Annotated in this window: 101 protein-coding genes, 2 tRNA genes and 5 pseudogenes (2 of these 108 only partly in view); 49 read left to right on the forward strand and 59 right to left on the reverse strand. The window is 71.0% G+C overall.

Annotation, left to right across the window (positions count from 1 at the left end; genetic code table 11):
* The 4 genes from ACIOHC_RS10230 to ACIOHC_RS10245 all read right to left on the reverse strand — a co-directional run.
* Window positions 1–1,225, reverse strand: partial view of a BTAD domain-containing putative transcriptional regulator gene (locus ACIOHC_RS10230; protein ID WP_351076628.1) — the 5' portion only. It extends 671 nt beyond the left edge of the window; only the first 1,225 of its 1,896 coding nucleotides appear in the window; it begins with the start codon at window positions 1,223–1,225; its stop codon lies beyond the left edge, outside the window.
* Window positions 1,226–1,234: 9 nt separating this feature from the next.
* On the reverse strand, window positions 1,235–1,495 hold the full coding sequence (locus tag ACIOHC_RS10235; RefSeq protein ID WP_351076625.1) for a hypothetical protein: 261 nt from the start codon (window positions 1,493–1,495) through the stop codon (window positions 1,235–1,237).
* A 248-nt stretch (window positions 1,496–1,743) separates the two neighbouring features.
* Window positions 1,744–4,329 carry an FtsX-like permease family protein gene (locus tag ACIOHC_RS10240; RefSeq protein ID WP_351076622.1) on the reverse strand — a complete coding sequence of 862 codons (2,586 nt, stop codon included), beginning with the start codon at window positions 4,327–4,329 and terminating at the stop codon, window positions 1,744–1,746.
* Window positions 4,326–5,114, reverse strand: a complete 789-nt coding sequence (locus ACIOHC_RS10245; protein WP_351076619.1) for an ABC transporter ATP-binding protein — start codon at window positions 5,112–5,114, stop codon at window positions 4,326–4,328. Before ACIOHC_RS10245 ends, ACIOHC_RS10240 begins: the two co-directional genes overlap by 4 nt.
* 457 nt (window positions 5,115–5,571) lie before the next feature.
* Between ACIOHC_RS10245 and ACIOHC_RS10250 the strand changes: the two genes are divergently transcribed.
* The 3 genes from ACIOHC_RS10250 to ACIOHC_RS10260 all read left to right on the forward strand — a co-directional run bounded on the left by ACIOHC_RS10250 (window position 5,572) and on the right by ACIOHC_RS10260 (window position 9,390).
* On the forward strand, window positions 5,572–7,131 hold the full coding sequence (locus ACIOHC_RS10250; RefSeq protein WP_401842634.1) for an MFS transporter: 1,560 nt from the start codon (window positions 5,572–5,574) through the stop codon (window positions 7,129–7,131).
* Window positions 7,132–7,309: 178 nt separating this feature from the next.
* Window positions 7,310–7,774 carry a DUF485 domain-containing protein gene (locus ACIOHC_RS10255; RefSeq protein WP_351076616.1) on the forward strand — a complete coding sequence of 155 codons (465 nt, stop codon included), beginning with the start codon at window positions 7,310–7,312 and terminating at the stop codon, window positions 7,772–7,774.
* A 26-nt stretch (window positions 7,775–7,800) separates the two neighbouring features.
* Window positions 7,801–9,390 carry a cation acetate symporter gene (locus ACIOHC_RS10260; RefSeq protein ID WP_389636653.1) on the forward strand — a complete coding sequence of 530 codons (1,590 nt, stop codon included), beginning with the start codon at window positions 7,801–7,803 and terminating at the stop codon, window positions 9,388–9,390.
* Between the two features lie 40 nt (window positions 9,391–9,430).
* On the opposite strand, the gene ACIOHC_RS10265 is transcribed toward ACIOHC_RS10260, so the two are convergent.
* From ACIOHC_RS10265 to ACIOHC_RS10275, 3 genes are all read right to left on the reverse strand, one after another.
* Window positions 9,431–10,330: a cellulose-binding protein gene (locus ACIOHC_RS10265; RefSeq protein ID WP_351076613.1), complete on the reverse strand. Its 900-nt coding sequence runs from the start codon at window positions 10,328–10,330 to the stop codon at window positions 9,431–9,433.
* A gap of 166 nt (window positions 10,331–10,496) precedes the next feature.
* Window positions 10,497–13,061, reverse strand: a complete 2,565-nt coding sequence (locus ACIOHC_RS10270; protein WP_351076610.1) for an SUKH-4 family immunity protein — start codon at window positions 13,059–13,061, stop codon at window positions 10,497–10,499.
* A gap of 5 nt (window positions 13,062–13,066) precedes the next feature.
* Window positions 13,067–14,044: an SMI1/KNR4 family protein gene (locus tag ACIOHC_RS10275; protein ID WP_351076607.1), complete on the reverse strand. Its 978-nt coding sequence runs from the start codon at window positions 14,042–14,044 to the stop codon at window positions 13,067–13,069.
* A 290-nt stretch (window positions 14,045–14,334) separates the two neighbouring features.
* Here ACIOHC_RS10275 and ACIOHC_RS10280 point away from each other — a divergent pair, with 290 nt between their 5' ends.
* A complete protein-coding gene (locus tag ACIOHC_RS10280) occupies window positions 14,335–14,859 on the forward strand; it encodes a YwqJ-related putative deaminase (RefSeq protein ID WP_351076604.1) in 525 nt (174 codons plus the stop codon).
* 10 nt (window positions 14,860–14,869) lie between these two features.
* Window positions 14,870–15,403, forward strand: a complete 534-nt coding sequence (locus tag ACIOHC_RS10285) for an SUKH-3 domain-containing protein (RefSeq protein ID WP_351076602.1) — start codon at window positions 14,870–14,872, stop codon at window positions 15,401–15,403.
* 38 nt (window positions 15,404–15,441) lie between these two features.
* On the opposite strand, the gene ACIOHC_RS10290 is transcribed toward ACIOHC_RS10285, so the two are convergent.
* Window positions 15,442–16,755, reverse strand: a complete 1,314-nt coding sequence (locus ACIOHC_RS10290; protein ID WP_389636614.1) for a histidine kinase — start codon at window positions 16,753–16,755, stop codon at window positions 15,442–15,444.
* A gap of 155 nt (window positions 16,756–16,910) precedes the next feature.
* Between ACIOHC_RS10290 and ACIOHC_RS10295 the strand changes: the two genes are divergently transcribed.
* The 7 genes from ACIOHC_RS10295 to ACIOHC_RS10325 all read left to right on the forward strand — a co-directional run bounded on the left by ACIOHC_RS10295 (window position 16,911) and on the right by ACIOHC_RS10325 (window position 22,600).
* The gene (locus ACIOHC_RS10295) at window positions 16,911–17,783 is read left to right on the forward strand and encodes a hypothetical protein (RefSeq protein ID WP_401842289.1); all 873 of its coding nucleotides are present in this window, start codon (window positions 16,911–16,913) and stop codon (window positions 17,781–17,783) included.
* Between the two features lie 11 nt (window positions 17,784–17,794).
* Window positions 17,795–17,865, forward strand: a tRNA-Gln gene (locus ACIOHC_RS10300).
* Between the two features lie 109 nt (window positions 17,866–17,974).
* Window positions 17,975–19,423: a bifunctional UDP-N-acetylglucosamine diphosphorylase/glucosamine-1-phosphate N-acetyltransferase GlmU gene (gene glmU / locus ACIOHC_RS10305; protein WP_401842291.1), complete on the forward strand. Its 1,449-nt coding sequence runs from the start codon at window positions 17,975–17,977 to the stop codon at window positions 19,421–19,423.
* A gap of 120 nt (window positions 19,424–19,543) precedes the next feature.
* Complete coding sequence (locus ACIOHC_RS10310; RefSeq protein ID WP_030926792.1) at window positions 19,544–20,518, forward strand: ribose-phosphate diphosphokinase; 975 nt, start codon at window positions 19,544–19,546, stop codon at window positions 20,516–20,518.
* A gap of 182 nt (window positions 20,519–20,700) precedes the next feature.
* Complete coding sequence (locus ACIOHC_RS10315; RefSeq protein WP_351076591.1) at window positions 20,701–21,288, forward strand: 50S ribosomal protein L25/general stress protein Ctc; 588 nt, start codon at window positions 20,701–20,703, stop codon at window positions 21,286–21,288.
* A 124-nt stretch (window positions 21,289–21,412) separates the two neighbouring features.
* Entirely contained in the window at window positions 21,413–22,006 is a 594-nt protein-coding gene (gene pth, locus ACIOHC_RS10320) for an aminoacyl-tRNA hydrolase (protein ID WP_351076588.1), read from the forward strand.
* A 123-nt stretch (window positions 22,007–22,129) separates the two neighbouring features.
* Window positions 22,130–22,600, forward strand: a complete 471-nt coding sequence (locus ACIOHC_RS10325) for a hypothetical protein (protein ID WP_401842294.1) — start codon at window positions 22,130–22,132, stop codon at window positions 22,598–22,600.
* Between the two features lie 27 nt (window positions 22,601–22,627).
* Here ACIOHC_RS10325 and ppc read toward each other — a convergent pair whose 3' ends face one another.
* On the reverse strand, window positions 22,628–25,357 hold the full coding sequence (gene ppc / locus ACIOHC_RS10330) for a phosphoenolpyruvate carboxylase (RefSeq protein ID WP_351076582.1): 2,730 nt from the start codon (window positions 25,355–25,357) through the stop codon (window positions 22,628–22,630).
* Between the two features lie 341 nt (window positions 25,358–25,698).
* Between ppc and ACIOHC_RS10335 the strand changes: the two genes are divergently transcribed.
* The 3 genes from ACIOHC_RS10335 (at window position 25,699) to ACIOHC_RS10345 (ending at window position 28,080) form a co-directional block, all read left to right on the forward strand.
* Window positions 25,699–26,700, forward strand: coding sequence for a fatty acid desaturase (locus ACIOHC_RS10335; RefSeq protein ID WP_351076580.1), 1,002 nt, complete (start codon window positions 25,699–25,701; stop codon window positions 26,698–26,700).
* On the forward strand, window positions 26,697–27,383 hold the full coding sequence (locus tag ACIOHC_RS10340; protein ID WP_351076578.1) for a TetR/AcrR family transcriptional regulator: 687 nt from the start codon (window positions 26,697–26,699) through the stop codon (window positions 27,381–27,383). Before ACIOHC_RS10335 ends, ACIOHC_RS10340 begins: the two co-directional genes overlap by 4 nt.
* Before the next feature lie 94 nt (window positions 27,384–27,477).
* Window positions 27,478–28,080, forward strand: a complete 603-nt coding sequence (locus tag ACIOHC_RS10345; protein ID WP_401842636.1) for a Uma2 family endonuclease — start codon at window positions 27,478–27,480, stop codon at window positions 28,078–28,080.
* A 9-nt stretch (window positions 28,081–28,089) separates the two neighbouring features.
* On the opposite strand, the gene ACIOHC_RS10350 is transcribed toward ACIOHC_RS10345, so the two are convergent.
* Both ACIOHC_RS10350 and ACIOHC_RS10355 read right to left on the reverse strand, forming a co-directional pair.
* On the reverse strand, window positions 28,090–28,452 hold the full coding sequence (locus ACIOHC_RS10350) for a VOC family protein (protein WP_351076576.1): 363 nt from the start codon (window positions 28,450–28,452) through the stop codon (window positions 28,090–28,092).
* Window positions 28,452–29,249: a trans-aconitate 2-methyltransferase gene (locus ACIOHC_RS10355; RefSeq protein WP_365690815.1), complete on the reverse strand. Its 798-nt coding sequence runs from the start codon at window positions 29,247–29,249 to the stop codon at window positions 28,452–28,454. The genes ACIOHC_RS10350 and ACIOHC_RS10355 overlap by 1 nt, the downstream gene beginning before the upstream one ends.
* An 87-nt stretch (window positions 29,250–29,336) precedes the next feature.
* On the opposite strand from ACIOHC_RS10355, the gene ACIOHC_RS10360 reads away from it, so the two are divergent.
* Entirely contained in the window at window positions 29,337–29,834 is a 498-nt protein-coding gene (locus ACIOHC_RS10360; protein ID WP_351084757.1) for a MarR family transcriptional regulator, read from the forward strand.
* Between the two features lie 185 nt (window positions 29,835–30,019).
* Here the strand turns inward: ACIOHC_RS10360 and ACIOHC_RS10365 are convergent, their stop codons facing one another.
* From ACIOHC_RS10365 to ACIOHC_RS10405, 9 genes are all read right to left on the reverse strand, one after another.
* Window positions 30,020–30,787, reverse strand: coding sequence for a response regulator transcription factor (locus ACIOHC_RS10365; RefSeq protein ID WP_351084762.1), 768 nt, complete (start codon window positions 30,785–30,787; stop codon window positions 30,020–30,022).
* 348 nt (window positions 30,788–31,135) lie between these two features.
* On the reverse strand, window positions 31,136–32,302 hold the full coding sequence (gene galK / locus ACIOHC_RS10370; protein WP_365690811.1) for a galactokinase: 1,167 nt from the start codon (window positions 32,300–32,302) through the stop codon (window positions 31,136–31,138).
* On the reverse strand, window positions 32,299–33,279 hold the full coding sequence (gene galE, locus ACIOHC_RS10375; RefSeq protein ID WP_351084753.1) for a UDP-glucose 4-epimerase GalE: 981 nt from the start codon (window positions 33,277–33,279) through the stop codon (window positions 32,299–32,301). Before galE ends, galK begins: the two co-directional genes overlap by 4 nt.
* The gene (gene galT / locus ACIOHC_RS10380) at window positions 33,276–34,319 is read right to left on the reverse strand and encodes a galactose-1-phosphate uridylyltransferase (RefSeq protein WP_351084751.1); all 1,044 of its coding nucleotides are present in this window, start codon (window positions 34,317–34,319) and stop codon (window positions 33,276–33,278) included. The genes galE and galT overlap by 4 nt, the downstream gene beginning before the upstream one ends.
* Before the next feature lie 501 nt (window positions 34,320–34,820).
* Window positions 34,821–35,516, reverse strand: a complete 696-nt coding sequence (locus ACIOHC_RS10385; protein ID WP_351084749.1) for a LuxR C-terminal-related transcriptional regulator — start codon at window positions 35,514–35,516, stop codon at window positions 34,821–34,823.
* A gap of 215 nt (window positions 35,517–35,731) precedes the next feature.
* Window positions 35,732–37,675 (reverse strand): PQQ-binding-like beta-propeller repeat protein, encoded by a 1,944-nt coding sequence (locus ACIOHC_RS10390; RefSeq protein ID WP_351084748.1) that lies wholly within the window; start codon window positions 37,673–37,675, stop codon window positions 35,732–35,734.
* A 130-nt stretch (window positions 37,676–37,805) separates the two neighbouring features.
* The gene (locus ACIOHC_RS10395) at window positions 37,806–39,701 is read right to left on the reverse strand and encodes a PQQ-binding-like beta-propeller repeat protein (protein ID WP_401842298.1); all 1,896 of its coding nucleotides are present in this window, start codon (window positions 39,699–39,701) and stop codon (window positions 37,806–37,808) included.
* 249 nt (window positions 39,702–39,950) lie between these two features.
* The gene (locus ACIOHC_RS10400; protein WP_401842300.1) at window positions 39,951–41,687 is read right to left on the reverse strand and encodes a PQQ-binding-like beta-propeller repeat protein; all 1,737 of its coding nucleotides are present in this window, start codon (window positions 41,685–41,687) and stop codon (window positions 39,951–39,953) included.
* Window positions 41,688–41,810: 123 nt separating this feature from the next.
* Window positions 41,811–43,628 (reverse strand): ABC-F family ATP-binding cassette domain-containing protein, encoded by a 1,818-nt coding sequence (locus tag ACIOHC_RS10405; protein ID WP_365690804.1) that lies wholly within the window; start codon window positions 43,626–43,628, stop codon window positions 41,811–41,813.
* A gap of 83 nt (window positions 43,629–43,711) precedes the next feature.
* Here ACIOHC_RS10405 and ACIOHC_RS10410 point away from each other — a divergent pair.
* Window positions 43,712–43,849, forward strand: a pseudogene (locus ACIOHC_RS10410) (Txe/YoeB family addiction module toxin); the annotation flags it as partial.
* 23 nt (window positions 43,850–43,872) lie between these two features.
* Here the strand turns inward: ACIOHC_RS10410 and ACIOHC_RS10415 are convergent.
* The 6 genes from ACIOHC_RS10415 to rsmI form a co-directional block, all read right to left on the reverse strand.
* Complete coding sequence (locus ACIOHC_RS10415; protein ID WP_401842302.1) at window positions 43,873–44,766, reverse strand: 4-(cytidine 5'-diphospho)-2-C-methyl-D-erythritol kinase; 894 nt, start codon at window positions 44,764–44,766, stop codon at window positions 43,873–43,875.
* Window positions 44,763–45,662, reverse strand: coding sequence for a 16S rRNA (adenine(1518)-N(6)/adenine(1519)-N(6))-dimethyltransferase RsmA (gene rsmA, locus ACIOHC_RS10420; RefSeq protein ID WP_351084737.1), 900 nt, complete (start codon window positions 45,660–45,662; stop codon window positions 44,763–44,765). The genes ACIOHC_RS10415 and rsmA overlap by 4 nt, the downstream gene beginning before the upstream one ends.
* Before the next feature lie 176 nt (window positions 45,663–45,838).
* Entirely contained in the window at window positions 45,839–46,348 is a 510-nt protein-coding gene (locus ACIOHC_RS10425) for a ubiquitin-like domain-containing protein (protein WP_351084735.1), read from the reverse strand.
* Between the two features lie 112 nt (window positions 46,349–46,460).
* Window positions 46,461–47,327: a TatD family hydrolase gene (locus tag ACIOHC_RS10430; protein ID WP_389636606.1), complete on the reverse strand. Its 867-nt coding sequence runs from the start codon at window positions 47,325–47,327 to the stop codon at window positions 46,461–46,463.
* Window positions 47,328–47,411: 84 nt separating this feature from the next.
* Window positions 47,412–47,786 carry a hypothetical protein gene (locus ACIOHC_RS10435; RefSeq protein ID WP_351084730.1) on the reverse strand — a complete coding sequence of 125 codons (375 nt, stop codon included), beginning with the start codon at window positions 47,784–47,786 and terminating at the stop codon, window positions 47,412–47,414.
* Window positions 47,787–47,945: 159 nt separating this feature from the next.
* Window positions 47,946–48,842: a 16S rRNA (cytidine(1402)-2'-O)-methyltransferase gene (gene rsmI, locus ACIOHC_RS10440; RefSeq protein ID WP_351084728.1), complete on the reverse strand. Its 897-nt coding sequence runs from the start codon at window positions 48,840–48,842 to the stop codon at window positions 47,946–47,948.
* Between the two features lie 53 nt (window positions 48,843–48,895).
* Between rsmI and ACIOHC_RS10445 the strand changes: the two genes are divergently transcribed.
* From ACIOHC_RS10445 to ACIOHC_RS10470, 6 genes are all read left to right on the forward strand, one after another.
* Window positions 48,896–50,662, forward strand: coding sequence for a dolichyl-phosphate-mannose--protein mannosyltransferase (locus tag ACIOHC_RS10445; RefSeq protein ID WP_401842305.1), 1,767 nt, complete (start codon window positions 48,896–48,898; stop codon window positions 50,660–50,662).
* Between the two features lie 172 nt (window positions 50,663–50,834).
* Window positions 50,835–52,469 (forward strand): penicillin-binding transpeptidase domain-containing protein, encoded by a 1,635-nt coding sequence (locus ACIOHC_RS10450; RefSeq protein WP_351084723.1) that lies wholly within the window; start codon window positions 50,835–50,837, stop codon window positions 52,467–52,469.
* Between the two features lie 346 nt (window positions 52,470–52,815).
* Complete coding sequence (locus ACIOHC_RS10455; RefSeq protein WP_365690798.1) at window positions 52,816–53,253, forward strand: hypothetical protein; 438 nt, start codon at window positions 52,816–52,818, stop codon at window positions 53,251–53,253.
* A gap of 112 nt (window positions 53,254–53,365) precedes the next feature.
* Entirely contained in the window at window positions 53,366–53,863 is a 498-nt protein-coding gene (locus ACIOHC_RS10460) for a YbaK/EbsC family protein (protein WP_351084718.1), read from the forward strand.
* Window positions 53,860–54,711, forward strand: coding sequence for an EamA family transporter (locus ACIOHC_RS10465; RefSeq protein WP_401842308.1), 852 nt, complete (start codon window positions 53,860–53,862; stop codon window positions 54,709–54,711). Before ACIOHC_RS10460 ends, ACIOHC_RS10465 begins: the two co-directional genes overlap by 4 nt.
* Window positions 54,712–54,907: 196 nt before the next feature.
* On the forward strand, window positions 54,908–55,495 hold the full coding sequence (locus ACIOHC_RS10470; RefSeq protein ID WP_351084714.1) for an RICIN domain-containing protein: 588 nt from the start codon (window positions 54,908–54,910) through the stop codon (window positions 55,493–55,495).
* A gap of 180 nt (window positions 55,496–55,675) precedes the next feature.
* Here the strand turns inward: ACIOHC_RS10470 and ACIOHC_RS10475 are convergent, their stop codons facing one another.
* The 5 genes from ACIOHC_RS10475 to ACIOHC_RS10495 all read right to left on the reverse strand — a co-directional run bounded on the left by ACIOHC_RS10475 (window position 55,676) and on the right by ACIOHC_RS10495 (window position 60,291).
* Entirely contained in the window at window positions 55,676–56,476 is an 801-nt protein-coding gene (locus ACIOHC_RS10475) for an SDR family NAD(P)-dependent oxidoreductase (RefSeq protein ID WP_351084712.1), read from the reverse strand.
* The gene (locus ACIOHC_RS10480; RefSeq protein WP_351084760.1) at window positions 56,473–57,636 is read right to left on the reverse strand and encodes a serine hydrolase domain-containing protein; all 1,164 of its coding nucleotides are present in this window, start codon (window positions 57,634–57,636) and stop codon (window positions 56,473–56,475) included. The genes ACIOHC_RS10475 and ACIOHC_RS10480 overlap by 4 nt, the downstream gene beginning before the upstream one ends.
* 66 nt (window positions 57,637–57,702) lie before the next feature.
* Window positions 57,703–58,473: an energy-coupling factor ABC transporter ATP-binding protein gene (locus ACIOHC_RS10485; protein WP_401842311.1), complete on the reverse strand. Its 771-nt coding sequence runs from the start codon at window positions 58,471–58,473 to the stop codon at window positions 57,703–57,705.
* Window positions 58,470–59,231 (reverse strand): cobalt ECF transporter T component CbiQ, encoded by a 762-nt coding sequence (gene cbiQ, locus ACIOHC_RS10490; RefSeq protein WP_351084708.1) that lies wholly within the window; start codon window positions 59,229–59,231, stop codon window positions 58,470–58,472. The genes ACIOHC_RS10485 and cbiQ overlap by 4 nt, the downstream gene beginning before the upstream one ends.
* Before the next feature lies 1 nt (window position 59,232).
* Window positions 59,233–60,291 (reverse strand): energy-coupling factor ABC transporter permease, encoded by a 1,059-nt coding sequence (locus tag ACIOHC_RS10495; protein ID WP_365690791.1) that lies wholly within the window; start codon window positions 60,289–60,291, stop codon window positions 59,233–59,235.
* A gap of 180 nt (window positions 60,292–60,471) precedes the next feature.
* On the opposite strand from ACIOHC_RS10495, the gene ACIOHC_RS10500 reads away from it, so the two are divergent.
* Entirely contained in the window at window positions 60,472–60,837 is a 366-nt protein-coding gene (locus ACIOHC_RS10500) for an SsgA family sporulation/cell division regulator (RefSeq protein WP_351084704.1), read from the forward strand.
* 304 nt (window positions 60,838–61,141) lie between these two features.
* Here ACIOHC_RS10500 and ACIOHC_RS10505 read toward each other — a convergent pair whose 3' ends face one another.
* Both ACIOHC_RS10505 and ACIOHC_RS10510 read right to left on the reverse strand, forming a co-directional pair.
* Window positions 61,142–63,352 carry an MMPL family transporter gene (locus tag ACIOHC_RS10505; RefSeq protein WP_389636601.1) on the reverse strand — a complete coding sequence of 737 codons (2,211 nt, stop codon included), beginning with the start codon at window positions 63,350–63,352 and terminating at the stop codon, window positions 61,142–61,144.
* A 138-nt stretch (window positions 63,353–63,490) separates the two neighbouring features.
* Window positions 63,491–64,063 (reverse strand): TetR/AcrR family transcriptional regulator, encoded by a 573-nt coding sequence (locus ACIOHC_RS10510; RefSeq protein WP_351076116.1) that lies wholly within the window; start codon window positions 64,061–64,063, stop codon window positions 63,491–63,493.
* A 165-nt stretch (window positions 64,064–64,228) separates the two neighbouring features.
* On the opposite strand from ACIOHC_RS10510, the gene ACIOHC_RS10515 reads away from it, so the two are divergent.
* The 4 genes from ACIOHC_RS10515 to ACIOHC_RS10530 all read left to right on the forward strand — a co-directional run bounded on the left by ACIOHC_RS10515 (window position 64,229) and on the right by ACIOHC_RS10530 (window position 72,248).
* Window positions 64,229–67,519: a S41 family peptidase gene (locus ACIOHC_RS10515; RefSeq protein ID WP_351076114.1), complete on the forward strand. Its 3,291-nt coding sequence runs from the start codon at window positions 64,229–64,231 to the stop codon at window positions 67,517–67,519.
* 147 nt (window positions 67,520–67,666) lie between these two features.
* Complete coding sequence (locus ACIOHC_RS10520) at window positions 67,667–68,824, forward strand: FAD-dependent oxidoreductase (RefSeq protein WP_351076145.1); 1,158 nt, start codon at window positions 67,667–67,669, stop codon at window positions 68,822–68,824.
* 41 nt (window positions 68,825–68,865) lie between these two features.
* Window positions 68,866–69,783, forward strand: a complete 918-nt coding sequence (locus tag ACIOHC_RS10525; RefSeq protein ID WP_351076111.1) for an RNA polymerase sigma-70 factor — start codon at window positions 68,866–68,868, stop codon at window positions 69,781–69,783.
* Window positions 69,784–69,998: 215 nt separating this feature from the next.
* Window positions 69,999–72,248: a WD40 repeat domain-containing protein gene (locus ACIOHC_RS10530; protein WP_351076108.1), complete on the forward strand. Its 2,250-nt coding sequence runs from the start codon at window positions 69,999–70,001 to the stop codon at window positions 72,246–72,248.
* A gap of 40 nt (window positions 72,249–72,288) precedes the next feature.
* Here ACIOHC_RS10530 and ACIOHC_RS10535 read toward each other — a convergent pair whose 3' ends face one another.
* The gene (locus ACIOHC_RS10535) at window positions 72,289–72,732 is read right to left on the reverse strand and encodes an ATP-binding protein (RefSeq protein ID WP_389636599.1); all 444 of its coding nucleotides are present in this window, start codon (window positions 72,730–72,732) and stop codon (window positions 72,289–72,291) included.
* Window positions 72,729–72,959 carry a hypothetical protein gene (locus ACIOHC_RS10540; protein ID WP_351076103.1) on the reverse strand — a complete coding sequence of 77 codons (231 nt, stop codon included), beginning with the start codon at window positions 72,957–72,959 and terminating at the stop codon, window positions 72,729–72,731. The genes ACIOHC_RS10535 and ACIOHC_RS10540 overlap by 4 nt, the downstream gene beginning before the upstream one ends.
* Before the next feature lie 107 nt (window positions 72,960–73,066).
* Here ACIOHC_RS10540 and ACIOHC_RS10545 point away from each other — a divergent pair.
* The 3 genes and pseudogenes from ACIOHC_RS10545 to ACIOHC_RS10555 all read left to right on the forward strand — a co-directional run bounded on the left by ACIOHC_RS10545 (window position 73,067) and on the right by ACIOHC_RS10555 (window position 75,223).
* Window positions 73,067–73,917: pseudogene (locus ACIOHC_RS10545) on the forward strand (helix-turn-helix domain-containing protein).
* On the forward strand, window positions 73,898–74,101 hold the full coding sequence (locus tag ACIOHC_RS10550; protein WP_401842317.1) for a DUF397 domain-containing protein: 204 nt from the start codon (window positions 73,898–73,900) through the stop codon (window positions 74,099–74,101). Before ACIOHC_RS10545 ends, ACIOHC_RS10550 begins: the two are co-directional and overlap by 20 nt.
* Before the next feature lie 90 nt (window positions 74,102–74,191).
* Complete coding sequence (locus ACIOHC_RS10555) at window positions 74,192–75,223, forward strand: threonine/serine dehydratase (protein WP_401842320.1); 1,032 nt, start codon at window positions 74,192–74,194, stop codon at window positions 75,221–75,223.
* A gap of 159 nt (window positions 75,224–75,382) precedes the next feature.
* Here the strand turns inward: ACIOHC_RS10555 and ACIOHC_RS10560 are convergent, their stop codons facing one another.
* Entirely contained in the window at window positions 75,383–76,183 is an 801-nt protein-coding gene (locus ACIOHC_RS10560; protein ID WP_401842322.1) for a hypothetical protein, read from the reverse strand.
* A 464-nt stretch (window positions 76,184–76,647) separates the two neighbouring features.
* Here ACIOHC_RS10560 and ACIOHC_RS10565 point away from each other — a divergent pair, with 464 nt between their 5' ends.
* Window positions 76,648–77,322, forward strand: coding sequence for a DUF4232 domain-containing protein (locus ACIOHC_RS10565; RefSeq protein WP_401842325.1), 675 nt, complete (start codon window positions 76,648–76,650; stop codon window positions 77,320–77,322).
* 100 nt (window positions 77,323–77,422) lie between these two features.
* On the opposite strand, the gene ACIOHC_RS10570 is transcribed toward ACIOHC_RS10565, so the two are convergent.
* A complete protein-coding gene (locus ACIOHC_RS10570) occupies window positions 77,423–78,277 on the reverse strand; it encodes a class I SAM-dependent methyltransferase (protein WP_401842328.1) in 855 nt (284 codons plus the stop codon).
* Between the two features lie 62 nt (window positions 78,278–78,339).
* Between ACIOHC_RS10570 and ACIOHC_RS10575 the strand changes: the two genes are divergently transcribed.
* The 3 genes from ACIOHC_RS10575 (at window position 78,340) to ACIOHC_RS10585 (ending at window position 80,989) form a co-directional block, all read left to right on the forward strand.
* Window positions 78,340–78,975, forward strand: coding sequence for a helix-turn-helix domain-containing protein (locus ACIOHC_RS10575; protein ID WP_365690775.1), 636 nt, complete (start codon window positions 78,340–78,342; stop codon window positions 78,973–78,975).
* Window positions 78,976–79,286: 311 nt separating this feature from the next.
* Window positions 79,287–80,174, forward strand: coding sequence for a helix-turn-helix domain-containing protein (locus ACIOHC_RS10580; RefSeq protein WP_401842331.1), 888 nt, complete (start codon window positions 79,287–79,289; stop codon window positions 80,172–80,174).
* On the forward strand, window positions 80,171–80,989 hold the full coding sequence (locus tag ACIOHC_RS10585; protein WP_401842334.1) for a helix-turn-helix domain-containing protein: 819 nt from the start codon (window positions 80,171–80,173) through the stop codon (window positions 80,987–80,989). The genes ACIOHC_RS10580 and ACIOHC_RS10585 overlap by 4 nt, the downstream gene beginning before the upstream one ends.
* A gap of 222 nt (window positions 80,990–81,211) precedes the next feature.
* Here ACIOHC_RS10585 and ACIOHC_RS10590 read toward each other — a convergent pair whose 3' ends face one another.
* From ACIOHC_RS10590 to ACIOHC_RS10610, 5 genes are all read right to left on the reverse strand, one after another.
* Entirely contained in the window at window positions 81,212–81,658 is a 447-nt protein-coding gene (locus ACIOHC_RS10590; protein WP_351076080.1) for a peptidoglycan-binding domain-containing protein, read from the reverse strand.
* Between the two features lie 475 nt (window positions 81,659–82,133).
* On the reverse strand, window positions 82,134–82,349 hold the full coding sequence (locus ACIOHC_RS10595) for a hypothetical protein (RefSeq protein WP_351076077.1): 216 nt from the start codon (window positions 82,347–82,349) through the stop codon (window positions 82,134–82,136).
* Window positions 82,350–82,433: 84 nt separating this feature from the next.
* On the reverse strand, window positions 82,434–83,327 hold the full coding sequence (locus ACIOHC_RS10600) for an SDR family oxidoreductase (protein ID WP_351076075.1): 894 nt from the start codon (window positions 83,325–83,327) through the stop codon (window positions 82,434–82,436).
* Window positions 83,324–84,280, reverse strand: a complete 957-nt coding sequence (locus tag ACIOHC_RS10605; protein WP_401842338.1) for an alpha/beta fold hydrolase — start codon at window positions 84,278–84,280, stop codon at window positions 83,324–83,326. Before ACIOHC_RS10605 ends, ACIOHC_RS10600 begins: the two co-directional genes overlap by 4 nt.
* Window positions 84,277–85,815, reverse strand: coding sequence for an NAD(P)/FAD-dependent oxidoreductase (locus ACIOHC_RS10610; RefSeq protein WP_351076069.1), 1,539 nt, complete (start codon window positions 85,813–85,815; stop codon window positions 84,277–84,279). The genes ACIOHC_RS10605 and ACIOHC_RS10610 overlap by 4 nt, the downstream gene beginning before the upstream one ends.
* Before the next feature lie 166 nt (window positions 85,816–85,981).
* Here ACIOHC_RS10610 and ACIOHC_RS10615 point away from each other — a divergent pair, with 166 nt between their 5' ends.
* Window positions 85,982–86,632, forward strand: a complete 651-nt coding sequence (locus tag ACIOHC_RS10615; RefSeq protein WP_351076143.1) for a MerR family transcriptional regulator — start codon at window positions 85,982–85,984, stop codon at window positions 86,630–86,632.
* Window positions 86,633–86,701: 69 nt separating this feature from the next.
* On the opposite strand, the gene ACIOHC_RS10620 is transcribed toward ACIOHC_RS10615, so the two are convergent.
* Entirely contained in the window at window positions 86,702–87,517 is an 816-nt protein-coding gene (locus tag ACIOHC_RS10620) for an exodeoxyribonuclease III (protein WP_351076067.1), read from the reverse strand.
* Window positions 87,518–87,567: 50 nt separating this feature from the next.
* Here ACIOHC_RS10620 and ACIOHC_RS10625 point away from each other — a divergent pair, with 50 nt between their 5' ends.
* The gene (locus ACIOHC_RS10625) at window positions 87,568–88,047 is read left to right on the forward strand and encodes a GNAT family N-acetyltransferase (RefSeq protein WP_351076065.1); all 480 of its coding nucleotides are present in this window, start codon (window positions 87,568–87,570) and stop codon (window positions 88,045–88,047) included.
* On the opposite strand, the gene ACIOHC_RS10630 is transcribed toward ACIOHC_RS10625, so the two are convergent.
* The 3 genes from ACIOHC_RS10630 to ACIOHC_RS10640 all read right to left on the reverse strand — a co-directional run bounded on the left by ACIOHC_RS10630 (window position 88,008) and on the right by ACIOHC_RS10640 (window position 89,799).
* Window positions 88,008–88,157: a hypothetical protein gene (locus tag ACIOHC_RS10630; protein WP_351076147.1), complete on the reverse strand. Its 150-nt coding sequence runs from the start codon at window positions 88,155–88,157 to the stop codon at window positions 88,008–88,010. The genes ACIOHC_RS10625 and ACIOHC_RS10630 overlap by 40 nt on opposite strands.
* A gap of 61 nt (window positions 88,158–88,218) precedes the next feature.
* On the reverse strand, window positions 88,219–89,016 hold the full coding sequence (locus ACIOHC_RS10635; RefSeq protein WP_389636595.1) for an SAM-dependent methyltransferase: 798 nt from the start codon (window positions 89,014–89,016) through the stop codon (window positions 88,219–88,221).
* Between the two features lie 186 nt (window positions 89,017–89,202).
* Window positions 89,203–89,799 carry a helix-turn-helix domain-containing protein gene (locus tag ACIOHC_RS10640; RefSeq protein ID WP_365690764.1) on the reverse strand — a complete coding sequence of 199 codons (597 nt, stop codon included), beginning with the start codon at window positions 89,797–89,799 and terminating at the stop codon, window positions 89,203–89,205.
* Between the two features lie 120 nt (window positions 89,800–89,919).
* Here ACIOHC_RS10640 and ACIOHC_RS10645 point away from each other — a divergent pair, with 120 nt between their 5' ends.
* A complete protein-coding gene (locus tag ACIOHC_RS10645) occupies window positions 89,920–90,276 on the forward strand; it encodes a hypothetical protein (RefSeq protein WP_401842345.1) in 357 nt (118 codons plus the stop codon).
* 103 nt (window positions 90,277–90,379) lie between these two features.
* Here ACIOHC_RS10645 and ACIOHC_RS10650 read toward each other — a convergent pair.
* From ACIOHC_RS10650 to galU, 7 genes are all read right to left on the reverse strand, one after another.
* Window positions 90,380–90,453: transfer RNA gene (locus ACIOHC_RS10650), tRNA-Ala, on the reverse strand.
* A 97-nt stretch (window positions 90,454–90,550) separates the two neighbouring features.
* Window positions 90,551–91,675, reverse strand: a complete 1,125-nt coding sequence (gene glpR, locus ACIOHC_RS10655; RefSeq protein ID WP_351076056.1) for a gephyrin-like molybdotransferase receptor GlpR — start codon at window positions 91,673–91,675, stop codon at window positions 90,551–90,553.
* A 158-nt stretch (window positions 91,676–91,833) separates the two neighbouring features.
* Window positions 91,834–92,445 carry a GNAT family N-acetyltransferase gene (locus tag ACIOHC_RS10660; protein WP_376284838.1) on the reverse strand — a complete coding sequence of 204 codons (612 nt, stop codon included), beginning with the start codon at window positions 92,443–92,445 and terminating at the stop codon, window positions 91,834–91,836.
* A gap of 17 nt (window positions 92,446–92,462) precedes the next feature.
* Window positions 92,463–92,963 (reverse strand): MogA/MoaB family molybdenum cofactor biosynthesis protein, encoded by a 501-nt coding sequence (locus ACIOHC_RS10665; RefSeq protein WP_351076141.1) that lies wholly within the window; start codon window positions 92,961–92,963, stop codon window positions 92,463–92,465.
* Between the two features lie 62 nt (window positions 92,964–93,025).
* Window positions 93,026–93,526 carry a cyclic pyranopterin monophosphate synthase MoaC gene (gene moaC / locus ACIOHC_RS10670; RefSeq protein WP_365690760.1) on the reverse strand — a complete coding sequence of 167 codons (501 nt, stop codon included), beginning with the start codon at window positions 93,524–93,526 and terminating at the stop codon, window positions 93,026–93,028.
* A 124-nt stretch (window positions 93,527–93,650) separates the two neighbouring features.
* Complete coding sequence (gene glp, locus ACIOHC_RS10675; protein ID WP_389636593.1) at window positions 93,651–94,988, reverse strand: gephyrin-like molybdotransferase Glp; 1,338 nt, start codon at window positions 94,986–94,988, stop codon at window positions 93,651–93,653.
* Window positions 94,969–95,871, reverse strand: a complete 903-nt coding sequence (gene galU / locus ACIOHC_RS10680) for a UTP--glucose-1-phosphate uridylyltransferase GalU (RefSeq protein ID WP_351076045.1) — start codon at window positions 95,869–95,871, stop codon at window positions 94,969–94,971. The genes glp and galU overlap by 20 nt, the downstream gene beginning before the upstream one ends.
* 106 nt (window positions 95,872–95,977) lie before the next feature.
* On the opposite strand from galU, the gene ACIOHC_RS10685 reads away from it, so the two are divergent.
* A complete protein-coding gene (locus ACIOHC_RS10685) occupies window positions 95,978–96,565 on the forward strand; it encodes a 5-formyltetrahydrofolate cyclo-ligase (RefSeq protein WP_351076042.1) in 588 nt (195 codons plus the stop codon).
* On the opposite strand, the gene ACIOHC_RS10690 is transcribed toward ACIOHC_RS10685, so the two are convergent.
* The gene (locus tag ACIOHC_RS10690; RefSeq protein ID WP_401842352.1) at window positions 96,555–99,305 is read right to left on the reverse strand and encodes a penicillin acylase family protein; all 2,751 of its coding nucleotides are present in this window, start codon (window positions 99,303–99,305) and stop codon (window positions 96,555–96,557) included. The genes ACIOHC_RS10685 and ACIOHC_RS10690 overlap by 11 nt on opposite strands.
* A gap of 240 nt (window positions 99,306–99,545) precedes the next feature.
* Between ACIOHC_RS10690 and ACIOHC_RS10695 the strand changes: the two genes are divergently transcribed.
* From ACIOHC_RS10695 to ACIOHC_RS10720, 6 genes and pseudogenes are all read left to right on the forward strand, one after another.
* The gene (locus ACIOHC_RS10695; RefSeq protein WP_389636590.1) at window positions 99,546–101,132 is read left to right on the forward strand and encodes a potassium/proton antiporter; all 1,587 of its coding nucleotides are present in this window, start codon (window positions 99,546–99,548) and stop codon (window positions 101,130–101,132) included.
* Between the two features lie 510 nt (window positions 101,133–101,642).
* Entirely contained in the window at window positions 101,643–102,926 is a 1,284-nt protein-coding gene (locus ACIOHC_RS10700; RefSeq protein ID WP_351076037.1) for an MFS transporter, read from the forward strand.
* 66 nt (window positions 102,927–102,992) lie between these two features.
* A complete protein-coding gene (locus ACIOHC_RS10705) occupies window positions 102,993–103,343 on the forward strand; it encodes an FmdB family zinc ribbon protein (protein ID WP_401842354.1) in 351 nt (116 codons plus the stop codon).
* An 83-nt stretch (window positions 103,344–103,426) separates the two neighbouring features.
* A complete protein-coding gene (locus ACIOHC_RS10710) occupies window positions 103,427–104,260 on the forward strand; it encodes an S-methyl-5'-thioadenosine phosphorylase (protein ID WP_351076033.1) in 834 nt (277 codons plus the stop codon).
* Window positions 104,261–104,605: 345 nt separating this feature from the next.
* Complete coding sequence (locus ACIOHC_RS10715) at window positions 104,606–105,277, forward strand: hypothetical protein (protein WP_401842639.1); 672 nt, start codon at window positions 104,606–104,608, stop codon at window positions 105,275–105,277.
* Window positions 105,278–105,286: 9 nt separating this feature from the next.
* A pseudogene (locus ACIOHC_RS10720) lies at window positions 105,287–105,454 on the forward strand (MscL family protein); the annotation flags it as partial.
* Window positions 105,455–105,561: 107 nt separating this feature from the next.
* Here ACIOHC_RS10720 and ACIOHC_RS10725 read toward each other — a convergent pair.
* From ACIOHC_RS10725 to ACIOHC_RS10740, 4 genes and pseudogenes are all read right to left on the reverse strand, one after another.
* Complete coding sequence (locus ACIOHC_RS10725) at window positions 105,562–105,771, reverse strand: hypothetical protein (protein WP_351076028.1); 210 nt, start codon at window positions 105,769–105,771, stop codon at window positions 105,562–105,564.
* Between the two features lie 21 nt (window positions 105,772–105,792).
* Window positions 105,793–106,209 (reverse strand): hypothetical protein, encoded by a 417-nt coding sequence (locus ACIOHC_RS10730; protein ID WP_365690753.1) that lies wholly within the window; start codon window positions 106,207–106,209, stop codon window positions 105,793–105,795.
* A pseudogene (locus ACIOHC_RS10735) lies at window positions 106,206–106,655 on the reverse strand (Rieske (2Fe-2S) protein); the annotation flags it as partial. The pseudogene ACIOHC_RS10735 and the gene ACIOHC_RS10730, both read right to left, overlap by 4 nt.
* A 226-nt stretch (window positions 106,656–106,881) precedes the next feature.
* Window positions 106,882–107,241 (reverse strand): annotated as a pseudogene (locus tag ACIOHC_RS10740) (MFS transporter); the annotation flags it as partial.
* A gap of 217 nt (window positions 107,242–107,458) precedes the next feature.
* Between ACIOHC_RS10740 and ACIOHC_RS10745 the strand changes: the two are divergent.
* The 3 genes from ACIOHC_RS10745 to ACIOHC_RS10755 all read left to right on the forward strand — a co-directional run bounded on the left by ACIOHC_RS10745 (window position 107,459) and on the right by ACIOHC_RS10755 (window position 110,871).
* Entirely contained in the window at window positions 107,459–108,616 is a 1,158-nt protein-coding gene (locus ACIOHC_RS10745) for a low temperature requirement protein A (RefSeq protein ID WP_401842357.1), read from the forward strand.
* Window positions 108,617–108,817: 201 nt separating this feature from the next.
* Window positions 108,818–109,966 (forward strand): P1 family peptidase, encoded by a 1,149-nt coding sequence (locus ACIOHC_RS10750; RefSeq protein ID WP_389636586.1) that lies wholly within the window; start codon window positions 108,818–108,820, stop codon window positions 109,964–109,966.
* A gap of 134 nt (window positions 109,967–110,100) precedes the next feature.
* The gene (locus ACIOHC_RS10755) at window positions 110,101–110,871 is read left to right on the forward strand and encodes a DUF6227 family protein (protein WP_365690751.1); all 771 of its coding nucleotides are present in this window, start codon (window positions 110,101–110,103) and stop codon (window positions 110,869–110,871) included.
* A 106-nt stretch (window positions 110,872–110,977) separates the two neighbouring features.
* Here ACIOHC_RS10755 and ACIOHC_RS10760 read toward each other — a convergent pair whose 3' ends face one another.
* On the reverse strand, window positions 110,978–112,564 hold the full coding sequence (locus ACIOHC_RS10760) for an MFS transporter (RefSeq protein WP_351076017.1): 1,587 nt from the start codon (window positions 112,562–112,564) through the stop codon (window positions 110,978–110,980).
* Window positions 112,565–112,657: 93 nt separating this feature from the next.
* Between ACIOHC_RS10760 and ACIOHC_RS10765 the strand changes: the two genes are divergently transcribed.
* Window positions 112,658–113,134, forward strand: the start of a protein-coding gene (locus ACIOHC_RS10765; RefSeq protein WP_351076015.1) for a YafY family protein. The gene runs 624 nt beyond the window's last position; only the first 477 of its 1,101 coding nucleotides appear in the window; it begins with the start codon at window positions 112,658–112,660; its stop codon lies off the right edge, out of view.

Here is a 113,134-nt window from a genome sequence, read left to right on the forward strand (position 1 = left end):
GGCGCAGGGCCGCCGAGACCTCCGCCGCGACCTCGGCGGCGCCACGGGGTTCGCCGTCCGGCCGGGTCGTACGGATGAGCAGCCGGCCGCCCGGGAAGGCGTCCCTGACCAGGTGCGCGACGTGGTGGGCGAGTGCTGATTTACCGATGCCCGGTGCCCCCGACACCAGCACGGTGAGCGGGTGTCGGCCGTCCTCGCCGGGTGCGGCGGGGGCGGTGAGACGGGCCACCATGGCGGCGGTCTCGGCTTCCCGCCCGGTGAAGTTCACCACCGCGGGAACCTCCGGCGCCACGGGTGGCGCGCCCGCTCCCGGCAGGGCCGTGGCGGCGGACGCCCCGGCGGCCACGGCCAGGGGCGGGCCCCAGGGCACCGTCGCCTCCGGCCCCGTCGGCGCCGGGGCGGAGCCGTCGGCCACGACCAACTCGCCTTCGACGACCCGTGTGAGGGCACCGGGCGCCCGCAGGGGCCGGCTGTCCTCGGCCCCCGGGTCCTCGCCGCGCAGAATCGCGAGCTCCAGCTGCTGGAGTGCGGGAGAGGGGTCGACGCCCAGTTCGTCCAGCAGGAACCCCTTGACCCGCCGGTACTCCGCGAGGGCCTGCGTCTGCCGTCCGGTCCGGTAGAGCGCCTCGATCAGCTGCTCGTGAAGCCGCTCATGGCCCGGGTATACGCGCGTAGCCGTCCACAGTTCGACGAGGGCCTCCCCGTAACGTCCGAGGCCCAGCAGCAGATCGCAGACCCGTTCCACACTGCGCAGCCGCTCCTCCGCGAGCCGCGGCACCTCGTCCCGGTGCAGCACGTCGGAGCGCACATTGGCCAGCAGTGAGCCCTGCCAGAGGGACAGCGCGTCCTTGAGCGTGCAGAGTTCGGCCTCCGGGTCCTGCGACATGGCCACCGCACGGCGCACCTGGTCCCGGAAGCCGAGCAGGTCCAGCGAGTGCGGTTCGGCGGTGATCCGGTAGCCGCCGGGCACCGCCTCGATGGAGGTCTCCGTCACTCCGTGCTTGGTGAAGAGCCGGCGCAGCCGAAGGACGCAGGTCTGGAGGGCGGCCTTGGCGGTGGCCGGCTGCTCCTCCCCCCACACGGCCCGCTGGAGGTAGTCGGCGGACACCACGGCGTTGGCGTGCAGGAGAAGTGCGGCCAGCAGGATCGTCGGCTTCGACGGCTGGAGCACGACGGCCTCGGGACCGTCCGTGATGGTCAGCGGCCCTAACAGCTGAAACCGCATCACGGCGGTCTAGTCCCAGCCGTTGACCAGCTTGCACACCTGGACGGGTGCGGCGGGCAGGGGGAGCCGGTCCAGCACCGTCTCCAGGCGCGTACAGACCGTCCGATCGGCCTGTACGGGGCCGGGGTGACCGGCCGGGGGGCCGAAGGAGGACGTCCCCGCGGCGGAGGCGGCACCGGCGGAGAGCACGAGCGAGACCAGGGCGAGACCGGTGACGGCGGCAGTGCGTGCGGCGCCGGCCGGCCGGCGCGAGAGCGAAGAGCTGAACACGATTCCCCTTCGGCTGTTGCGTCCTGCCGGGGGTTCCCGGCAGGACGACGATGCCAGCGAGGAGGGCGCACAGGCGCGCCCGGACGTGTCAGCTTGCTGCACGGACCACGGCAGCTTCGTGCAAGCGGCCCCGGTCGCGGGAGGCCCCGGGGAACGCCCCGGACCGGGGCCGCACGCGTCCGGCCCCGGAGTGTTTGGAGGAACACCCCGGGGCCGGATCAGTCATCCTACGTGGGCCGTGGCCGCGGCTATTCCGTGGCGATCGCGTTCAGCACGTTCATCCTGCCCGCCCGGAACGCCGGGACCAGGGCCGCGAACAGGCCGACGAAGGCCGAGGCGACGAAGACCGTGAGGATCGTCGGCCACGGGATCTCCAGGACGTCGAGCCCTTCCAGGGCCAGCAGCTTCTGGGCCGCCGTGCCCCAGCCCATGCCGAGGCCGAGGCCGAGCAGGGCGCCGAAGACCGCGATGACCACGGACTCCAGACGGATCATCCGGCGCAGCTGGCGGCGGGAGAGGCCGATGGCGCGCATCAGTCCGATCTCGCGGGTCCGCTCGACCACCGACAGCGCCAGGGTGTTCACCACTCCGAGCACCGCGACGATGATCGCGAGGGCCAGCAGGCCGTAGACGATGTTCAGCAGCTGGCCGATCTGGTCCTGCAACTGCTCCTTGAAGTCGGCCTGGTTCTTCACCTCGTACTGCGGGTACTTGGCAAGGGCGTCCTTGAGGGCGGCGTACGCCTCCTTCTCCTTGCCGTCCTCGGCCTTCGCGAACATGATCATGTTCTTCGGCAGGGTGTCGGCGGGGACGTACCGCGCGGCGGTCGTGAGGTCGGTGTACATCGCGCCCTTGTCGATGTTCACGTCGTCCGAGGTGATCGCGGCGACCTTCAGCCTGGCGGTCTCGCCGCCCTTGAACGCGACGGTGAGCCGGTCGCCGACCTTGACGTGGTGCTCGGTGGCGTACGTCTCGCCGACCGACATGGCGTCCTTGCCGTAGGCGTCGGCCAGCTTGCCGGAGACGGTCTCGCGGCGCACGTCGTCCCGGTACGTGGGGTCGACGGCGGCCAGGGCCTTGTCCTCGGCACTGCCGTCGGGCGCGGTGATCTTGGCGCCGACGACCTTGTACGAGGTGAGGTGCTCGATGCCCGGCACGGCCTCCAGGGCCTTCTCGGCCTGCGGCACGATCAGCTGGAAGTTGCTGCCGGACGACTGGACGATGAAGTCCGCGCCCACCGACTTGTCGAGTTCCTCGGTGGCCGAGGCGACCATGGAGGAGCCGACGACCGAGAGGCAGGCCACCAGGGCGAGACCGATCATCAGGGCGGCGCCGGTCGCTCCGGTGCGGCGCGGGTTGCGCAGGGCGTTGCGCTCCGCGAGCCGCCCGACGGGGCCGAACATCCGCAGCATGACCGCGCTCAGCACCCGGACCACGAAGCCGGCCAGCAGCGGGCCGATCACGATGAAGCCGATCAGGGTGAGGACCACGCCCGCACCGAGGAGGAGCGAGCCCTCGCTCGACTTGTCGGCGCGCGTCGCGGCGAGCAGCGCGGCGCCACCGGCGAGGGTGAGGACGAGGCCGATCGCGGCCCGCACCCGGCCCGCGCGGCCGTCCGCCGGGGTTCCGGCGTCGCGCAGGGCGGCCATCGGGGAGATCTTCCCGGCGCGGCGGGCCGGGATGTAGGCGGCGACGACGGTGACGAGGATGCCGAGCGCGAGGCCGACGACCGGGGTCGTCCAAGCGATCGTGAGGTCCTTGGTGGACAGTTCCATGCCCATGGCGCCCATGAGCTTCATCAGGCCGACGGCGAGGCCGATCCCGGCGCCGACGCCGAGGACGGAGCCGACGATGCCGAGGAACAGCGCCTCGATCAGTACGGACCGGTTGACCTGCTTGCGGCTGGAGCCGATGGCCCGCATCAGGCCGATCTCGCGGGTGCGCTGGGCGACCAGCATCGAGAAGGTGTTGACGATCAGGAAGATGCCGACGAGGAAGGCGATCCCGGCGAAGCCGAGCATCGCGTACTTCATGACGTCGAGGAAGGAGCCCATCGAGTCCCTGCTGGCGTCCGCGGCCTCCTTCTGGGTCTGGAGCTCGTACCCGGAGGTGTCGCCGAGCGCGGTGGCGACGTTCTTCTTCAACTCGGTGTGGGAGACACCGGATTGGGCGGACACGAAGACGACGCTGAAGACGTCCGGCGCGCCGAGCAGCTTCGTCTGCGCGGTGGCGGTATCGAAGTAGACGACGGCCGCACCGGGGTTGGTGACCTTGAACGTGACGATGCCGCTGATCTTCGCGTTGATGTCGCCGTTGGGGGTGATGGTGCGCAGCGAGTCGCCGATCTTCAGGTGGTGCTTGTCGGCGGTGTCGGCGTCGAGCATCGCCTCGGTGGGACCGCGCGGCACGCGACCGGAGGTGATCTCCATCGAACGCAGGTCGTTCTTCGTCCAGTTGCGCGCGATCGTCGGGGCGCCCGACGTCGATCCGATGTTCTTGTCGTGGCTGTCGACGACGGTGACGGACGTGCTGACGGCCGCGCCCTCGGCGTCCTTCACCCCGGTGGCCCCGGCGGCCTTCTCGACGGTGGCGGCGGGCACGGTGACGGGCTTGCCGTTCTCCGGCAGCCGGTCGTTCTCGTCGGGGCTCTCGGGCCGGACGGTGACGTCGGCCGCCGTCGCGGCGAAGAGCTTGTCGAACGTGGTGTTCATGGTGTCGGTGAAGACGAGCGTGCCGCACACGAACGCCACCGACAGCAGGACCGCGACGGCGGAGAGCGCCATGCGTCCCTTGTGCGCGAAGAAGTTGCGCCTCGATGTCTTCCAGACGGTCATGAGGTCCGCCCGCGGGAGTCGAAGTCCTTCATGCGGTCGAGGACCTGGTCGGCCGTCGGGCTGTGCATCTCGTCGACGATGCGCCCGTCGGCGAGGTAGAGCACCCGGTCCGCGTAGGAGGCGGCGACCGGGTCGTGGGTGACCATGACGATGGTCTGGCCCAGCTCGTCGACCGATCTGCGCAGGAAGCTCAGCACCTCGGCGCCGGCCCGCGAGTCCAGGTTCCCGGTGGGCTCGTCACCGAAGATGATCTCCGGCCGGGCGGCGAGCGCCCTGGCCACCGCGACGCGCTGCTGCTGGCCGCCGGAGAGCTCGGTGGGGCGGTGCTTGAGCCGCTCGGCGAGACCGACGGTCTCCACGACCTGCCGCAGCCAGGCCGCGTCGGGCTTACGGCCCGCGATGTCCATCGGCAGCGTGATGTTCTCCAGCGCGTTGAGCGTGGGGAGCAGGTTGAACGCCTGGAAGATGAAGCCGATCCGGTCCCGGCGCAGCTGGGTGAGCTTCTTGTCCTTGAGCCCGGTGATCTCGGTCTCGTCCAGGAAGATCTGACCGGAGGTCACGGTGTCCAGTCCGGCCAGGCAGTGCATCAGCGTCGACTTGCCGGAGCCGGACGGACCCATGATCGCCGTGAACTGCCCGCGGGCGATGTCCACATCGACATGGTCGAGCGCGACGACACGGGTCTCCCCCGCGCCGTAGGCCTTGACGACCTGCCGCGCCCGCGCAGCCACGGCCGTACGCCCTCCAGTGCCCCCGTGCCTGGGAATGGTTACAGCCGTTGTCACGGTATTTCTCCTATGTCCGTCAGTGTTCAGGATGTCGCGGTGTACGGATGAAGTCTGGTGTTCCGAGGGGGGCCTGCGCTCTGGTGCGCAGCGCAGTCTTCTGGTGGGGTTTCCCCCACCCCGCCCCCTGTGGTTAGTCGCATTCGCGGCGGGAATCAGCCGTTTCTCGCGGTGTAGGAACACCGTAAGGAGCGGACCCGCGCCGTCACGTCCTCCGCCGGGAGGAAGCATCCCTGGGCAAAAGTGGGGAGCGCCCCTTAGGGGTATCGGCCCCCGGGTGGAGACGGACCTCAGGGGCCGGCCCCATGGGCGCACCCTCCGGGGTCCGCCGGGGCCGTCGGGCCCGTCCCCCGGCAGCACCCTCCCCGCCGGGAGCCACGGGTGAGACAGTGTCACGAGAAAATACGTGCAGGGGGAAGGAATCTTGGTGAGCGGCGCGGGCGGCAGTACCGAAGCGATGTCCGGGTCCGGGGTGGACCCGACCCCGTCCCCCGCCGCACCGCGCGGACGCGGCCCGGTGGTCGCCGCCCTGATGCTCGGCATGGCCCTGGCGGCCATCGACGGCACCATCGTCTCCACCGCCGTCCCGCAGATCGTCGGCGACCTCGGCGGCTTCTCCGTCTTCTCGTGGCTGTTCTCCGGCTATCTGCTGGCCGTGACGGTCACCCTGCCGGTGTACGGGAAGCTCTCCGACACCTTCGGCCGCAAGCCGGTCCTGATCGCCGGCATCGTTCTGTTCCTGTTCGGTTCGGTTCTCTGCGCCGCCGCCTGGAACATGGCCGCGCTGATCGCCTTCCGGGTCGTCCAGGGCCTGGGCGGCGGCGCCCTCCAGGGGACCGTGCAGACCATCGCCGCCGACCTCTACCCACTCAAGGAACGCCCGAAGATCCAGGCCAAGCTGTCGACCGTATGGGCCACGTCGGCGGTCGCGGGGCCGGTGATCGGCGGACTCTTCGCGGTGTACGCGGACTGGCGCTGGATCTTTCTGATCAATCTGCCGGTCGGGGCCGTCGCGCTCTGGCTCGTCGTACGCCACCTGCACGAGCCGTCCCGCATCCGCCGGGCGGCCGGCGCGCCCCGCCCCCGTATCGACTGGGCGGGCGCCCTCGCCGTCTTCGCCACCGGCACCCTGCTGCTGACGGCGCTCGTCCAGGGCGGGGTCGCCTGGCCCTGGCTCTCCACCCCGTCCCTCGGGCTGCTGGCCGGCAGCGTCGCGCTCGGCGCGCTGACGGTCGTCATCGAACGGCGGGCCGCCGAGCCGATCATCCCCGGCTGGGTCTGGCGGCGGCGGACCATCGCCTCGGTCAATCTCGCGCTGGGCGCGATGGGACTGCTGATGGTCGCCCCCACCGTCTTCCTGCCGACGTACGCCCAGTCGGTGCTCGGCCTCGGCCCCGTCGCCGCCGGTTTCGTCCTGTCCGTGATGACTCTGAGCTGGCCGGTCTCCGCGGCGTTCTCCAACCGCGTCTACAACCGCATCGGCTTCCGCCTCACCGCGATCATCGGCATGGGCTGCGCCCTGCTGATACTGCTCGCCTTCCCGCTGCTGCCGTATCCGGGCGAGCCCTGGCAGCCCGCCCTGATCATGCTGCTGCTCGGCGCGGCGCTCGGGCTGTTCCAGCTGCCGCTGATCGTCGGGGTGCAGTCGACGGTCGGCTGGGCCGAGCGGGGGACGACGACCGCGTCGGTGCTCTTCTGCCGGCAGGTCGGCCAGAGCGTCGGTGCCGCGCTCTTCGGCGCCGTCGCCAACGGGGTCCTCACCTCCCGGCTGGCCGCCGCCCCCGTACCCGGACTGCCCGGCGACCTGGACGCGGTCTCGCACGCCCTGGACGACCCGGGCAGCCTCTCGGCCGCCGCGACCGACCAGTTGCGGCGGGCCGTCGACGCCGCCGTCGACCATGTCTATCTGGGCGCCGCCGCGGCCGCGGCGCTCGCCCTGCTGGTGCTGGTCCTGCTGGCCCCGCGCCGCTTCCCGGTCCTCACCGAGGAGCCCGGCGGCGACACCCCCGCGCCGTGACGCGGGAGCTCCATTTCGTCGAAAGTTCACGCAACTGAGCCCATTACCGTGGGTAGTTCCAGCCATACTCTCCTCAACTGCCGTACCCACGAGTAATGTTCGCGCTTCCTACAGCACACCCGCACTCCTGCCTTGCCGTCCAGACCAGGACCCGAGCCTTGCAAGGAGCAGCACCCAGATGTCGTACGGAAACCCGCCCCCGCCCCCGTATCCCTCCCGGCCCGAACGGCTGCCGAAGCCGTCCCGGCGGCATCAGCCCCCGCCTCCGTACCACCCCGACTACCTGCTCCCCTGGCAGAGTTCGCACCCCTCGCCGCCCGCGGAAGAGCCGGACGCACCCGCCGCGCCCACGTCCTCCGCCACCCGTCACGGCGACCTGCGCCGACTGCGCACCGCGTACCGGCTGCTGCGGCGCATCACGACACTGACCGCACTCGGCTACTTCATCGCCTTCCTGCTGCTCTCCGGCTTCGCCAAGGACCTGATGGACCGGCCCCTGTTCGGCGGTCTCAACCTCGGCCTGGCCCTCGGCCTCTGCCAGCTCCCGGTGACGCTGCTCGCCGTCGTCCTGTACGAGCGGACCGCCCGGCAGACCGTCGATCCCCTCGCCGCCCGGATCCGAAGAGCGGGAGCGGCCCGGTGAACGGATTCGACAACTCCGCGCAGACCATGTCCCTCGTGGCCTTTCTCGCCGTGGCCACGGTGGCACTGCTGCTCTGTGTGATGACCGGTCCGGACCGCGACGACCTCGACGAGTTCTACACCGGCTCCCGCACGCGCTCCCCCCTGCGCAGCGGCCTCGCCCTGGCGGGCGACTACCTCTCCGCCGCCACGGTCCTCGGCACCACCGGCATCATCGCCCTCACCGGCTACGACGGGATGATCCTCGCCCTGAGCATCACCCTCTCGCTCGTGCTGCTGATGTTCCTGCTGGCCGAACCGCTGCGCAACGCGGGCGGGTTCACCATGGGCGACCTGCTCGAACGCCGTGCCCCCGGCCGCGCGGTCCGCATCGCCGCCTGCGCGGCCGCTCTCGCCGCACTGGTGCCGATGATGGTCGTCCAGCTCGCGAGCAGCGGCGATCTCCTCGCCTTCATCCTGGGGTTCGACAGCTCGGGATTCCGCACCGGCGCCATCATCGGGCTCGGCATGCTGATGATCGGCTACGCGGCGATCGGCGGCATGAAGGGCACCTCACTGATCCAGGTCGTGAAGACCGTGGTCCTCTTCGTCGCCGCCCTCACCATCGCCCTACTGATCATGAACCGGTTCGGCTGGGACACCGGCGCCCTGCTCTCGGCCGCCCAGCAGGGCAGCGGGGCGGGGGGCGCCTATCTGCGCTCGGGGCTCCAGTTCGAGGGCAGCGGGCTCGACATGGTCAGCTCCGAACTGACCGTGGTGCTCGGCGCCGCCTGCCTGCCGCACGTCACCCTGCGCATGACGAACGCCCCGTCCACCCAGGCCGTCCGCCGCTCCCTGTCCTGGGCGGTCTGTGTGGTCGCCGGGATCTGCCTGCTGCTCGTCGTGATCGGCTTCGGCGCCGGCGCGCTCGTCGGACATGACGGCATCACCGCCGCCGGAGCATCCGGGAACAGCTCGATCCTGCAGGTCAGCGGAGCCGTCGCGGGCGGCGGCCAGATGGGCGCGCTGATCGTCACGACGATGACGACGGCCATCTTCCTGACACTGCTCGCCTCGGTCGCCGGAATGATCCTGGCCTGTGCCAACGCCCTCGCCCACGACCTCTTCGCCCACGGCCTGCACGGAGTGCGCCGCCGGAACACGCAGCCGGTGGCGGGCCTGTCCGAGATGCGCACGGCACAGGTCTCGGCGGTCGCCGTCGGGCTGCTCGCCATCACGCTCGCCGTCGTGGCCAGGCACTGGAACGTGCAGGCGCTGGCGACGCTCTCCTTCTGCGTCGGCGCGTCGGCGCTCGCCCCGGCGCTGGTCTACAGCATGTTCTGGCGGCGCTTCACCCGTACCGGACTGCTCTGCACCCTGATCGTCGGCACCGCCGCCGTCATGGTGCTGATCACGGGCACCAATCTGGTCTCGGGCTCCCCCTCCTCGGTCTTCCCCGACCACGACTTCAACTGGTTCCCGTTCACCACGACCGGGCTCGTCTCCATCCCGGCCGGATTCCTGGCGGGCTGGCTGGGAACCGTCCTGCCCCGCTACACGGCGGCCGAGGCCCGCCGCGGGTACGACAGGGAGGAGCCCCGCATCCTGGCGGGGGTGCCACCGGCACCCCGGCCCTGAGAGCCTGGGCCACAAGGCCCCGGTCCGTACCGGCGGGTCCTCAGTCCTCCGTCGGATCCGGGGCCACCCGCCCGGTGAGCGCCGCGAGCGAGTTCCGCACGTGCGCCATGTGCGCCTGCACCTCCTCGCGGCCCTCCTCGTGCTCCCGCAGAATCCGCTCCGTCTCCCGGGCCACCCGCTCCTCGCGGACCCGGGCCGCCGCGATCAGCTCCGCGCCCCGCGCATCGGCGTCCTCCTGACCGTGCCGGGCGGCCTCCTCGGTCTCCGCCAGCGCCCGCCGCACCTCGGCCAGGCGGGCCTCCGCCCGCTCGATCTGCTCGTCGTGGCGCGCCGCCTGCGCGGCCTCGGCCTCGGCCAGCTCGCGTTCGGCCGTCTTCCACCGCTCGGTGTGCTCCTGCTCCTGGTGCGCGAGAACGCTCGCGGTACGACGACGCGTCTCGGCCATCGCCGACTCCGCCTGCTCCCGGACCTCCGCGGCCTCCCGGCGGGCCTCGGCGACGGTCTCCTCGGCGGTGCCCCGGGCCGTGGCCAGCGTCTCCTCGGCGTACCTCCCGGCCGCCGTCCGCATCGCCTCGGAGTCCGCGCCCGCCGACGCGCGGAGCCCGCGGCCCGCCTCCTCCGCCGCATCCCGCAGCGCCTGCGCATCCTCCTGGGCGGCGCCCCGGACGTCCTCGGCCTCGCTCTCGGCGAGCCCCAGGATCCGCTGGGCCCGCTCACCGAGCGACGCGTAGTTCTGCGGGGCGAGCGCGGCGACGGCCTCGCCGAGCCGCGCCGACTCGGCCGACAGCTCATCGACCAGCGCGGCCAGCCGGGACACCTGCTCCAGCGCCTCGTCCCGCTCCGCCGACAGATCGGCAGCCTTGTTGTCCACCTGCTCCGGGCGGTAGCCGCGCCCTCGCACCACGACGAAGCCGTGCGGGGACACCGGTGCAGAACTCATCCTTGAAGCCTCTTTCCGACTCTCCGATCAGCAATACGTCAAGGATGCGGTAATTGGCACAGAAGTCGGAATCGATCAGCCACGTTCCGGACGGAAGCGACAGGCATCACAGACCGTGCGAGGGCGCCCGGCCCCGGGGTCCGGGCGCCCTCGCACGGCTGCCGGGTCAGATCAGCCCGTCCCACATCTGCTCAAGGAGTACGGACCACCAGCTCTCCGGCGACGCCAGCGCCGCCGCGTCCAGCGCCACCAGCTGGGCCTGGAAGTCGACCGTCCAGCGGCCCGCCTGCTCCGGGTTGAGCCCGAAGCGCAGCCGCCACATCCGGCCGAGCAACGCCATCGAGCGCTGGAACTCCGGCAGCCCGGTGTTCACGAACTGCGGCGCCACCGACTGGCCGTGCCCGCCCGCGGGGGAACCCGCCTCGACCGGCACGGCCACGATGTTCGCCGTGCCGTACTGGACACAGATCGCCCGACCGAAATCGGTCCCCATGACGAGGTACGACCCGGCGTCCGGGGCGGCCTGAACCTGCCGCTGCGCGGCGAGCTCGGCCAGCGTCGGCACCACCGGCCGGCCCGGCTGTGCCCAGAAGAACGGCCCGAAGTCGGCGGGCAGCCCCGCCCACACCAGGGTCTGTGCCACGGTCTCGGGCACACCCTGACGGGAGACGGCGCGCTGGTCGAAGCGGAGGATGCCCTGCGGGCCGAAGCTCTGCAGCAGTTCCTGCGCGACGACCTCCGGCGGCACCTGCGGCGCGGCCGGCATCTGCGGCAGCGGCGCACGCACCGGCGCCGGGCGCGCCGGACCGTCCGCCACCTGGTGCAGCTCGCCCTGATGCGTGAGCAGATGCTGCATGCCCTGCTGGCGGCTGGCGTGATCGGTGCCGTACGGGGCGACGCTGGTGATCCGCACCTGCGGCCAGGTCTCACGGATCATCCGCGCGCAGTAACCACCGGGCAGCTCGCACGACTCCAGCTCGGTGTGCAGCTCGATGACCTGCTGCGGCGGCACGTTCATGGCCCGCAGCTCGTGCAGCATCTGCCACTCGGGGTGCGGGGTGCCGGGCGCCGAGCGGCGGATCAGCTGCTGCTCGCTGCCGTCGGGCGCGCGGTAGCGCAGCACGGCCTGATAGCCGGGGCCGACGGTCGGCTGACCGCTCGGCGCCTGCGGATGGCCGTACGCCGGGGGCGGCGGGCCGTGCGGATTCGGCGGCACGGGGCCGGGGCCGCCGCCCTGCGGCATTCCGGGCGGACCGGGCGGACCGGGGGGCTGCGGCGCACCGGGGCCACCCATGCTCGGGTCGGCCAGCATCGTCGCCGCGTGATGCACACCCCCACCCGACGGCGGAGACGTCGAACCAGGAGGCACCGGCGGACCGGGCGGACCGGGAGGCTGCGGCGCACCGGGACCACCCATGCTCGGATCGGCCAGCATCGTCGCCGCATGATGCACACCCCCACCCGACGGCGGAGACGTCGAGCCAGGAGGCACCGGCGGACCGGGCGGACCAGGCGGACCGGGCGGACCGGCGGGCTGCGGGGCACCGGGCGGACCGGGAGGACCGGGAGGACCGGGAGGCTGCGGCGCACCGGGACCACCCATGCTCGGGTCGGCCAGCATCGTCGCCGCGTGATGCACACCCCCACCCGACGGCGGAGGCGTCGAACCAGGAGGCACCGGCGGCCCCGGAGGACCAGGCGGCATCGGCGCACCATGCGGACCGGCGGGCTGCGGGGCACCGGGCGGACCTTGCTGGGAGACGAGCCCGCCCGGCAGATACCCGGCCGCCGGAGCGCCGGGCGCACCCGGTCCCGAAGGCGGCGGCACAGGAGCGCCGGGCCGGGCGCCCGGCACACCGGGGGCACCGGGCGGCGGCGGGGTCGTCGAACCGCCCCCGCGCGGACCGCGCGGCGGCACGGCCGCCTTGCTGGTGGTCGCGTCCGCGATGTCGCCGGCGCCGGGAGCACCCGGGGCGGGTGCTCCGGGAGCGGAGCCGCCGGCACCCTGTGGTTCCAGGCCGGGAACGATCGCCGTCCTGGGCAGCCGGCTGCCGCCGGACATCAGAGCGGTCGGCGCGTCGGCGGGCACGACCGGCGGCGGGGTGCCGTCGTCGTCGGAGCCCGAGAGCGGCGGCGCGAACACCGTCGCGGGCAGCGGCACCGCACCGTCGTCGGAGCCCGCGTTGGTGTCGGTCCCGGCCCAGGGGGTGGCACCGGTGGGCACGTTCGGCGGGGAAGCCGGAACGCCGTCGTTGGCGGTGGGCTCGTACGCGGCAGGGACGACGGGGGGCTGCGGGGCCGAAGGGGACGGAGCGGCCGGAGCGGGCGCGTCCCCGCCCCGGTCCGCCCGGTGGTCCGGGATGCCCAGCTTGTCGGCCGCCTCCTGGAGCCACTCCGGGGGACTCAACAGGAAGGACGTCTGATTCAGATCGATGCGCTGCGGCGGCTCCGGAGCGGCCGGTGCCACACCCTGCGCGCCGTACTCCTCCTCGTAGCGCCGGATCACCTCGCCCACCGGCAGCCCCGGCCACAAAGTGGCCTCACCGCTGTCCCGGGCGATCACGAGCCGCTGCCGGCCGCCGTCCGAGACCGGGCCCTCGGCACGGTCCTCGCCCCACGCCACGAAGCCCAGCTCGAACTCCCGCACCCGCACCTCACGGTGCTGGTACGCGGGCACATCGCCGTTGATCCACTCGTCCGCGCGCTCCTGCGCCTGCGCAAAGGTCACCATCGCGCTCACCCCTCCACCGGGACGGCCCGCGCGAAGCCGCCGTCCACCATCAGGTTCGCCACGGTCTCCAGCTCCGGCGGATTGCCCGCCAGACGCTGCAGGAAGGCATCGAAGTCGCCGCCGCACGGCAACAGCAGCCGGTCCACCCGCTGCTGCACGTTCCAGCCGTCCTGGTCCCGGGCGTCGTCGTACGCGCAGAACCAGACCGAGCCGACACCGTTGCCCTTCACCTTCACCGCGAGGATGCCGCCCTGGACGAAGGCGACGCCCAGGTAGTCCTTGGTGAGGTGGTCCCGCAGGCACTTGTTGACGTACACCAGATCGTTCACGGCGGCCTCCTCGCGCACCGTGAAGAACGGCTGGTCGACCAGGAGACCGAGCTCCGCGTCGAGCGCCGCGCCGACCGGGGCCGAGCCGCCCGCCGCCTTGAGGAAGGAGCGGTAGGCGCCGGGCAGCCGGTACCCGAGGTCCTCCTCGACGCCCAGGATCTGCTGCTCGCTCACCGCGACGGCGCCCTTGGGCAGCCGGAAGTGCGCGGGCCGGGTCTCCTGCAGCGGGCGGGTGCCGCGCTTGTTCTGGTCGACCGCGGTGGTGGCCAGCCCGCCGTGGTGCCGGAGCAGCGCCTTGACCTCGACCGGGATCAGTTCCATGCGACGACCGCCGGGCGCGTGGTGCCAGGTCCAGCCGTGCGGGGTGGCGACCGCGGGGATCGTGTCCCACAGTTCGTGGCCGGACGCCGCCAGCGCCGCGTTGGCCGAGACGTAGTCGGTCAGCCGCAGTTCGTCCACACCGAAGCCCTGCGGGGGCTCGGCGATCTCGGCGGCGGCGCGCGCGTACGGCGCGAAGTCCGGGCTGCCGTTCTCGTCCATGCGCACACCTCCGGGGTGGCGGGACGCCCGGACCGGGTCCGGGAAATGCACGAGCTGCCCGGCGTAGGCCGCGTTCGGTGGCGCGGCTTGCTGCCCGAGCCGACCTGTCGTCATGGCGGTTGCCCCCTGCTGCGTCTGACTGGTGAGGACCGACCTGCCCGAGCGGCGGTCCGGGCACAGCCTATGCGGTGGCGCAAGAGCGGGTCTCGCCCCCGGTCCTGCCGTCACCAACCGTCACAGCGGCGTGACGGACGAGCGACGCCGCTGCCACCGAAGAACGACACGGACGTGTGTATCCCCGCCCCAGCTTTCCGACCAGCCGGGACATTTGGCAGGCTGTCACCGCAACTCGGGGGCGTGCACATCGCGCAGCTACCGCTGCGGGCACGGGAGGGAAACGCACCATGCACACTTCACAACCAGTCACATCCGGGGACCCGCGCCTCAGCTGGAGCAGCACCGGGACCAGCCGCACGCCCCGCCTGCACCACCGCCGCGACGGCATCCTGCCCGCGGTGGCGGCAGCGCTGTCCGTGCGCGGCGAGACACTCACCTGCACCGCGGGCAAGGGTGACCAGCCGCCCGTACTGCACCCGCTGGTCCAGGACTTCCTCGACACCCTCACCAGCGGCCAGCGCGAACGCTTCACCGGCCGCTGCCCCGAAGCGATACTGCTGTCCCGGCAGCTCACCGCGGCCGACGCCGGCCGTTCCAAGCGGGCCCGGCGCAAGCCGCTGACCAACGGCGAGGCCCGCCGCGCCCTGAAGCACTCGCGACTCACCGCACGGCGCATCCGTGAGGACGGCGACCCGATGCACGGCACCTACGCGCCGCCGTGCCGCTCCTGCGCGGCGATGCTCGCCCATTTCGGCGTACGTCCCGTCGACCTCACGACCACCGGGGCGGCGACCACCGCCGAGAAGGGCTGACCGCGCGCCGATGCACGACCGAACCGACCTACCCGAACAGGCGGGCCCCACGGGCCGCGACCGCCATTCCTCGACCCGCTTCCCCGTCGCCGTCGACGCCGCCCTGCGTGCCGCGGGCTGGCAACCCGGCCGCTGGGACATCCGACAGGCCGAGGAGTGGGCCGACGCGCTGCGCTCGCACACGTCGCCCGCCGGCCATCAGCACGCGATCTTCCCCGCCGCCGTGGAGGCATGGGCGGAATTCGGCGGACTGCACATCACGGCGTCCGCGCCGGGCCGGCAGATCGCACCGGCCCCGGTGCGCATCGACCCGATGCGCGGACTCCATCTCGCCCGCACGCTCGGCGACCTCGGCCGGGCGCTGGAGACCGAGGTGAGCCCGCTCGGCGAGGAAGGGGACGGACAGGCGGTCCTCGCCATCGACAACGAAGGACGCGTCTACAGCATCGACCACACCGGGGACTGGTACCTGGGCCCGGACATCGACCAGGCGCTGGCCACCCTGGTCGGCGGCATCCAGCCGGAACGCCTCGTCTCGGACTGACCACCCCGAACCTCCGGCCCGCCGGCACATTCCGGCCCTCAGGCCGCCCCCCGGTCCGGCAGCACCGCCGACACCCGGAAACCCCCCGCGTCCGTCGGGCCGGAGACGAAGACACCACCGAGCCCCAGCACCCGCTCCCGCATACCGACGAGCCCATTGCCCCCGCTCGGCAGCCCCGCGTCCGCCGTGGCCGCGTCCGACGGGCCGTTCTCCACCTGCATCGCGAATTCCGAACCGCGGTGCGCGAGCCGCACCCACGTCTTCGCACCCGCCGCGTGCTTGTGCACGTTCGTCAGCGCCTCCTGCACCACCCGGTACGCGGTCTGCTCCACCTCGGGTGCGTACGGGCGTGCCTCGCCGTCCACCGAGAGTTCCACGGTCATGCCGGCCGCCCTGGACTCCCCGACCAGGGTCTCCACCTCGTGCAGCCGGGGCCCGTCCTCGGCCGCCGCGGCAGCCGCGGCGGCGGCCGCCTTCCCGACCGAGGCGAGCGGCACCTGGGCCGACCGGGGCGTCACCGGATCCCCCGCCCGCAACACCCCCAGCATCTCGCGCAGCTCGGTCAGCGCCTGGCGGCCCATGTCGCCGACCAGCGCGGCATTCCGCACCGCCTTCGCCGGGTCCTTCGGCGCGACGGCCTGGAGCGCGGCGGCATGCACGACCATCAGGCTGACCCGGTGGGCGACCACGTCGTGCATCTCGCGGGCGATCCTGGTGCGCTCCTCCGTACGCGCCCATTCGGCCCGCTCCTCGGCGCGGTCGGCGAGCAGCGAAAGCTCCCGCTCCAACGAGTCCGCCCGCTCCCGCAGGCTCTCCATCAGCCGGCGCCGCGCCCCTATGTAGAGGCCGAACAGCACGGGCGGCGCGGTGAGCCCGAGGGACATGAAGAGGGACATCAGCGGCACGTACCAGTCACCGGGCCCGAAGTCGGCCTGCTCGGAGACGCTCTGCCGCAGCCGTACGTACGTGACGATGAACGTCCCCGCGAAGGACATCCCCATCAGCACCGCGGTGATTCTCCGTGGCACCTCGGAGGCGGCCAGCGTGTAGAGGCCGACCAGGCCCATCAGGAAGCCCATGTCCGCGGGTGTGGTCGCGATCGACACCAGCACCACGGCGATCGGCCAGCGCCGCCGCACCACCAGCACGGACCCCGCGAGCAGCCCGAACACCACGCCGATCGGCACCGGCAACCCGGTGTCCCGGGCGAACTCCACCCCTTCGAGTGCGCATTCCGACGCCGACAGGAGCGCGAGCCCCACGTCCAGAGCGACGCCTCGCCGCCGATCCCACCACCAATAGCTGCGGGTCGTCGTACCCGCGGCTTCCCGATATGCCCCCGTTGCGGTCATGCCGTCCAGCCTACGGGCGGGCGCACCTCGTTTTCGGGTGACCCGGACAGCACGCACGTCCGTCGAACAGAGACGGAACAGCCAGGTATCGCTTGAAATGGTGATTCGAGCAGGCTTTCACACCGGACGTCCGCATTCCGGACGACGCTCGGCGCATGACGGAAATCACGAGCAAGTACGCCGACTTCGAAGGGCTGCGCGAACAGGCCGTCGCGCTGCGCCGGGAGGGTCTCAGCCGCCGACAGATCCGCGACCGGCTCCACGTCCACAACAACGACATCCTCAACCGCCTCCTGGAGGGCGAGCCCGCCCCCGAGTGGACGAAGCGCCCGAACGCCAAGGACGACCTGCGGGAGAAGGCGCGGGAGCTGAGGCGTCAGGGCATGACGTACGACCGGATCCAGGTGGAGCTGGGGTGCTCGAAGAGCTCGATCTCGCTGTGGGTGCGGGACCTGCCGAAGCCGGAGCGCAAGCGGACACGGGAGGAGGCATCCGCCATCGCGCGACGCGGCTGGGAAGTCGCGCTCCGGCGACGCGACGAGGAGCGGCAGGAGGCCAGGAAACGAGCACAGAGCGAGATCGGCCCCATGAGCACGAACAAGTTGTTCCTGCTCGGCGTAGGTCTCTACTGGGCAGAGGGCTCCAAGTCCAAGCCCTACCGCACGCAGGAACGGGTTACTTTCGTCAACAGCGACCCGGGCATGATCGAGGTCTTCCTCGCCTGGCTCCGCCTGTTGGGAGTGAGTGACGATCAGCTCCGCTTTCATGTACACATCCACGAGACCGCCGATGCCACGTCGGCGGAGCGGTTCTGGGCGGATCCGGTCGGCCCCGGAGTCGGCAAGTTCGGGAAAACATCCGTCAAGAGGCACAGCCCACGAACGAACCGGAAGAACATCGGTGAGGACTACCGAGGTTGCCTTGTCGTACGTGTTCTGAAAAGCGCCGACCTGTACCGTCGCATCGAAGGCTGGTGGTGCGGCATAGTAGGGGCTGCACAGCGAGCCGATCATCAAAATCGGACATAAAAGACAGACCATCCCGGGTCGTCTAATGGCAGGACAAATGGTTTTGGTCCATTGAATGAGGGTTCGATTCCTTCCCCGGGAGCCCCTGCGTGCGGGCCCCGACCACCACGGTCGGGGCCCGCACGCATGTCCGACTCCCACGCCCCCGGTATCCTTCGGATGTCCCCCACCCGAAGCCGAAGGACATACCCGTGAGCGCCAACCGCCCGGCAGCCGTCGTCGTCCTCGCAGCGGGTGAGGGCACCCGCATGAAGTCGAAGACCCCCAAGGTCCTGCACGAGATCTCCGGTCGCTCGCTCGTCGGACATGTCGTCGCCGCCTCCCGAGAACTGGACCCCGAGCACCTCGTCGTGGTCGTCGGCCACGAGAGCGAGCGGGTCACCGCGCATCTCACCGCCGTCGACGACCGGCTGCGGACCGCCCACCAGGCCGAGCAGCGGGGCACCGGGAACGCCGTGCGCGTCGGTCTCGACGAGCTCGGCGGGGCCGTCGAGGGCACCGTGATCGTCGTCTGCGGCGACACCCCGCTGCTCTCCGGCGAGACCCTCACCGCGCTCGCCGCCACCCACACGGCCGACTCCAACGCCGTCACCGTGCTGACCGCCGAGGTCCCGGACTCCACCGGCTACGGCCGGATCGTCCGCGACCCGGCCACCGGCGCGGTCACCGAGATCGTCGAGCACAAGGACGCCACCGAGGTCCAGCGCGCGATCCGGGAGATCAACTCCGGGGTCTTCGCCTTCGACGGCCGACTGCTCGCGGACGCCCTCGGCAAGGTCCGCACGGACAACAGCCAGGGCGAGGAGTACCTCACCGATGTGCTGTCGATCCTGCGCGAGGCCGGACACCGGGTCGGCGCCTCGGTCGCCGGCGACCACCGCGAGATCCTCGGCATCAACAACCGGGTCCAGCTGGCCGAGGCACGACGGCTGCTGAACCAGCGGCTGCTGGAGCGCGCCATGCTGGCCGGTGTGACCGTCGTGGACCCCGCGTCCACGCTGATCGACGCCACCGTCACCTACGAGCGGGACGCGATCGTGCACCCGGGCACCCAGCTGCTCGGCACCACGCATCTCGCCGAGGACGCCGAGGTCGGCCCCAACACCCGGCTCACGGACACCGTCGTGGGCGCGGGCGCGCGTGTGGACAACACGGTCGCGGACCGGGCGGAGATCGGCGAGAGCGCGTCGGTGGGCCCGTACGCCTATCTGCGTCCCGGCACGAAGCTCGGGCCGAAGGCCAAGGCCGGTACGTACGTGGAGATGAAGAACGCCACGGTCGGCGAGGGCACCAAGGTTCCGCACCTGAGCTACGTCGGCGACGCGACGATCGGTGATCACACCAACATCGGTGCCGCCAGCGTCTTCGTGAACTACGACGGCGAGGCCAAGCACCACGCCACGATCGGCTCCCACTGCCGTACCGGAGCGGACAATATGTTTGTGGCGCCCGTCACGGTCGGGGACGGCGTGTACACCGCGGCCGGCTCGGTCATCACCAAGGACGTACCGTCCGGTTCGCTGGCCGTCGCCCGCGGCCAGCAAAGGAATATCGAGGGCTGGGTGGCACGCAAGCGTCCGGGAAGCGCCGCCGCGCAGGCCGCTCAGGCCGCCGCTTCGGAGCGCGACGGCGAAAGCTGACCGGAAACAGGTGCGTCGAGCACGGCGTACCGTGATAGATGCTCACCCCATTTCGGCTGGCTCGTCGCACATCGGGACACATGCGCGCGGCGCCAGGAACACGTCTGAGGAGACTGTGCTGTGACCGGGATCAAGACGACCGGCGAGAAGAAACTTATGCTCTTCTCCGGCCGCGCCCACCCCGAGCTGGCCGAGGAGGTTGCGCACCAACTGGGTGTGGGCCTCGTGCCGACGAAGGCCTTCGATTTCGCCAACGGTGAGATCTACGTCCGCTTCCAGGAGTCCGCCCGCGGCGCCGACTGCTTCCTGATCCAGAGCCACACCGCTCCGATCAACAAGTGGATCATGGAGCAGCTCATCATGCTGGACGCGCTGAAGCGCGCTTCGGCCCGTTCCATCACGGTGATCGTGCCGTTCTACGGCTATGCCCGTCAGGACAAGAAGCACCGTGGCCGCGAGCCGATCTCGGCCCGTCTGGTCGCCGATCTGATGAAGACGGCGGGTGCCGACCGCATCCTCACCGTCGACCTGCACACCGACCAGATCCAGGGCTTCTTCGACGGCCCGGTCGACCACCTCTTCGCGCTGCCGATCCTCGCCGACTACGTCGGTGCCAAGGTCGACCGCACGAAGCTGACGATCGTCTCCCCGGACGCCGGTCGTGTGCGCGTCGCCGACCGCTGGTGCGACCGCCTGGACGCCCCGCTGGCGATCGTCCACAAGCGCCGTGACAAGGACGTCGCCAACCAGGTGACCGTCCACGAGGTCGTCGGCAACGTCAAGGGCCGGGTCTGTGTCCTGGTCGACGACATGATCGACACCGGTGGCACGATCTGCGCCGCCGCCGACGCCCTGTTCGCGCACGGTGCCGAGGACGTCATAGTGACGGCCACCCATGGTGTGCTCTCCGGTCCTGCCGCGGACCGTCTGAAGAACTCCAAGGTCAGCGAGTTCGTGTTCACGGACACCCTGCCGACCCCGGGCGAGCTGGAGCTCGACAAGATCACGGTGCTCTCGATCGCCCCGACGATCGCCCGCGCGGTGCGCGAGGTCTTCGAGGACGGTTCGGTCACCAGCCTCTTCGAGGAGCAGTAGGAACAGCACTGCCGTAGATCCACTTTGGGTGCGGCCTCCCCGCCGGGTAGACTCAGCGAGTTGCTCGGCGAGGGAGGCCGTACTCATGTGTACGGCGATCCGTTATCGACGCGCTCTTCGTAGCAGGCCTGTCGTGGGCCGGGTGACCGTCCAAGTTTCGTCACCCTACGAGGAGTGCAGCCATGGCTGAGGTCAAGCTCGACGCCCAGATCCGTACCGAGTTCGGCAAGGGCGCCGCCCGTCGCACCCGCCGTGCCAACCTGGTTCCCGCGGTCGTCTACGGCCACGGTGCCGAGCCGGTTCACATCAACCTGCCGGGCCACGACCTGATGATGGCGCTCAAGACCGCCAACGTCCTGATCGGTCTGGAGATCGAGGGCAAGGACGCCCTGGTCATCCCCAAGGCCGTGCAGCGCAACGCGCTCAAGGGCAACATCGAGCACGTCGACCTGCTGACGGTCAAGCGCGGCGAGAAGGTCAACGTCGAGATCGCCGTGCACGTCGAGGGCGACCTGGCCCCGGGCGGCAACCTCCTGGAGTACGTGCAGAACACCCTGCTCGTCGAGGCCGAGGCCACCCACATCCCCGAGTCCGTCACGGTCTCCATCGCGGGCCTGGACGCCGGTGCGTCCGTCCTCGCCAAGGACATCACGCTGCCCAAGGGCGCCGTGCTGGCCGGTGACGAGGAGGCCATCGTCCTGCAGGTCGTCGCCGCGCAGGCCGAGGAGCCGGCCGCCGAGACCGCCGAGGGCGAGGGCGCCGAGGCCTGAGCCTCGTCCGCTCTGCTTCACTGACGGGGCGGCGGTTCCCCCTCGCGGGGCCCGCCGCCCCGTTTCCCTGTTTCCCGGTGACCCGGCCATCCGGAAACCCGTACGCGAAGGAGACCGAGCGCAGATGTCCGATGCCACCGAACCCTGGCTCATCGTGGGCCTCGGCAACCCCGGTCCCGAGTACGCGGCGAACCGGCACAATGTCGGTTTCATGGTCGCCGACCTTCTCGCCGAGCGGATCGGCGGGAAGTTCAAGCGGGCCCAGAAGGCCCAGGCACAGGTCGTGGAGGGCCGTATGGGCCCGCCGGGGCCGGAGAACCGCCGAGTGATCCTGGCCAAGCCGATGTCGTACATGAACCTCTCCGGCGGTCCCGTCACGGCGCTGCGCGACTTCTACAAGGTGCCGACCGATCACGTCGTGGCGATCCATGACGAGCTGGACATCGATTACGGGACGCTCCGGCTGAAGCTGGGCGGCGGGGACAACGGGCACAACGGGCTCAAGTCGATGACCAAGGCGATGGGTGCCGACTACCACCGGATCCGGTTCGGGATCGGCCGGCCGCCGGGCCGGATGCAGGTCGCGGACTTCGTGCTGAAGGACTTCTCGTCCACCGAGCGCAAGGAGCTCGGCTACTTCGTGGACCGGGCCGCGGACTCGGTGGAGTGCCTGCTCGCGGAGGGTCTGGAGCGCGCGCAGAGCGCGTACAACTCCTGATATCCGCAGCGCGCGACCCCGGCGGGGTGCGGCTCGTACAACTGCTGACATTCCCGCCGGTACCCCGGCGATTTTCGGCCACAAGTTGACCGAGCGCGCCGCTCTGCCCAAGGATCGCTCCCCATGAAGCGGAGCTCCTCCCACCGCGCCCTGGCCCTCGCCCGCAGCGCCGCCATGGGCTGTGTCGTCCTGCTGCTGCTCGTCGCGGGCGTGTACTCCTCGTGGGGTTCGGCGCACCACATCGTTCTGGCCAAGGGCCGCGAGCACGGCACGATGACCGTCACGGGCTGTGGCGCCGATGTCTGCACCGGGCCGTTCGCCCCGTCCGGACAGGCTGCCGCGCGTTCCCGGGTGACGATCGACAAGTCCGTCGCGGTACGCAGGGGCGATCGTTTCCCGGTCGTCGTGAAGCCGGGTACGAACGATGTCGTACGTACCGGCGCCCCCGGCTTCCTGCACGCCTGGGTGCCGCTGGGCGGTGCGCTGGTGCTGGCCGCCCTGATCATCGGCGGCGGTCTGCGGATGCCCCGGACCGCGTGGGGCACGGGGATCGCGGGCGCGGCCTTGCTGGTGGCGACGTTCTTCGCCCTGTGAGCAGGGCCGCACCCGCGCCCCGGCGGGTCAGCCGGTGTTGCGCAGCCCCGCGGCGACACCGTTCACGGTGAGCAGCAGGGCCCTGGCGAGCAGCGGGTCCGCTTCCTCGCCGCGTGCCGCCGCCTCGCGCTGACGGGCCAGCAGCGAGACCTGGAGGTAGGAGATCGGGTCCAGGTAGGCGTCCCGGATGGCGAAGGTCTGCTGGAGCACCGGGCTGGTGCTGAGCAGTTCGGAGCCGCCGGTGACCCTCAGTACTTCCCGGACCGTGAGCGCGTGCTCGGCCTCGATGTCGGCGAAGACGTGCTTCAGCCCGTCCGGGACGAGCGTGTCGACGTAGTGGCGGGCGATCCGCAGATCGGTCTTGGCGAGCGTCATCTCGACGTTGGAGATGAAGTTCCGGAAGAAGTGCCACTGCTCGTGCATCTCGTCCAGCACGGTGTCCGGACCGGCCTCGCGCAGTGCCTTGAGCCCGGAGCCGACGCCGTACCAGCCGGGCACGATCTGCCGCGACTGGGTCCAGCCGAAGACCCATGGAATGGCCCGCAGCCCGTCCAGGCCTGCGCCGGAGTCCGGGCGCCGCGACGGGCGGGACCCGAGGTGCAGCTCGGCGAGCTGGTCGACCGGGGTGGAGGCGAAGAAGTACGCCGGCAGGTCCGGGTCCTCGACCAGTCGGCGGTACGCGGCGTGCGCGGCGTCGGAGACGGTGTCCATGGCCGCGTCCCAGCGGGCGAGGGCCTCGTCGGACTGCCGGGGCGCGGTGTGCAGCGCGGAGGCCTGGAGGGTGGCCGCGACGGTCAGTTCCAGGTTCTCGCGGGCGAGCGCCGGGATGAGGTACTTGTCGGAGATGACCTCGCCCTGTTCGGTCACCTTGATCTCGCCTTCGAGGGTGCCCCAGGGCTGCGCGAGGATCGCGTCGTGCGAGGGGCCGCCGCCGCGGCCGACGGTGCCGCCGCGGCCGTGGAAGAGCCGCAGTCGTACGCCGTAGCGGTGCGCGACGTCGCGCAGTCGGCGCTGGGCGCGGTGGATCTCCCACTGGGAGGTGGTGATGCCGCCGAACTTGGAGGAGTCGGAGTACCCGAGCATGACCTCCTGCACATCGCCGCGCAGCGAGACGAGCCGGCGGTACGACGGGTCGGCGAGCATCTCGTCGAGGATGACGTCGGCGGCGCGCAGCTCGTCGGTGGTCTCCAGCAGCGGCACGATGCCGATCTTGGCCCAGCCGGCGTGCAGGTCGATCAGTCCGGCCTCGCGGGCCAGGACGGCCGCTGCGAAGACGTCGTCGGCGCCCTGGCACATCGAGATGATGTACGACTCGATGACTTCGGGGCCGAATCGCTCGAAGGCTTCCTTGACGGTGTGGAAGACGCCGAGGGTCTTCTCGCCCGCGGGGTCCAGCGGGGCCGGGGTCGGGGCGAGCGGGCGGCGTGAGCGCAGCTCCTTGGCGAGCAGCTTCTGCCGGTATTCGCGCGGCATGTCGGCGTAGCGCCAGGACTCCTCGCCGAGCCGGTCGAAGAGCTGGCCGAGGGCGTGGTGGTGGGCGTCGGCGTGCTCGCGCACGTCCATGGTGGCGAGCTGCAGGCCGAACGCGGCGAGCGTGCGGATCGTGCGGTCCATCCGCCCGTCGGCGAACAGTCCGCCGCGGTGCTCGCGCAGCGAGGTCTGGATGAGCTCCAGGTCGGTGAGGAGTTCGGCGGTGCCGAGGTAGTCGCAGCCGGGGCGGTGCGGGGTGCCGCCGGCCAGGCGCTCGCGGGTGTTGACGAGCTTCTGCCGGATGCAGGTGGCCTTGAGGCGGTACGGCTCCTCGGCGTTCAGCCGCTTGTAGCGCGGGCTGATCTCGGGGAGGCGTTCGAGGTCGGCCTGGAGCGAGGTCAGCAGCTCGTCGGTGGCGCCGGTGTAGCGGATGGAGTTGGAGAGCTGGCCGCGCAGGTGGTCGACGAGCTCCAACGCGTCGGTGATGCCGTGCTCGTGCTGGAGGATCAGCACTTCCCGGGTGACGGCGGGCGTCACGTTGGGGTTGCCGTCGCGGTCGCCGCCGATCCAGGTGCCGAAGGTGAGGGGCCGGGTGCCCGCGGGCAGCTCGACGCCGACCCGCTCCAGTTCGGCCGCCAGGTCCTCCAGGACGTCCCCGACGGCGTTGGCGTGCAGTTCGTCGAGGTAGTAGATGGCGTTGCGGGCCTCGTCGGCGGGTTCGGGCCGGACCACGCGCAGCTCGTCGGTCTGCCAGATGAGGTCGATGTTCTCGGCGAGCCGCAGATCCTGGCGGCGCCGGTCGGCGTCGATGACGGGCGTCTCCAGCAGCTCGGCGATACGGCGGAGCTTGTTCAGCACGGAGCGGCGCGCGGCCTCGGTCGGGTGTGCGGTGAAGACGGGCCGTACGTTGAGGTTCTTGACGGTCTCGCGAAGGTGCTCCGGGTCCGCGTCCTTCAGCCGGTCGGCGGTGCGCGCGAGGAGACCGCCCTCGGCGGCGCGCCGGTCACGCATCTCGTGGGCCCGGTGGACCTGCTCGGTGACGTTGGCGAGATGGAAGTAGGTGGAGAAGGCGCGCACGAGCCGTGCGGCGGTCTCCAGGTCGGTGTCGCCGAGGAGTTCGGCCGCGGCCTCGCCGTCGGTGCGGGTCAGGGCGCGGACCCGCTCGACGAGGTCGAGGAGTTCCTGCCCCTCCTGACGTACGAGGGTCTCGCCCAGCAGGTCGCCGAGGCGGCGGATGTCGGCGCGCAGCTCGGGGCTGGCGGCAGGGGTCTGGTCGGCACTGCTCACAGTGTGCGGCTCCTTGCAGTGAATGAGGAGGTGTGTCGCGAAGCGAATCCCAACAAGGGTGGTGGTGGGAGACGGGCGGGCACGGGTGTCTCCCAGGCCGCGGTCGGCAGCGGTGCTGACGCCACCCCGGGAAAGCAGAGTGCGGACCGCGCTGTCCGACCCCACCAGGATAGGTGTCCACGCCATCGGTGACGCTCGCGCCCCGTTCGGGTTTCCCTTCGGCGGGCGGTCCGTCGCGCTCTCGTGCCACGGGCCCCCGCGCTGCCATACTTACGTAGCCGTAGGTTACGGATGCGTAACCAGAGCTGTCCGTCGTACTCCTCATCCCCAGGGGACTCCCCATGAACACCAGCCCCTCCGTGATCGACGACGCCCAACCATCGGCGGCCGACGGTCAGCCCCTTCCCTCCGCCACGCTCGGCGGGGACGACAAACGGTCGATCGAGCAGATCGCCCTTCTGCTGTTCATCGTGGTGCCGTTCGTGGCGCTGGTCGCCGCGGTGCCGCTGGCCTGGGGCCGGGGCGTGAGCTGGCTCGATCTGGGCCTGCTCGTGGCGATGTACTTCATCGGCTGCCACGGCATCACGATCGGCTTCCACCGCCACTTCACCCATGGCTCCTTCAAGGCCAAGCGCCCGCTGCGGATCGCCCTCGCCGTCGCGGGTTCGCTGGCCGTGGAGGGGCCGGTGGTGCGCTGGGTGGCCGACCACCGCAAGCACCACCGATTCTCCGACGCGGAGGGCGACCCGCACTCGCCGTGGCGTTTCGGCGAGACGCTCCCCGCCCTGCTGAAGGGACTGTGGTGGGCCCACATCGGCTGGATGTTCGACGAGGAGCAGACCCCGCAGCAGAAGTACGCGCCCGACCTGATCAAGGACCCCGCGATCCGCGCCGTCTCCCGTCACTTCCTCACTCTCACGATCGTGTCGCTGGCGCTCCCGCCGCTGGTCGGCGGTCTGGTGACGATGTCGTGGTGGGGCGCGGCGACCGCGTTCTTCTGGGGCTCTCTCGTCCGGGTGGCGCTGCTGCACCACGTCACCTGGTCGATCAACTCCATCTGCCACGCGGTCGGCAAGCGCCCCTTCAAGTCCCGTGACCGGTCCGGCAACGTGTGGTGGCTCGCGGTCCTGTCCTGCGGCGAGTCCTGGCACAACCTGCACCACGCGGACCCGACGAGCGCGCGGCACGGGGTGATGAGGGGGCAGATCGATTCGAGCGCCCGGTTGATCCGCTGGTTCGAGAAGCTGGGCTGGGCCTGGGACGCGCGCTGGCCCGACTCCGCCCGGATCGCGTCCCGCCGTATCGATGCCCGGCGCGACCCCGCACGCGCCGACGCGGCATGATTGACGATGTGGCGACCGACTCCAGTACCAGCAACGAGAAAAACCGTCCCTCCTCCGCCCGGCGCACCCGCCGGGTGCGGATGACCGGCAAGGAACGCCGCGAGCAACTGCTGGACATCGGCCGCACCCTCTTCGCCGACAAGGGCTTCGAGGGCACCTCGGTCGAGGAGATCGCGTCCCGCGCCGGTGTCTCCAAGCCGGTCGTCTACGAGCACTTCGGCGGCAAGGAGGGTCTGTACGCCGTCGTGGTCGACCGCGAGATGCGCCAGCTCCTCGACATGGTCACCGGCGCCCTGACGGCGGGCCATCCCCGCGAACTGCTGGAGCAGGCCGCGTTCGCCCTGCTCGACTACATCGAGACGTACACGGACGGCTTCCGCATCCTGGTCCGCGACTCCCCCGTCGCCCAGTCGACCGGCACCTTCGCCTCCCTGATCAGCGACATCGCCACCCAGGTGGAGGACATCCTGGGCCTGGAGTTCAAGGCCCGCGGCTTCGACCCGAAGCTGGCCCCGCTCTACGCCCAGGCACTGGTCGGCATGGTCGCCCTGACCGGCCAGTGGTGGGTCAACGCCCGCAAGCCGAAGAAGGCGGAGGTCGCGGCCCATCTGGTGAACCTGGCCTGGCACGGCCTGGAGAACCTGGAGTCGAAGCCGCGGCTGATAGGACACCGCAAGAGCTGAGCGAGTCCGGTGGGTCACTCATTGTGATGACGTCACGGGAGAACGACCTCTACCGTGGTCGGTATGACCAGGAATCCCCTCCATGGGAGGAACCATGACCGCCGAGCCGATCACCGCGCACAGCTCCCGCTGGCCGGTGCCGCCCCAGGACGGATACACGGTGGACGACCTGTTCACCTTGCCCGAACTCCCGCCGCACGCGGAACTGCTCGACGGGAGCCTGGTCTTCTTGAGTCCGCGGCGCTTTTTCCACAGCTGCATGATCGATCTGTTGATGTACGGCCTGCGGGGCTCCGCGCCGCGCGAGCTGAAGGCAGTACGGGAGATGACGGTGGTCCTGGACCGCCGCAACGGCCCCGAGCCGGACATCTCCGTCGTGCGCGCGGACGCGATCACGGGGCCGGAACTGACCCGCTTCGAGGCCGCCGACGTCCTCCTCGCCGTCGAGGTGGTCTCCCCCGGCTCCGAGGCCCGCGACCGCGACGCCAAGCCGCAGAAGTACGCGGCGGCGGGTATCCCGAACTTCTGGCTGGTCGACATGACCGGCACCGACCGGCACCCGGTGGTGCGGGTCTATGAGCCGGACCCGCTGTCCAAGGCGTACGCGCTGACCGGGATCCACCACGACCGGCTGAAGACCGGTGTTCCGTTCCCGATCGACATCGACATCACGCTGGACGCGCTCGACCGGCTCTGACTCCTCCGGTCACTTCACCGGTTCCAGGAACTCCAGCCGGTTCCCCACCGGGTCGTGGCCGAAGAAGCGCCGGTGCCCCGGCAGGTCGCCGTCCCACAGCACCTGTGCACCGTGCGCCTCCAGCCTGGCCGCGAACGCCTCGATGTCCGTGACGCGCAGTCCCGGGTGGGCCTTCCTCGCCGGGCGGAAATCGGGCTCGATGCCCAGATGGAGCTGGACCGGACCGGCCCTGAACCAGCAGCCGCCGCGGGACGCGAGCGCCGGGGGCTTGGCGGTCTCCGTCATGCCGAGGGTGTCCACGTAGTACGTGCGCAGCACGTCCTCCGAGCCTTCCGGGGCGGCCAGTTGGACGTGATCGACAGCAGCGATCATCACTTCTCCTTGCGCGCCACGGCGAAGACGCGGCGGAACGGGAAGACCGTGCCGTGCGGGCCCGCGGGGTAGGCGTCGCGCAGCAGGTCGCGGTATTCGGCGAGGAACGCCTCGCGCGCTCCGGGGTCGTCGGCCAGGGCGGTCAGGACGGGGCGCAGACCGGTGCCCTTCACCCAGTCGAGCACCGGGTCCTCGCCGGGCAGCAGATGCAGATACGTGGTCTCCCAGACGTCCGCCGTGATGCCGGGAGCCGTCAGCGCGTCGAGGTAGGCGGCGGGGGCGAGCACCGCGTCGGCGTGGCGCAGCTCGCCGCCCAGACGGTCGCGCCAGCGTGGGGACCGGGCGAGCTCCCGCATCAGGGCGTGGCTGGGCTGGTCGAAGTTGCCGGGGACCTGGAAGGCGAACGTCCCGCCGGGGGTGATGGCGTCCAGCCACGCGGGGAAGCGGGCGGTGTGGTCCGGAACCCACTGGAGCAGGGCGTTGGAGACGATCAGGTCGTACGGCTCGGCGGGGGCCCAGGCCGCGGCGTCGGCCTCGGCGAAGTCCAGGAGGGGGCCCGCGTGCTCCCGGGCCCGCTCCAGCATCTGCGGGGAGTTGTCGTAGCCGGTGATACGGGCCTGCGGCCAGCGGTCGGCGAGGAGGAGGGTGACGTTTCCCGCGCCGCAGCCGAGGTCGGCGATGCGGGGCGCGGGGGCGGACTGAGGCTCGGCGATGCGCGCCAGGAGGTCGCGGAAGGGCCGGGTGCGATGGTCCGCGTGACGGAGGTACTGCTGCGGATCCCAGGTGGGTGAGGTCATGGAAGCAGGATCACGAAGAGATATCTTGATGTCAAGACACTTGAATTCAAGAGACTTCATGTCGACAGACCCTCTACACTGATCCACATGGAGGACGAGGTCGACCGACTGGTCGCTGCATGGCGCCGCGAGCGCCCCGACCTCGACGTGGAACCACTCGAGGTGCTCAGCCGCGTCTCCCGCCTGGCCCGCCATCTGGACCGGGCCCGCCGGATCGCCTTCTCGGAGCACGATCTGGAGCCGTGGGAGTTCGACGTACTGACCTCCCTGCGTCGCGCGGGCGCCCCCTACCAGCTCTCCCCGGGCCAGTTGCTGACCCAGACCCTGGTCACCTCGGGCACCATGACCAACCGCATCGACCGGCTGACCAAGAAGAACCTCGTCGAGCGGCTCCCCGACCCCAGCGACCGCCGCGGCGTGCTCGTCCGGCTCACCGCCGAGGGCCGCGACAAGGCCGACCAGTCGCTGGCCGGCCTGCTCGCCCAGGAACGCGCCATCCTGAGCCGGCTCTCCACCCAGCAGCGCGCCGAACTGGCCGGACTGCTCCGCCGGTTGACCGCCCCGTTCGACAACATCCCGGGCTAGCCGGCCAGGGTCCTTCGTCCGGATCAGGCCGGATGAGGGAGCGGGGCTCGGTGCCGTGGACCGCAAGGCGGAGGAGGAAGTCATGGCGGCGCCATGGCGACCGACGACAACGCGGCGAGGCACGGCACCGGGGCACGTGAGCCCGGCCTGACCCTGACGAAAGACCCTGGGGTCCTTCGTCCGGATCAGGGGCGGACGGACCCCAGAAGCACCGGTTCCAGGTCGACCGGGCCGACACCCGCGCGCCGGGCCAGCGCGACCGCGGCCAGGGTGGAGTGCACGCCCAGCTTCCCCAGCACGTTCTGCATGTGTGTGCGCACCGTGTGCGGGGAGAGGAAGAGCCGCTCCGCCACCGCCTTGCGGCCCAGACCCGCAACCATGCAGCGCAGCACCTCGCGCTCGCGCGGGGTCAGCGACTCGACCAGCTGCTCGCTCTCGGTGCGGTGCTTGCGCGCCGCCGTCAGCTCCCGCAGCACGCCCGTGAGCAGGGCCGGGGGCAGATGCGTCTCGTCGCGCAGTACCCCCCGCACGACCGTGAGCAGCCGTTGCAGCGAGCAGTCCTTGGCGACCCAGCCCGAGGCCCCGGCCTGCAGCGCCAGCGCGGCGCGGGCCGGATCGTCCCTCTCGGCGAGCACCACCGTACGCACGGAGGGCCGGCCCGCACGGACCGCGGCGACCAGCGAGATGCCGTCCACCGGACCGTCCTCCCCGCTGCGGGGGGCCGGGACGGGTGCCCGGCGGCCTCTTGCCGAGGCCAGGATGCCCAGTTCGGCGTCGATCAGCATCACGTCGTAGCCGCGCCCCTCGGCGGCGGCCCGTTCCAGACACCGCAGCGCGGCGGGGCCACTGCCGGCCGCCGCCACGTCGACATCCGGCTCGGCCGCGAGCGCCGCTGCGAGCGACTCGGCGAAAATACGGTGGTCGTCCACCACGAGAACCCGGATACGAACCACAGGCACCCCCATGCCGCCTCTGTTGCTGGGCCACCCCCGGCCCGCCGAAGGGACGGAACGGCGCGGGTACGGCCGCCCGGATCGGGGAGTTGGACCGCAGCCCCACGGCCGCCGCCGTGTGTGCCGACTGCCACCCGCCCCGGGCGCCGTACCCGGCTGTCTCGTACCCCTGAATCAGCACCGGCCCCCACCGGTGCTGTCCATCAGCGTACGGCCGGGCGGCCGGTGTGGAAGGCGATTCGCAGAACTGGCAGGGCCTGCTCCGTCGGGTGTGGTTCGTGTGCCGTCCTGGGACGGGAGTCACCGCCCAGGGCGCCTCGGGCGAGGCGCCGGGCACCCGACAGGCTCTCAGGCGAGGCGCCGGGCACCCGCCGACGGAACGGCGGGGAAGATCCGCGGTGCCGCGTACCCGGCCGAGGCGAACGCCTTCAGGACGGACTTGGCGACCGTGTCCGCCTGCGCCTCGTCCACCAGCACGATCGCCGAGCCCCCGAAGCCGCCGCCGGTCATCCGGGCACCGAGCGCCCCGGCCTCGCCCGCGGCCGACACCACCAGGTCCAGCTCCGGGCAGGAGACCCGCAGATCGTCGCGGAGCGAGGCGTGCCCGGCGTCGAGGATCGGACCGGCTGCCCGGACGTCGCCCGCGTCGAGCAGCGCGATGACCCGTTCCACCCGCTCGTTGTCGCTGACCACATGGCGTACGTAGCGCACCACGGACTCGTCGGCACCGCCTCGCCCCAGAGTGTCCAGGGCCGCGCCGAGGCCGTCGTACGGCAGCTCGCGCAGTGTGCGCAGGCCGAGCGCGGCGGCCCCCGCCTCGCAGCCGGCCCGCCGCTCCGCGTACGCGCCGTCGCCGAGTTCGTGCTTGACCCGGGTGTCGACGACCAGCAGCCGCAGCCCGTGGGCGGCCAGGTCGAACGGGACCTGGCGCTGGGTGAGGTCGCGGGTGTCGAGGTACAGCGCGTGGCCCTCGGTGCAGCAGGCGGAGGCCATCTGGTCCATGACCCCGCACGGCACGCCGACGAAGGCGTTCTCGGCGCGCTGACCGATGACCGCCAGCTCCGGGGCGGAGATCCCCAGTTCGAAGAGGTCGTTCAGGGCGAGCGCGGTGACGACTTCGAGCGCCGCGGAGGAGGAGAGTCCGGCGCCGGTGGGGACGGTGGAGCTCAGCTGGATGTCCGCCCCGGTGACCGGGTGGCCGGCCTCGCGCAGCGCCCAGACGACACCGGCCGGGTACGCGGCCCAGCCGTGGCCCTGGTGCGGGGCCAGTTCGTCCACCCTGAGCCGGACGACTCCGCCGGGCACGTCGGCGGAGTGGAGCCGCAGCTCACCGTCGGCGCGGCGGGCGACGGCGGCGCGCGCGGTGTGCGGCAGCGCGAGCGGCATCACGAAGCCGTCGTTGAAGTCGGTGTACTCGCCGATCAGGTTGACGCGGCCGGGCGCCGCCCAGACTCCCTCGGGGGCGCTCCCGTACAGCTCGGTGAAGGCGACGGTCGGCTCACTGTTCTCGGTCATGGGGCGGTGGGCTCCTCTCGGCGGGCGAACGTCCAGGCATCGGAGACGATTCCGGTCAGGTCCGCGCGCGACGGCGCCCAGCCGAGCCGCTCCCTGGCGGTGGCGGCGGAGGCGACCAGCACCGCGGGGTCACCGGCGCGGCGCGGGGCCGCGGTCTCGGGGACGGGGTGGCCGGTGACCTCGCGGACGGTCTCGATGACCTCGCGGACCGAGAAGCCGTTGCCGTTGCCGAGGTTGCAGATCAGGTGCTCGCCGGCGGTGGCGGCTTCCAGGGCCAGCAGATGGGCCTCGGCGAGGTCGGCGACATGGATGTAGTCGCGGACGCAGGTGCCGTCGGGGGTCGGGTAGTCGTCGCCGTAGACGGAGATCGACTCGCGCTGCCCGAGGGCGACCTGGAGGACCAGCGGGATGAGGTGCGACTCGGGGCTGTGCCGCTCCCCGCAACTGCCGTACGCGCCGGCCACGTTGAAGTAGCGCAGCGAGACCGCGGCCAGTCCGTGCGCGGCCGCCTCGCCGGTGATCATGTGGTCGACGGCGAGCTTGGTGGCGCCGTAGGGGTTGGTGGGCGCGGTCGCGTCGGACTCGGTGATGGGGGTGGTGACCGGTTCGCCGTAGGTCGCGGCGGTGGAGGAGAAGACCAGGGTCCGCACGCCGGCGTCCCGCATCGCGGCGAGCAGCGCGACGGAGCCGCCGACGTTGTTCACCCAGTACTTCTCCGGATCCGCCACGGACTCGCCGACCTGTGAGTACGCGGCGAAGTGCAGCACCCCGTCGAAGGAGGCGTCCAGCCACTTCGCCGCGTCCTGGACGCGTCCCTCGATGAACTCGGCCCCGGCCGGGACGCCCTCCCGGAACCCGGTCGAGAGGTCGTCGAGGACGGTGACCGCGTGACCGGCCTCCAGCAGATGCTGGGCGACGACACTGCCGACGTATCCCGCGCCACCCGTGACCAGGTACTTCTTCTGGGGCTTGCTCACTCGCTCGCTACCTCTCGCAGTCGCTGGGCCGCGGCCTCCGGCGGCACATCGTTGATGAACACGTTCATGCCGGATTCGGAACCCGCGAGGAACTTCAGCTTGCCGGAGGTGCGTCGGATGGTGAAAAGCTCCAGATGGAGCCCGAAGTCCTCCCGTCCGGGGACCCCGAACGGGGCCTGGTGCCAGGCCGAGATGTACGGGGTCGGCGGCTCGCCGGGGCCGAAGATCCGGTCGAATCGCCTCAAGAGTTCCAGATAGACCTGTGGGAATTCCATGCGCGCCGCCGTGTCGAGCTCGCGCAGGTCGGGGACGCGGCGGCGGGGGTGGAGATGGACCTCGTACGGCCAGTGCGCCGCGTACGGCACGAAGGCGATCCAGTGCTCGCCGTCGATGACGATCCGCGAGCCGTCCTTCGCCTCGCGGGCCACGACGTCGTCGAAGAGGTTGCGGCCGGTCTCGGCGCGGTGGGCCGCCATCGAACGGAGCATCAGCTCGGTGCGCGGGGTGACGAAGGGGTATCCGTAGATCTGCCCGTGCGGATGACCGAGCGTGACGCCGATCTCGGCGCCCCTGTTCTCGAAGCAGAACACCTGCTTGACCTGGTCGAGCTCGGCGAGATCGGCGGTGCGGTCGGTCCACGCCTCCAGGACCAGGGCGGCCCGGTCCTCGGTGAGGTCGGCGAACGACGCGTCGTGGTCGGAGGTGAAGCAGACGACCTCGCAGCGGCCGGAGTCACCGGCGAGCGAGGGGAAGCGGTTCTCGAACACGGCGACGTCGTAGTCCGCGTCGGGGATCTCACTCATCCGGCCGTCCCGTGAGGGGCAGAGCGGGCACTCGTCGGCCGGGGGGTGGTAGATGCGGCCCTGGCGGTGCGAGGCAATGGCGACGCTGTCGCCGAGGAACGGGTCGCGGCGGATCTCCGACGAGGTGGAGACGGCGTCGAGGGGGCGCCGGTCGACGGCATCGCGCACGACGTCGTCACGACTGTCGTAGTAGAGCAGCTCCCGGCCGTCGGCGAGCGTCGTTACCGTCTTCTTCACCAGACTCCTCCAAACATAATCAAACACAATGAATCACAAGTCAACAGGTGCGTCAATGAGTCGATCCCGAACGATGCCCCTGCGCCGCTTTCCGACCCAGCGCCGCACGGCAGAACAGCCTCACCGCGAGTCGGCCTCAGCGGCGAGGCATCCCCTTCCCGCCGACCGGGGACAGGCCTTCCGCACCACGGACGGCGAGGAGCCCGCCTCACTGAACGCCGGCCGGAAATCCCGGAAATTCTCAGAAGGTGGACAATTCACACCATCGGCGGTCCTGGCAGTCGCACTCATGTGCGCCGGTTGGTGCACCATCGATCGACTGGAATCACGCTGCGGCCAGTCATCGACGAGCGCCCCGCCGTCGATGTCGTGCAGCTCCGCCATGCGTTCCGTCTCGAACCCGGGCCCGGTCGACGCCTCGCGTCACAACGGGCGTTCGGCTGCGCGCGAATGGTGTCCAACGACTGCCAGCGGGCCCGGGAACAGGCCCACGAACAGGGATCACCCCGTGCCGTCGGGCCCCTGTTCGCCGAGCGGCACCGCCCGGTCCAGCAGCCCCGTGCGGGCCGCGAGCGCCGCGGCCTCCAGCCGGGAACCGACGCCCAGCTTCATCAGCACCCGCTGCACATGCGTACGCGCGGTGCTGGACGCGATCCGCATCCCGGCCGCGATCAGCCGGGTGTCCTGGCCCTCGGCGACCCGCACCAGGACCTCGACCTCCCGCGGGGTGAGCAGCCGCAGCAGCCGCTGGCCCTCGTCGTCCGGTGCCGCGGCCGGATTGAGCAGTTCGGCGAAGGCGCCCTGGAGCAGTTGCGGCGCCACCGCGGCCTCTCCGGCACGCGCCTTGGCCATCGCCCGTTCGACGCCCTCCATCCGTTCGTCGTGACGGACGTAGCCCGCCGCGCCCGCCGCGAAGGCCGCCGCGATCCCGCGCGGGCTGGGGACCGGTCCGAGCACCACCACGGCCACCTGCGGGCGCTCCCGCCGGATCCGTACGATCGGGTCGAAGGCGCCGGGTTCGGCGGGGGCCGCGGTGCCGAACAGGCAGACCTCCGGGGCCCTGCTGACCACCAGTTCCGCCGCCCCCGTGGTCGGCGCCGCCGCCGCGAGCACCCGGTGGCCCCGCAGCTTCAGCGCCGAGGCGAGCGCCTCGGCGAGCAGTCGGTGATCATCGACCACCATGAGCCGCACGCCCATCGAGCACACCCCCCGTAGCACCGGCACCGGGCCCCCGGCCCGTCCTGACCCGGCAAGCTACACGCTTGTTCGACGTTCCGGACCCGTTACCCGACAGAAGACCCACGGAGTGTCGGATTATGTGCCATTCAGGGCTGTCCGGCAGGCGGAAAACGATCGGCCCTGCCGGTCGGATGATCGACCGGCAGGGCCGGGGTGCGGGTACCGCGTGAGGATCAGCCGGTGCCGAAGGCCACGGCCAGGTAGTCCTTGCCGCTCAAGGAGCTTCCGGTCGTCTTGCTGATCATCGTCTGGGAGATGAACAGCCGGCCGGCGGAGTAGAGCATCTCGGAGTAGTCCGACGAGAAGCTGCTCTCGGCGTCGCGGGCGGACGCCTCGCCCGGGTTCTCCATCAACAGGGTCTGCTTGAAGGTGGAGCCGTCGATGGAGACGATCTGGCCGCCCTTGTCGTACGGGGGCGCCTTGTACGCGATGATGTTGCCGCCGTCCATGCGCAGCGGGAACATCGTGTAGCGGTCACCCGCGTCGGCCCGGTCACTGGTCGGCTTGCCGGTGGTGAGGTCGAAGGAGACGATCTCGTTGGTGTCGCCGTAGTCGCCGCCGCCCTCGTGGTCCTCGGTCGGCACGTAGATGCGGTTGTTGCCGACGGCCACCTTCTGGCAGCTCTCGACCTCCGTGGACTGGCAGCGCGCGGCGTACTTCTCGCCGTCCGCCGCGATCCTGGTGAGCAGCTTGCCGGTGGAGGCGTCGATCGAGAAGAAGTCCGATATGCCGCTGCCGTCACCGGCGGTGTCGCCGACGTCGGCCGCGACGACCAGCGGCTTGGTGGAGACGATGCTCGCGTAGTCGACACCGGGCGGCATCTTGTACGAGGAGAGCGGGGCACCGGTGGTCGGGTTCAGTGCCTGGACGACCAGCTGCGGGTCGTCGTACGTGCCGCACTTGCGGACGACGGCGAGCGCCTCGCCACCGGCGTAACCCATGTCGTAGCAGCCGTCGGCGGAGACCTTGGGCTTCCAGCGCTCGGCGCCGGTGCCGAGGTCGAACGCCGTACCGCCCTCGGTTCCGGCCGCGGCGACCGTGGTGCCGCTGAGCGTGATCCCGTCGAACCTGACCGCCGCGTCACCGCTGGTGGCGGCAGTCACCGACTTGCTCCACATCATCTTGCCGGTGTTCAGGTCGATCACGCCGACCTGGTTGCACGGCTGGTACTTCTTGTCCTTGGTCGGTTTGCCCTCCTCGAAGAGGACGGCCGTCTTGAAGTCCTTGGACATGTGCCGGGAGGCGCCGCAGAGCTGGCCCGCCAGCGGGATGGACCACAGCTTGGTGCCCTTGGTCATGTCGTAGCCGACTATCTCGTTCAGGCCGGTCTTCACATACGCCTTGTCGGTGAGCCACGAACCGTCGACCTTGGTGACGTCGGTGACCTTCGGCTTCGGCAGCTGGAAGGTGACCCTGGACTTGGGGTCCGCCGGTGCCTTCTCCGTGCCGCCGCCGCCGACGGTGCCGCCCTGTCCGCCGCCCTTGCCCTCGGAGGCGCCGCCGCTGGACTGGGACGCCTGGCCCTTCTTGCCGTCGTCACCGCCGCTGGAGGCGAACCAGACGCCCCCGGCGACGATCAGGACCACGGCGACGGAGGCGGCGACGATGACCTGCATGCGGGTGGTGAACTTCTTGCCCCCGTTGCCGTTCCCGTTCTGGAGCGGCGGGTACTGCTGCTGCATCGGAGCGGTCGGATAGCCGTAGCCCTGCTGCGGCGGCTGGCCGGGCGGCATGCCCTGCGGGAAGGCGTAGCCCTGCTGTGGCCGGCCGGGCACCGGCGCCTGCGGGTAGCCGTAACCGGGCTGCGGGGGGCCCTGCGGATAGCCGTAGCCCGGCTGCGGGGCCTGCGGGTAGCCGTAACCGGGGCCCGGCTGCTGCGGCGGGCCCGCGGGCGGCGGGGTGTCGGCGGGCGGCGGGGTCTGCGGGGCGCCGAACCCGCCCGCGGACGGGGTGGCCGGCTGCTTGCCGAACGGGTCGGCGGGCGGCGGGGTCGGTGCGCCGAACCCGCCCGGCGGGGGGTCCTGCGGGGCACCGAATCCACCCGGCGGGGGGTCCTGCGGGGCGCCGAACCCGCCCTGGGGCGGCTGCTCGTTGGGCGGCTGGGGCGGCTGCGTCATGGCGTACGTACCTCTGGGGGAAGGGAGTCGGTGGGTCGGGGCCGGCAGCGGTCGGGGGTGTTCCGGCCGCTGCCGGTCGTGAGCCGTCGGGCGCCGACGGGCGGGCGCCGTCGAAGGCCTTCGTGAGCCGTCAGTTGCCGAAGGCCATCATGGTCTTCGTCTCCAGCTCTTCCTGGTCGTTCCGCGCGCTGACCCGTCCGCTCAGGACGAAGGAACGGCCGTCCGCGTAGGCGATCTTGGTGTTGTAGAAGGAGTTCTCGATCTGGGACGTCGACACGGGGTGCTTCAGCAGCATCTGCACCGTGCCGCCGGTCGGTGCGAGGGTGGCGATGCCGCCGCCCTTGTTGTATCCGGCCTTCACGTAGAGCAGCACGTTGCCGCCCTCCATGCGCAGCGGCTTCACCACGCGCCCGGCCGGGGCGGCGGCCTTCCACTTGGACCGACCGGTGTTCAGGTCGAACGCCACGACCTTGTTCGTGTCGGTGCTGCCGCCGGAGTCCGGCGCGGTCGACATGTAGAAGGTGTTGGCGTCGGCGGCGACACCGGTGCAATCGTCCAGGGACCTGCCGAAGACGGCGAAGGCGTTACCGCAGTCCGGCGCGAACTTGTCGCCCTTGTCGCTGACGACACCGGACCGGAACAAGCCGTTCTCCTTGAGCGCGAGGATGCTCCACGACTTGTCCTTCTTCAGCGAGACCACCAGTGGGCTCACCGAGTAGACCCGGTCGATCTCCGATCCGCGCTTGATCCGGTACGTCCACCGGGGCTTCCCCGTGACCGGGTCGATCTCCTGGATCTGGTGCTGGGGATTGTAGACGTCGTCGGTGCGGCAGCTGGAGGCGGCGATCAGCTTGGCTCCGCCCGCGAAGGCGAACGGCTGGCAGTCGCCCGGCTGGTTGCCGAACAGTTCCTTGCCGTCGCTGACCCGGAAGCCGTTGGAGTTGCCGGTGCGCCCGACCGCCACGGTGTCGCCGCTGATGGTGAGCGAGATGTCCGACATCATGTCCCAGATGCCGTTCTTCTTGATCGACTTCTTCCAGCCGACCGTGCCGGTGTTGAGGTCGATCATCTGGAGGTCCGCGCAGTCCGCCTTGTCGGTGGTGCCGTTCTCGACCCCGATGACGATCTTTCCGTCGGCGGTGGCCTGCGAGGGCGCCGCGCACAGGTCGGCGGGCAGCTTCAGCTTCCACTTCGGCTTGCCGTCGGCCACCGAGTAGCCGGCGACGGTGCGGTACATGCCCTTGACGATCGTGTCGCCGACGACCCAGGGGCCGTACACGTCCGAGCCGTTGCGCGGCAGGTCGACATCGTTCTTCTGCAGCCAGAGAACCTTCGCCTCGCCCTTCTGGCGCCCGGCGTTGAGGTCGTCATCGGTCTGGCGGCCGTCGCCTTTGCCGTCGCCCTCGTTGACGGACGGTGAGCTGCTGGGCTCGGCGTCGCCGCTCTTCTGCGCGACGGGCTTCTTGTCGTCGCCGCCCCCGTTCGTGGCGAGGAAGACGCCGCCGCCCATCACCAGGAGCGCGGCGGCAGCGGCGCCGATCACCAGCGCGGGCTTGCGCTTGAAGAGGTTGCCACCGCCCGGACCACCGGTCCCGCCCGGACCGCCGGGGGCCGGTGCGCCGGGGTACTGCTGCGGGTAGCCGTAGCCGGGCTGCGTCGGCTGATCGTACGGACCGGGTTGCTGACCGTACGGACCGGGCTGCTGGGAGTAGGGACCCGGCTGCTGACCGTACGGACCGGGCTGCTGGGAGTAGGGACCCGGCTGCTGACCGTACGGACCGGGCTGCTGGGGGTAGCCGTAACCAGGGGTCTGGCCGGGCTGTTGGGGGTAGCCGTAACCGGGGGCCTGGCCCGGCGCCTGACCGGGCGTCTGCGGGTGACCGTAACCGGGCTGGGCGGGCGGCGGGGTCTGCGGCGCCGGCGGGGTCTGCGGCGGGCCCTGGGGCGGCTGAGGACTTCCCGGCGGCGGCTCCTGGGGCGCGCCGAAGCCTCCCTGCGGCGGTTGCTGGCTGGGCGGCTGGGTCATCAGCACGTCCCCCTTCGTGCGGTCCGGTGCCCGTTCCGGTCTCCCCCGCGATTCCGCAGAGCTCGAAGAGGTCCGCCAAGACCCCCCTGAACTCCGCGGAAAGGAGCGAATCGGGCATGGATCCCGCAGTGTTACGACAGTCGAGCGGGGCTTCTTTGTACCACCCGCAACACCTCGCCCACCGGGCCGGTCCATCCCCTGTTCCCAAGGGAGAACCGGCCTGTGATGCCGCCGTTACGCCTCGGACCGTCAGTTTCCGAAGCCCACGATCGACTTCATCGACTTCTCCGCCTCGTCGTCGATCCCGCTGATCCTCGCCTGCACGAGGAAACTGCGCCCGTTCAGATAGGCGACCCGGGAAAGGGAGAATTCCCTTTCGACCGCGGAGGCCGCCGCCGGGTGCCGCAGCACCAGCTGCGGCGTACCACCCGTGGGCGGGAGGGACGCGATACCGCCGCCCTTGTTCTTCTCCGCCGCCAGATACATCAGCAGCCTGCCGCCCTCCACCCGCATCGGCATCATGGTCTGCCCGGCCGGCGCCGCGGCCTTCCACTTGGTCCGACCGGTGTTCAGGTCGAAGGCCACGACCTTGTTGGTGGGCTGGCGAGCCGCCAGGTCGGGCTTCGTCGCCAGGTAGACCGCCCGGTCGTCGGCCGCCACACCGAGGCAGTTGTCGAGACTCATGCCGTCGGTGAGGAGGTCCTCGTCGCACTCCGTCACGTAGTCCTCGGTGCCACCGACCAGTTGGGAACGGTAGGTGCCGTTCTCGTTGAGCACGAGGATGGCCCACTTGTCGTCCTGCTTCAGCGAGACGACCGGTGGGCTCGCCGAATAGAACTGCGCGACCTGCCAGCCCTTCTTGACCTGGTACGTCCACTGGACCTTGCCGGTGACCGGATCGATCCGCTGCACCTGCTGTTCCTTGTGGTCGTCGGCCGCCGTCTGACAGCTGGTGGCGGCGATCGCCACGGGACCGCTCGCGAAGCCGAACGGCTGGCAGTTCCCCGGCAGTTCGCCCCAGAGCACCTTGCCGTCACTGACCCGGAAGGCATCCGTCCTGCTGGTGCGTCCCACGGTCACGGTGTCGCCGTTGATCGCCATCGCGACGTGGGAGAGCGCGTCCCAGGCGCTCTGACGCCTGTAGGTCTTGTGCCAGCCGGCCTTGCCGGTCGTGAGGTCGACCATCTGGAGCGCGTTGCAGAACGCCTGATCCCCGTTGCCGGACTTGATCCCGAGGACGATCTTGCCGTCGGCGGTGGCCTGCGAGGGTGCCGCGCACAGGTTCGACGGCATGCGAAGGCTCCACTTCTGGTGGCCGTCGGTGACCGAGTAACCGGAGAGCGTCTGGAACATGGCCTTGACGATGGTGTCGCCGACGATCCAGGGGCCGTACACGTCCGAGCCGTTGCGCGGCAGATCGACGCCGCCCTCCTGGAGCCAGAGAACCTTCGCCTCGCCCTTCTGGCGCCCGGCGTTGAGCGCGTCGGCCTCCGCGCGGAGGTCACGCGGGGCCGGACTCGGCTCCCCGGTCTTGCCGTTGCCCCCGTCGCCGGTGGGGCCCGGCCCGGGATCGGTGCTCTCCTTCGCCGTGGGCTTCGGCTCGTCGCCGCCGCTCCCGGCGAACCAGATGCCAGCACCGGCCAGCAGCACCACCGCGAGCACGCCACCGATGACCGCCCCGCGCCGCCGCCGGAAGAACCCCCCACCGCCGGGCCCCGACTGTGGCTGCGGGCCGAATCCGGACTGCGGCTGCGGCGGGTGGCCGTAGGGGCCGGGCTGCGTGGGCGCGTTGTACGGTCCCGGCTGCGGAACGCCGTACGGTCCCGGCTGTGCGGGCGCGCCGTACGGGCCCGGTGCCTGGCCGGGCGGCGGCGGCGCGGAGCCGTACCCGGGTGGTGGCGGGGGCGGCTGAACCGGCGTCGGCGGCGGATCGTACGGAGCCCCGAAGCCCCCCTGCGGCGGTTGCTGGCCGGGCGGCTGGGTCATCAGCACGTCCCCCTTCGTGCGGACCGGTCCGGCATCTGTACCTGCGCCGGGCGAGCGTTCTTTCTATCACCCGCCCCACAGTCCACACCGGTCGCACAGGTCACGCCGAAAGCGCGTCAGCGATCAGGCCTCCTCGGCCAGTTCCAGCCAGCGCATCTCCAACTCGTCGCGCTCCGCGACCAGTCCACGCAGCTCCGCGTCCAGCTTCGCCACCTTCTCGAAGTCCGTGGCGTGCTCCGCGATCTGCGCGTGCAGCGCGGTCTCCCGGGTCGAGATCTTGTCGAGCTGCCGTTCCACCTTCTGGAGTTCCTTCTTCGCCGCACGTGCGGCCTGCGGGGAGACGGCCGTGGCCGGCGCGGTCTTCTCCTTGGCCGCAGCGGGTGCGGCGGAGGGAGTCGCCGCCTCCTCCATCCGCTGCCTGCGCTCCAGGTACTCGTCGATCCCGCGCGGCAGCATCCGCAGTGCGCGGTCTCCGAGCAGCGCCATCACCCGGTCCGTGGTCCGCTCGATGAAGAACCGGTCGTGCGAGATCACGATCATCGATCCGGGCCAGCCGTCGAGGAGGTCCTCCAGCTGGGTCAGGGTCTCGATGTCGAGGTCGTTGGTGGGCTCGTCGAGGAAGAGGACGTTCGGCTCGTCCATCAGCAGGCGCAGGATCTGGAGCCTGCGCCGCTCGCCGCCGGAGAGGTCGCCCACCGGCGTCCACTGCTTCTCCTTCGAGAAGCCGAACTGCTCGCAGAGCTGCCCCGCGGTCATCTCCCGGCCCTTGCCCAGATCGACCCGGTCCCGTACCTGCTGAACCGCTTCCAGCACCCGCAGGTTCGGGTCGAGTTCGTGGACCTCCTGGGAGAGGTAGGCCAGCTTGACCGTCTTGCCGACGACGATGTTCCCGGCGGCGGGCTGCGCCTCGCCCTGGGTACGGGCCGCCTCGGCGAGGGCCCGCAGCAGCGAGGTCTTGCCCGCGCCGTTGACCCCGACCAGACCGATCCGGTCACCGGGGCCGAGCTGCCAGGTGAGGTGGGTGAGCAGCGTCTTGGGACCCGCCTGGACGGTCACGTCCTCCAGGTCGAAGACGGTCTTGCCGAGCCGCGCGTTGGCGAACTTCATCAGCTCGCTGGTGTCGCGCGGCGGCGGCACGTCGGCGATCAGTTCGTTGGCCGCCTCGATGCGGTAGCGCGGCTTGGAGGTACGGGCGGGGGCGCCGCGGCGCAGCCAGGCGAGCTCCTTGCGCATCAGGTTCTGCCGCTTGGACTCCTCGGTCGCGGCGATCCGCTCCCGCTCGGCCCGTGCGAAGACGTAGTCGCTGTAACCGCCCTCGTACTCGTGGACCGTGCCGCGCTGGACGTCCCACATGCGCGTGCAGACCTGGTCGAGGAACCAGCGGTCGTGGGTGACGCAGACGAGCGCCGAGCGGCGTGCCCGCAGATGGCCGGCCAGCCAGGAGATGCCCTCGACGTCGAGGTGGTTGGTCGGCTCGTCGAGGACGATCAGGTCCTGCTCGGCGATGAGCAGCTTGGCCAGCGCGATCCGGCGCCGCTCGCCGCCGGACAGCGGCGCGATGACGGTGTCCAGGCCGTGCTCGAAGCCCGGCAGGGCCAGCCCGCCGAAGAGTCCCGTGAGCACGTCACGGATCTTGGCGCTGCCCGCCCACTCGTGGTCGGCGAGGTCGCCGATCACCTCGTGGCGGATGGTCGCCTCCGGGTCCAGCGAGTCGTGCTGCGTCAGCACACCGAGGCGCAGCCCGCCGCTGTGGGTGACCCGGCCGCTGTCCGCCTCCTCCAGCCTGGCGAGCATCCGGATGAGGGTCGTCTTGCCGTCGCCGTTGCGGCCCACGACACCGATCCGGTCCCCCTCGGACACCCCGAGGGACACACCGTCGAGCAGGGCACGGGTGCCGTACACCTTGCTGACCTGCTCGACATTGATCAGATTGACGGCCATTTCGCTCCTGCTCCCGGGGATCGATCGGCTTCCCAGGGTACGGGGCGACAGGGACGGGATGTCCGCTCGCCCTTGCCGCCCACGACGGCATGGGCAGACCGGAGCCCCTGAAGCACGGCTTGCAGGGGTTCTGGTCCCGTCGGATCACCGATGAGCACCGGCTCATCCACAAGGTCGTGGGCGAAGAGGTCCGCATCGCTGCCTGCCGCTACCACTACGGCCGGCAGCGGCAGGCATTGTCCTGTCAGAGGACCGTCGCGCCCGGCGCCGGGGACACCGCGGCCCGTGCGTTCCGGCAGGTCCCCGAGGTGATCAGCGCCTCGGCCACCTTCCGTGCCGACTCCTCGTCCGCCACCAGGAACGCGGTGGTCGGCCCGGAGCCCGAGACCAGGGCGGCCAGGGCACCGGCCTCGGTGCCGGCGGCGAGGGTGCCGGCCAGCGAGGGGCGCAGCGAGAGCGCGGCGGGCTGGAGGTCGTTGCTCAGGGCGCCCGCGAGCGCGGTGGTGTCTCCGGATCGCAGCGCGTCCAGGAGCGTGGCGGACGCGGCGGGGTCGGTGACGTCCGTACCGGCCGTGAGCCGGTCGAACTCGCCGTAGACGGCCGGGGTGGAGAGCCCGCCGTCGGCGACCGCGAAGACCCAGTGGAAGGTCCCGCCGACGTCGATCGGGGTCAGCCGCTCACCGCGCCCGACCCCGAGGGCCGCGCCGCCGACCAGGCTGAACGGGACGTCACTGCCCAGCTCCGCGCAGATGTCGAGCAGCTCCTGCCGCGTGGCGCCGGTGGACCAGAGGGTGTCGCAGGCCAGCAGTGCTGCCGCACCGTCGGCGCTGCCGCCCGCCATGCCGCCCGCGACGGGGATGTCCTTGGCGATGTGGATGTGCACATCGGGTGCGATGCCGTGCCGCTCGGCCAGTGCGATCGCGGCGCGGGCGGCGAGGTTCGTGGCGTCCAGCGGGACCCTCGCGGCGTCCGGGCCGGAGCACGTGACGCGCAGCCCGTCGGCGGGGGTGACGGTGACCTCGTCGTACAGGCCGACGGCGAGGAAGACATTGGCCAGGTCGTGGAAGCCGTCGGGGCGCGGGGCGCCGACCGCGAGCTGGACGTTGACCTTGGCGGGTACGCGGACGGTGACGCTCACTCGCCACTCCCGGAGGGCTGGTTGTCATCGGTCCCGGCGGGCTTGTTCTCGGCGATGGCGGCGAACTCCTCGACCGTCAGGGACTCACCGCGGGCCTGGGGCGAGATCCCGGCCGCGACCAGGGCCGCCTCGGCGGCGGGGGCGGAGCCCGCCCAGCCGGCCAGGGCCGCCCGCAGGGTCTTGCGGCGCTGGGCGAAGGCCGCGTCGACGACGGCGAAGACCTCGGTCCTGCTCGCGCTCGTCGTGACCGGTTCGGTGCGCCGGACCAGCGACACCAGACCGGAGTCGACGTTCGGGGCGGGCCAGAAGACGTTGCGGCCGATGGACCCGGCCCGCTTGACGTCCGCGTACCAGTTGGCCTTCACCGACGGCACGCCGTAGACCTTGTTGCCCGGCCTGGCGGCCAGCCGGTCCGCGACCTCCGCCTGAACCATGACGAGAGTCCGCTCGATGGACGGGAAGCGCTCCAGCATGGTCAGCAGGACCGGCACGGCGACGTTGTACGGAAGGTTCGCGACCAGCGCGGTCGGCGCCGGGCCCGGCAGCTCCCGGACCAGCATCGCGTCGGAGTGCACCAGGGCGAACCGGTCGGCGCGCCCCGGCATCCGGGCGGCGACCGTGGCGGGCAGCGCGCCCGCCAGCACGTCGTCGATCTCGACGGCGACGACCCGGTCCGCCGCCTCCAGCAGCGCCAGGGTCAGCGAACCGAGCCCCGGGCCGACCTCGACGACGACGTCGTCGGGGCGGACCTCCGCCGTCCGCACGATCCGGCGGACCGTATTGGCGTCGATGACGAAGTTCTGACCGCGTTGCTTGGTCGGGCGTACGCCCAGCTCGGCCGCCAGCTCGCGGATGTCTGCGGGGCCCAGGAGGGCGTCGGGCTCAGTGGTGCTCACCCGGTAAGCCTACGGCCGCGGTGCGGCCGGAGGCTCGCCCCCGTCTCGCGAAAGGCCTCTCGCACGGCGGCCGGGCCCGGCCGACGCGGCGTTCCGCGGCCTGCCCGCCGGGCCGCCTGTGCGCCCTCCGCCGCCTCCCCGTCCGGACGACGACCGCCTCCCCGTCCGGACGACGACTATCTGCCCGTCCGGACGACGACCTCGTCACCGTCGGCGAGTGCGCTGCCGGGGGCGGGCGTGACGGCGTCGCGGGCGGCGGGCACGACATCCTGGTCGGCGAGGAGTTCACCGACGTCGTTCGCGAAGGTGTGCAGGGTGCGGGTCCGGCCGTCGATGTCGAGCGTCACCCCCTTGTCGCAGGCCATGAACGCCGTGGTGCCACCGGCCAGGAACGCCAGGACGAGGGCCTGGGGGACGAGGCGGCGCAGGTTCTCGGGCCGGAGGGTGGCCTTGCGGTGGTGGGGGGCCCGACGCGCGGCCGCCCGGCGCGCGGCTGCCCGGCCGCCGGTGGCGCGCGGCGCCGACGGCCGGGCGGGCACAACGCGCGGGCCGACGAGCGTCGGAGTGTGGAGCACCCGCACGGCGAGCGTCAGCCGTTCATGGAACGGGACGGGTACGGGGGCGGCGGGCGACACCGTACGCCTTCTGCCACGCACCGCGCGGTGGCTGCCCTTCGAACTGCTCATGACGCTCCCGAGGGTCCGATCGGCCGGTCGCCGAATGGCGCCCGGGGACGATAGCGGAGCATCGGTCACTCTTCAAAACGGTGCGACCACGCACCGTCATCGTCCCATGTCGTCAGTAGTCGAAGGCGCGAGCGGTGTTGTCGAAGACGGCTGACGCCAGAGTGTCCTCGTCCACGCCCTTCACCGCTGCCATGGCGCGCAGTGTGACCGGGATGAGATAGGGCGCGTTGGGCCGTCCCCGGTACGGGGCGGGGGTCAGGAACGGTGCGTCCGTCTCGACCAGGACCAGCTCCATCGGCGCGACGGCCAGTGCGTCGCGCAGCGGCTGGGCGTTCTTGAAGGTGACATTGCCCGCGAAGGACATGAAGTACCCGGCGTCCGCGCAGATCCGGGCCATGTCGGCGTCGCCGGAGTAGCAGTGGAAGACGGTCCGCTCGGGGGCGCCGGCGTCGGCGAGGACGCGCAGCACGTCCGCGTGCGCCTCGCGGTCGTGGATGACCAGCGCCTTGCCGTGCCGCTTGGCGATCTCGATATGGGCCCGGAAGGACTCCTCCTGCGCGGCCATGCCTTCGGGGCCCGTACGGAAGTGGTCGAGCCCGGTCTCACCGACACCGCGCACGTGGTCGAGCGCGGCCAGCGCGTCGATCTGGGCGAGTGCCTCGTGCAGCGCCGCCTCTCCGCCCGCTTCCCGCGCCCCCTGCCGCGACCGGCCCTCGGGGTCTCCGTGCACGATGCGCGGTGCCTCGTTGGGGTGCAGGGCGACCGCCGCGTGCACGCTCGCGTGCGCGGCGGCGGTCTCGGCGGCCCACCGCGAACCGGCCACGTCGCAGCCCACCTGGATCACGGTGGTCACATTGACCGCCGCGGCCCTGGCCAGGCCCTCCTCGACGGTCGCGTCCTGCATGTCGAGGTGGGTGTGCGAATCGGCGACCGGTACCCGGAGGGGTTCCGGCAACGGCGGGGCTTCGGTACGGCTCATGAGGACGATCGTACGAGGACCGCACCGGACACCCCGCCCGCGGTGGGAGCCGGGCACCGCTGCCTGCGGTGGAAGCCGGGCGCCCTACTTGCGGTGGAAGGGGTGCAGCAGGTCGGACAGGTGCCAGTGGTGCCCGGCGCCCACGGCCGCGGCCTCGCCCTCCGGGGCGTCGACGCCCTTGCCGGCTGACCGCTTCGGCTGGGGGTCGCGGAGCAGCTTCTGGACGGTCGAGACCCGACCGGACCGCATGATCCGGACCACGTGTCCGCCGCAGTTCGCGCAGGTCGGCGTGGAGAGGGGTGAGGGCACCCGTTCCCCGTCCGCCTTGTATATGACGAAGCCGTTGTTGGAACCGTCGACGTGGTGCTCTATCTCGAAGGCCTGCTCCCAGCCGTGTCCGCACCTCATGCAGGCGAATGCGTACGCCTCGTGCACCGTGGTCGCTGCGATCTCGCTCATGTCCGCTCCTTCTGTCCGCCGGACGAACACTCCGGGGAGTGCGTCCCCGGTCCAGTGGACTCCCCTGCCGACAAGAGCGCATCGGGCCCTGTCGACTGTTGGAGCGTTTTTGGCCTACTCGTGGCAGAAAGGTTCGGTGCGCGACTCGCGCTTTGCCTTCTAGGCTCGTCCTTTGCCCTCCGCAGGGCCGTTTCGCGCCGCGTTCTTTGCCGCGACGACCGCGTCGAACACCTCGCGTTTGGGCAGCCCCGCGTCGGCGGCCACGGCGGCGATGGCCTCCTTGCGCCGCTCCCCCGCCTCCTCGCGCACCCGCACCCTGCGCACCAGCTCCGCGGCGTCCAGTTCTTCGGGTCCGGAGTCGGCCGCGCCCTCGACGACGACGGTGATCTCGCCGCGCACCCCTTCTGCCGCCCAGGCCGCCAGCTCGCCCAGCGGGCCGCGCTTCACTTCCTCGTACGTCTTGGTCAGCTCCCGGCACACGGCCGCCCGGCGCTCGGCGCCGAAGACCTCGGCCATCGCGGCGAGGGTGTCGTCGAGCCGGTGCGGGGCCTCGAAGAAGACCATGGTGCGGCGCTCGTCGGCGACCTCGCGCAGTCTGCCCAGCCTTTCGCCCGCCTTGCGCGGCAGGAAGCCCTCGAAGCAGAAACGGTCGACCGGCAGCGCGGACAGGGCGAGAGCGGTCAGCACCGCGGACGGGCCGGGGACCGCGGTGACCTTGACGCCCTTCTCCACCGCGGCGGCCACGAGCCGGTAGCCGGGGTCGGAGACGGACGGCATCCCGGCGTCCGTGACCAGCAGCACCCGGGCACCGCCGGTCAGTGCCTCGACGAGTTCGGGCGTACGGGCCGACTCGTTGCCCTCGAAGTAGGAGACGACCCGCCCCGTGGTGTGGACGCCGAGCGCCTGGGTGAGGCGGCGCAGCCGTCGGGTGTCCTCGGCGGCGACGACATCGGCCGTCTCCAGTTCGGCGGCGAGGCGCGGCGGGGCGTCCGCCACATCGCCGATGGGGGTTCCTGCGAGTACCAGCGTTCCAGTCGTTCCAGTCACATGAGTCATCCTCCCAGCACGGGCGACAGCGCTCGCACAGATGCGTTCCCTACGATGGCGCGGTGACGAGTACTGCGCCCGAAGCCCGGCAGGGCGAAGACGCCGGGGAACCGCACGGCGAAGAAGCAGCCTCCTGGCAGCAGCGGCTGCGCCGCTTCGGCCATTCGCCCCGGCCCGGGATCGGGCTGCGTGAACGGCTGGTTCCGCCGTACGCCCGGCCCGGCGCCCAGCTGTGGGCGGTACTGGGGATCTCCCCGCCCCTGGCCGCGCGCCTGGTGCGGTGGTCCGCCTGGGGCGGTCCGCTGCTGGTGGCACTGGTCGCCGGGGTGCTGCGATTCTGGAACCTGGGCAGCCCGCACGCCCTGATATTCGACGAGACGTACTACGCCAAGGACTCCTGGGCGCTGATCAACCAGGGGTACGAGGGCAACTGGCCCAAGGACATCGACAAGCTGATCCTCGCCGATCCGTCGAAGGTGCACGTCCCGGTGGATCCGGGCTATGTGGTGCACCCGCCGGTCGGCAAGTGGATCATCGGCCTCGGTGAGCAGATCTTCGGCTTCACGCCGTTCGGCTGGCGGTTCATGGTGGCGGTGCTCGGCACGCTGTCGGTGCTGATGCTGTGCCGGATCGGGCGGCGCCTGTTCCGTTCGACGTTCCTCGGGTGCCTGGCCGGCACGCTGCTCGCCGTCGACGGTCTGCATTTCGTGATGAGCCGCACCGCGCTGCTCGACCTGGTGCTGATGTTCTTCGTGCTGGCGGCGTTCGGCGCGCTGCTGATCGACCGGGACTGGGCGCGGCGCAGGCTCGCCGCCGCACTGCCGGTCGACGAGGAGGGGGTGCTGCGCCCCGATGCCGGGGTCGCGGAGAATCTGCGCCTCGGCCTGCGCCCCTGGCGGCTCACCGCCGGTCTGATGCTGGGGCTGGCCTTCGCCACCAAGTGGAACGGTCTGTACATCCTGGTCGGCTTCGGTCTGATGACGGTGCTGTGGGACGTGGGCGCGCGGCGGACGGCGGGGGCCGTCCGTCCGTACACGGCGGTGCTGAAGCGGGATCTGCTGCCGGCGTTCATCTCGACGGTCCCGGTCGCGATCCTCACGTACCTCGTCTCCTGGACCGGCTGGATCGTCACCGGCAAGGGCTACTACCGCGACTGGGCGCAGACCGAGGGCAGGGGCGGCAACTGGACGTGGCTGCCGGACTGGCTGCGCAGTCTGTGGCACTACGAGTACCAGGTCTACGAGTTCCATGTGAATCTGACGTCCGGCCACACGTACCAGTCCAATCCCTGGAGCTGGATCGTGCTCGGCCGGCCCGTCTCGTACTTCTGGGAGGAGCAGCCGGGCTGCGCGGCGTCGGAGACCGGCAAGTGCTCCCGCGAGGTGCTGGCCATCGGGACGCCGCTGCTCTGGTGGGCGGCGTGCTTCGCCCTGGTGTACGTGCTGTGGCGCTGGTTCTTCCGGCGCGACTGGCGGGCGGGGGCCATCGCCTGCGGCGTGGCGGCGGGCTGGCTGCCCTGGTTCCTCTACCAGGAGCGGACGATCTTCCTCTTCTACGCGGTCGTGTTCGTGCCGTTCCTGTGTCTGGCGGTGACGATGATGATCGGCGCCTTGCTCGGTCCGGGGGCGGATACCGGGCCGGCGAGGGAACGCGGCCTGATGTCCGCCGATCCCTCCGGGGAGCGGCGTCGGGCGCTGGGGGCGGTCGCGGCGGGCGTGCTGGTGCTGCTGATCATCTGGAACTTCATCTACTTCTGGCCGATCTACACGGGGACGCCGATCCCCGACGGTTCCTGGCGGGACCGGATGTGGCTGGACACCTGGATCTGAGACCGGCACGCCCCGATATGTGCGGCACACCTGGATTCGACCGGTGTATTCATGCCCCACGTATCGCGTTCCTATAACAACCGTCTCGGCTGTCACCACCGTCCCGTAGGGTGCCCAGCAGCATCCCTTTGAACGCGTTCAAGGGGAACTCCTGGGGAGGGGGACTGCAAGGATGCGCAGTGGAGCGAAGGTCGCGATAGTCGGCGGAGTGTTCGCGGTCGTGGTCGGCGGGGTGGGGTACGGCGCGTACAACGTCCTGGACGGGCTGGGCGGCGGGGGCGGTGGCACGGACGCCGAGACCGCCTCCGCGAAGGTGAGGACGGGGCCGGTCACCGAGGCGGAGATCGGCGAGACGTCGAAGAAGTTCCTCGAGGCCTGGGCGAGCGGCGACGCGGCCGTCGCGTCGCAGCTCACCAACAACGCGACCGAGGCCGAACCGGTACTGACGGACTACCGCGAGAGCGCCCATGTCACGAAGGCGGTGATCACTCCCGGTGCGGCGGTCGGCTCGAAGGTGCCGTACACGGTGAAGGCGACCGTCTCCTTCGAGGGCAGGTCCAAGCCCTGGTCGTACTCGTCCGAGCTGACCGTGGTGCGCGGCCTGACCACCGGCAGGCCGCTGGTGGACTGGGCCCCCACCGTGGTCCATCCGGATCTGGCGAAGGGCGCGTCGCTCAAGACGGGCGAGGCGTCCGCGCCGGCGATCGAGGCGGTCGACCACAACGGCAAGGTGCTCACCAAGGAGAAGTACCCCTCCCTGGGACCCGTCCTGGAAGCCCTGCGCGAGAAGTACGGGGAGAAGGCCGGCGGCAGCGCCGGTGTCGAGACCTGGATCGAGAGCCCGAACGAGAGCAGCCCGGACAAGACCCTGCTGACGATCAGCAAGGGCAGGCCGGGCAAGCTGCAGACCACCCTGGACGCCGACGCCCAGGCGGCGGCCGAGGTGGCCGTGAAGAAGTTCAGCCAGGCCTCGGTGGTCGCGCTCCGCCCGTCCACGGGCGCGATCCGCGCGGTCGCCAACAATCCGGCCACCGGATTCAACGCGGCGATGCAGGGCAAGCAGGCGCCCGGTTCGACGATGAAGATCGTGACGGCGGCCATGCTGATCGAGAAGGGCCTCGCCTCGGCCGACCAGAAGATCGAGTGCCCGCCGACGGCGATGTACTACGGCCGCACCTTCAAGAACCTGGACGGCTTCTCCATCCCCGACGGCACCCTGACGACCAGCTTCGCCCGCTCCTGCAACACCGCCTTCATCAAGCTGATCGACGAGGCGAACGACGACGCGGCACTCGCCAAGGAGGCCCGCGACGTCTTCGGAATCGGCCTGAACTGGCAGACCGGCGTGGCCACCTTCGACGGCAGCGTGCCGGAGGAGACCGAAGGCGAGGCCGCCGCCCAGTACATCGGCCAGGGCACCGTCCAGATGAACGCCCTCAACATGGCGTCCATCACCGCCACCGCGAAGAACGGCACCTTCCGCCAGCCGATCCTCGTGGACCGGGACCTCGACGGCCGGCAGATCGCCACCGCCTCCCGGTCACTGTCCCCGTCCGTGTCCCAGCAGCTCACCAACATGATGCGCCAGACCGCGAGTTGGGGCACCGGTAAGGCCGCGATGGCCTCGGTCGGCGGCGACAAGGGCGCCAAGACGGGCTCGGCGGAGGTGGACGGCCAGGCCACGTCCAACAGTTGGTTCACCGGCTTCAGCAACGACCTGGCAGCCGCGGCGGTCGTCCAGTCCGGCGGCCACGGCGGCGACGCGGCGGGCCCGGTGGTGGCAGCGGTGCTGCGCGCCGGGTCGTGAGACCGCAGGGGTGAACGGTCCGCCCTCCGCTGCCCGGGGCGAGATCCTGGGCAGCCGGCGCACGGGACAACATCGAGACACACACCGGCGTCGAAGCCCGTATCACGGAGTTGGCCAATATCCGGAGAAGGGAGAACCGCGATATCGCCAACGGCGAACCGGTTTACGCGACAGTTGGCCAGCTGGGCGGTGCCGCCAAGGACGGGAGTGTCACCGCCCGCAGCCTCACAGGTAAGGGATCACGAAGAAGACGAACCTCAGTCTGAGCGCGCTTGCTGTCGCGGCGCTGGTCACCGGATGCTCGCCGGAAGCGGACTCCTACGCCACGCCCAAGAAGATCTGCGGCATGAACGTCCCCTCTTCCGTCACCGGACCGCTCCTCCCCGTCGGCAAGGACGTCGAGCAGTACCCCGAGGACTTCGACAAGAAGCCGGACTCGATCGGCAGTTGCATCGTCAACGTCGACAAGAAGCTGGCTCTGAGGATCGCCGTGTACCGGGAATCCGGAAAAATTGACGTGCCCGAGCTCGCCCGGGAGGGTTCGCTCCGACTCAAGAATCCCGAAGCGGCAGACATCGAAAACGTCTCCAGCGCTCAAGTCGCCGAGGACGGAACACTCATGACCGTCCCCTGCCGGGCCCGCGGAACGGACTACCTCGTCACCGAGTTCGCCGTCGGTGAGCGTTCGTGGGACAGAGTGAGCACCAAGGACCGGCGCAAGGAGTGGGACGCGTTCGTCCGCAGCTACGTTCCCGAGCTGATCAAGGCGAAGTGCGACGCGTAGCCACCCCGTGGCGTCCGCCCGACCACATCGCTCCGCCAGGTGGACCTTCACCGCCCCCGCACGTGCGCAACCCCGTCGCGCGCCCCGCGTCGCGTTCGCTAGCGTGCGGGGCATGAGCACTCCTGACACCACCGCCGCCGAAGCCCACCCCCGATTCGCCGAGGCCCTGCGGGAGCTCGGGCTTCAGGTCGAGATCCGTCGGTTCCCGGAGGCCACCCGTACCGCCGCCGAGGCCGCTGCCGCCATCGGCTGCGAGCTCAGCGAGATCGTCAAGTCCCTGATCTTCGAGGCCGACGGCGTCCCGGTGCTGGTCCTGATGGACGGTTCCTCGCGCGTCGACGTGGAGCTCGTACGCGGTGAACTGGGCGCCGGGAAGGTCAAGCGGGCCGGGGCCGACCTGGTCCGGGAGACGACCGGGTACGCCATCGGGGGCGTGCCGCCCTTCGGGCACCGTACGCGGACCCGGGTGCTGGCCGACCGCGGGCTGTTGGATCACGACGTGGTGTGGGCTGCGGCGGGCACCCCGCACACGGTCTTCCCCCTCGACCCCAAGTCGCTGATCGCGCACGCCGGCGGAACCCTGGTGGATGTGCGCGAGCAGTCGAAGTGACGCCGCAGGTCGCGCTCGCCGTCCTGATCGCCGCGGTCACGCACGCCAGTTGGAACGCGATCGCGCACGCGATCAAGGATCAGCTCCTCTCCTTCACCCTGATCTCCGGGGGCGGGGTGCTGATCGGCGCCCTTGCGGCCTGCTTCGTCCCCTTCCCCGCCGCCGGGGCCTGGCCGTATCTCTTCGTCACGGCCGCGCTGCACGTGACGTACATGATGCTGCTGATGCGCTCGTTCACCCTGGGCGACTTCGGCCAGATGTATCCGATCGCCCGGGGCACGGCGCCGTTGGTGGTCACGGTTCTCGCCGCCGCCTTCGTCGGTGAGCACCCGGACGGCTGGGCCACGGCGGGCGTCGCGGTGGCCTCGGCGGGGCTGGTCGGGCTCGCCCTCTGGGGCATCCGCGGCTCCGGCAGGCGGCCGGACTGGCCGGCGTTGCTGGCCGCCGTCGCGACCGGCCTGGCCATCGCCGGATACACCACGGTGGACGGGGTCGGGGTACGCGCCTCCGGCACCCCGCTCGGCTACATCGCCTGGCTGATGATCCTGGAGGGACTGGCCATCCCGGCCTATGCGCTCCACCGCCACCGGAGCGAACTCGTCACCCGGCTCCGCCCGTTCGCCGCGCGCGGGCTGCTGGGGGCGGCGTTGTCGGTGACCGCGTACGGCCTGGTGCTGTGGGCCCAGACCCGGGCGGCGCTGGCCCCGATCGCGGCGCTCCGGGAGTCCTCGATCATCGTCGGCGCCGCCATAGGGACACTGTTCTTCAAGGAACGGTTCGGCACACCGCGCATCGCGGCGGCGGGGCTGATGGTGGTCGGTATCGGGCTGATGCTGCACACGAGTTGAGTGGGGCGGCGCACCCGGCTCCAGGACGTGCGACCGACGTGCGACCGACGTGCGCCGGGCGTTGTGGGCGAGGCGGACCCGATGGGATGAAAAGGGGCTGATCGCCCCAGCATGATCGTTTCAGCGGGAAACCGGACTGCTTGGATGACCAAGTCCTGCCATTGCGGACATCCATGCACCGAAAGGGACATCTGCCATGTCCAAGCGCAATCATCCTGTACTGGCTCTCGCCGCAGCCGTGTTGGCGACATGCGGCGTCGTCGCGGCCAGTGGCACGCCGGCCTCCGCCGCGCCCAGTCCCGGCCGGGACGTGATCAACAAGATGGACGGGAGCCGCCTGGCCCTGCTCAACAACAGCACCGCCGAGGGCGCCACCGGCATCACCCTGCGCGACCCGGCGTGGAATTACAGCACCGAGCGCTGGGAACTGGACTTCTCGGCCTGGCAGGCGGACGCCTCCAACACCTACACGGCCACGATCAGGAACGAGGCCGCGAACAAGTGCCTCCAGCCCGGCGCCGCGACACCGCAGCGGGGTACGACCGTCGTCGTCCGGACCTGTGACGGCTCACAGCTCCAGAAGTGGAGCCTGATCGGCGAGAAGGTGGGCGACACGCACACGGGCTGGTGGATGTACCGGCCCGTGGTCAACAAGAACCTCGCCCTCAGCCTGAACAGGTACAACGACGGCAGCTGGGACAGCCTCTACCTGAACATCGCACAGCCCAGCTCCGACCGGCTGTGGCGCAGCGTGGGCGACGACACCCCCGTGGCCAACAGCTAAGGCCTCTCGTTCGAAGAGGTGGGCGACGGGCTCGGGGGCTCGTCACCCACCCCTTCACACACACGTGGCACCCGAGCCCCGATGTGCCATGCCCGTGCCGCGCGCCGGCTGGGGAGCTGAGGGGACGGAGCCCGGCGGCACGGGCGCGGGCGGACCCCGGCGGCACGGGCGCGGGCCGCGCTACTCCCCCGAAACCGCCTGGCGGAAGCCGTAGTTCACGGCGGTGAGCCCGCCGTCCACCCGTAGCGTCGTCCCCGTGATCCAGGCCGCGTCGCCCGAGGCGAGGAAGGCGACGGCGGACGCGATGTCATCCGGCTCGCCGACCCGGCCGAGCGGGTAGAGGCCGCTCACCCGGGACAGTTCGGCGTCACGCCCCGCCCAGGCGTCCGTGCGGATCGTGCCGGGCGCGACCATGTTGACGCGTACGCCGCGCGGTCCCGCGTGGCCCGCGAGAGTGCGGGTCAGACTGCCCAGGCCGGCCTTGGCGGCGCTGTAGCCGTGGTTGCCGAAGTCCTGTTCGCCGTTGACCGAGCCGATGTTGACGATCGAGCCCCGGCCGGAGGCGACCAGGTGCGGCAGGGCGGCGCGGGCGCAGCGGTAGGGGCCGGTGAGCGTGATGTCCAGGTCGCGCTGCCACGCCTCGTCGGGCTCGTCCTCGAAGAGCGGTGCGTCGGCGGCGCAGGCGTACGCGTTGTTCACCAGCACGTCGAGGGAGCCGAAGGCGGCGACGACGTGGGCCACCGCGGCCTCGACCGCGGCCCGGTCGCCCACGTCGCAGGGCAGCGACTCGGCCGTCGCGCCCGTCTCGCGTATCGCCGCGGCGGTGCGTCCGGCGCGATCGGCGTCCAGGTCGGTGACCAGGACGCGCGCGCCCTCCGAGGCCAGTCGGCGGGCCGTGGCGGCGCCGATGCCCTGGCCCGCTCCGGTGATGAGAACGCCGTATCCGTCGAACCGTGAACCCGCAGGGTGAGGAGGAGTCATAGCGCCGACCGTACTGCCCTGACCAGGGCCTGGGCACGGGGATCGGCGGTAACTCCCTTCTGCAGACCGTTCGTCACGTAACCCAGGGCGGTGCCGGATTCGGGATCGGCGAAGCCGAGCGAGCCGCCCCGGCCGGGGTGGCCGAAGGAGCCGGGGGCCAGCAACGGGGCCGCCGGGCCGTGCAGCATGTAGCCGAGGCCGAAACGGGTGTTCACGACCAGGACCCGGTCCGGGCCCGCCGATTCCTCGGTGCGGGCGAGGGTGAGCGTGGCGGGGGCGAACAGGCGGTGGCCGTCGACCGGGCCGATCATCGCCGCGTAGCAGCGGGCCAGGGCTCGGGCGGTGGCGATGCCGTTGGAGGCGGGGAGTTCGGCCGTCCGGTAGGCGGGGTCGTTCTCGTCGGGCAGGGGGTCGATGGCCCCGAAGGCGCGGCGGGTGAGGGATTCCGGGTCGCGGTACGCCTCGACGACGGACCGCTTGGGGCGTACCCGCAGGGCGCCGCCGTTGCCCGCGGCGGCCGGGGGTTCGACGGGGCCGATGCGGCCCACCCGGTGCGCCTCGTCGGCCGGGAGGCCGAACCAGAAGTCCAGGCCGAGCGGGCGGGCGATCTCCTCGGCGATCCAGCGGCCCACGGTGCGGCCGGTGACCCGGCGTACCAGTTCACCGATCAGCCAGCTGTAGGTCTGGGCGTGGTAGCCGTGGTCGGTGCCGGGTTCCCACTGGGGGCGCTGGGCCGCGACGGCCTGCGGACCGGAGATCCCGTCGGCCGCCTCGACGGGCGTGAGCGGGCGGTCGAGGGCGGGGATTCCGGCCCGGTGGGCGAGGAGGTGGCGGACGAGCACGCGTTCCTTGCCGGCGGCCTTGAACTCCGGCCAGTACGTGCCGACCGGGGCGTCCAGATCGACCTGGCCGCGCTGGTGCAGCAGCAGCGGTACGGCGGCGGCTATGCCCTTGCCCGCCGAGCGGACGATCTGCACGGTGTCGACGGCCCATGGTTCGGCTCCGTCGACGTCTCTCGTGCCGGCCCACAGATCGACGACCTTGCGGCCGTCCCGGTAGACCGCGACGGCCGCTCCGCGTTCGCCGCGCTGCTCGAAGTTACGGACGAAGGCGTCCCTGACCGGTTCGAATCCGGCCGCCACCGTGCCCCGTACGTCCACGCCTGCTCCTGCGCTCCCGCTCATCCCCCCATGGTGCATCCCGTCGCAGGTCGAACGCGGGGCGGGTCACCCCATGTTCACCGTCACGGAACGCGGGTCGAACCCGAAGGGCAGCTCCAGACGGTGGGTGCGCATCAGTTCCTCGTCGCAGAGCAGGTCCTGGGTGCGGTCGTCGGCGGCGATGGCGCCCTCGCTCAGGACGACCGCGCGCGGGCAGAGTTCCAGGGCGTACGGCAGATCGTGCGTGACCATGAGCACGGTGACGTCCAGGGAGCGCAGGATGTCGGCGAGCTCGCGGCGCGAGGCCGGGTCCAGGTTGGAGGACGGCTCGTCCAGGACGAGGATCTCCGGCCGCATGGCGAGGACGGTGGCGACGGCGACGCGGCGGCGCTGGCCGAAGGAGAGGTGGTGCGGCGGGCGGTCCGCGTACTCCTCCATGCCGACCTGCCGCAGCGCGTCGGTGACGCGTTCCTCCAGTTCGGCGCCGCGCAGTCCGGAGGCGGCGGGCCCGAAGGCGACGTCCTCGCGGACGGTGGGCATGAAGAGCTGGTCGTCGGGATCCTGGAAGACGATGCCGACGCGGCGGCGGATCTCGGCGAGGTTGCGCTTGTCCACCGGGAGACCGGCGACGTGGACGGTGCCGGCGCCGGCGCCGAGGATACCGTTGAGATGGAGGACGAGTGTGGTCTTGCCGGCTCCGTTCGGGCCGAGCAGGGCGACGCGTTCGCCCCGGGCGACCGTCAGATTCACCCCGAAGAGCGCCTGATGGCCGTCGGGGTACGCGTAGGCGAGTCCGCTGACTTCCAGGGACGGTGCGGGGGCGGTGGGCATGCTCATACGGTCCATCCCAACAGACAGATGACGAGGGCGAGGACGGGGAGTACCGCGGCGTGCGCCCACTGGGTCCGGGAGGCCGTCACCTCGTCGATCACCGGCATGGAACCCGCGTAGCCGCGGCTGACCATCGCGAGGTGGACGCGTTCGCCGCGCTCGTACGACCTGATGAAGAGCGCGCCGGCCGATTTGGCGAGCACACCCCACTGCCGTATCCCGCGCGCCTCGAAGCCGCGGGAGCGGCGGGCGATCGACATCCGGCGCATCTCGTCGGTGATCACATCGCCGTACCGGATCATGAAGGAGGCGATCTGGACGAGCAGCGACGGCAGCCTGAGCCTTTGGAGGCCGAGCAGCAACGAGCGCAGTTCGGTGGTGGAGGCGAGGAGTACGGAGGCGGCGACGCCGAGGGTGCCCTTGGCGAGGACGTTCCAGGCGCCCCAGAGGCCGGGGACGCTGACGGGGAGACCGAGGACATGGGTCTGCTCGCCGGGCACCACGAACGGCATGAGCAGCGCGAATGCCACGAACGGCACTTCGATGAGCAGCCGCTTGAGCAGAAGGAGCGCGGGGATGCGGGCCAGCGCGGTGACGGCGCCGATCAGTACCGCGTACAGCGCGAACGCCCACATCGCCTCGCGCGGTGTCGAGACGACGACCACGACGAAGAGGAAGGCGGCGGCGAGCTTGCAGTGCGGGGGCAGGTCGTGGACCGGCGAGTGCCCGTGCCGGTAGAGCCTGTGTGCGTGTCCGGCGCCCATGTCAGACGGTTTCCCCGGTGCGCGGCGTTCCGACGGTCGCGTCCGTGGCGCGGCGGCGACGGATCACGTAGAAGACTCCGCTGCCGACCACGATCGTGGCACCGACGCCGATCACTCCGGCGAGACCGCCGGAGACGCGGGTGTTCTCGATGTCCTTGACGCCGTAGTCGGCGAGCGGGGAGTCCTTGGCCGCGTGCTCCTCGGTCTTCTTGTCGATGCCCTGGTCCGCGGCGACCTTCTCCAGGCCGTCGGGGCTGGCGGAGGCGTAGAAGGAGACGAAGCCCGCCAGGACGACGGCGGCGATCAGACCGGTGACCCAGATGCCCCTGGTGGAGCGGGCGGCGACGGGGGCGACGGGCTGCCGGGCGGGGGCGTCGACGAGTTCGCCCTCGACCCGGAGCTTGAGCGGGGCGGTGAGTCCGCGGGCGCCGTGGACCAGGTCGGGGCGTACGGCGATGACGGCACCGACGGTCAGCGCGGTGATCACGGCCTCGCCGATGCCGATCAGGACATGGACCCCGACCATCGCGGTGAAGACCTTGCCGATCGGGATGTCGGTGGTGCCGCCGATCCAGTAGATCAGCGTGAAGACGCCGGCCGCGGCCGGTACGGAGACCAGGGCGGCGACGAAGGACGCGACCGTCACGGAGCGCCGGGTGCGCGGCAGCACGCCCACCAGCCCGCGGAAGAGGGCGTAGGCGACGACGGTGGTCGTGATGCCCATGTCGAGCACGTTCACACCGAGCGCGGTGAGGCCGCCGTCGGCGAACAGGACGCCCTGCATGAGCAGGACGACGGATATGCAGAGCACCCCGGTGTACGGCCCCACCAGGATGGCGGCGAGCGCCCCGCCCAGCAGATGCCCGCTGGTGCCCGCCGCGACCGGGAAGTTCAGCATCTGCACGGCGAAGATGAACGCGGCGACGAGACCGGCGAGCGGCGCGGTGCGCTCGTCCAGTTCCCGCCGGGCGCCCCGCAGACTGACGGCGACCGCACCCGCGGCGACGGCCCCGGCGGCGGCGGAGACGGGCGCGTTGATGAATCCGTCGGGTACATGCATGGAGGGGCTCCGCTTCCTGCGATGCCGCGTTGCTGCGGGCGGTGTCGTGAACCGCTCAATGATAGGGCCTTGTTGCAAACGCTTCGCAAGAGCGGGTACGTCACAGCTGGCCCCGCCGCGCCGTTTGCGGAAAATATGCGACATTGGATGGCGAAGGCGGACAGAAGGAGGAGTCGGCCCATGCCCCCTGTGATCCATGAGCAGGCCGAAGCCTGGCTCGTCAATGACACCCCCGACCTCCCAGCGGTGCCGGTCGACCTGCTGTACGACGCCGACAAGGACCCGCGCACCGTCCATGTCGCCTTCCCCGGCGGCATCGACTGGTCGTTCAGCCGCGATCTGCTGGAGCGCGGCCTGCTCTCCCCCGCCGAACGCGGCGGGATCCGGGTGTGGCCGTGCGGACGGACCCAGCTGGTCGTGGAGATCCGCTCGAAGGAGGGCGTGGAGGTGGTGCAGTTCGACAACGCGCCGCTGATCCGGTTCCTGCACCGTACGCACGACGAGAACGTCGACGACGAGGGCGTCGGTACCCACGCACCCGCGTGACCCGGAGCGGACGCGACACGCGCCCGACATTCACACACCCACACATGCATGGCAGAAGCCCCCGTGCCGCTCGCACGGGGGCTTCCGTCATTCGCCCCGGTCCCCCGTCCCCACAGGTAACCGGCGCGTCCGGGGGCCGCGCTCCGCTCGGACGCGGACCCCGGAGGCTCTACGGACCGGCCCCGGACCCCGAAGGCTCCGCGCTCCGACCGCGGCGTCCCGGACCGCACGTCCGGGACGCCGGACCCGGCTCAGAGCCTGTCGGGTGACTTCGGATCGCCCGGTCGGAGGTCACCCGACGGGCTCAGACGAGGGCCGGCTCACGCTCGCCCTCGGCGTCGGGCTTCTCGCCGAGCTGCTCGCGCAGCCCCTCGCCCTCCACGTCCACGTTCGGCAGGAGCCGGTCCAGCCAGCGCGGCAGCCACCAGGCGCGCCGGCCGAGCAGGGCGAGGACCGCGGGCACGATCGCCATCCGGACCACGAACGCGTCGAAGAAGACGGCGATGGCGAGCGAGAAGCCGATCATCTTGATCATCTGCTCGCTGGAGCCGATGAAGCCGGCGAAGACCGCCATCATGATCACGGCCGCGGCCGTGACGACCCGGGCGCCGTGCTTGAAGCCGGTGACGATCGCCTGCCCGGGCTTCTCGCCGTGGACGTACGCCTCACGCATCCGGGTCACGAGGAAGACCTCGTAGTCCATCGCCAGACCGAACACCACACCGACCATGAAGATCGGCATCATGGACATGATCGGGCCGGTCTGCTCGACACCGAAGAGCGAGCCGAGCCAGCCCCACTGGAAGACCGCGACGACCGCGCCCAGCGCCGCGACGACCGAGAGCAGGAAGCCGAGGGCCGCCTTCAGCGGCACCAGCACCGACCGGAAGACGAGCATCAGCAGCAGGAACGCCAGGCCGACGACGAGCGCCAGATACGGCAGCAGCGCGTCGTTCATCTTCTGCGAGAAGTCGATGTTCATCGCCGTGGAACCGGTGACCAGGACCTCGGCACCGGTGCCGGACTTGATGTCCTTGCCCGCGTCACGGATGGCGTGGACCACGTTCTCGGTCTCGGTGGAGCTCGGCCGGTCCTTCGGGACGACGGTGATCATCGCGGTGTCGCCGGCCTTGTTGAACTGGGCCGGGGTGACGGCGACGACGCCCGGCATGCCGGAGATCTCGTCGGAGACCTGCTTGGCGGCGGTCTTGCCGTCGGAGCTGTGCGCGGTGTCGACGACCACCATCAGCGGCCCGTTGAACCCGGGGCCGAACCCGTCGGAGAGCAGGTCGTAGGCGCGCCGCTGGGTGGTGCTGGTGGGCTGGGAGCCGTCGTCGGGCAGGCCCATCTCCAGGGACGCGGCCGGCACGGCGATCGCGCCGAGGCCGAGGACGCCGACCAGCAGCACCCACACCGGCCTGCGCAGCACGAACCGCGCCCAGCGGGTGCCCATGTTCGGCTTCGCCTCGGGCCGGTTCTCGGCCTCGGCGGCCTTGCGCGCCTTGCGTCCCATGACCCGCTTGCCCGCGAAGCCCATCATGGCCGGGACCAGGGTGAGCGCGATGAGGACGGCGATCGCGACCGTGCCGGCCGCGGCGAAGCCCATCTTCGAGAGCATCGGGATGTTGACGACGGCGAGGCCGACCAGCGCGATGACGACGGTGAGGCCGGCGAAGACGACCGCGGAACCGGCCGTGCCGACGGCCCGCCCGGCAGCTTCCTCGCGCTCCCGGCCCTCGGCCAGTTCGGCACGGTAGCGGGAGACGATGAACAGCGCGTAGTCGATGCCGACCGCGAGGCCGATCATCATCGCGAGGGTGGAGGTGGTGGAGCCCAGGTCGAGCACGTTCGCGAGTGCCGTGATCGTCGAGACCCCGATGCCGACCCCGATCAGGGCGGTGAGCAGCGGCAGTCCGGCGGCGATCAGCGAGCCGAAGGTGATGACCAGCACCACCGCGGCGATCGCGACACCGATGATCTCGGTGACCCCGGTCTCCGGCATCGCCTGGAGCGCGTCACCGCCGATCTCCACGGTCATCCCGCTCTTCTGCGCCGCGTGGCCCGCGTCCTCCAGAGCGCTGCGCGTCCCGTCGGTCAGCTCCATGGAGTTGACCTTGTAGGACACGGAGACGTACGCCGTGGACCCGTCCTTGCTGACGGCGTTCCCGGTGTACGGATCGGTGACCGAGGCGATCTGGTCCGATCCGGACTTCAGCTCGTCGGCGATCTTGTTCACCTCGGCCTTGTTCGCCGGGTCCGTCATCTTCTGGCCGTCGGGGGCCTTGAAGACGACCCGCGCCGTCGCACCGTCGGCGCTGGCGCCGGGGAAGCGCTGTTCCAGCAGGTCGAAGGCCTTCTGCGCCTCCGTGCCAGGGATGGAGAAGGAGCTGGAGGTGGCGGTGGACGCGGAGGCCGCGCCGAATCCGGCGAGGGCCAGCAGTGCCACCCAGATCAGGGCGACATAGCGGCGGCGCCGGAAGGCGAGCCGTCCGAGTTTGTAGAGGAATGTGGCCACGGAGGCGTACTCCCGGTCAGGTCGTGTGGGTGGAAAAGGGCGTGAGGAACCAGCCCGACGACGAGAGCGGCGTGTCAGGTGGGGCTTGGGGAGGGGGCCGTGCGAAGGGGACGGATCGCGCGAAGGGGACGGGAGGGGTCAGACTCCGAGGGCGGGGAGAATCACGGAGTCGACGTAGTCGGTGAGGAACGCCTGGTCGACGGGGCGGTCCTCGACCAGATGCCGGGCGGTGAAGGCGCCGACCAACATGTGCGGTACATATTTCAGCGCCGGATGGTCCGGACGCAGTTCACCCCGGTCCACGGCTCGGCGCAGCAGTGTGTCGAGGCCGGTCATCTCCGGCTCGATCAGCAGTTCGCGCAGGGCCTGGAGCAGATCGGGATTGTCGTGGACGGCATGGCTCAGACCCCGCATCAGCGCGGAGTTCTTCTCCATCTGGCAGTCGTCGCTGCGACTCAGCACGGCGTGGAAGTCACCGCGCAGCGATCCGGTGTCGATCTCCGCGAGGGACACCGGCTTGTTGTGCCGCAGGGCCTTGACGACCAGCTCGGGCTTGCTCCCCCACTGGCGGTAGAGGGTGGCCTTGCTGGCATGGGTACGGGCGGCGACGGCGTCCATGGTCAGGGCGTCGTAGCCGACCTCGCGGAGCAGGTCGAGCACGGCGGCGTACAGCTCGCTCTCGCGCTCGGGCGTGAGCCGCGTGCGTGCCATGTGCCGACCTCTCGTTCCCGCTTCTCGGTCTCGTACATCAGTCAATCGAACGAAACTGTTTCGTACACATCGACGATACCCCGCCCGCCCAGCGAAACGAAATCGTTTCGCTTGTGTTCCGCACCACAAGTTGCCGGGGCCCACACACGCGGAAAGCATTGAAGGGTGAGTGACGACGTCGCGTATCTCCGTTTCCCGCACCTCCACGACGATCTGCTCTGCTTCGCGGCCGAGGACGACCTCTGGGTCGCCCCCCTCGCCCCGGAGGGGCAGCGGCCCGGCCGCGCCTGGCGGGTGACCGTCGACCGGACCAGGGTCAGCCATCCGCGGTTCTCGCCCGACGGGACCAGGATCGCCTACACGACCTGGCGCAGCCTCGACCCCGAGATCCATCTCGCGCCGGTCGAGGGCGGCCCGGCGCGCCGGCTCACCTACTGGGGGTCCACGGACGCCCGGGTCTGCGGCTGGACCCCCGACCCCGGGGACGCCGCGCAGATCCTCGCCGTGTCCTCGCACAACCAGCCGTTCGCGCACATCTCCTGGGCCTACACCGTCCCCACCGACGGCAGCCCCGGCGGCAAGCTGCCCTGGGGGCCCGTCTCCGACATCGCCGTCGCCGACATCGACGGCGAGCGGCGCACCCTGCTGCTGACCGGCAAACCGCCGCACGAACCGGCCTCCTGGAAGCGGTACCGGGGCGGCGCCATGGGCCGGCTGTGGCTGCACGGCAAGCGGCTGCTCCCGGACATCGGCGGACACCTCGACTCGCCCATGTTCGTCGGCGGCCGGATCGCGTTCCTCTCCGACCACGAGGGCGTCGGCAACCTGTACTCCTGCCGGCCCGACGGCAGCGATCTGCGCCGCCACACGGACCACGACGCCTTCTACGCCCGGCACGCTTCCAGCGACGGCCGCCGGGTCGTCTACCAGTGCGCGGGCGACGTGTGGCTGGTGGACGACCTGGCGTCGCCCGACGCGGTGCCGCGCAAGCTGGAGGTACGGCTCGGCGGGCCGCGCGCCGGACGGCGTACGTACCAGGTGCCGGCCGCCACCAACGTCGACTCGCTGTCCGTGGACGAGACGGGCCGGGCCAGCGCCGTCTGCGTACGCGGCAGCCTGTACTGGCTCACCCACCGCGACGGCCCCGCCCGGACGATCGCCGACACCCCCGGGGTCCGGGTCCGGCTGCCGGAGATGCTCGGCAGCGGCGGCCAGGTCGCCTACGTCACGGACGCGGAGGGCGAGGACGCGATCGAGATCGCGTACCTGCCGCGCGCCAGCGGCGACCGCGAGCCCCGCCGACTGGCCTCCGGACACGTCGGCAGGGTCCAGGAACTGATCGCCGACCCGGACGGCGAACGCCTGGCCATCGCCACGAACGACGGACGGCTGCTGCTCCTGGACACCGACGAGGAAACGTCCACGGGCGAGCCCGTGGAACTGATCCGCTCCATCAACGGCCCCGTCCGTGACATGGCGTTCTCCCCGGACGGCGCCTGGCTGACCTGGTCGCACCCCGGGATCGGCCGGTCGCTGCGCCAGATCAAACTGGCCCGCATCCTGGGGACGGGATCGCCGGTGATCGTCGACGTCACCAACGGCCGGTTCGAGGACGAGAATCCCGTCTTCACCGGTGACGGCCGCTACCTCGCCTTCCTCTCCTGGCGGGGTTTCGACCCGGTGTACGACGTGCACACCGGGGACCTCTCCTTTCCGCTGGGCTGCCGCCCCTATCTGGTGCCGCTCTCCTCGGCGACCCCCTCCCCGTTCGCCCTGTCCCCGGAGGGGCGCCCGGCGGCAGGCGGTCTCGACCCTGCCGACGACGTCGTCGACGCCGTCACGGGCGAGGGGCCGTCCACGGTCACGGTGGAGTTCGAGGGGCTGGAGAACCGCGTGACGCCGTTCCCGGTCTCCGCGTCGAAGTACTCGGCCCTGCATCCGGTGAGCGGCGGCGGACTCGTCTGGCTGCGCTGGCCGATCTCGGGCGCGCTCGGCGAGACGTTCGCCAACCCGGCGGACATGTCGGGCCGCCCCACGCTCGAACACTTCAACATCTCCAAGGCCAGGAAGACCGAACTCGTCGGACATCTGGACTCGTTCGCGGTCAGCGGCGACGCGACCCGGCTGGTCGTGATGGACGAGGGCGAGCTGCGCGCCGTCCCCGCCACCGAGATCGCCGACAGCGACACGACGGTCTACATCGACGCGCGCCGCATCCTGCACGACGTCGACCCCGCGGCGGAGTGGCGGCAGGCCTACGCGGAGGCCGGCCGCATCATCCGCGCGTACTTCTGGGAACCGGACATGTGCGGCATCGACTGGGACGGTGTGCTCGACCAGTACCGCCCGCTGGTCGAACGGGTCGCCTCCCCCGACGAGTTCGCCGACCTGATGCGCGAGGTCCTGGGCGAACTGGGCACCTCGCACGCGTACGTGGCACCGGCCCGCCGCAACGAGGGCCCGCCGCACTACCAGCGCGCGATCGGGCTGCTCGGCGCGAACCTGGCGTGCCGGGACGGCGACTGGACGATCCGGCGCATCCTGCCCGGCGACTCCTCCGACTCCAAGGCCCGTTCCCCGCTGGCCGGTACGGGCATCCGGGAGGGCGCGGTCCTCACCCATGTCGACGGCCGCCCGGTCGACCCGGTGACCGGCCCGTACCCGCTGCTCGCCGCGGCGGGCGGCACCACGGTCGAACTCACCTTCCGACCCGCCGACGGCGCAGGCCCCTCGCGCCGGGTCGCCATCGTCCCGCTGGTCGACGAACGCCCCCTGCGGTACCAGGACTGGGTGGCCAAACGCCGTGAGGTCGTACGGGAGCTGAGCGGCGGCAAGTGCGGATACCTGCACATCCCCGACATGGGCGGCTCGGGCTGGGCCCAGTTCAACCGGGACCTGCGCATGGAGGTCTCCCGCCCGGCCCTGATCGTCGACGTGCGCGGCAACGCGGGCGGTCACATCAGCGAGTTGGTGGTGGAGAAGCTCACCCGCACGATCCTGGGCTGGGACCTGACCCGCAACGCCCAGCCGGTCAGTTACGCCTCCAACGCACCCCGTGGCCCGGTGGTCGCCCTGGCCGACGAGGCGACGTCCTCCGACGGCGACATGATCACCGCCGTGTTCCGGCTGCTGAAGCTCGGCCCGGTGGTGGGCCAGCGGACATGGGGCGGCGTGGTCGGCATGACCGGGCGGCACCGGCTGGGCGACGGCACGGTGATCACCGTGCCGATGAACGCGGCCTGGTTCGACACGTACGGCTGGTCGATCGAGAACTACGGCGTCGAACCGGACCTGGAGGCGCTGCGCACCCCGCTCGACTGGGCCGAGGGAAGGTACGCGGTACTGGACGACGGGGTACGGGTGGCGCTGGACCTGCTCGCCGCACATCCGGCGGCGACCCCGCCGACGTACGACAACGTCCCGGGCCGGCGGCGTCCGCCCCTGCCCCCGCGTTGACCCCCTGTCCCCCTGTCCCTGTTCCCGTTCTCGTTCTCGTTTCCGTTCCCGCGCGAGTGACCTGCCTCACGCCCTGTCACAGCGGTCCTCCGTCCGGTGTCTTGATGCCGAAACCGGGCAACGGACGGAGACACCATGAACAAGAACATGGACAAGAACACCGACGTGGTCGTGATCGGGGGAGGTTACGCGGGCGTCACCGCGGCCAACCGCCTGGCACACCGCGACAACGTGTCCGTGACGCTGATCAACCCGCGCCCCGACTTCGTCGAACGCATCCGTCTCCACCAACTGGTCGGCGGCACCCATGACGCGGTCGTCGACTACGGGGAAGTCCTGGCCGAGAACATCCGGCTGATGGTCGACAGCGTGGCGACGATCGACGCGGCCGGTCGCAGCGTGGCACTGACGACCGGGGGCACGGTCGGCTACGACTACCTGATCTACGCGGTGGGCAGCGGCAGCGCCGAACCGGACGTGCCCGGCGCGGCGGAGTTCGCCCACCCGATCGCCACCCTGGAAGAGGCGCGGCGGCTGCGGCCGGTCGTCGACGCCGCGCCCGCGTCGGCCCCGGTGACCGTGGTCGGGTCCGGTCCGACCGGCATCGAGACCGCCGCCGAACTGGCGGAGGAGGGTCGCGCCGTGACCCTGGTCTGCGGCCAGGTTCTCGGCCCGTATCTGCACCCCCGGGGCCGGCGCTCGGTCGCCCGGACCCTCGCCGAACTCGGTGTGACCGTGCTCGAAGGCCCCGGCGCGAGGGTGGCGGCCGTGACCCGCGATGCCGTACGGCTCGACGACGGCCGCGAACTCCCCAGCCGGGTCACCGTCTGGGCCACCGGATTCGGCGTGCCGGACCTGGCTGCCCGCAGCGGGCTGAGCACCGACGCCGTGGGCCGCCTGCTCACGGACGAGACGTTGACGAGCGTGGACGACCCGCGCATCGTCGCGGCCGGGGACGCGGCGGCACCGGCGGACGCACCGTTCCGGATGAGCTGCCAGGCCGCGGGCCAGCTGGGCACGCGCGCCGCCCGCACGGTGTTCAGCCGGATCGCGGGCGAGCGGCCCGCGCCCCTCAACCTGCGGTTCGCCGGCCAGTGCATCAGCCTGGGCCGTCGCACCGGGATCTTCCAGTTCGCCTCCCTGGACGACCACGCGAACCCGTTCTACCTGGGCGGCCGCCCCGGTGCGAAGCTCAAGGAGTTCATCTGCAGGTCCACCGTCAACCAGCTGGTTAACGAGGCACGCAAGAGCGCTCCGCGGCCCGAACGCGACAAGGCACCGGCCGCCGTCGGGCGGGCGGCCTGAGAGCCGAGAGCCGGTGGCAGAGAGCTGAAGAGAGGCGAGACGTGAACGACGACCACGACGACCGCGACGACCACGCCACCGACCCGGCGACCGAGGCTTTCGTCGCCCACCGCAACCTGCTCTTCACCGTCGCCTACGAGATGCTCGGATCGGCGGCCGACACGGAGGACGTCCTCCAGGAGACCTGGCTGCGGTGGGTCGGGGTCGCCCCGGACCAGGTACGCGACCAGCGCGCGTACCTGGTCCGGATCACCACCCGCCAGTCGCTCAACCGCCTGCGCGCGCTGTCACGCCGCAAGGAGACGTACGTCGGCCCCTGGCTTCCCGAGCCGGTGCTCACCGCGCCGGACGTGGCCGACGACGTCGAGCTCGCCGAGAGCGTGTCGATGGCCCTGATGCTCGTCCTCGAAACGCTGTCGCCCACGGAGCGCGCCGTCTTCGTGCTGCGCGAGGTCTTCGACGTCGACTACGACGAGATCGCCGCCGCCGTCGACAAGAGCCCCGCGGCCGTCCGCCAGATCGCGCACCGCGCCCGCCGTCACGTCGACGCCCGCCGCCCCCGCGCGGCGGTCTCGGCGAACGAGACCCGGGCGGCACTGGAGTCGTTCCGGCGCGCACTCGAAACCGGGGACCTGCAAGGCCTCCTCGACGTGCTCGCCCCCGAGGTGGTCCTGATGAGCGACGGCGGCGGCGTCAAACAGGCCGCGCGGAGGCCGGTCATCGGCGCCGACAAGGTGGCCCGCTTCATCATCGGCGGCTCGGGCAAGGCCACAGGCGTACTCACCGTCGGCCCCACCGTGGTCAACGGCAACCCCGCACTCGTGCTGCGCCTGGACGGCGAGATCGACGGGATTTTGGCACCGCGGGTCGAGAACGCCCGCATCACCGGCCTCTACTACGTCCGCAACCCGGCGAAGCTGACCCGCGTCGAATCCGAGACCCCGCTCACCCTGCGGTGAGCGCCCTGCGGTGGTCCGCTGCGTGAGGAGCATCACAACAACGTGCACGACGAACTGTTGTACGAGCCTCCGGAGTGCGGCAAAACTTCCTGGCACGGGCGCTCGCCGGGCCGATGTCTCCACGCCCGCTTCCCCTCAACCCCCAGCAGGAGTGGCGGCGTTGGGTTGGTACGGCCGCTCAGGCGACGAGCAAATGAAGATCGGAGTGTTCATCCTTGAACGGGACTGAGCGGTTCGCCGCCGTGCTGACCGAGGCTGCGGAGGTGGACGCACGGCTGTCGGACCCGGCGTTCCTCGTACGGGGGGCTCGGGAAGATATCCACGCGCTCCTGGACCAGGCGGTGAGCCCCGCGGCGCGGCTGGCCGCGGCGGTGTACCGGCTGTCGAACCAGGACCCCCGCCGTGACGCGAGCCCGCACGGACGACGTGACCTGCTCGCGCTGGCCGCGGCACGGTTCGGCGACCGGGACCTGTCCCGACGGATCTCCGACGTGCCGGTCGAGGGAGGTCCCGACGTCCGTTGGGTGGTGGACTGGGCCACCGGTTCCAGCGGCGAACTGCACCGGGCCGACCGGCCGCTGCACACGCTGACCGGCCACACCGGCAAGGTGGCGGCGGTGGCCGCGACGGTACTGGGAGGCCGGGCCGTCGCCGTCACCGGGAGCACCGACAGGACCGTACGGATCTGGGACCTCGTCACCCGTCGGCAGGTCGGCGCACCACTCACCGGACACACGTCCGGCATCACCGCTGTGGCCACCTGCCTCGTGGACGGCCGCACCGTTGCCGTGACCGGCGGCCAGGACAAGACGGTTCAGGTGTGGGACCTGGCTGACGGCCGTCGCATCGGTGAGCCCCTCACCGGCCACAGCGGCGCAGTGTGCGCCGTGGCCACCGCGATGGTGGATGGCCGCCCGGTAGCCGTGAGCGGCGACCGGGACGGCGTGGTGCGGGTCTGGGACCTTGCCGCGCTCGCGCCGCTGGGGGAACCCCTCACCGGATCCCAGAGGGCCGCGACCGGTGTCGCCACCGTGGTGGTGGAGGGCCGGACCGTCGCCGTCACCACGGGCTGGGACGAGAAGGAGCGGGCCGTACAGGTGTGGGACCTGGCCACCCGACGGCCGGTCGGTCCGCTGGACACGGGCGAGGACCGGGAGGCGCGTGCGGTGGCTACCGCCGTGGTGGAGGGCCGTCCGGCCGCCCTCGCCGCGGGCTCCGACGGGAAACTGCGCTGGTGGGATCTCGCCTCGCGGGAGCCGATGAAGGGGGCCCGCAGGGGGCCACAGCAGCAGAGCGTCACCGTGATCGCCACCGCACTGGTCGAGGGCCGGACGGCCGCCGTCACGGCCGGCTGGCTCGACGAGTGCGACCCCAGCCCCACCCTGGAGGTGTGGGACCCCGCCACCGGGGAGGTACTGGACGATCTGGGCCACGGTACGGATTCCGCGATCCTTGCCGTGGCCACCGCGGAGGTGGATGGCCGTCCGGTCGTCCTCGCCGCCTTCGAGGACAAGACGGTCGAGGTGGTGCGGCTGGGCCCCGGCGACCTGCCGGGTTCACCCGTCGCGGGCCACGGCCGACCGGTGAGGGCGGCGGCGACGGCGGTGGCCGAGGGGCGTCCGATGGCCTTCACGACCGGCGACGACGGTGCGGTACGGGCATGGGATCTGGACACAGGCTCAGTCGTGAGCACCGGCCGCCTCCTGACCGAGCACACCCGGCCGATGAAGGCGCTGGCGACTGCGGAGCTGGACGGGCGCACCGTCGCCCTCACGGCCTGCGACACACAGATCCACCTGTGGGACACCGCCACCGGTCGCCAGGTGGGCGCTCTCCAGGGTCACACCCGGCCGGTCACGGCGGTGGCCGTCACCGCGTTGGCGGAGCGGCCCGTCGCCGTGACCTGCGGATGGGACAAGACCGTTCGCCTGTGGGACCTGACGACGCTGCGACCGCTCGGCGAACCTCTCACCGGGCACACCGACTGGGTGTGGGCCATGGCGACCACGGTGGTCGACGACCGCCCCCTCGCCGTCACCGTCGGCAAGGACGAGACGCTGCGGATCTGGGACCTGGCCGCCGGGCAGCCCGTCGGCGAGCCGCTGGCCGGGGGCGACTGGGGCCTGTCCGTGGCGGCGGCCGTGGTCGGGGACCGTCCGGTGGCGGTCACCGGCTGCCACAACGGCACGGTGCGGATGTGGGACCTCGCCGCGCGCCGGCTCGACGGCCTGCTCACCGGGCACACCGGACCGGTCAGGGCCGTGGCTGTCACCACGCTGGAGGGACGTCCGGCCGCCGTCACCGGCGGCGACGACGGCACGGTCCGGTTCTGGGACCTGACGGCCGGCCGGCAGATGGGCCCGGAGCTGCTGTTCCCCTCGGAAGTACGCGCCGTGGCGGTGACACCGAGCGGCCGGCTGGTGGTGGGCTTCGACCGGGAGGTCGTGGCCCTGGCACGCCGCTGATCGAGGCACATCCCGCCCGTGGACGGGGGTCCGGCCCCTACTACGCGGGCGGCCCCGCTCCCCCGGCACCGACGGCAACCGGCTCGCCCACCGCCCGCTCCCATCCGGTGGGCGCCGCCAGCTCGCACCACACCGTCTTGCCGTGCGCGCCTTGATCCACCCCCCACCGCAGCGACAACGCGTCCACAAGCACCTGCCCCCGCCCCGACTCGTCACCGCCCGCCGCGCTCCGCATCGCCGGCCAGGCACACGGTTCCGGATCGCTCAGCTCGACGCGGACACGACCGGTGCATGTGCCGCTGACCCGGAGCGTGACCGGCGTTCCCTCGCCGAGATGCACGATCACATTGGTCAGCAACTCACTGACGCAGAGCAGCAGATCGGGCGAATCCACGCCCCCGCACCGCTCCCGCAGGAGGTGTCGCACTTCCGGTACGGCCTTCGGCACCGCGAGCAGGTCCGCCGCGATCGGCAGCGGGCTCATCCGCCGGCCGCCGTACGCAGCACCTCGGCCAGCCGACGCGCGGTGTCCGCATTGCAGTTGCCGAGCGCGACCAGCGGCGGCCGGGGCGCCCACCAGGCGAGCGTCAACGGGTCGACGCCCAGCGAGGGCAGGGTGATGTCGTGTGCCGTGAGCGCGGCACGGAGCGCGTCGATGGCCGAGCGATGTCGTAGTCGGGGGTGTCCTGTGTCTCGTCCATGAGGGGCCATCCACCTTTCATTGCACACTGTGACGAACCGCTCACACGCTGCCGCACGGGGCTCTACCTTGAAAAGGTTTCCCGCTCCACAACGCACAGCGCGAAAGGGGGTCAAAAGTGGCTACGCGCAAGGAGATCGACGGCTCGGCAGGCGTCCCTCAGTTCTACGGCAAGGAACTCCGCTTCAAACGGGAGGAGGCGGGCCTGACCCTGGAGAAACTGGTGGACGGCAGTTTCTACGGCATCACGTACCTGAGCGAGATCGAGCACGGCCATCGCCGGATGCCGGTGGATCTGGCACAGCATGTGGACCGGGTGCTGGGGACGGACGGGTTCTTTCAACGGCGGTCCGAGGACGTGAGGAAGGCCAAACAGGGCGCTCACGCCGCGTACTTCGCCGGGAGCGTGGAGGCGGAGAAACGAGCCCGGACCATCGACCAATGGTCTGGCACTCTCATCCCAGGTCTGCTCCAAACCAGGCCGTACGCCCACAACGTCATCCACTCCGCGTACCCGCTGGATACCCCGGACGAGACTCAAGCCAAGATCGACGCTCGATTGCACCGGTCCCGGCTCTTCGACAACCCCAAGAAGCCCGAATACTGGGTGGTCCTGCACGAGGCCCTGGTACACCACCCCTCGTCCCGCCGGTCGAGATGGCCAAGCAGTTGGACCACATCGCCGGCCTGGTACGGCGTAGCCGCGTCATTGCACAGATCCTTCCGTGGAACGGCCCGACCCGCCCCCTTGCAGAGCTGCCCCTCCTCCTCATGGACTTCGACGACGAACCACCGTTGCTCTACACCGAGGGGCCCTATCACGGTCAGACCATCGACGATCCGCCCATCGTGGTGAAGTACCGCAAGGCATACGATCGGCTCAGGGCCGCCGCCTTGCCGCCAGAGGCGTCCCTCGACCTGATCGAGAAGGCGGCTGAGGAGTACCGGCATGGCCAGCATCGATCTTGATCTCCGCGCCGCTACTTGGCGTAAGAGCAGCTACAGCAACGGCGACGGCGGCGACTGCCTCGAAGTCGCGGACGGTCACCCCGACATCGTCCCCGTCCGCGACTCCAAGCGCCCCGAAGGGCCGGCCCTCGTCATCGCCGCGTCCGCCTGGACCCCGTTCGTCGAGGCCGTCAAGGCATCCTGAGCTCGCATCGTTCCGGGTCCGGAGGCCCGAACCGTTCCGCCGGCCGGCTCGTCACCCGGCCGCGATCCCCTCTCGGCAGGAGCAAACGACGTGCACCAGCTCACGTACGACGGCATCAAGGCCGCCACCGACCGGATCGCCGGGCACGTCCGCCCGGTCGCCGTCGCCCCCGTCGACCCGGGAACGATCCGCACAGCTCAGGGCGGCCACCTCGGCGCCCGGTCCGAGGAGTCCTGCGAGGTCTGGTTCGCGCTGGAGTTCATGCAGCACACCGGCTCCTTCAAGGCGCGCGGTGCGCAGAACTTCATCCAGGCCCACCGCGAAGCCGGCACCCTGCCGGACGCGGGCGTGACCATCGCCTCCGGCGGCAACGCCGGGCTCGCCTGCGCATGGGCCGCCCGGCAGCAGGGCGTGCGCGCCACGGTGTTCCTGCCGACCGTCGCCCCGGCGGTGAAGGTGGCCCGGCTCCGCGACCTCGGGGCGGACGTGCGGGTGGTCGGCGCGGAGTACGCCGAAGCCCTGGAAGCGTGTGCGGAGTTCGCCGCCTCGTCCGGCGCGCTCGCCGCCCACGCGTACGACCACCCGCTGATCGCCGCCGGGGCCGGCACCCTGCTGGAGGAGATCCACGCCCGGATCCCCGGTCTGGACACCGTGGTGGTCTCGGTCGGCGGGGGCGGCCTGTTCGCCGGTGTCGCCACCGCCGCTCAGCACCACGGAATCCGTACGGTCGCCGTCGAGCCGGAGAACTGCCGGGCGCTGAACGCCGCCATCGAGGCCGGTCGCCCGGTCGACGTCCCCGTCGACTCGGTCGCCATCGACGCCCTCGGCGCCCGCCGCGCCACCGCTTTGGCCCTGCACGCCGCCCGCCGGGACGACGTCCGCTCCGTCCTGGTACCGGACGGCGAAATCGTCCGCGCCCGCCGGGCGTTGTGGGACGACCGCCGCGTCGCCGTCGAGCACGCAGCCGCCACCGCGCTGGCCGCGCTCACCGCTCCGGACCCTGCGAACGGGCCGACGGCGCCGAGCCGCGGCTACCGGCCGCACGGGGGCGAGCGAATCGCCGTGGTGCTGTGCGGGGCGAACACCGACCCGAGCGACCTGGTGCGCCCGGCCGAGAACTGATGTCCGGTGGCCGGCCCGGCCATGACGGCGGCCCCGCAGGTGCCGGGTGAGACGGCCGGGCCGACCGGGTCAACGGTCAGGACTGTCTCACCCGGCGCTCCAGCAGCCGGGCGTGCCGACCCGGGGCTACCGCGTCGGCCTGCCGGAGGAAGGAGACCGTCACTTGACGTCGACGTAGTCGCCGGCCGCGGTTGCGCCGCCGGTCGTGTCCGTCTCACCGAAGGTCCAGCGCCAGTAGCCGTCGACGGAGGCGGTGACCGTGGTCTTCAGGACGCCGGTCGAGTTCGCCTTCACGATCTTGACCGTGTTGTACGTGCTGGTACCGGCCTTGCGGAACTGGAGCTTGGCCGCCTTGGCACCGAAGCCGGTGTAACTGTGCTTCACCCAGTCCGCGCGGGTGATCTTGCCGGTGACGGTGTGCTTGCCGCCCTTGGCGACGGGCTCGGGCGAGGCGTCGACGGTGACCTTCGCCGCACGCTTGACCCGCACGGTGGGCGAGAGAGGCAGCAACTCCTCGCTCTTGAGCCCTCCCTTCGCGTTCCAGATGCGTACCCAGACGGCGCTCTTCCAGGTCGTGGCGTCGTTGTTCGAGTCGAGGGTGTATCGCGGGTCGATGTACAGCGTGCCCTCGCAGTCGGCGGCCACGGAGCCGTCCTCACAGGCGGTGAGCCCCATGTAGATGGCCCCGCGCACCGAGGCCTTGGCGGGGGTGGTGTCGTGGTACAGGAACAGGGAGGTGTTCACGTCGGACTGCTTGAGGCCGGACGGCCACGACACGTGGTACGTAAATGTGGGTCTGACCTCTGCGGACGTACCCACGATGATGGACCTGCCCTTGTTCAGGACCAGGTTCGACACCTTGACGCCGGTGTCCGCCGCCTGCGCGGACGGCGCGGTGAATGCCCCCAGGGCGAGCGTTCCCGCGACCATGACCGCGAAGCCGGATCTGCCTGCGCGCATGCGCAACCTCTTGTTGGTGAGGGACTGGTATGAGTCCGGTAAAGGAAGAATGGATCGCCGCAGGTTAACAGCCCCCGAACGGGGTCGGGTTCGAGAGGGATGGGCTCGAACCACCGGCCCGACAGCCTCGTAACGGGCAGATCCGAGACGGATGACCTGCTCGGGATCAAGCCCCTGCAGGGTGCCGACCGAGACGGCCCTGCGTCCAGGCGACGCCGCGAAGCGGACTTCACTCACGCCGCGGCCCTGCAGCGGGTTCGAGGACCCGGGCCTGCCGCTGACCGCTGTGGCCGGCGGCAGGCCCGGGTCTTCCACTTCGTGATCATGTCACCGGTCTGCGACAGCGTTGTCCTGGGACGAAGACGCCGGGGTCCCTTCGGCCCACAGCCCCCTCATAGTGGTCGAGCGAGCACCGAGAAGCCGGAACCACTTCGGCCTCAACCACTGATCACCAGGGGGATTTCATGTCCGGCAACCGTCGCAAGGCCTTCCTCGTCTCCGCAGCCGTCGTGGGCGGCGCCATGCTGATGACGGCGTGCCAGGACACGGCCACGGACACCGGCGCCGCGCAGGGCTCTTCGTCCGCCGCTTCGACCGCCCCGTTCGCCTCGTCGACCGCGGGCAGCGGTCAGGGCACGGACAAGGGCTCCGACGCGACGACGGGCAAGGGAAACGGAACCAAGGACGGGGCCGGCTCCGGCTCCGGCGCCGACACCGGAAACGGCAAGCGCGAGCCGGTCGGACAGGTCTGCGGCGCCAACGACATCTCCTGGAGCACCAGGTCCGAGACCCAGGCGGGCGGATACATCCTGGTCATCGCGAAGGCGAAGTCGGGGATCACCTGTGTCCTGCCGGCCGCGCTTCCGACCGTGGCGTTCGGTTCCGACGGCACCCAGGCGGGTCCTGCGGAGCAGTCCGTGGGCCGGCAGATCACGCTGAGTGGGAGCACCACCGCCTACGCCGGGGTGAACCCGAAGAGCGCCGACGGAAACGGTGGCAAGGAACTGGACAGCATCATCGTCGCCGTCGGTGACAACGACCCCGACCCGGTTTCCCTCCCGGTCGGCACCATTACTGTCGAGGACCCGATCGTCACCAACTGGCACACCTCCCCGGCGGACGCCGTTCCCTTCGGCTGAACGGCCCCGCAGCGGCGGACGGCCACCTGCGGGGCGCGCGGAGCCGCCTTCGGCGCCCCGGCGGCAGGGCCGCCCCGCTGATCACGTCTGGAACAATGCGTCACTTGCTCGACGGGATACGCTGACGAGTCGCTGTGACGATCCAGGCCGCACCGGGGATGCAGACACCGCCCGCGGTCTCGAACTCCGCGAGCGCGTCACGCACTTCGGCACGGACACGGGTGATGGTTCCCGGGTCGACATCGCGCAGGTTGTGGCGCGTCGGGCCCATGGAGAAGAGGAAGTCGGCGGCTTCGCCCGCGTGGGCGCCGAAGGTCATGGGCGCCTCGACCGGAGCCACCTCGATGTCGGTGAACCCGCCGGCGGCGAGCACTTGGCGGATGCGCGCGGGGTCGAGGAGCGACCCCATACCCCTGGAAGCGGGGGATGCCTCGCGCAGGAACGGCGAGAGCGCGGCGGTCGCACGGGCGTAGCTGCTGTCCGGGCCCGCGGGCTGCGGACCGAGGAACGCGAGGCGGCCGGCCGGGGCGAGCGCACGTCCGAGATGGGTGAAGGCTGCGACGTGGTCGGCGAAGAACATGACACCACCACGGCTGATGAGGACATCGAATCCGCGGTCGGGGAACGGATGCACCTGGGCGTCGCCCTGCTCGAAGGTGACGTTGTCAAGACCTTCCGCGGCTGCGTCACGGCGGGCGCGTTCCAGCATCGGCGCGGACAGGTCGATTCCCACGACGTTCCCGTTGTAAGCCCGTTGCCCCGCAAGGCGCGTCGTCCGGCCGGTGCCGCAGCCGACGTCGAGGACCCGGTCCCGGGCCTCGATGCCCGCGGCGGCGAACACGGGTGCGTTGAACGCACCCATCATCCCGTCGTAACGCTCGGGGTGCTCGGCCCAGTGGATGCCCTCCCAGTCGTTCCATGCCTCTGCCTGCTGCCGGTTGGCGATGGTGTGCACGGCACTTCCTCCCCTGACTAGAGCCGACCTCTAGAGTTCAACTCTAGATATAGACTCCAGTCATGCGCGAGGGCAAGGGGAAGCGGGGCGACAAGGCCCAGGAGACGCGGCGACGGATCATCGAGGCGGCCGGTGCGCTCTTCGTCGAGCAGGGCTACGGGGCGACCAAGTTGCAGGAGATCGCCGACCGGGCAGGCGTGGCGGTGCAGACGATCTACTTCGTCTTTCGGAACAAGCCCTCGCTGCTCAAGGAACTTGTCGACGTCGCGATCGCGGGCGACGACGAACCCGTGCCGACGATGGATCGGCCCTGGTTCGCAGAGGTCATGACCGCGCCTGCCGCCGAGTCCGCACTGGCCGCATTGGTCGCCGGCACCCGCGGAACACTCGAACGCGTCGCGGCCATCGACGAGATGGTCCGCGCCGCGACAGCGACCAACCCGGAGATCCGAGAGTTGTGGCCGGATCAGGCGGACCCGCGGTACACAGTGATCTCCACCGCGGCGAAGTCCCTGACGAAGAAGCCAGGCGCCCGCCCCGACATCCCCGCCGACGAGGCGGCGGACATCATCTACGCCGTCCTCAGCCCGGAGCTCTTCCTGCTCCTCACCCGCGACCGCGCGTGGCCAGCGGCCAAGTGGGAGCAATGGGCCTACCGCACCCTCAGCTCTCAGCTGTTGGTCGCCAACGGACTCTGATCAACTCGACCCTTGAGGGCAACATGGTCCGCAATCAGCAGGCGCCGGCCCCCCGCCCTCATGCGCGCGGGCCGGCGGCAGTAGACCGGAGCCCCGTTCGGCAACGACTCCGATGCGCCAATTTTCGTACGGCCGGGGCCGAGGCCGATCCGGGCCGGCGTGGGACGTTCCACGCCCTGACCTGCTGAGGCGCGTCGTCCCGAGGCGCAACCACAGAATGCGGACCGTGGCCGACACGCCACGCCTTCTCCTGCCCGGCCACGATGCCGCACTATTTATGGCAACTGCCCGAAAGCATCGGGGGAATTCGCATGCCGCGATGGAAAGAGCTGCCCGCAGAGACATCCAACAGTGAACGCCAACTGCTCGTCCAGTTACGCAGGTTGAAGGATCACAGCGATCTGAGTCTGGCCGCCCTCGCGAGCCGTACCAGTTACAGCCGTTCCTCGTGGGAGCGGTACCTGAACGGGAAGAAGCCCGTGCCGCGCACGGCCGTCGAGGAGCTGGCCCGGGTCTGCGGTACGGAGCCGACGCGGCTCATCGTGCTGTACGACGTCGCCGAACGGGCCCGCGCCAAGGCGCCCGCACCCGGGCGGGCGGACGAACCGTCGTCGCCCCCGAGGTCCTCGCAGCCCTCCTCGCCCGCTCAGAACCAGGAGCGGGGACAGGAACAGGGGCGCGAGCAGACTCCGGACCGGGCCCAGGACCAGGATCAGGACCGGGCCCAGGAGTCGGCATCGACCTTGGCGTCGGCGTCGGCGTCGGCGCGACCGGGTCGCACGGTGCCGCTGGGGTGGATGCTCGCCGCCGTGGCCCTGGCCGTCGCCGTGGCCTTCGGGGCCGGGGTGTTGACGGCACGGGGGTGGGACGACGAGGCCCCGGCGGAGAAGACCGGTCCCGTGGCCGTCGGAGCGGGGTATCTGCGCGGCCAGACCTACAAGTGCGCCGTGCGGCGGCAGGACGGTGAGCTGCGGGCGGGGCGCAGCGACACCCGCGAGATGCTGCTCGACATCAACAGCACCGGTTTCGACGTGGTGGAGGCCCAGTGCCTGCTGCGTGAGAAGGGTTTCAGCCCCGGCGTCTTCGACGGACTGTACGACGAGCGGACCAAGGGTGCCGCCAAGAAGTTCCAGCAGGCGCACCACCTGGTCGTCGACGGCATCATCGGCCCGGACACCTGGAGGGAGCTGCGCGGATGACGGCCTCCACCGCGGGCGGTCAACTGGCGGAGGAGCTCCGGGGCATCAGGGAACGGTCGGGGCTGAGCCTGGCCGCGCTGGCGGCCCGTACCCCGTACAGCAAATCGTCCTGGGAGCGGTACCTGAACGGGAAGAAGCCCGCACCGCGCCCGGCGGTCGAGGCGCTGTGCGCGCTCACCGGGACGCCACCCGGCAGGCTGCTGGCGTTCTGGGAGCTGGCGGACGCCGAGTGGAGCGGCCGGGCACGGCCCGTGTCCGCGCCGAGGCAGCCGGAGGTGCCGGACCGACCTGTCCCCTCCCCCGTCCCGCCCGCCGCCGCTGCCCGCGCGGGCGTGCGGTGGCGGGCGGTCGCCGCGGCCGTCGCGGCCGTCGCCGGGGCGGCGGCGGCCTGCCTGGCCGTACTCGCGTTCACCGGCGGGAGCCCGGACGAGCAGGCGCGCACCGGTACGGAGCCGCCCGTACGCAACGTCGGGTGCAGGGGCGACAGTTGCGAGGGCAAGAGCCCTGTCGCCATGGGCTGCGGCGCGGCCGGGATGATCACCACCCTGGCCACTCACACCCCCTCCGGCGGACGGCGCCTGGAACTCCGCCATGCCGAGCTCTGCCACGCCGTCTGGGTCCGGGCCACCGGACTGGTGCCGGGCGACCGGGTCGAGCTGTCGTTGCCGGCCGGGCGCACGCAGTCGGTCACGGCCGAAGGAAGTCTCGACGCCGGGCGGTATCTGGCGACCCCGATGGCCTCCGGCGACAACCGGACCAGCACCAGGATCTGCCTGGACGTACCGGGCAGACGCCGCGAATGCTTCACCGGCTGAACCCGGACCGCCGGCATGCGCGTCGGGGTGCAGGGCGCTCGGTTCGGCGGGGGCTGCGGCCCCCCGGCCCCTGCTCACCCCGGACGCGGTCGCCCTCGGACCGGCGGCATCCGGAGGACGACGGACCGAGGGCGTCCCGCGCCGCCGCGCGGACCGTACGCACCGGAGGCGGCGCAGCCTGCCCTCCGGTGCGTACGACGGGTCCACCGCGACGGGCTCGGCTCAGAGCGAGTTGCAGGACCGCGCGAACGCGGCCTTGGTGGCCGATCCGGCGATTCCATCGATCTTGCCCTTGTAGCCCCAGTACTTCTTGAGGAAGCGCTGCAGCGCCTTCACCGTGCCGCTCCCGACCTGCCCGTCGATCTTGCCGGTGTAGCCCCAGGAGCTCTTGAGCCAGCGCTGCATCGCCTTCCAGCTGTCGGTGCCGAGCTGTCCGTCGATCTTGCCCTTGTAGCCCCAGTTGGCCTTCAGCTGGCGCTGGAGCTTCTTGGCCTGCGTCGCGTTGAGGCCGAGGTTGACCACCGCGAGCGGGGCGACGGCCTCGGAACTCACTACCGGCTTCGTGGTCTGCTGGGACGCCGCGAAGCTGGTACCCGCAGCCGCCACGCCTCCGCCGGCGATCGCAAGGGCGGTGGTGACACCGACGAACGTCCTCGTCAAGGTTCGCATTCTCTTTGCCTTCCCCCTAGTCGGATCCGGCCGCGTCGGCCGGTTCGCCAACAAGACTGCGGGGCGGGGAGCGAGAGCTGCCAGAAGTACCGGAGAAGTGACGCACTCAGGGGACGTCCCACGCGCTGACCTGCCAAGACGCCGTCCGCGGTGACGTTGTGGCGGGACGGTGGGACGCGGGACGGCGGGACAGTGGGACGGCAGGACGGCAGGACGACCACCATGGCGTACCGGCCGAGTGCGGAGGCCCGACCCGTCCCGCGGGCAGCGGCGAGCGGACCGCCGTCGTACCGTGCGCCGCCGTCCCGTGCGGCGAACACCGACCCGAGCGACCTGGCGCACCGGACCGGGAGCCGGCCTCCGGCCGTCGCCCGTCGGCGGTCCCCGGAAGCCCTGATCCACGCCACGCGCAAAGGGCGCGCCCGGTCACCCGGGCACGCCCCTCACCAGACAACACGCAGCGACGCGAAACGCGTCAGCGGTCGAAGCGCTCGCGGGCGTCGTCCGTCGTCTGCTGGGCCCGGTCGCGGCCCTGCTGGGCGCGGTCACGGCCCTGCTGCGACGTCTTCGAGGTCCGGCCGGACGCGTCCTGCATCCGCTCCCGGCCCGCGTCCTTGCCCTCGTTCGCCTTGCGCTTCGCCTGGTCGGCGAGCTCCTGCGCCTTGTCCTTGAACTGGTCTGCAATACCCATGCTGTTCACTCCTAGTGGTGCGTGGGGGACGGTCCGTAAGGACCTCGACCAGAGTTACATGCCCCGGCATGCATCGCATTTCGATCACTTACGCTGCGTGCGCACCGCCCGCGCGTGCTGGTCAGCGGCCCCTCCGGCACCGACGAGCGCCTTGCTCACACCCTCCAGCCGCGACCCGAACCGTTGCATCTCGCGCTGGCCGACGACCCCGATCACCGACGGGAGGTAGCCCCGTACGGACTGCATCCCGCGCAGCCACCACTGTGCGTACACATGCGCGGAACGCCGTTCGATGCCGGCCACGATCCGGTCGACTGCCGGTCCCAGCGGGTACGTACGGTTCGACGGCCAGGGCAGCCGCTGCCGCAGCTCCCGCATCACGTCGTCCTGGTCGGCGCCCCGCACCATGTCCGTGTCGGTCCAGGAGAGGTATCCGACCCCGACCTTCACCCCCCGGTAGCCGACCTCGGCCCGCAGGCTGTGCGCGAACGCCTCCACGCCCGACTTGGACGCGCAGTACGCGGTCATCATCGGCGCCGGTGTCATCGCCGCGAGCGAGGCGATCTGCAGGAAGTACCCACGGCTCTCCATGAGCACCGGCAGGAACGCCCGCCCCGTCACCGCGCCACCGATCAGATTGACCTCGATGACCCGCCGCCACGCCTCCGGGTCCGAGTCGAGGAACGGTCCGCCCGCCGCGACCCCGGCGTTGGCGACGACGACGTCGACCTTCCCGAACCGCTCCTTGACCTCCCCGGCGACGCGCGCCATCGCCGCGTGGTCGGTGACGTCCGCGAACCAGTGGTCGCTCTCCGAGTGCAGCCGCTCGGAGACCTTCTTCAGCTCGTCCGGCTCCAGACCGACCAGTGCGAGCCTGGCGCCGCGCGCCGAGAGCTTGCGGGCCAGCAGTTCGCCCACACCACGCGCCGCGCCCGTGACGACGACGACCTGTCCTTCCAGACTCCGCCTGTCGCTCATGCGACATCCTCCTTCTCGGCCGTACCGTCCACACCGTCCACACCGACCGCACCCACCGGGAGGTACGCGGCGACGAGTTCCCGGAGCTTCCCCGTGACCGCCTCCGGCGCCTCCACCGGTGTCATGTGGCCCATGCCCGCAAGTTCGGTGAGCCCCAGGCAGTCGGGCAGCGCCGCCGCGATGGCACGGGCGTGCACGGGCGGCGTCAGCCGGTCCTCCGTACCCGCGATCACCGCCGTGGGCACCCGCAACTCCCTCACTCCCGCGTCGAGATCGAGCTCCGCGAGGACATGCCCCCAGGCGACCCTGGCCGCCCGCGGGCACGCGTGCACGATCCGGGCACAGGTCTCGACCCGGTCGGCGGCCGAACCCGCCCCCATCGTGCCGTACTTGAGTATCCGCCTGGAGACCGGTGTGACCGGTCCGAGCGGGGCCCGCGACCCGAGGATCGCGCGGGTCATCCTGGTCCGGACGGCCCCGGCCCGCAACGGCACCACCCGCGACTCGGCTGTCAGCCGCGAACTGCCGGTGCTGCACAGCAGTACGGCCGCCGCGTGCTCGCGCAGTCCGGCCCGCCGCGAGGCGGCCATCATCGTCATGCCGCCCATGGAGTGCCCGGCGAGCACGGCCTTCTCACCCGGCCCGAGCGTGGCGGCCAGCACCGCTTCGAGGTCGTCGGCGAGGGCGTCCGTGCTGTACCCGTCGCGGCCCGGAGCGGGCGAACGGCCGTGGCCCCGCTGGTCGTAGACGACGACCCGGTGGTCCACCGCCAGGTCCCGGATCTGCGCGGCCCAGAAGTGGGTGCTGCAGGTCCAGCCGTGCGACAGGACCACCGCGGGGGCGCCTTCCCGCCCGTGCACCTCGACATGGATGCGCGCGCCGTCGGCGGAGAGGGCGGTCAGTTCGCGCGCGGGGGTGGGCGGGGCGTCGTCCCGCCGCAGCAGCCGGCTCATCGCACGACCTCCTCGGCGCCGGCCTTCACCGTGGTGGGCTCCGCGGGCGCGGCGGCCTTCTTCGGGGTCCGGACGACCTCGTACTCCGCGAGGTCGACCTGCCGGGTCACCTTGCGGAACTCGGCGGTGGTGCCCGGCCAGACCGTGGTGTTGCGCCCGTTGGCGTCCAGGTACCAGCTGTCACAGCCGCCGACGTTCCACACCGTGCGCTTCATCCGCTGCTGGACGCGCCGGTTCCAGGCCCCGACCGCCGAGGGGCGCGCGTCGAGTGCGACGCGACCGCCCAGGACGTTCAACTGGCGCAGGTAGTCGGCCATGTAGTTCAGCTGGGACTCGATCATGAGGATCATCGAGGAGTTCCCGAGTCCCGTGTTGGGGCCGATGATCGTCATCCAGTTGGGGAAGCCGGACGCGCTCGCGCCGCGCAGCGCCTGCATGCCGTCCTTCCAGGACTCGGCGAGCGTGATGTCTTCCGCGCCCACCACCCGCTCGGCGATGGGCATGTCGGTCACATGGAAGCCGGTGCCGAAGATGATCGCGTCGGCCTCGGTCTCCGTACCGTCGGCGGCGACGACCGTGGAGCCGCGCACCTCGGCCAGGCCGGAGGCGACCACATCGACATTGGGCCGGGCGAGCGCCGGGTAGTAGGTGCTGGAGAGCAGGATGCGTTTGCAGCCGATGCGGTAGGAAGGGGTCAACTTGGCCCGCAGCGCAGGGTCCTTGATGGACCGCGCCATGTTGGACTTGGCTATCGACTCGATCACGCCCAGCTCGTTGGGGCGCTTGGTGAAGGCGCTGACCTGCAACTCCCTGATGCCCCACAGCAGTCCGCGGCGCGCGGTGCCGGTGAAGGGGAGCGTGCGGTGCAGCCAGCGCTCGGCGCCACTGATCCTCCGGTCCATGCGCGGCATGACCCAGGGCGGGGTGCGCTGGAAGAGGGTCAGCCTGCCTGCCTTCGGCTGGATCGCGGGCACGATCTGGATGGCGGAGGCGCCGGTGCCTATCATCGCGACGCGCTTGCCGGTCAGGTCGTAGTCGTGGTCCCAGCGGGCCGAGTGGAAGACCTTGCCGGGGAAGCTGTCGAGCCCGGGGATGGCGGGCGTCTTCGGGTCGGAGAGCGGCCCGGTCGCGGAGACGACCACATCGGCGGTGAAGGTGGCCCCGTTGCCGGTCTCGATGACCCAGTGGAGCGCGTCGCGGTCCCAGCTCATCAGCAGCACTTCATGGCCCAGCCTGAGATGCGGACGCAGCCCGAAGGTGTCCGCGACGTGCTCCAGGTAGGCGCGGATGTGCTCCTGCCCGGAGAAGGTGCGCGGCCACTCGGGGTTGGGGGCGAACGAGAACGAGTAGAGGTGGGACGGCACGTCGCAGGCGCAGCCCGGATAGCTGTTGTCGCGCCAGGTGCCGCCGACGGAGCCGGCCCGTTCCAGGACGACGAAGTCCGATATGCCTTCGCGGCGCAGCCGGACCGCGGCCCCGAGGCCCCCGAATCCGGATCCGATCACCGCCACTCGTACGTGCTCGTGCTGGGCCATGCTGCCCCTCCCGCGGTACGTCACACGACTCTGCCAGCAATCACTGGCATTGTTGGGAGAGTAGAGCAGCTCCGTACCGATGGGTAGGGGGCGACAAGGGAAAGTTACCGGCGGTACAACATAGGGTGCGGGTGTGGCTGACGGACGCGAGCACCGTGAATACCGGATGGAGGAGCTGGCCGAGGAGGCCGGCATCCCCGTGCGGACCGTGCGCTTCTACCGGGAGCGCGGGCTGATCTCGCCGCCTCGCCGCGAGGGGCGCATCGCCTGGTACGACGACCACCACCTGGCGCGGCTGCGCACCATCGCGGGCCTGCTGGAACGCGGCCACACGCTCACCGGCATCGCCGATCTCGCCCGCACCTTCGAGAGCGGTCGCGATGTCGCCGAAGTACTGGGCCTGGGCGAGCCGACCGAGGAGACCCCGGTCCGCCTCACCCCCGAACAGCTCGCGGACTACTTCGAGGGCGAGGTCACCCCGGAGAATCTGGCCGCCGCGCTCGACCTGGGCTATCTGGCCACCGACGGCGACGAGATCGTCCACATCAGCCGCCGCCTGCTGGAGGTGTCGGCGGAACTGGTCCGGGAGGGGATTCCGCTCGCCACGGTGCTCTCGGCCGGCCGCCGGGTCCGCGAGCACGCGGACGCGCTCGCCGAGCTGTTCGTCGGCATCCTCCGGGCGCACGGCGACGAGACCGAGCCGCCGCAGCTCCGCCCCCTGGCCCGCGCGGTGGTGGACGCCGAGCTCTCCATGGCGCTGGACCGGCGGCTGCGCCGCGAGGACCCGGACCCCCCGTCGCGGGAACGCGCGTCCTGACCCGAGCTCCCGGGCCTCCCACCCCCCGTCGACTCCCCCCGGCCCTCGGCCTCCGCCGGTGACGGTGGTCTACAGCTCGTAGACGACCGTCACCGGCGCATGGTCGCTCCACCGCTCACCGTGCGTCGCGGCCCGCTCGACCCAGCCCTTCACCGCACGGGCGGCCAGCCCCGGCGTCGCCACCTGGTAGTCGATCCGCCAGCCCGTGTCGTTGTCGAAGGCCCGCCCCCGGTAGGACCACCACGAGTACGGCCCCTCCTCCTCCGGACGCAACGCCCGTACGACATCGACGTACTCGGCCTCGTCGAAGACCCGGGTCAGCCACTCCCGCTCCTCGGGGAGGAAGCCGGAGCTCTTCTTGTTGGCCTTCCAGTTCTTCAGGTCGGCCTCCCGGTGGGCGATGTTCCAGTCACCGCAGACCACCACCTCGCGGCCGTCGGCCGCGGCGCGCTTCCTGAGGCCCTGCAGGTACGGGAGGAACGCGGCCATGAAACGTTCCTTCTCCTCCTGCTTCTCCGTGCCGACCTCGCCGGACGGCAGATACAGGCTCGCGACCGTGACACCGGGCAGATCGACCTCGACGTACCGCCCGCTCGCGTCGAACTCCTCGCTCCCTGCGTCCCCGAAGCCACCGAACCCGATCTGCACACGCTCGGGCGCACGCCGCGTGTACAGGGAGACGCCCGCCCGGCCCTTGGCGGCGGCCGGTGCGTGCACGGTGTGCCAGCCCTCCGGTTCACGCACCTCGGCGGGCAGTTGCTGCGGCTCGGCCCGCACCTCCTGCAGGCAGATCACATCGGCTTCGGTCCCGGCCAGCCACTCGACGAAGCCCTTCTTGGCGGCGGCGCGGAGCCCGTTTACATTGACGGAGGTCACAGTGAGCATTACGGCACGATACCGGCACCAATAGACCGCATACCTGTACCATATTTCGCATGATTATCCACCCTCGGCCCTTCGACCACGCCGATGCCGTCAAACTCAACGACCAGGTGCAGCTCGAATACGCCGAGCGGTACGGCGACGAGGGCGATGTCACACCGCTCGCCCCGTCGATGTTCGACCCGCCGAACGGCCTGTACCTCCTCGCCTACGACGCGCAGGGGCGCCCGGTCGCCACCGGTGGCTGGCGCTCCCAGGAGCGCAACGCCGAGGGATACTCCGACGGCGACGCCGAGATCAAGCGGATGTTCGTGATCCCCGAGGGCCGCGGCAACGGACTGGCGCGCCGCATCCTGGCCGCGCTGGAGGCCGACGCACGGGCGGCCGGCCGGACCCGCATGGTGCTGGAGACCGGGGACAGACAGCCCGAGGCCATCGCGCTGTACCGGTCCAGCGGCTACGCCCCGTGCGAGAAGTTCGGCCACTACCGCACCTACGAGAGCAGCATCTGCTTCGCGAAGCCGCTGCGCTGACGGGTCCCGGCACCCGTCGGCCCTCCCCCGGCGAGCAGCATCCGGGCGAAGGAGGACCAGTCGTCCACGGTCGCCACCAGGCCGCCGGCCCCGGACGGAAAAGGCGGCACGACGCTCCACCACCCGTCAGGGGCGTCGACCGCGCCGCCCCGAACCCATCGGTCCCGGACGTCACACCCCGGCTCGGCGCACCCGCCCGACACCCACGTAGAAACCACTGCGCTCGACGAGGGGCGCCGGCTCCTCCCGGTACCACTGGGTGGCGTACACCAGCCCGGGTTCGACGAGGTCCAGGCCCTCGAAGAAGGGCTCGACCTCGCTCCGGGTCCGCATCCGCAGCGGGATCGCCCCCTTCCTGTACGCGGTCTCGGTCTTCTGCCGCAGCTCCGGATGCTGATCGGCCGTGCCGTGCGAGAGCACCAGGAAGCTGCCTTCGGGCAGGGCGTCGACCAGGGTGCGGGTGATGCCGTACGGGTCCTGGTCGTCGGGCAGGAAGTGCATGAGCGCGATGAGGGACAGCGCGATGGGCCGACTGAAGTCCAGCAGCTCACGGGCGCGTTCGAGGATGGCCTGCGGCTCCCGCACATCCGCGTGGAGGTAGTCGGTGGCCCCCTCCGCGCTGCTGATCAGCAGTGCTTCCGCGTGGCGCAGGACGATCGGGTCGTTGTCCGCGTAGACGATCCGGGCGGCCGGGGTGATGGCCTGGACGACCTGATGCAGATTGGGTGCCGTGGGTATGCCGGTGCCGATGTCGAGGAACTGGTCGACCCCGCCCCGCGCCAGCCATGCGGAGGCCCGGTGCATGAAGGCCCGGTTCCGCGCCGCGTTGCCCCGTGCCTCCTCGGGCAGCGTCTCCCCCACCCGCTGGTCGACCGGATAGTTGTCCTTGCCACCCAGAAGCCAGTCGTAGACGCGCGCGGGGTGGGGTTTGCTGGTGTCGATCTGGACCTTGGGTGTTCCGGCCGTCACAGGACGCTCCTCCGTACGGGAAATCACGAGCAGCTGAGCAGTCGGTCCATCATGGGAACACCCCCGGCAGGACCCACGGAAGCAGCCGAGCACCACCAGCGTAGTCCGCCCCACCGACACGTCCCCGCGCCGGACACCGGGCAACCACGGTTGGACACACAGCGGTTCGGTGCGGCACCCCTGCCGTCATGCCCCGTCGGCCGGGGGCGGTGCGTCTCGCCCGTCGTCGGGCAGCACCACCAGGCGAACGGCCATCCGGCGCGAGCCCGGCGGGTGTTCACCGGGCGCGCTCGCGTACTTGTGCAGCAGCGCCTGGTACTCCTCGGCGAACGAGGCGACCTGTTCCTTCGTCATCCGCAGCCCGGCCCGGTAGATCTGGTTCCAGCCCGCCGAGGCGTCGTACCCGGCGTACGCCCGCACGACCAGATTCAGGTCATGGGTCATCTTGAGCGCGCCGATCTTCACGGCGGCCTCGCGCTCGTCCGCCGTCATCTCCAGGCCGGGCGGCGTGAAGATGTTGGTCATGAGCGACTTCCACCAGCGCTCCCGCCCGGTGGATCGCTCCTCGATCTCCGCGATCAGCTTGAGGTCGGCGAGCTTGCGCAGGTGATAACTGGTGGTACCGGTGGACTCACCGAGGGCCTTGGCGACACCGGTGGAGTTCGCTTCGCCGTGTTCGCCGAGATAGCTCAGGATGTCGCGGCGCACCGGATTGGACAGCGCCTTGTAGAAGGCCTTGAGGTCCGGGCCGGTGAGCACTCTCGTCTCGGGACGCTCGACCATGCCCGCCAGCATAGTGCAGAGATTCTCTGCAATCATTGCAGAGATTGTTTGCAGAACATCTCTGCAATCGCTACGTTGGTCCGGGAGGCGCCGTCGGGCGCCGGGAACCGCGGGGGCGAGATGCGAAGAGACCTGACCCGAAGGCTGTCGCCCGGAGCCGGGACGACCGTCGGGGCCGCAGCGGGAGCGACCCGGGCGAACCCCGCGCCCGATTCCCTGGACGCCCGGCTGCGGGACGAGATCGACGACCAGGTCGCGGAGGCCTTCGACGCCTACCTGTCCGACCGCCTGGCCGAACCCGGTCCGCTGCGTGCGTCCCTGACCGCGGGGTGCGGCGCCCGGGTGGTGCTGGGCACGGTCGGACTCGGCACCCTCGCAACAGCACTCGCGCCGCCCGGCGTTGCCGCCGTCTGCGGGATCTGGGGCGCGATCGCCGTGATCGACGTCACCTGGCTGTGGGCCGCCCGCCACCGCTGACGGCCCGTGAGGCCCCTTCCCCACACGGACCCGTGCGGAAGGAAGTCCCGGAACGACGAGATCCCGCCCGATCTTTCGATCGGACGGGATCTCGTGTGTGCGGTGGACCTGTGGGGATTTGAACCCCAGACCCCCTCGATGCGAACGAGGTGCGCTACCAGACTGCGCCACAGGCCCTTGCAACGAGTGAAACTCTAGCACCCTCACAGGGGTGCTCGGAAATCCGGTCCTTGCTGGTCAGCCGAGTCGGTGTCGCAGCGGGGCCCGAAGGCACTCACTCGTTGGCGGCACGGGGACGTTCCCCGTCCTCGTACTGGTCGAAGAGCGGGGTCCGGCCGCGGTCGCGGGTGCGCCGGGACTGGTTGGTCCGCTGGCGCGGCGCCGGATCGACGGGGGGCGCCACGGGGTGCGAAGTGCCCGTCTGGGTGGGCTCGGCGGCGCTGGAGCGGGCCGCGCTCCAGGTCTCCGGGTTGCCCACCTCGACGCCGCCCGTGACACGCGGGGCGACCGGGGCGGTGACGTACGTCGGCAGCGGGACCGGGACCGGCTCCCAGCTGTCGCCCTGGACCCGGCCGCGTTCGCGCTGCTGGTCGACCCATTCCGCGTGGTCCGTCTGCTCGACCAGGGCGCGGCGGCCGGCCTCCTGCGGGGAGACCGCGGGGGCGGGCTCGGGCTCGGGGTGGCGTGCTTCGGGCTCCTCGTCGGCCTCGGCGGGGGCCGCCGCGGCCGGCTGGTGCCTGCGGGGACGGTTCTCACGCAGATGCTGCGCCGCCACCTCGGCCCGCCGCCGGTCCATGGTGAAGGCGAACCGGCGTCGCTCCTGGGAGCGCAGATGCACGATGTACGTGCTCAGCAGCACCGCCGGCACCGCGGGCGCCCAGAGGAAGCCGAGGCCGCCCACCGCCGCGACGACCGCGCCGAGGGTGAAGGCGAGGAAGAGGACGACAGTGGTGCGCCGCCGGCGCGCGAGAACCTGGAGGCGCTGGGCGCGCCGGACGCGCTCGGCGTCCGCCGCACCGTCGCGCGGGCGCGCGCGCCGCGAAGGACCGGGCCCGGAGCGTTCCCGGTCCGAGTGCTCGGGCGGGTGCGCCGGGTCGTGCATCCGGGCTTCGGTGTGCGCCGGAGGCGCGGCGAAGGCCCGGACGTCCACGGAATCCAGTCGATCCGTGACGGCGTCCGGGTCGGCGTCGGGCTCCGCCTCCTCGGCGATGCGTCCCCGCAACTCCTTGGCGTACCGGCGCTCCATGGCCGCCCGTCCGGACAGCAGCCGGATGGCGGTGCTGAAGCGTTCCGTCGGGCGGGCTTCATTGAGCTCGTCCTGCCTGCGGAGCCACATCGGCACCAAGTAGGCGGCCCAGGCCCCGACGATGACTGCGTAGATCAGGCCGCTGCTGCTCACGTCTCACACCGTAGAGGGGTTTGCACGGGGGCATCCGCCAATTGGCCCGGTGTGTCGCACGATCCGGCTGATTTCAAGGACTTTTTTTGTGATTGTTCAGATCGCCCGTGCGTGTTTGCGCGTTCGTTTGCGGCCATATGCCGACCAATATCGAACACTTATTTCATTTCCCGTGGGGTTCCGGGTCGTGCCTGGTGCCAGCGCCGGAGCAGCCCGTCGGGCACTTCCTCCGCGGTGAGCGCGTAGATGAGATGGTCCCGCCAGGCGCCGTCGATGTGGAGATAGCGCGGGCGCAGGCCCTCCTCACGAAATCCCAGTTTCTCGACGACCCGTCTGCTGGGCCTGTTCTCCGGCCGAATGCATACCTCGATGCGGTGCAGTCCGACCCTGGCGAAGCAGTGGTCGACGGCGAGGGCGACTGCGGTCGGCATCACCCCGCGGCCCGCCACCTCCTGGTCGACCCAGTAGCCGATGTGGCCCGAGCACATCGAGCCCCAGGTGATCCCGGCGACCGTCAGCTGGCCGACCAGCCGGCCCTCGTACTCGATGGCGAAGGGCAGCATCCGGCCCGCATGGGCCTCGGAGCGCAGATGACGGACCATCTGACGGTAGGTGGGGCGCTGGGCCACCGGACCGCCCGGGGCGGGCGGCGGCACGGTCGCCTCCCAGGGGCGCAGCCATTCACGGTTGCGCCGGTTGACCTCGCGCCACATGCGCTGGTCGCGCAGTTTCACCGGACGGAGAGTGACCTCGCCGTCGTTGAGGACCACCGGCCAGGTCGGGACGTTCAGCTCGGGCTCCCGGGTCGGGGGTGATCGCCGCCGCGCAGCTGGTCGACGGCGTGCACCAGAAGACGTGCGAGGACGGCGAGGCCGTCGCGCACCCCGCCGGTGGAGCCCGGCAGGTTCACGATGAGCGTGCCGCCGGCGACGCCCGCGAGGCCTCGGGAGAGCGCGGCGGTGGGCACCTTGTCGCGGCCCTCGGCACGGATCGCCTCGGGGATGCCGGGGATCTCGTGGTCGAGGACGCGGCGGGTGACGTCGGGGGTGCGGTCGGTGGGCGAGATGCCCGTGCCGCCGGTGGTGACGATGACGTCGTACCCGGCGGCAACCCCCTCGCGCAGCGCCTGTTCGACCGGGTCGCCGTCGGGCACGACCCGCGGCCCGTCGACGGTGAAGCCGAGCTGCGTGAGCGCCTCGGAGATCAGGGGGCCGCCCTTGTCCGCGTAGACCCCGGCAAAGGCCCGGTTCGACGCGGTGACGACGAGGGCGGCGTACGGGGCGGTCAGCGCGCCACCGAGCGGAGGCCCGGCCGGTCGCCCCTCACCGGACTGCCCGGTTCCGGGCGCCGTCACGCGTCCGCTCCGTCCGGTGCGGTGCGCCGGTAGTCGCCGGACTTGCCGCCCGACTTCGCCTCGACCCGTACGTCCGTGATGACCGCGGACTTGTCGACCGCCTTGATCATGTCGATCACGGTGAGCGCAGCGACCGAGACCGCCGTCAGGGCCTCCATCTCTACGCCGGTGCGGTCCGTGGTCTTCACCGTGGCCAGGATCTCCACCGCGTCGTCGGCGACGCTCAGGTCGACCTTGACGCCGGAGACGGCGAGCGGGTGGCAGAGCGGGATCAGGTCGGGGGTGCGCTTGGCCGCCATGATCCCGGCGATACGCGCGGTGGCGAGGGCGTCGCCCTTCGGGACCCCCTCGCCGCGGAGCAGCTCGACGACGCGGGGCGAGACGAGGACCCTGCCGCCGGCTCGGGCCACCCGCGCCGTGACGTCCTTCTCCGAGACGTCGACCATGCGGGCCGCGCCCGCCTCGTCGATGTGCGTCAGCCTGTTCTGCGTACTCAACTCACTCCGCCTCGCGGTAGGGCGCCGGTTGCCCGCTCGGCCCGCACCCCGGTGCGGGCCCGGGGCCCCGGGGGTGTCCCCGGGAAGGCACAGCGGCAGATACCGTACCGCCACCGCCCGGGGATCAGCGGAGCAGGATCACCTCGGTGTCCGTGCCGGGCTCGGCGGAGGTGACGTCCTCGGGCAGCACGATCAGCGCGTCGGCCTGGGCGAGAGCCGCGATCAGATGCGATCCGGAACCGCCGACAGGGGTGACGGTGCCGGCCTCCGCGTCGTACGTGCCCCGCAGGAACTGCCGTCGGCCGGCCGGTGAGGACAGTGCCTCGTCGGTGTTCAGCGCGGCCCTGGCGGTGGGGCGGTTCACGTCCTGCAGCCCCATCAGGGCGCGGATCGCGGGCCGTACGAACAGCTCGAACGAGACGTAACTGGAGACGGGATTGCCCGGCAGCGCCAGCAGTGGTGTGTGTTCGGGGCCGATCGAGCCGAAGCCCTGCGGCTTGCCCGGCTGCATGGCGAGCTTGCGGAAATCGATGCCGCTGCCGGGCTCGTCCTCGTCGCCCACCGACGACAGGGCTTCCTTGACGACGTCGTACGCCCCGACGCTGACCCCACCGGTGGTGACGACGATGTCGGCGCGGATCAACTGGTCCTCGATCGTGGCGCGGAGCGTATCCGCGTCGTCCGTGACGGCACCGACGCGGTAGGCGATCGCTCCGGCGTCCCGGGCGGCGGCCGTCAGGGCGAAGCTGTTCGAGTCGTAGATCTGGCCGTCGGCAAGCTCCTCGCCCGGCTGCACCAGTTCGCTGCCGGTGGAGATGACGACGACGCGCGGCCGGGGCCGCACCTTCACCGTGGAGCGGCCGATCGCGGCGAGCAGCCCGATCTGCGGAGGTCCGATCACCGATCCGGCACTCAGGGCCAGATCGCCCGGCTTGACGTCGCTGCCGCGCGCCCTGACATGGGCACCGGCCTCGACGGGGCGGTGGACGCGGACCTCGCCGCCCGCGCCCTCGGGGGCGTCTCGGTGGGCACGCATGGTGTCGGCGGGGCCGCCGCCCGTACCGCCGTCGGTCCACTCGACCGGGATCACGGCCTCGGCACCGGTCGGCAGCGGGGCGCCGGTCATGATGCGGGCGGCCTCGCCCGGTTGGACGCTCCGGTCGCCGGGCAGCCCGTCACTGCCCGCCGCGACGTCACCGATGACGGTGAGCACGGCGGGGAACTCCTCGTCGGCGCCCTGGACATCGGCGACACGGACCGCGTACCCGTCCATCGAGCTGTTGTCGAAGGGCGGCAGGGCGATCTCCACGACCACGTCCTCGACGAGGACGCAGCCCTGGGCGTCGTGCAGTTGCAGCTCGATGGGTTCGAGCGGTCGCACCGCGCCGAGAATGTCTTCCAGGTGCTCGTCCACCGACCAGATCGTGCTGCTGCTCAAGGTGCTACATCTCCTCGGTGACATAACTGCGGAGCCAGACCCTGAAGTCCGGGCCCAGGTCTTCACGTTCGCACGCGAGTCTGACAATGGCACGGAGGTAGTCGCTCCGGTCACCGGTGTCATATCGGCGCCCCTTGAAGACGACGCCGTGCACGGGGCCGCCGATCTTCTCGTCCTCGGCGAGGAGCTGCAGGGCGTCGGTGAGCTGGATCTCGCCGCCGCGGCCGGGCTCGGTCTTGCGCAGTATGTCGAAGACGGCGGGGTCCAGGACATAGCGGCCGATGACGGCGAGGTTGCTGGGCGCCTCGGCCCTGTCGGGCTTCTCGACCAGGCCGGTGACGCGCACGACATCACCCTCGGCGGTGGGCTCGAAGGCCGCGCAGCCGTACATGTGGATCTGCTCGGGATCGACCTCCATCAGCGCGACGACGCTGCCGCCCTCGCGCTCCTGGATCTCGACCATGCGGGCCAGCAGCGGGTCGCGCGGGTCGATCAGGTCGTCGCCGAGGAGGACCGCGAACGGCTGGTCGCCGACATGCGGTGCGGCACACAGCACGGCGTGGCCGAGGCCCCGCGGATCGCCCTGCCGGACGTAGTGCATGGTGGCCAGGTCGCTCGATTCCTGGACCCGCTGGAGCCGTTCGGCATCTCCCTTGCGGGTGAGCGCGGACTCCAGCTCGTAATTGCGGTCGAAGTGGTCTTCGAGGGGGCGCTTGTTGCGACCGGTGATCATCAGTACGTCGGAGAGACCGGCGGCCACCGCTTCCTCGACGACGTACTGGATCGCCGGCTTGTCGACGACAGGCAGCATCTCCTTCGGAGTGGCTTTGGTGGCCGGCAGGAAGCGGGTACCGAGCCCTGCGGCCGGGATGACAGCCTTGCTGATCCTGGTGTGCGACTGAGTCATGCGAGGAACGATATCCGGTGCGTATGGGTGGAAGGTGAGGTTCCGGTTAATTTTGTACACCTATATGCACATACGAGAGATTCATGGGTGACCGTTGAACACCGACATGTCCCAAAAAGCGCTTCTCAGGCGTGAACTGCTGGCCGCACGGCGCCTTCTCAGCGGGGAAGACGTGGAAAACGCCGGGGTGGTTCTGTCCCGGGTCGCATTGGGGCTTCCGGAGTTGTCCGGGGCCCGCACCGTCGCCGCATACGTCTCGGTGGGCAGCGAGCCGGGCACGCGCGCCCTGCTGGACGTGCTCCGCGCGCGGGGCGTGCGGGTGCTGCTGCCGGTGCTCCTCCCGGACAACGACCTGGACTGGGCACCGTACGAAGGAGCCGCTCGTCTGGCCCCGGCCGGCCGCGGGCTGCTGGAGCCTGATGGGGAACGGCTCGGCCCGGACGCGGTTCTGGAGGCCGACGTGGTCCTGCTGCCGGGCCTCGCGGTGGACGCGCGCGGAATGCGGCTCGGCCGTGGCGGCGGCAGCTACGACCGGGTGCTGGCCCGGCTCGCCGCGGCGGGGGCGCATCCCGCGCTGATCGTCCTGCTCTACGACAACGAGGTGGTCGCGCGGGTCCCTGAGGAACCGCACGACCACCCCGTCGACGCGGTGGTGACTCCGGCCATGACCCGCCGGACGGGCCCTACGGCTTGAGGGTCAGGGTGTCGGTCGTCGACTTCGTGACGGCATTCGTCCCGAAGGACCAGTCGAGCAGTTCGCCCTTGACCCACTTGTCGGTCTGATCGGTGTAGTGCGCCGCGAACGCGTGCCCCGAGGCGCCGGTGAGGTTGATCCAGCGGGACTTGTCCCAGTCCCCCACGTTGACCACCATCCGCATCGACGGAACCCAGACGACGTCGTAGCCGCCGGCCGCGTTCCAGCCGGTGGCGTTCACCGCGGCCTCGCCGCCGCCGATGTTCCACGGGCCGCGGTTGAGGACACGCTGGAGCAGACCGGGGCCCTCGGTGCCGAGGGTCTGGTTCTTCAGGGTCAGCTGATGCAGCCGGCCCCAGCTCCAGGTGGTGATGTCCTTGCCGAGCTTCGCGGTCAGCTCCCAGCGGGCATCCGTCATGGCGCGGGCGAAGAGCTGGTCGCGGTTCTCGGTCGCCGTGTCCCGACCGCTCCTCGGCGACTTCCACCAGTCGCTGTTCGGGTCGTCCATCAGGTTGGCGACCACCTGGTACCAGCGGTCGCCGCCGTCCGGCTGAGCCGTGTCCGCGTCGCGCCGGCCGCACTCGCGCACCAGCTTGCCCTGCTCGTCGACCGGGCCCGAGCTGTCGGCGCGGGGCACGTTGAGGCACTCGCCCTTGACCCGCATCTCCTTGGGCAGCTTGTTGCCGAAGGCCAGCTTGAGGATGTTGCGCCAGACCGCGTTGAAGTACGCGGCCGCGGCCGAGTCGGACTCCTGGGTGTAGTCCCAGCCCTCCAGGAGCTTCTGTGCCTCACGGACGCTCTTGTCCGAGATGTTGATCTTCATCAGCTCGGGCACCAGCAGCGCGGCGATCTCGCTGGTGTTGTCCATCTGCATCTTCTGCATGTCTTCGGTCGAGATCTTCCCGCCGCCCTTGATCTTCGACTGGATGAGGTCGTTGATCCGCTGGCTGCGGGTGCCGTAACCCCAGTCCTTGGTGAGCAGGTGGGGATACTTCTCGTCGATGACGGGCTGGTTGGCGGTGACGATGTAGCCGCGCTCCGGGTTGTACTCGTAGGGCAGCTCGTCGAACGGGATCGGATCCTTCTTCCAGCCGTACTCCGAGGACCAGCCGGGGCTGGGCATCGTGCCGTCGCCCTGGAGGCGGACCGGGATCTTGCCGGGGGCCTGGTAGCCGATGTTGTTCTTGGTGTCGGCGTAGATCAGGTTCTGCGAGGGAACCTCGAAGTGCTCGGCCGCCGCCTGGAAGCTCTTGAAGTCTTTGGCCCGGTTGAGTTCGAAGACGGCGTCCATGGACTTGCCGGGTTCCAGCGCGGTCCACTTCAGCGCGACCGCGTACCCGTCGGCCCGGTCCGGAGCCGAGTTGCCGACGGGGGCCTTCTGCCCGACCGTCTCCAGTTCGCTGCTGCGGTCGGAGACCAGCGGACCGTTGTCGGTCTCGCGGACGGTGATCGTCCGGCTCCTGCCCCCCGCGACCTTGATGGTCTCCTCGCGGGTGGTGAACGGCTTGATCTTGCCGTCGTACAGGTAGCCGTCGCCGGAGACCTTCTCCAGGAAGAGGTCGGTGACGTCCGCGCCGAGGTTGGTGAAGCCCCACGCGATGTCCTGGTTGTGACCGATGATCACACCGGGCATCCCCGAGAAGGTGTAGCCCGCGGTGTCGTACTGGCACTTCGCCGAGATCTCGCGGCAGTGCAGCCCCATCTGGTACCAGAGCGAGGGCAGCTGGGGCGCCAGGTGCGGGTCGTTGGCGAGCAGCGGCTTGCCGGTCGTCGTGTACTTGCCCGAGACCACCCAGGAGTTGGAGCCGATGCCGTTGCCGTTCGGGCCGAGCAGCGCCGGGATCTGGTCGAGGGTGTCGGAGAGCGAGGCGAGCTGGGTGTTCACGCCCTCGGTGGCGCCCTGCACGGTGTCCGAGCCGAGGCCGGACGGCGACGGCGTCGCGGCCGGGTCGAACTTCCCGGTGACCGAGGAGATCGCGCCCCCCTCGACGATCGGCTTGTGCTTCTTGTACGGGTAGGGCGGGTAGAGGTCCTCGATCTTCTTCGCGTCGAGCCTGCTGGTCATCAGCGAGCGGTCGATCTCGTCCTGCATGTTGCCGCGCAGGTCCCAGGCCATGGCCTTGAGCCAGGCGACCGAGTCGACCGGGGTCCACTCGTCCGGCTTGTAGTCGTTGGTGAGGCCGAGGGCGGCGTACTCGACGGAGATGTCCTTGCCGTCGCGCCCCTTGAGGTAGGCGTTCACGCCGTCCGCGTACGCCTGGAGGTTCTTCTTGGTGTCCGCGGACAGGACGTTGTCGTACTCCTCCTGAGCGACCTTGCGCCAGCCGAGCGTGCGCAGGAAGGAGTCCGTGTCGACCTGCCCGGAGCCGAACATCTCGGAGAGCCGGCCGGCCGTCATGTGACGGCGGACGTCCATCTCCCAGAAGCGGTCCTGCGCCTGCACGAAGCCCTGGGCGCGGAAGAGGTCGGCGTCGGTGTCCGCGTACAGCTGCGGGATCCCGTAGCTGTCGCGTTTGACGTCGACGTTGCCGTCGAGGCCGTCGATCTTGATCGACCCGGTCGTCTGCGGGTACGAGGCCCGCACGGTTGATACGGACCAGAACGCGCCGTAACCGATACCCGCGACAAGCGCCAGCACCAGGACGATCACGATCAGGCGGGCACGTCGCCCCTTCTTCCTGCCGGTCTTCCCACCGGTGGAACCGGTGGTGCCGGAAGAGGCGGTTGTGTTGGCGGGCATCGCTGTCCTTCGAGGGGCAGGTGGTCCTGGGAGTGCAGGAGCAACCATAGGCGCAGCGCCGACGCGGCTCTGACGCGGCATCGACATGGTTCGCATTCCGAAGTGGTCGTACGAACGATCGAACGCGTCAAGAAAACGTTAAAGATTAGGTAAGGTAACGAAGTACCGGCCGCCAACGGCCGATGCCGAGGCTCGAATCGGCAGGCGTACGCAGGGAAGGAACGGCCACTGACTGTCCACGTGCTCAACGAACTCCTGCTCGTCTGCTCACTCGTCCTGCTCGTCGCGGTGGCGGCAGTGCGCATCTCGTCCCGCAGCGGGCTCCCCAGCCTGCTCCTGTATCTCGGCATCGGGATCGTCATGGGGCAGGACGGCCTCTTCGACGTCAAGTTCAACAATGCCGAACTGACCCAGGTGATCGGCTATGCCGCACTGGTCGTGATCCTCGCCGAGGGTGGCCTGGGCACGAAGTGGAAAGAGATCAAACCCGCGCTGCCGGCTGCCGCGGTGCTCTCGATCGCCGGCGTCGCGGTGAGCGTCGGTGTCACCGCGGCCGGGGCGCACTACCTGGTCGGCCTGGACTGGCGCCAGTCGCTGATCATCGGCGCGGTCGTCTCGTCGACGGACGCCGCCGCGGTCTTCTCCGTGCTGCGCAAGGTGCCACTGCCCGCCCGGGTCACCGGTGTGCTGGAGGCCGAGTCCGGCTTCAACGACGCCCCCGTGGTGATCCTGGTGGTGGCTTTCTCGACCAAGGGACCGGTGGACAGCTGGTACATACTGGTCGGCGAGATAGCCCTGGAACTCGCGATCGGCGCGGCCATGGGTCTCGCCGTCGGCTGGCTCGGCTCGTTCGGGCTGCGTCACGTGGCGCTGCCCGCGTCCGGCCTGTACCCGATCGCGGTGATGGCGATCGCGGTGTCCGCGTACGCGGCGGGCGCCCTCGTCCACGGCAGCGGCTTCCTCGCCGTCTACCTGGCCGCGATGATCCTCGGCAATGCCAAGCTGCCGCACTGGCCCGCCACCCGTGGCTTCGCCGACGGGCTCGGCTGGCTGGCCCAGATCGGCATGTTCGTGCTGCTCGGTCTCCTCGTCACGCCGCACGATCTGTACGACGACTTCTGGCCCGCGGTCATCGTCGGACTGGTGCTGACCGTGGTGGCACGTCCGCTGGAGGTCTTCATCTCGCTGGCGCCGTTCCGGCTGCCCTGGCAGGAGAAGGCGTTCATGTCCTGGGCGGGGCTGCGCGGCGCCGTACCCATCATCCTGGCGACCATCCCGATGGTGTCCGGGGTCGAGGGCTCCACCCGGATCTTCAACATCGTCTTCGTGCTCGTCGTCGTCTACACCCTCATCCAGGGCCCGACCCTGCCCTGGATGGCGAAGGCCCTGAAGATCGCCGATGATCCGGCCGAGGCCACCGACCTGGGCATCGAGTCGGCCCCGCTGGAACGGCTGCGCGGCCATCTGCTGTCGGTGGCGATCCCCGGCAGGTCGAAGATGCACGGCGTGGAGGTCGGGGAGCTGCGGCTGCCCGCCGGGGCCGCGGTCACCCTGGTCGTACGGGACGGGAAGAGCTTCGTGCCGGCGCCGTCGACCGTGCTCCGGCGCGGTGACGAACTGCTCGTGGTCACCACCGACCCGGTGCGCGACTCGGCGGAGGAACGGCTGCGCGCGGTCGGCGAGGGCGGCAAGCTCGCGGGCTGGCTGGGCACCACCGGCAGCGGCGGCGAGAGCCTGGCCGGGGCCGATGTGGCCCACGACGTCGCGCACGCGCTGAAGTCCGTGAAGAAAATGGGGAAGGCGGACGGGTCGAAAGCCCGTCACTGACGTCGTCGAGGCCGTCGAGGCGGCCCCACGGCCCCATCGGTCCCGGTGGCCCCCGGCCACCGAAGCCGCTGGGCCCGTCGGGGCTGCCGGGGGCGCTGGAGTGGCCGGGACGGCTGGGACGGCTGGGACGGAAGAGGCTGTACGTTTCTGTCCGAGGCACGTTTCTGTCTAAGGCGCGTTTCTGTCCGAGGCCGGGACGGGGCCCCTGCGCACAATCAGAGGCCCGTAAGGGGTATCTGCCTGTATCATGAAGGCCATCTGTTCGGCCCCTGATAGGGGTCGAACGGCCTGATCGGCCAACCGATCGACCAACCTGAACGACCAACTCTGCCTGACGCAGAGCTGGCGCGACCGTATGGCGGTCGTGGCGTCCTCCGCCTCTGCTGAGCGCCCGGCATCTACCGCAGTCCCGCGCGAAGAGGACAGCTCTCGGCAGCACCCGTACGAGCCCGCACCACCCGTGCCGGCAGGGCGGGAGCTCGGCCACCAGGCGGCAGAAAGGCATGGACCGTGGCGTCCACGGTCTCCGACCGCCCCGGATACGGGCAGTTGCTGCGCACCCCTGGTGCGTGGACGTTTCTCCTGCCGGGCTTCGCCGCACGGCAGCCCTTCGCGATGCTGACGATCGGCATCGTGCTCCTGGTCCAGCACACCACCGGCTCGTACGGCAGCGCGGGCTCCGTCGCCGCCGTGACCGGTGTCTCCATGGCCTTGTTCGCACCGCAGACCGGAAAGCTCGCCGACCGTTTCGGCCAGCGCGCCGTACTGCTGCCCGGTGTCCTGGTGCACGCGGTGTCCGTGTCGGTGCTGACGGCGCTGGCGCTGGCGGACGCGCCCCTGTGGGCCCTGTTCGTGGCGGCCGTGCCGACCGGTGCGTCCGTTCCGCAGATCGGGCCGATGGTCCGGGCCCGCTGGGCGGCCGTACTGGGCGCGGCACCGGGCCGTGAGGCCTCCCCGCTGATGCCGACCGCGGCCGCCTTCGAGTCGGTGACGGACGAGTTCACCTTCGTCATCGGCCCGGTGCTCGCCACCGCGCTGTGCACCGGGGTGCACCCGGCGGCCGGCCTGATCGCGGAGGCCGGCCTCACCCTGGTCGGCGGCCTGCTCTTCGCCGCGCAGCGCCGCACCCAGCCCGCGGTGCGCAACGCCGCGTCCGGCACCTCCCGGCGGCATGCGTCCGCGCTGTCCGTACCGGGTGTCCGGGTGCTCGCGGTGACCTTCCTGGGGATCGGCGCGGTCTTCGGCGGCATGCAGGTATCGCTGACCGCCTTCGCCGAGGAGGTCGGCCGGCCCGGTGCGAACGGCCTGCTGTACGGGGTCTTCGCGGCCGGCAACATGCTGGCCGGGATCGCCTGCGGCGCCATCGCCTGGAAGAGCGGGCCGCGACGGCGGCTGATCGTCGGGTACACAGCGCTGACCCTGACCGCGTCCGGGCTGTGGGCGGTGCACTCCATGCCTCTGCTGGCCGGGCTCGGACTGCTGGTCGGGCTCTCCATCGCCCCGGCCCTGATCAGCGGCTACACGCTGGTCGAGGGGCTGGTGCCGGAGTCCGCCCGGACCGAGGCGTTCACCTGGCTTACGGGCTCGGTCGCCCTGGGCCAGGCGGGCGCGGTGACGATCGCCGGCCGACTCGCCGACGCCCATGGCGCGAGCACCGGTTTCGTGGTGCCGCTGGTGGGGACCGTACTGGCGCTGGCCACGCTGCTGGCACTGCGTTCGAGGCTCGTGCCCGCCGCCTCACCGCGGACCGTGGCACGTGGTGTCGGTCACCGGGAGCCGGTCACGGTGGACTGATCCCGCGGAATACGTCAGTATGGAGCGTCGTTAGCACTCATTGAGTGAGAGTGCCAGGAGGAGCAAGTGCCGACCTATCAGTACCAGTGCACCGAATGCGGCGAGGGCCTCGAGGCGGTGCAGAAGTTCACCGATGATGCCCTGACCGTGTGCCCGAGCTGCGAAGGACGCCTGAAGAAGGTGTTCTCGGCGGTCGGCATCGTCTTCAAGGGCTCCGGTTTCTACCGGAACGACAGCCGTGGCTCCTCGTCGAGCAGCACGCCGGCGTCGTCCTCGGCGAAGGCATCCGGTTCCGATTCATCGTCGTCGTCGACCGGGTCCGACTCGAAGTCGCCCGCTTCCTCCTCGGTCTCCGCGTCTTCTTCGTCCTCCTCGTCGTCCTCGTCGTCCTCGACGAGTGGCACGTCGGCAGCCTGAGCCGCACCGCAACGTTCCCCGGGGACCCCGTCGATCCATTCGGCGGGGTCCCTGGCGTTTCCCTGCGCCGCTAGTGTGATCGCATGGTGAACGCAGAGATCGGTGTCATCGGCGGCTCGGGCCTGTACTCCTTCCTGGAGGACGTCACGGAGGTGCGTGTGGACACCCCGTACGGACCGCCGAGCGACTCCCTCTTCCTCGGCGAGGTGGGCGGCCGACGCGTCGCCTTCCTGCCCCGCCACGGGCGCGGCCACCATCTGCCGCCGCACCGCATCAACTACCGGGCCAACATGTGGGCACTGCGCTCCGTCGGTGTGCGTCAGGTGCTCGGCCCGTGCGCGGTGGGCGGCCTGCGTCCGGAATACGGGCCCGGCACGCTGCTCGTGCCCGACCAGATGGTGGACCGCACCAAGGCCAGGACGCAGACGTACTACGACGGGGAGACCCGGTCCGACGGAGCGGAGCCGAACGTCCTGCATCTGGGCTTCGCCGATCCCTACTGCCCCGAGGGGCGCCGGGCCGCGCTGGCGGCGGCACGCGCGAAGCACTGGGAGCCGGTGGACGGTGGAACGCTGGTGGTCGTCGAGGGCCCGCGCTTCTCGACCCGGGCGGAATCGCGCTGGCATGCGGCGATGGGCTGGTCGGTGGTCGGGATGACCGGGCATCCGGAGGCGATCCTCGCCCGCGAACTGGGCCTCTGCTACACGACGATGACGTTGGTGACGGACCTGGACGCCGGGGCGGAGGCCGGAGAGGGCGTCTCCCACGGAGAAGTGCTGAAGGTGTTCGCGGCCAATGTGGACCGGCTGCGCGCGGTGCTCTTCGACGTGGTGGCCGCGCTGCCGGCGGTGGCCGACCGCGATTGCCCGTGCTCCCACGCGCTGGACGGACTGAACACGGGGATCGAGCTTCCTTAACGGGGTGGCGGGGACGGCCGTGGGAGGCGGTTGCGGGTAGCGGGTAGCGGGTGACTGTTGTGGCGTGAGTGGGTGAGGGCGTTGTCCACAACGCCGGGGACATCCACAGGCTTCGGCGGGAAACTCGCGGACGGTGGATCGTGAGGGGTGTTCGCCCGAATCTCCTCACGGCAGGTGGTGTTGGCCATGTCTCCGTCGTCTCAATCACCCCCGTTGTCTCCGTCGCCCCCGTTGTCTCCGTCGCCCCAGTCGTCTCCGTCGCCCCAGTCGTCTCCGGCGTCTCCGGCATCTCCGGCATCTCCGTCGTTCCCGCCGTCCCTGCCGTCTCAGTCGTTTCCGCCGTCCCTGCCGTCTCAGGCGTTCCCGTCCCCTCAGTCCTCTCAGCCGTTCTCACCGCTCGCGCCGTTCCCATCGCCCCCGTCGCGCGCGTCCGCGCGCCCTGAACGTCCGGTTGCGAGTGCGGGGGCTGTACGGCCGACGGCTCCAGGACCACCGGCGTCGGCTCCCCCGCCGTGTGGTGTGCCCGTGTTCGAGCCGTTGCGGGTACGCGGAGGCGGTGCGCATCGACTGCGGCGTGCGCTGTGGCGACAGCGCCGCGTCCTGGCCGCCGGGCTGGCCCTGACGGCTGCCGCACTCACGGCGACGGGGTTGGGCGGCGGTGGCGCGGGCGGGGACACCGCGCAGGGGGCACGGATGAGGGAGGGCGGTACGGCGGGGACGGCTCCGGAGCCGGAGCGGCGGTCGGCTCCACTGGTGTCCGCGCCGGTCCGGATCGCGGATGCCGCGACAGTGCGGCTGTTGCGACCGGGAGACCGGGTCGATGTGATCGCTGCCGAGCCGACCGGCACCGATGTCCGGGTGCTGGCGAAGGGCGCGCGGGTGGCCGATGTCCCACAGCCCGCGGCCGAAGGTCCTGCGGAAGACGGAGCGCTCATTGTGCTGTCGGTCCCCCGGACCGTGGCCGCGTCGCTGGCCGGTGCGGGTATCTCGACCAGGCTGGCGGTGACTCTGTGCTGACGCGCGCTGATGAGCAATCAAACAGTCGGACTGCTGGAAGGGTTCAAAGCCCTTCTGCCCCGCGGCAACGTGATCGATCCGGCGGTCGCCGTCGTCATCGGTGCCGCGTTCACACAGATCGTGAACGCGGTGGTCAAGGGGGTGATCAACCCACTCGTCGGCGCCTTCGGCACCAAGGCCGACGAGGACCCCGGCCAAGACGGCCAGTGGCGGTCACGACCAGTAGTGGGACGCGTGGCAGGAGAACCGGCAGCGGCGTCGTCGGACCACCACGGAGCGAGGGCTCAAATGTGGTGGGGCGGCTTCTCGTCGAGGAAGCGCGCCAGATCGGCGGCGCTGCCACCGGCCGGGGCCCGCTCGCCCCACCCTCGGTCCGTATCGTCCGCGGACTGCTGGTCCAGCGGATCGTCGAAGATCAGCGCCGGTTTCGGTTTCGGCTGTACCGGCTGGGTGGGCTTCGAATCGCGCGGGCCGGGGGCGGGGGCGGTGCTCATACATCCAGAGTACGGCGGCGGTCAGCGGTCCTTCGGGTCGAGCTGCCACAGTCCGAGGACCACGAGGAACGACAGGCAGAGCAAGCCCGCACCCCACCGGGCCGTGCCGGTGTTCCCCTCCATCCACGCGTCGATCACGGCGGTCAGGCCCCGGAGCTGTCCGATGACGACGGTCATGGCCAGCGCCAGCCGGGCCGTCAGTTTCGAGGAGCGCTCCGGTTCCTGGTCGGCTCCCGCACCCGGGCCGGGACCGGTGTGCCTGATCCGCGGGTCGCCGTAGCCGCTGGTGGCGCGGATCTGCGGATACCGCTCTGGAAGGGGGCGATTGAGCTCGGGGCGGGCGCTGCCCGGGTGGTACTCCGGGCGGTCCGGGGGCTCCTGGCTCCGGTGCTGGTGGGCGTCGGGCGATCCCGGCGCCTCGGCCGGTCCCGGCGTCATGGAAGACGTCCCGGGGCCGTGGCCGACCCCGGAGCCGTGGCCGACCCCGGTGCCGTGGTCGCAGCGGGCGCGTCGGCCGCGGGGCCCTCCGCGCCTCCGCCCTTGACCGCGGGGCACCCGATGCGGGACGCGAGGTCCGGGCGGTCGATGTCGAGCCGGCGGCACAGGGCGTGTTCGATGCTCTCGCCCGAGCGGGTCGTACCGACCGCCCAGATGCTGCCCTCGGCCTGCTCGGTGAGCACCACCTTGGGCAGTGCGCGGGGTGGCGGCCCGGCGGTGACCTCGCCGGTGCGGGCGTCGAAGACGCCCTCGTGGCAGGGGCAGTACAGCTCGCCTGCCGAGCCGCGGTCCTTGCGCCAGAGCACGGCACAGGCGAGATGGGTGCAGATCGCGGAGTAGCCGACGAGGGTGCCGTCGTCCAGCCGGACGGCAACCGCCCGGTCCTCTGCCCGGTCCTCTTCCAGCCTCTTCTCCGAAAAGACCTATCTGGTCGGCAAAGCAGAACGATCTTCATCGACCCGGGTTGCTGCATCGGCTGCAGACCGTGGGAAGGGAGGCGACGGAGCTGCCCTCGTCGGTCCGCCGATGACCGTCACCGGCCGACCGTCCTCGGGGGATCCGCGCGATGCCCTGGCTGGATGCGCTTGATCTCGGCGGCTGTGAAGTCGAGCCGCGCCGGGCGCCGGGCGCGGAGATCCAGACGGTGTAGCGGTAGGCGACGCCGAAGGCGAGGAAGACGGTGGCGACCGCGTACGGGAGGAGGGCGGAGTCGAAGTTCTCCAGAAGCCGGCTGCCGAACACGATCACGAGGATCAGCAGGGCGGAGACGAGGACGCCGGCGGCAGTCGCGCGAGCGGTCACGGACCGGGAGCCGGAGGTCGAGGGTCTGCCCTGCTCGGTGCGACCGGGCCCGGATCCGGTCCCGGCGGGCTGGGTGCCGGGCGCTCCGGGGATGCGCGCGCCGGGGGCGGGCTGCGCGGCTGCGGCGGAGGCTTCTGGTGGCTCGGTCGCTCCGTCACCGTAGGGCCGCATGGGGTGATTGATCCTATTTTGCGGCTCAGCGGGGTGAGCCTGTTCGCCCGCCCGGCCCGTAGCCTGTCGCCGGGCCGGGCACAGCCGCACCGGCCTGCGGTTTCCCCGAGGACCTCGGGTCGCCGTCCCGCTCATGAACACCTGCGCGAGAATCCACTGACCGGCGTCCGGGACATGTCACCCGAGCGCCGCCGACCCAACTGGTGTGCTGATGCCCATGCCCAGAATGACTGCCCGCAGCCGCGCCGAGAAGCATCGTGCGTCGACCCCGCTGGAGCTCTTCTTCGACCTCTGCTTCGTCGTCGCCGTGGCGCAGGCGGGCGGACGGCTGCTGCACGCCGTCGCCGAGGGACACGCCGTCACCGGAATCGTCAGCTACGCGGCCGTCTTCTTCGCGATCTGGTGGGCCTGGGTCAACTTCACCTGGTTCGCCTCGGCTTACGACACCGACGACCCGCTGTACCGCGTGGTCACCCTTGTCCAGATCACCGGGGTGCTCACCTTCGCCGCCGGCGTGCCGCGCGCCTTCGACGCGGGCGACTGGACGGTCGGTGTGGCCGGCTATGTCGTGATGCGGCTCGCGCTGACCAGCCAGTGGCTGCGCGCCGCGTACTGCACCCAGGGTTCCGAGCGGCGCGTCGCGCTGCGGTACGCCGTCGGGATCACCGTGGTGCAGCTGGGCTGGGTCGGCATGCTGTTGCTGACCGACAACTCGGGCGGGGCGCGTGCGGCCGTCTTCGTCGTGCTGGTGCTCGCGGAGATGTCCGTTCCGGCTCTGGCCGAGCGCGATCGCGCGACGAGCTGGCATCCGCGCCACATCGGCGAGCGCTACGGCCTGTTCACGATCATCGTGCTGGGCGAGACGATCGCGGCGGCCACCGTCGCGGTCCAGCAGGCGGTGGACGAGCACGACGCGTTCCGCGAGTTGCTGCCGATCGCCGCGGGTGGGCTGCTCATCGTCTTCTCGGCATGGTGGATCTATTTCGCCGTGCCGATCCACGACTACCTCCGCGGCAGCAGGGAAGCGTTCATCTGGGGATACGGACACTTCCTGATCTTCGGCTCGGCGGCGGCGATCGGCTCGGGCATCGAGGTCGCCGTGGAACAGGCCGTGGGCAACGCCCATGTCTCGAACGCGGTGGCGGCCGCCGCGGTGACCGTGCCCTCCGCGCTCTTCCTGCTGACTGTGTGGGCGCTGCACGCCCGCCACTTCAAGCGCGATCTCGCGGAGCAGTTGCCCCTCCCCGTGGCCGCGCTGGCGATCCTGGCCTGTACGTTCGCCGGGGATTGGGCGGTGTTCGCGGCCGGCCTGGTGGCGGCGGCGACCGTGGCCGTGGGCGTGGCCCTGTCCCGGCGGCCGGACGCGGCGGAGTGAGGGTGCGGGCAAGGCAGGGGCGGTGAGCGGGCCGTGAGCGACAGTCACGGCTGGCATGAGTGGCCCGAGCGGCACGGCCGACGACGGCGGTGGCGCGAGTGAGGGCGAAGATGCCGGGCGGCGAGTCGCGAGCGCCGCACGGCGCGAGTGGTGAATCCAGTTTCCAGTAGTGCTGAATCCAGATTCCAGTGAGGAGCACGCGTGACGGAAGAACCGCAGGAACCGACGGCCCCCTTCCCGTCGTCCGTCGCCGCCGGGCCGCTCGACGCGCTGACCGATGTCGCCGGGCTGCGTGTCGGCCACGCACAGGTGGCGGGCGCGGGCGCGTTGAGCGGCACCACGGTGGTCCTGGCGCCCGAGGGCGGTGCGATCGCGGCCGTGGACGTACGCGGCGGCGGCCCCGGCACCCGGGAGACGGACGCGCTCGATCCGCGCAATCTGGTGCAGCGCGTCGACGCCGTCGTCCTGACGGGCGGCAGCGCGTACGGACTGGACGCGGCGTCGGGCGTGATGGCCTGGCTGGAGGAGCAGGGGCGCGGGGTGCGGGTCGGGCCCGATCCGGCGCAGGTGGTGCCGGTGGTTCCGGCCGCGTGCATCTTCGACCTGGGGCGGGGCGGTGACTGGCGGGCCCGCCCCGACGCGTCGACCGGTCGCGCGGCGGTGGAGGACGCGGCGGGCACGGAGTCAGAGGCCCCGGTCGCCGAGGGGGCCGTCGGCGCCGGTACGGGTGCGGTCGCCGGGCAGCTGAAGGGCGGGGTGGGCACGGCGAGCGTGCGGCTGGAGTCCGGGATCACGGTGGGCGCGCTCGTCGTGGTGAACGCGGCAGGTTCGGTGGTCGATCCGCGTACGGGAGTGCTGTACGGGGAGTACGGCGCCGCCGAACCGCCGGTGCACCCCGCGCCCGAGGTCCACCGTGCGGCACAGCGACGCCTGGCCGAGGCACGGGCGACGGAGGTCCGGCCTCCGCTCAACACCACGCTCGCGGTCGTCGCCACGGACGCGGATCTCACCCGGGCCCAGGCGCAGAAGCTCGCGGGCACGGCGCACGACGGGCTGGCGCGCGCCGTCCGCCCCGTACATCTGCTGACCGACGGGGACACCGTCTTCGCACTGGCCACCGGCGCCCGGCAGCTGGATCCGCGGAACCCGATCGCGCTCAACGACCTGCTGGCGGCCGGCGCGGACGTCCTGACCCGCGCCATCGTGAAGGCCGTCCGGGCAGCTCAGAGCGTCGACAGCCGCCCCGGCGGGGGCAGCTGTCCCTCGTACAGCGATCTCTACGACAGCCAGCGGCCCCCGGCTCAGCCCGCACCGCGCGAACGCCCGGCATCCGACTCGCCTCCCGAGTAAGGAAGTTCGGACGAACCGACAGGAACCATCTGCGTGCGACATACGTTTTTCTGAACCCCGGTCACGATGTCGGAGCCAGGGACTACGTTAAGCACGCACCAAGTAACACGCGGCGACGGCCTGGAGACAGCACCTTGAGCGATCCGTACGAGACAACCGAGCAGCACCTCGAGCGACTCCTGCGACGGGCACTCAACTCTTTCGACCTGCCCGACAGCACGGTCGAAAGACTCGGTACCGCACTCGCCCACAGCAGTTCCCTGCACTCCTCGCACCACAGTTCCGTGCTCCACCGAGAGACCTACCGGCACACCTATCTGCTGTCCGACGGCACCCCTCTCACCCTGTGGGAGCTGGTGCACGGCGGTCCGCGGGGCACGACGGTCCCGCGGTCCCGGACGGCGCCCGACCTCCGCCACCACGAGCTGTACGACGACGAGGCCGATGTCCATGTCGCCGCCGCCCGGCTGGCCGGCGGCTTCGGTGAGGCCCCGATGTTCGGGGACGACGGACCGCAGGCCGATCTGGAGGTGCTCACCGTCCTGATGGCGGCGCCCCCGGTCCCGCTGCCCCGGACGTACGCCCCGGACAACTCCGCCGACCACGCCCGCCGAGTCCTGCGCCGCGCGGAGAACAGCGACGGCCCCGGCGAGGAGACCGCCCGCCTGTTGCGCGCCGCCTTCGCCCACCACATCACCCAGGTCTTCGGACGGCAGTGCCGGGTGGACGGGCGGGACGCCGGTTTCACCCTGTACGAGCACGCCTTCCTGCTCCTCGACGGCAGCGAGACGAGCCTGTGGGAGGTCGAGCACACGGCCACGCCGGACGGCCGCCACATGTGCGAGGTGTACGGCGACGAGGACTCCGCGCGCGGCGCCATGGAGAGCCGTACACACATCTGCTGACCGGAGCCCGGCACACACCGGCACACATGAGAGGTGCCCGTACTCCCCCGGGGAGTACGGGCACCTCTCGCCTTCAGGACGCCGGCACGATCACGGCGTCATGGCCTCACGGGGTCAGCGCAGGCTCCTTGCCGAGCTCGGCCCCGGCTCCGGCCCCGACCCCGCTCACAGACTTCACGGAGACGCTCTCATCGCCCACGGCCCCGTCACCGCCCTCCGCCTGCCGCCGCGGCCGGGCCGGCAGCGCGAACATCACCAGGAAGATCACCGCGAGCACCCCGGCCACGTACCACAGCGAGTGCTGGAACGCCTCCGCGAACGCCGGGCCCACCTGCTGGGGCGCCAGCCGGTCCCCGATGGAGCCGAAGAAGACGACCGAGACCAGTCCGAGCCCGAGCGCGTTGCCCATCTGCTGCACGGTGTTGATCAGCCCGGAGGCCGAACCGGAGTGCTCCTTCGGCACCTCGGACAGCACCATGTCCGTCAGCGGAGCCACGATCAGGCCCATGCCGATACCCATGACCACCAGCGGCAGCGCCATCTGCCAGGACGCGATGCCCATGCCGTACCGGTCCGACTCCCAGATGTAGAGCAGCAGGCCGGCGATCATCAGCAGCGCACCCGACTGGAGGACCTTGCGGCCGAAGCGGGGCACCAGCTTCTGTACGGAGATCCCGGCGGCGAACGAGACGGCGATCGAGAACGGGATACCCGTCGTGCCGGCCTTCAGCGCGCTCCAGCCGAGCCCCATCTGCATGTAGAGCGTCCAGACCAGGAAGAAGATGCCGAGGCCGAGACCGAAGGTCAGCTGCACGGCGATGCCCGCCGCGAAGCTCTTGACCCGGAACAGCGACAGCTCGACCAGCGGTGAACCGTCCTTGCGCGCCTTGCCCCGCTCGAACACCACCAGGACGAGGAACACCAGGAGGCTGCAGACCATCGACACGTGGCCCCACAGCGGCCAGCCCAGCTCGCGGCCACGGGTGAGCGGGTAGATCAGCATCAGCAGTCCCAGCGTCACCAGGGCGACACCGATCAGATCGAGCCGGAGCGCCTTCGGGGCCTTGGACTCGGTGATGAACTTCCGTCCCAGGATCAGACCCGCTATGCCGACCGGCAGGTTGATCAGGAAGATGGGCCGCCATTCGAGACCGGCGATGTTCCACTCGGTGAGCAGCGCGCCCAGCAGCGGTCCCAGGACGGCGCCGAGGCCGACGATCGCCCCGAAGAGGCCGAAGACCTTGCCGCGCTCGTGTGCCGGGAAGGTGGCGTGCACGATCGACAGCACCTGCGGAACCATGAGCGCGGCGGTGCCGCCCTGGAGGATGCGGGAGGCGACCAGCATCTCCGGGTTCGCGGCGAAGCCGCAGAGCGCGGAGGCCAGCGTGAAGCCGCCGATACCGATGAGGAACAGTCGCTTGCGGCCGTAGATGTCGCCCAGCCGGCCGCCGGTGATCAGCCCGGCCGCGAAGGCCAGGGCGTATCCGGCGGTGATCCACTGGATCGAGCTGAACGAGGCGCCGGTGTCCTGCTGGATGCTCGGGACGGCGATGTTGACGATCGTGACGTCGACCAGGTCCATGAAGGCCGCGGTCATCACGATGGCGAGCGCGAACCAGCGTCGCCGGTCCGACGGGTCCGAGGACACCGTGGGCCCGGATGCCGTGGACGGCAGAGATGTGGAAGAAGTCATGGGAAGAAACTAAGCAGTCATTAGGACAGGTCATGACCCAATGGGCTGGGCATCCTGGTGAGATGACCGACACTCCGGCACGAAGGTGAGCCCATGACCGACACTCCGGCACGGCTGCTGAACCTGCTTTCGCTCCTCCAGACGCCCCGCGAATGGCCGGGCAGCGAGCTCGCCGAGCGGCTCGACGTCAGCCCGCGCACGATCCGCCGCGACATCGACCGGCTCCGCGAGCTCGGCTATCCGGTCGAGGCCTCGCGCGGATCGGTCGGCGGCTACCGCCTGGTCGCGGGCACGGCCATGCCGCCGCTGCTCCTCGACGACGAGGAGGCGGTGGCCATCGCGGTGGGCCTGCGGGCCGGTGCCGGGCATGCCATCGAGGGGGTCGACGAGGCGTCCGTACGGGCTCTGGCGAAGCTGGAGCAGGTGCTGCCCTCGCGGTTGCGGCACCGGGTCTCGACCCTGCAGAACGCGACGATGCCGCTGACCCGTGGCGACGGCTCGACCATCGACCCGCACACGCTCACGGTGATGGCCGCGGCGGTCACCGGGCGGGAGCGGCTGCGGTTCGCC

This window comes from Streptomyces sp. NPDC088252, from assembly GCF_044740965.1.
Lineage (GTDB): Bacteria > Actinomycetota > Actinomycetes > Streptomycetales > Streptomycetaceae > Streptomyces.

Coding starts and splice junctions, on each gene's coding strand:
- ACIOHC_RS10240 (WP_351076622.1), bottom strand. CDS start 4,329: ATGACCGTCTGGAAGACATCGAGGCGCAACTTCTTCGCGCACAAGGGA.
- ACIOHC_RS10250 (WP_401842634.1), top strand. CDS start 5,572: ATGTCCGGGTCCGGGGTGGACCCGACCCCGTCCCCCGCCGCACCGCGC.
- ACIOHC_RS10255 (WP_351076616.1), top strand. CDS start 7,310: ATGTCGTACGGAAACCCGCCCCCGCCCCCGTATCCCTCCCGGCCCGAA.
- ACIOHC_RS10260 (WP_389636653.1), top strand. CDS start 7,801: ATGTCCCTCGTGGCCTTTCTCGCCGTGGCCACGGTGGCACTGCTGCTC.
- ACIOHC_RS10265 (WP_351076613.1), bottom strand. CDS start 10,330: ATGAGTTCTGCACCGGTGTCCCCGCACGGCTTCGTCGTGGTGCGAGGG.
- ACIOHC_RS10270 (WP_351076610.1), bottom strand. CDS start 13,061: ATGGTGACCTTTGCGCAGGCGCAGGAGCGCGCGGACGAGTGGATCAAC.
- ACIOHC_RS10275 (WP_351076607.1), bottom strand. CDS start 14,044: ATGACGACAGGTCGGCTCGGGCAGCAAGCCGCGCCACCGAACGCGGCC.
- ACIOHC_RS10280 (WP_351076604.1), top strand. CDS start 14,335: ATGCACACTTCACAACCAGTCACATCCGGGGACCCGCGCCTCAGCTGG.
- ACIOHC_RS10285 (WP_351076602.1), top strand. CDS start 14,870: ATGCACGACCGAACCGACCTACCCGAACAGGCGGGCCCCACGGGCCGC.
- ACIOHC_RS10290 (WP_389636614.1), bottom strand. CDS start 16,755: ATGACCGCAACGGGGGCATATCGGGAAGCCGCGGGTACGACGACCCGC.
- ACIOHC_RS10295 (WP_401842289.1), top strand. CDS start 16,911: ATGACGGAAATCACGAGCAAGTACGCCGACTTCGAAGGGCTGCGCGAA.
- ACIOHC_RS10315 (WP_351076591.1), top strand. CDS start 20,701: ATGGCTGAGGTCAAGCTCGACGCCCAGATCCGTACCGAGTTCGGCAAG.
- pth (WP_351076588.1), top strand. CDS start 21,413: ATGTCCGATGCCACCGAACCCTGGCTCATCGTGGGCCTCGGCAACCCC.
- ACIOHC_RS10325 (WP_401842294.1), top strand. CDS start 22,130: ATGAAGCGGAGCTCCTCCCACCGCGCCCTGGCCCTCGCCCGCAGCGCC.
- ACIOHC_RS10335 (WP_351076580.1), top strand. CDS start 25,699: ATGAACACCAGCCCCTCCGTGATCGACGACGCCCAACCATCGGCGGCC.
- ACIOHC_RS10340 (WP_351076578.1), top strand. CDS start 26,697: ATGATTGACGATGTGGCGACCGACTCCAGTACCAGCAACGAGAAAAAC.
- ACIOHC_RS10345 (WP_401842636.1), top strand. CDS start 27,478: ATGACCGCCGAGCCGATCACCGCGCACAGCTCCCGCTGGCCGGTGCCG.
- ACIOHC_RS10350 (WP_351076576.1), bottom strand. CDS start 28,452: ATGATCGCTGCTGTCGATCACGTCCAACTGGCCGCCCCGGAAGGCTCG.
- ACIOHC_RS10355 (WP_365690815.1), bottom strand. CDS start 29,249: ATGACCTCACCCACCTGGGATCCGCAGCAGTACCTCCGTCACGCGGAC.
- ACIOHC_RS10360 (WP_351084757.1), top strand. CDS start 29,337: ATGGAGGACGAGGTCGACCGACTGGTCGCTGCATGGCGCCGCGAGCGC.
- galK (WP_365690811.1), bottom strand. CDS start 32,302: ATGACCGAGAACAGTGAGCCGACCGTCGCCTTCACCGAGCTGTACGGG.
- ACIOHC_RS10385 (WP_351084749.1), bottom strand. CDS start 35,516: ATGGGCGTGCGGCTCATGGTGGTCGATGATCACCGACTGCTCGCCGAG.
- ACIOHC_RS10390 (WP_351084748.1), bottom strand. CDS start 37,675: ATGACGCAGCCGCCCCAGCCGCCCAACGAGCAGCCGCCCCAGGGCGGG.
- ACIOHC_RS10395 (WP_401842298.1), bottom strand. CDS start 39,701: ATGACCCAGCCGCCCAGCCAGCAACCGCCGCAGGGAGGCTTCGGCGCG.
- ACIOHC_RS10400 (WP_401842300.1), bottom strand. CDS start 41,687: ATGACCCAGCCGCCCGGCCAGCAACCGCCGCAGGGGGGCTTCGGGGCT.
- ACIOHC_RS10405 (WP_365690804.1), bottom strand. CDS start 43,628: ATGGCCGTCAATCTGATCAATGTCGAGCAGGTCAGCAAGGTGTACGGC.
- ACIOHC_RS10425 (WP_351084735.1), bottom strand. CDS start 46,348: ATGAGCAGTTCGAAGGGCAGCCACCGCGCGGTGCGTGGCAGAAGGCGT.
- ACIOHC_RS10430 (WP_389636606.1), bottom strand. CDS start 47,327: ATGAGCCGTACCGAAGCCCCGCCGTTGCCGGAACCCCTCCGGGTACCG.
- ACIOHC_RS10435 (WP_351084730.1), bottom strand. CDS start 47,786: ATGAGCGAGATCGCAGCGACCACGGTGCACGAGGCGTACGCATTCGCC.
- rsmI (WP_351084728.1), bottom strand. CDS start 48,842: ATGACTCATGTGACTGGAACGACTGGAACGCTGGTACTCGCAGGAACC.
- ACIOHC_RS10450 (WP_351084723.1), top strand. CDS start 50,835: ATGCGCAGTGGAGCGAAGGTCGCGATAGTCGGCGGAGTGTTCGCGGTC.
- ACIOHC_RS10455 (WP_365690798.1), top strand. CDS start 52,816: ATGAACGTCCCCTCTTCCGTCACCGGACCGCTCCTCCCCGTCGGCAAG.
- ACIOHC_RS10460 (WP_351084718.1), top strand. CDS start 53,366: ATGAGCACTCCTGACACCACCGCCGCCGAAGCCCACCCCCGATTCGCC.
- ACIOHC_RS10470 (WP_351084714.1), top strand. CDS start 54,908: ATGTCCAAGCGCAATCATCCTGTACTGGCTCTCGCCGCAGCCGTGTTG.
- ACIOHC_RS10475 (WP_351084712.1), bottom strand. CDS start 56,476: ATGACTCCTCCTCACCCTGCGGGTTCACGGTTCGACGGATACGGCGTT.
- ACIOHC_RS10485 (WP_401842311.1), bottom strand. CDS start 58,473: ATGAGCATGCCCACCGCCCCCGCACCGTCCCTGGAAGTCAGCGGACTC.
- cbiQ (WP_351084708.1), bottom strand. CDS start 59,231: ATGGGCGCCGGACACGCACACAGGCTCTACCGGCACGGGCACTCGCCG.
- ACIOHC_RS10495 (WP_365690791.1), bottom strand. CDS start 60,291: ATGCATGTACCCGACGGATTCATCAACGCGCCCGTCTCCGCCGCCGCC.
- ACIOHC_RS10500 (WP_351084704.1), top strand. CDS start 60,472: ATGCCCCCTGTGATCCATGAGCAGGCCGAAGCCTGGCTCGTCAATGAC.
- ACIOHC_RS10510 (WP_351076116.1), bottom strand. CDS start 64,063: ATGGCACGCACGCGGCTCACGCCCGAGCGCGAGAGCGAGCTGTACGCC.
- ACIOHC_RS10520 (WP_351076145.1), top strand. CDS start 67,667: ATGGACAAGAACACCGACGTGGTCGTGATCGGGGGAGGTTACGCGGGC.
- ACIOHC_RS10535 (WP_389636599.1), bottom strand. CDS start 72,732: ATGAGCCCGCTGCCGATCGCGGCGGACCTGCTCGCGGTGCCGAAGGCC.
- ACIOHC_RS10540 (WP_351076103.1), bottom strand. CDS start 72,959: ATGGCCCCTCATGGACGAGACACAGGACACCCCCGACTACGACATCGC.
- ACIOHC_RS10550 (WP_401842317.1), top strand. CDS start 73,898: ATGGCCAGCATCGATCTTGATCTCCGCGCCGCTACTTGGCGTAAGAGC.
- ACIOHC_RS10560 (WP_401842322.1), bottom strand. CDS start 76,183: ATGCGCGCAGGCAGATCCGGCTTCGCGGTCATGGTCGCGGGAACGCTC.
- ACIOHC_RS10565 (WP_401842325.1), top strand. CDS start 76,648: ATGTCCGGCAACCGTCGCAAGGCCTTCCTCGTCTCCGCAGCCGTCGTG.
- ACIOHC_RS10575 (WP_365690775.1), top strand. CDS start 78,340: ATGCGCGAGGGCAAGGGGAAGCGGGGCGACAAGGCCCAGGAGACGCGG.
- ACIOHC_RS10580 (WP_401842331.1), top strand. CDS start 79,287: ATGCCGCGATGGAAAGAGCTGCCCGCAGAGACATCCAACAGTGAACGC.
- ACIOHC_RS10585 (WP_401842334.1), top strand. CDS start 80,171: ATGACGGCCTCCACCGCGGGCGGTCAACTGGCGGAGGAGCTCCGGGGC.
- ACIOHC_RS10590 (WP_351076080.1), bottom strand. CDS start 81,658: ATGCGAACCTTGACGAGGACGTTCGTCGGTGTCACCACCGCCCTTGCG.
- ACIOHC_RS10595 (WP_351076077.1), bottom strand. CDS start 82,349: ATGGGTATTGCAGACCAGTTCAAGGACAAGGCGCAGGAGCTCGCCGAC.
- ACIOHC_RS10600 (WP_351076075.1), bottom strand. CDS start 83,327: ATGAGCGACAGGCGGAGTCTGGAAGGACAGGTCGTCGTCGTCACGGGC.
- ACIOHC_RS10605 (WP_401842338.1), bottom strand. CDS start 84,280: ATGAGCCGGCTGCTGCGGCGGGACGACGCCCCGCCCACCCCCGCGCGC.
- ACIOHC_RS10610 (WP_351076069.1), bottom strand. CDS start 85,815: ATGGCCCAGCACGAGCACGTACGAGTGGCGGTGATCGGATCCGGATTC.
- ACIOHC_RS10615 (WP_351076143.1), top strand. CDS start 85,982: ATGGAGGAGCTGGCCGAGGAGGCCGGCATCCCCGTGCGGACCGTGCGC.
- ACIOHC_RS10620 (WP_351076067.1), bottom strand. CDS start 87,517: ATGCTCACTGTGACCTCCGTCAATGTAAACGGGCTCCGCGCCGCCGCC.
- ACIOHC_RS10625 (WP_351076065.1), top strand. CDS start 87,568: ATGATTATCCACCCTCGGCCCTTCGACCACGCCGATGCCGTCAAACTC.
- ACIOHC_RS10640 (WP_365690764.1), bottom strand. CDS start 89,799: ATGGTCGAGCGTCCCGAGACGAGAGTGCTCACCGGCCCGGACCTCAAG.
- ACIOHC_RS10645 (WP_401842345.1), top strand. CDS start 89,920: ATGCGAAGAGACCTGACCCGAAGGCTGTCGCCCGGAGCCGGGACGACC.
- glp (WP_389636593.1), bottom strand. CDS start 94,988: ATGTCACCGAGGAGATGTAGCACCTTGAGCAGCAGCACGATCTGGTCG.
- galU (WP_351076045.1), bottom strand. CDS start 95,871: ATGACTCAGTCGCACACCAGGATCAGCAAGGCTGTCATCCCGGCCGCA.
- ACIOHC_RS10685 (WP_351076042.1), top strand. CDS start 95,978: ATGTCCCAAAAAGCGCTTCTCAGGCGTGAACTGCTGGCCGCACGGCGC.
- ACIOHC_RS10690 (WP_401842352.1), bottom strand. CDS start 99,305: ATGCCCGCCAACACAACCGCCTCTTCCGGCACCACCGGTTCCACCGGT.
- ACIOHC_RS10710 (WP_351076033.1), top strand. CDS start 103,427: ATGGTGAACGCAGAGATCGGTGTCATCGGCGGCTCGGGCCTGTACTCC.
- ACIOHC_RS10725 (WP_351076028.1), bottom strand. CDS start 105,771: ATGAGCACCGCCCCCGCCCCCGGCCCGCGCGATTCGAAGCCCACCCAG.
- ACIOHC_RS10730 (WP_365690753.1), bottom strand. CDS start 106,209: ATGACGCCGGGACCGGCCGAGGCGCCGGGATCGCCCGACGCCCACCAG.
- ACIOHC_RS10745 (WP_401842357.1), top strand. CDS start 107,459: ATGCCCAGAATGACTGCCCGCAGCCGCGCCGAGAAGCATCGTGCGTCG.
- ACIOHC_RS10760 (WP_351076017.1), bottom strand. CDS start 112,564: ATGACTTCTTCCACATCTCTGCCGTCCACGGCATCCGGGCCCACGGTG.